Below are 102824 nucleotides of genomic sequence, written 5' to 3' on the forward strand. Positions count from 1 at the left end.
TCGCCCATGTATTTAATCCCGAATAAGAAAATACCTAATCCACCAATGAACTGGAAGATCATATCTTGAACATTATATTCCACGCATTCCACTCCTTAAATTTCATGTACGATGTAATTATTAACTGAACCTTGAGTCACTGTAAACGGTTTGCTAGTAAAATTTACACTAAATTTACAAAGGGAATAAAAGTTTACAATCCCTTAAAGAAACAACTGAATTTCATTGGTTTTTACCTTGTATAAATCTTAATCTTGTAAAGAAATCACACTTTTTAGAATAATATTGTTCAGTCGAATATCGAGGAAAGTATCTGCGAGTTCATCGTATATTTTTTGATGAAAGTTAAGAAAATATGTAGGGAAATGCATGTAGTTTATAACAGTAACTTGAGGGGAAACAATTCTTTTAACACGATAAAAAAAGCCACTGAATTATCCAGCAGCTTTTTCCGTGTTTTTATCGCCATGCTTTTGTTTTCTTATGCTTGTAATGTAAATGAAGAGAAAAGCAATAAGTAATAGAGAGGAATAACGATATACAGTTGCATAGTTTGTAAAATGAGCAATAAATCCAAATATAATCGCTCCAGCGCCGATTCCAAGGTCAAATGCGGAGAAGAATGTAGCCGTTGCTACGCCGCGTCGATGCGGTGCTACGCGGTCAATCATCCATGCTTGTAGTGCAGGTTGGATCGCTCCAAAACCACTTCCGTAACATGCTGCAGCAATAATTAAGCTCGGAATTGTCGTCGTATACGACAATAAAATAATACCTGTAAATGTTATAATAACTCCCGGAATGATGACGAATGTATGGCCTTTCGCATCATATAGCTTTCCAGAGAATGGACGAGTCACAGCGATTGCTAGTGCGTTACATAAAAAGAAGAGACTAATATCAGCTATGCCGACTTCTGTAGCAAATAGTGTGATAAAACTTCCGATTCCTCCGTACATTAATGTAATACATAATATTAATAATGAAGGAAGTAAAGCTTTACGCTCAATAAATCCATCGAGAAAAGTACTAGATGATTGTTGTGGAGGCTGTTTCGTTTTTTGGATTTGAAGTAGTTTCGTTAATATTAATGAAACAATTGTGCACGATAATGCACATAAAAAAAGAATTGTGAAGTTATATGTTTGCATAAGCCATAGTCCGATAAGTGGACCGAGGGCCATTGCAATTGTTCCAGAAAGGCCAAAATATCCCATGCCTTCTCCGCGGCGAGCTGAGGGAATTAAATCAGAAACGACAGTTCCATATGTAGTCGTTGTAATACCGAAACCAGCTCCGTGCAAAATACGAACAGCAAGCAAGAGAAAAATAGTTGAGGCGAAAAGGTAACTGCCCATAGCGAGTAAACAGATAGCAGTACCGATCATTAAAATGATTTTTTTATTGAATTTTTGCAAGGCGTTCCCAGTTAGCGGTCTAACAAAAAGTGCCGCAACGGTAAACATGCCGACAACAAATCCGATATTGGAACTTGTGCCACCAATTTCTTTCACATAAACAGGTAAGGTTGGAATTAACATTTGAAACCCTAAAAACATACATAAGTTTGCAAAAATTAAAGCAACAAACTCTTTTGTCCATAACGGTTCTCGTTTTACGAGTATTGCTTCTCCCATATATTCATCCCCTATATAAAATTTTCTCTTTTCTTTCGAGTATATGTATTGGCCAATGCAACAGTCAAGGAAGGTGTCTTGAAAATGGATAACAATTTTTAAGGTGAAAAACTGACAAATTTGTGTAAAAGCTACACAACTATGAAAAAAAGATGTAAAGTATAGATGTATAGACTTGTAGGTGTTAAGAATGATAGAAATTGTTTTTTCTTTAAAGAAAGCGGATTCAAAAGAGTAGTGAACAAGAAGGGGGATATATACTTTTTCACTACATATATTTGAAAAGGTTTACAATATGATGAAGAAAGAGGCGTGTACATATGAGACGATTAGGTATTTCTATTTATCCAGAACATTCAACAGTAGAGAAAGATAAGGAGTATTTAACATTAGCAAGTAAATATGGATTTACACGTGTGTTCACATGTTTATTATCTGTGGATGGAGAAAAAGAGAAAATTATTGAAGAATTTAAAGAAACGATTTCTCATGCGAATGCATTAGGGTTCCAAGTATTAGTGGATATTAGTCCATCTGTTTTTGAACAATTAGGTATTTCGTATAATGATTTATCATTTTTCCATGAATTAGGTGCGTACGGTATTCGTTTAGATGTTGGTTTCTCAGGATTAGAAGAATCAATTATGACTTATAATCCGTATGGTTTGAAAATTGAGATTAATATGAGCAATGGTACGAAGTATGTAGATAACATTATGAGTCATAGACCAAATCGTGAAAATTTAATTGGTTGTCATAATTTTTATCCGCATCGTTATTCAGGGTTATCATACGATCATTTCATTAAATGCTCGAAACAATTTAAAGATTACGGTATGAGAACGGCTGCTTTTATTTCATCATTTGATGCAACATACGGACCTTGGCCAGTAACAGAAGGGTTATGTACATTAGAGCAGCATCGTGAATTACCGATGACAACACAGGCGAAACATTTATTCGCGACGGAATTAATTGATGATGTTATTATTGCAAACGCATATGCGTCAGAAGAAGAATTACAAGCACTAGGTGCATTAAATAAAGAGAAACAAACATTTGATATAGAAATATATGATACAACGACAGAACTAGAAAGAATTATCGTATTAAACGAACCACATTTTTATCGCGGAGATGTATCTGAATATATGATTCGTTCTACACAAAGTCGTGTGAAATATAAAAAAGAAGAGTTTAAACCTCATAATACGCGTGAAATTAAGCGTGGGGATTTATTAATTGATAATGAACAATATGGTCAGTATAAAGGCGAATTACAAATTGCATTAAAAGATATGGTGAATACAGGAAAAACAAATGTAGTTGGTCGAATTGTAGAAGAAGAGATTTTCTTACTAGACTATTTACAAGCATGGGATAAATTCGGATTTACATTAAAGAAATAGAGAGAATATAAAGGGGAAAAACTACTGATTTCAGCAGCTTTTCCCCCTTTATATATAAAGAGCGAGAGGAAGAGCTATGACAAAGGTGCATCAGCGATTAATTTCTATTTTAGAAGAATTTTTAGAAGAGAAATCGATGTTAAATCGAGCTTTTTTAGCAGGCCGTTTACATGTATCAACGAAGACGATTCAAAAAGATATAAAATTATTAAATGATATATTGGAAGAAAACGGAGCGAAAATCGAATCGCAAAGAGGGACTGGGTACGAATTAGAAATTATACAAAAGAAGAAATTTGAAGACTTTTGTGTGAGTCTATTTCAAAAACAGACGGAAAAGATCCCAACTTCTTATGAAGAAAGAATAGCGTACATTCTGCAGCGTGTTTTAATGACAGAGGGATATGTGAAGCTTTCAGAATTAGCGGAAGAGATGTATGTGAGCAAATCAACGGTCAATTTAATTATGAAAGATGTTACAGATACATGTGGTCGCTATAAATTACAAATTGAGAAGAGACCGTATTATGGTATACGTATTGTTGGAGAGGAATTTAATATTCGTTCTTGTTTATCACAATATGGTTTACCGCGTTATGACCATACTCCGTTTCATGAGCAATTTGAGCAGACGGAGACATATTTATCGCTACCGCATATATCACTCATTCGCTCAATTATATTAAAGTATATTGAAGGCGGAACAATATATTTATCTGATATAGAAATTGATAATTTAGTCATTCATATTGCAATCGCATTAAAGCGTTGTCAAAGTCAACATTATATGAAAGGACTGCATGCGGAGCAATCAGAACTTATAATAAAGAAAGAATATACAATTGCGAAGCAAATTTTAGGAGATTTAGAGAAAGAGTTAAAATTTTTATTTCCAGAAGAAGAAGTATTATATGTGACGATGCATTTATTAAGTACTGCTGTTACAACGAGAGATCGCTATGAAAATGTAGAAGAGCTATTAGGAAAAGATATATATGCATTTATGCAACATATTCTTTTTAAAGTAGCGGAAGAACGGAATCTTATTTTTTATTATGATGAAGAATTATTATTTGGATTTGGTATTCACTTAAAAACGTTATTAAATCGTTTGAAGTATAAGTTAAATACGAGAAATCCTCTTTTGGCAGAAGTGAAAAAGAATTATCCGTATGCTTTTGAAATTGCGGTTCTCGTTGGAGATATCATTGGTGAATATACGGGTGAATCGATCCCTGAAAGTGAAATTGGTTATATAGCAATTCACTTCGGCGGAGCGATGAGCCGTTTGCAGGAGCAGAATCAAAAGAAAAGATGCTTATTAGTTTGTGCGACTGGTCAAGGAAGTGCACAACTATTAAAATATAAAATTTTATCACAGTTCCGAGATAAATTAGAGATTGTAGGTATTACAGGCTATTATCAATTGAAAGTAGAAGATCTTTATAAAGAAAAAATAGATTGTATTATTAGTACGATTCATATACCGAGTGGCTTGCCTGTTCCAGTTATAAAAGTGAATTCAATATTTGATGATAAAGAGATTAAATCGATTGGTCAGCGGTTGTTTACGCATGTGAATACTAGTGTGCAGCCTTATATTAAGGAAGATTTAATCTTTTTAAATTATAGTGCTTCTACGAAAGAGGATGTTATTCAGTTTTTATGTGAGAAAGCTGCTGAGAAACGCTATGTACCAGAAAACTTTTATGCTTCTGTTATGGAAAGAGAAAATACGTCTCCGACAGCGGTTGGGAATTCAGTTGCAATACCGCATCCGATGCAGTTATTAAGTGAGGAAACTTTTTTGATGTTTTGCACACTTGAAAAGGCTGTTGATTGGGGAGATAAAAAAGTACAAGTAATTATTTTATTTAGTGTAAAGCGCAATAATAATGAAGATTTGCAAAGGCTATATGATTTTTTATATGATATTATGTCTAGTCAAACTACGATAGAGAAACTTACTCAGACCGAGGTAATTGAAGATTTTCAAGAGATTTTATTATCATTTTGAAAAAGTATATAAAAACTTCCGTTACATAACGGAAGTTTTTTATGTTTAATTGTATGCGTTTTCATAATAAGATGGAAATATAGAAAACATATAGCTTGGGGGAATTTAAAATGGCTGATATGCAAACTCCATTTGCGTTAATTTTACATGGTGGCAATGCGAGAAGTGCGGCGCTTGAAGCAATTGCTTTTGCAAGACAAGGAGATTTCGGGAATGCCGGTGAAAAGATGAAACTTGCTAGTGAGGAAATTTCAGCAGCGCATCGTATTCAAACGGATTTAATTCAAGAAGAGGCAAGAGGAAATCATGCAGAAATTAGTTTACTGTTGGTGCACGCACAAGATCATTTAATGAATGCAATTACAGTGAAAGAACTGGCTGAAGAATTTATTGCTCTTCATAAACGAGTAGAAGAGAAAGTGACCGTATAAGATGTACATTTTATTATGTTGTGCAGCAGGTATGTCAACGAGTATGGTCGTAAGAAAAATGCAAGAAGAGGCAAAGAAACAGGGGAAGAATTATAAAATTAAGGCAGTTGATTCAGAACTAGTGAAGCTTGAAATTAAGGAAGCCGATGTCGTTTTAATTGGACCACAGGTGAAATATTTATTCCCAGCTGTAGAGTTTCTTGCAAATTCATACAATATACCAGTTGCGATTATAGACCAACGAGATTATGGCATGTGTGATGGTTTGAAGGTGCTTAAGCAAGCAGAACAATTAGTTTTAGCATAATTATATCTTTTTAAATATAAACATTATAATGTTATAAAGTTTATTTCATTCTTTTATAGTAGAGAGAAAGAGGAGGGCTATTGATGAATGGGTTTATGAGTTTTATGGAACAAAAGATTATGCCAACAACGCAAAAGATTGCAGGACAACGACATTTATTAGCAATTCGAAACGGGGTTATTTCTACATTGCCGTTAACGATCGTCGGATCATTTTTCGTTATCTTTTTAAATTTACCAATTGATGCATATATGGAATGGATTGCACCGTTTCGCCATATTTTAGATATTCCATTCCGATTTACAGTAGGACTAATGGCATTATACGCGGCGTTTGGTGTAGGGGCTTCGCTCGCGAACTTTTATCAGCTCAATCAGTTAAGTGCAGGGTTATTATCTGTACTCGCCTTTTTACTAGCATCAGTGGAACCAATTCAAATTACGAAAGCGGTACCAGGTGTTATTGATGCAGGTAGATATATTTCAGTAGGAACATTAAGTGCAACGTCTTTATTTGGCGCAATTGTTACAGCATTAATTGCAGTAGAAATTTATCATTTTATGATTAAGCATAATATCTCGATTAAATTACCAGATAGTGTACCACCCGCAGTTTCAAATTCGTTTGCAGCATTAATTCCAACGCTAGCAGTTATTCTTTTATTCTGGGGTATTCGCTACGGTTTGAAATTTGATGTGAATACAACGATCACATATTTAATCGCACCATTAAAATCAGTATTAGTAGGAAATAATTTATTCGGTGGTTTATTAACAGTATTCTTAATCGTGTTTTTCTGGTCATTCGGTATACATGGACCAGCGATTTTAGGACCAATTATTCGTCCGATGTGGGATTCAGCAATTCTTGAAAATATGGAAGTATTCACGGCTACAGGAAATGCACATCAGTTACCAAACTTATTTACAGAGCAATTCATTCAATGGTTCGTATGGATTGGCGGATCAGGTTCAACGTTAGCTTTAGTAATTATGTTTATGTTCTCTAAATCTAAGTTCCTAAAAGAGTTAGGTAGATTATCATTCGTACCAGGTTTATTCAATATTAACGAACCAATTATTTTCGGCGCACCAATTGTAATGAACCCAATCTTAATTATTCCGTTCGTTATTACACCGTTAGTGACAACGACAGTATCATATTTCGCAGTTGTTTCAGGTATGATTCCACTTATGATGGCGAAACTGCCATTTACGATGTTAGCACCAATTGCAGCGGTGATTAGTACGGACTGGACAATTATGGCTGGTGTACTTGTACTTGTTAACTTTGTTATCTCGTTCGTTATTTACTATCCATTCTTCAAAATGTATGAGAAACAACAATTAGCAGGAGAGGAGAAAACAGAATGCTCGGAGCAATTATCATCTTAATTACATTCGTGGTCGGACAGTGTATTGCCCATTATTCGAAATGGGTACAAAGTAAATCTTTATTAGTGTTACTACTAGTATCAGTTTTATTTATCGGTTGTTCAATGGGTGCATATGTAATGTTAGGATTGCAATCACCGTACGTAATTATTGTACCGACAATTTTATGTGCAACGTGTTTATCTGCAAAATATAGATTTACGAGCATGGCATTAATACAACGTGTGAAGGAGATGCAAAAGCATGGAGCGTAAATTAGGAATTTCACTTTATCCAGAACATTCAACGAAAGAAAAAGATATGGCTTATATTTCCGCAGCGGCACGACACGGTTTCTCAAGAATATTTACTTGTTTGTTATCTGTGAATCGTCCGAAAGAAGAAATTGTAGCTGAATTTAAAGAGATTATTAATCACGCAAAAGATAACAATATGGAAGTTATTTTAGATGTAGCTCCGGCTGTGTTTGATCAGCTTGGTATTAGTTATAGCGATTTATCATTCTTCGCGGAGTTAGGCGCAGACGGTATTCGTTTAGATGTAGGCTTCGACGGGTTAACTGAAGCGAAAATGACGAATAATCCGTACGGTTTAAAAATCGAGTTAAATGTAAGTAACGATATTGCGTACTTAGAAAATATTCTTTCGCATCAAGCGAATAAATCAGCTTTAATTGGTTGTCATAATTTTTATCCGCAGAAATTCACTGGTCTTCCGTACGATTATTTCATTCGCTGTAGTGAACGCTTTAAAAAGCATGGTATTCGCAGTGCAGCATTTATTACATCACATGTCGCAAACATCGGTCCATGGGATATTAACGATGGATTATGTACATTAGAAGAGCATCGTAATTTACCAATTGAAGTACAAGCGAAGCATTTATGGGCAACAGGGTTAATTGATGATGTCATTATCGGAAATGCTTATGCGAGTGAGGAAGAGTTAGAGAAACTAGGAAACTTAAATCGCTACATGTTACAGCTAAAAGTGCACTTTGTAGACGAAGCGACTGAAGTAGAGAAGAGAGCTACGCTGCAAGAATTACACGTAAGGCGCGGCGACATAACAGAGTATATGGTACGTTCTACAGAAGTGCGTAAAAAATATAAAGACTATGACTTCCCAGTGCGTGAAAGCGTGCTACAGGAAAGAGGGCAAGTTGTAATTGGTAATAACTCATTCGGAAAGTATAAAGGTGAACTGCAAATCATCTTGAAAGAAATGCCGATAGATGAACGGAAAAATATTGTCGGTACAATTGCAGAAGAGGAGTTATTCTTACTAGATTATGTAGGAGCTTGGACGCAGTTTACTTGTGTGGAATAGGGAAGAGAAGGAGAGGATGCTGTGGCATCCTCTTTTTTCTGTTGAAATAGTAATCTATCGTATATAGAATGCAAAGAGATAGACTTAATTTGGACGGGAGAGAAGGAGATGGAAGAGTATATAGATGATTTATTAAGGCGGATGGATGATGAGGAAACAAAGATTTGGCATCGTGCGTATGATGAAGCAAAAGCGTTAAATGACTTATTAACTTTTCCTTATTTACAGCAGAAGGTAATCAAAGCAAAAAAGGTATCTATGAAGAAAGACATTTATTATTTAATGACGAAACTCGCTATTAATACGAAAGAGATCAGTATTGCTGATTATCTTATAGATTGTTTGGAATGTGAACAAAACCCGACTTTGTTAAGTGAACTGCTTAGTAATATTTATACATTGCCAGAAGTAAGTGATACAAATAAAATTATTCCGTATATTTACCATAAAAACGATAGTGTTCGTTTTTGGGCAGTTTCTTCCTTAAAGTTATGTAAATCATTAGAAGCGGAAAGTGCTTTACTAAAGTTGCTGGATACTCAAGAAAATAAAGATGAGATTACAAATATTTGTTATACATTGTTTGAGATTGGAACAAATCAATCGATTCTGCCGTTAACAAAGCTTTTATATAGTAATAGTGCCTATGTTCGTTCAACTGTTATTGAGGTGTTAGCAAAAATAGGGGGATCGGACTTACAAATAGTTTATATTGAAGCTTTACAGGATAGAAATGTGATGGTGAAATATGAAGCTGTTCGAGCTATTTATACGTATGGCGACGAAATGGCAATGAGACCAATTTGCGAACGTGTGAATAAAATTGTTGCTAGAAGACGTAAAAATGAAGTAGATCCTACGGATGAAGCAGAGATTATCATTGCTCTTCGTTTCTTACATAAGTTTGCTAATCATGAAGAAGTTTTAAGGATATTTGATAAAGTATATAAAAAACGAGGGAACTTATTTATATCAGAGAGGGAATGGCTTCGAGACAATATTGCTTACTTTCAAGAGAAAGAAAGAATGTAATAATTATAGAAAAGGAGTCAGTCTCAACGATAAGACTGACTCCTTTTTTTACTAACTAGTTTAATACTTTAACTGTAACTGTTTTACGTCCCCAGCTACTTGATGAACCTTTATCTGGCATTAAAACGTCGATTTTATTACCTTTAATAGCTCCACCAGTATCACCAGCGATTGCTACTCCGTAACCTTCAACCCATACTTTTGAACCTAATGGAATGACACTTGGATCAACTGCAATTAGTTTCATGTTTGGATTAGCTGTTAAGTTGTGGCCTAAAGCTGATTTTACTTGGTCGCCTGCTTTATAACCATTTTCAAGTGGATCTGCTGTGTAAGCTGTTGCTACAACACGTAACTCACGAGAAGATGATGGTGCACTTGTTTCAGTTTCTTTTGCAACAGGTTGTTGTGTAGCTGGTTTTTGAGCTTTAGCCGCTTTTTGAGCCTTAGCCGCTTCACGAGCTTCAGCTGCTTCTTGAGCCTTAGCTGCTTCACGAGCTTCAGCTGCCTCTTGAGCTTTAGCCGCTTCACGAGCTTTAGCTGCTTCTTGAGCCTTAGCCGCTGCTTGAGCTTCAGCATCTGCTTGAGCTTTAGCCGCTTCACGAGCTTTAGCAGCCTCTTGAGCTTTAACTTCTGCTTGAGCTTCAGCATCTGCCTGAGCTTTAGCCGCTTCTTGAGCCTTAGCCGCTTCACGAGCTTTAGCCGCTTCTTGAGCTTTAACTTCTGCTTGGGCTTCAGCTGCTTCGCGAGCTTTAGTTGCTTCCACTGCTTTAGCTTTTGCTTGAGTTTCAGCTACTTCCTGAGCTTTAGCAGCTTCACGAACTTTAGCTGTATCTTGAACTGTAGTTGTTTTTTCAACTTTAGCTACTGGTTGAACTTTAACTGGTGCTTTACCTGTTAAGTAAGGAACATGAACATAAGCTGTTTTTCCGTTATATTCAAATTGAATCCAATCATTTTGTACTTGGTGTGTTGTTTCAATTACATCATCTTTTTTCAACTTACCAAGAATCTCTGAGTCTGTGTTTGCCCCAGCACGTACGTTTAATACGTTTGCTGTTACGTAGTAAGTGTCTTTTGTATAGTCAGCGCTTATGAAAGCTTCTTTACCGCTATTCAATTGAACTTTTGACCAACCATTTTCTGTATGTAAAACATTTACTTTATATCCATCTAATAATTTTCCTACAACTTTTGATTCAGTAGTTGGGTTTTCTCGTACGTTTAGTACGTCAGTCGTTACGATTGTTTCTGCTTTAGCAGATGTTGTGAAAATCCCAAGACCAAAAACCGCTGCTGTTGCTATACCCATAAATTTTTTCATAATAGCCTCCATTGCATTTGTTTTCGTTGACCTCATTATAGCAACCATTATTTTCTTATTTGCGAAAAACATAAAATTACAAAGCTTTCGTAACGGGGCATTAATATTCTGTAACAATTCCATAAATATCCTGATAGCGCTTCCTTGTTGTTTTTTGGCGTATTAGGGCATATGAAACACAAAATGAGTAGTATTTCAATTACTGTAACGTTAATAATGTTACGGTAATATTTCTTGATGATATCTATAGTGTTACAAAAATAGCTTATTTTACTGTTTGAATGGGAATTTAGTTATGAAACGATAATCTTTTTAGGCGTGAAAATATATAAATGAGGTGAAATTTAATAAAATATCGATATAATTGTTACAAAATCAGTCGAAGTATGGAAAAAATTACGCCTTGATTTTCGTCTGTTACATAGTATTTTTGCAATAATAGAATTAGATAATAGCCTTAGTACCTATAAATAATGAAGAGTATTAGAATGATAGTTGTAACGTGAAACATATATAATAGAAGAAACTCAATTTAGTAGATAAATAAAAAACGCAGGAGTGTAAACTCCTACGTTTTTGTTTATTCATATCGTAAACATTCAATTGGATCCAGTTTGGCAGCTTTGTTAGCTGGCAGTAAACCGAATAGTATACCAATTAACATAGATAGGGCAACGGAGATAAGTCCTAGTTTTAGTGAAACGACAAGTGGCCATCCTGCAAACATTGCGACAATCCATGCGAAGAAGATTCCAAGCATAAATCCGACAAAACCACCTAGTGCTGTTAAAATACAAGCTTCGATTAAGAATTGCATTAATACTTTACCACGTGTTGCACCTAATGCTTTACGGATACCAATTTCACGTGTACGCTCTGTTACAGATACTAGCATAATATTCATTACACCAATACCACCTACAAGTAAGGAAATAGCAGCAATACCACCGAATACGCTTTTTAATATACCTGTGAAGCTATCGATTTCTTTTAAGAATTCTTGTGGATCTGGTACTTCAAATTTACCTGAATGCTCTGGTTTTTTTGCTTCATTTAATGATTTTACAACTGCTTCTTGAACAGTTTCCTTATCTTGACCAGGAGCAATTTTCACAGTTACAGAGTCGTAGTTGTTTTTCCCGAATAGTACAGGCCAGTTTTCTGCTGAAATGACACCTTCTTTAAATGTCATGCCACCCATCATAGCCTTTACTGAATATACGCCAACTATTTTGTATGGTGTACCTTTTATATCTACATATAAGTTTGGTTCCCATGAAGAATATAATTTATCAAAAGCATCTGTATTTAATGCAATTGTATGTTCAGGTCTGTCTAAATCAGCTGCTGTTAAAAATTTGCCGTGCTCAAGTTTGAATTTAGATGTATCTTCAAAATAATCACCTTTTGCACCGGTAATATCAAGATCTAATTCTTTTTTTCCTGCATATACTTTTTCTTTTCCTCTTACATCTGGATAAATATCTTGCACACCAGAAATTTTGGATATACTTTCATACATGCTTGAGGAAATTTTGCCGTCCATATCTGAGTAATCTTCTGTCTTATAATTTACAGAAAACTGATCTTTTTTTTCATTCCCGATTTGTTCGCGGAACTTTGCATTTGTTCCATCCCCAATCGAGATAATGGTAATGATGGCACTAACCCCAATAATAATACCTAACATCGTTAAGATAGAACGCATTTTATGAGCAAAGATAGAGGAAAGGGCCATGCGTATATTTTCACTCGTATTCAAAATTAACCTCTCCAATCTTGGACGATATTTCCGTCACGAATTACAATTTGACGTGCTGCAGCTTCCCCGATTTCACGGTCATGGGTAATCATAATGATTGTTGAGCCTTGTTTATTTAATTCGTAAAAGAGGTCCATAATTTGTGTACTTGTTTTCGTATCAAGTGCTCCCGTCGGTTCATCGGCTAAAATGAATTTCGGGTTATTTACGATTGCGCGGGCAACGGCGACACGTTGCTTTTGACCACCGGATAATTCGTTCGGTAAGTGAGTAGCGCGATCAGCTAAACCGACTTTTGTTAAAGCAGCTAATGAGCGCTCGCGTCTTTCTTTTTTATCGACTCCAGCGTAAATAAGAGGTAGTTCTACATTTTGAAGCGCTGTAAGTCTCGGTAATAACATGAAGTTTTGGAATACGAATCCGATCTCTTTATTACGTACGTGTGCAAGTTCTGTTTCAGTCATGTTTGAAATATTTTGACCGGCTAGTTCGTACGTACCTGTCGTCGGTTTATCTAAGCAACCGATAATGTTCATTAATGTTGATTTACCAGAACCAGAAGGTCCCATAATTGAAGTGAATTCTCCTTGGTTCAGTGTTACGTCAATTCCGTGTAATATTTGAACGGACTCTGCACCATTTTGGAAGGATTTCGTGATGCCTTTTAAGTTAATCACTGGGCGACAACCTCCATACCATCTTTTAAGTCTTTTTCAGGTTTAGAGATAATTTCCTCTCCTTTTTTCACTCCAGAAACTTTTGCTTCGCTATCAGTCTCGAATTCAACAGTAACTGCTTGTTCTTTCGCCTTACCGTCTTTTACAACGAAGACAACATTTTTGTCACCTTTTTTCACGATACTGCTTTTCGGAACAATTGTACCAGTTGCTTCGCCAGATTTACTTGTTACGTAAACGTGGAAGCCGTTTTGTAATTCGTCACTATTATCTAATGTGACAGTGAATTGATAGTTAGAAACAGTTTTATTTTCATCCATGCTCTTTAATGGTGTAGAACCGATTTCTGTTACTTTTCCTGTCCAAGTCTTACCAGCGACAGTTTTTGATGAAACAGTTACTTCTTGCCCAACTTTCATACTAGCAAGCTCATATTCAGAAAGTTGACCTTTTACCTTAAATTGACCAGCGTGACGAAGAGTAATTCCGCTCATACCTGTTTTTTCGTCAGCAGTTTTTACGATATCATCAATTACGCCATCAGCAGGACTTGTTACAGAAAGAGTGTTTACTTTCTCTTTTGCTGTTTTAATCATTTCATCAGCTTTTTCAACTTCAAACTTTTTCATTTCAAGTTGTGATTCTAATTGCCCAACTTCAGCTTCTGATGCTTTTAATGCTTCAGCAGGAAGGCCTGCATTTTTATCTTTTTGTAATTTTTGTTTCGCCGCATCAATTTGTTTTTGGAACAACGTTACTTCTTTTTGTGCGATTTTCTTTTGCATTTCTGCTTCTGTTACACCTTGTTTAGCAGTCGGGTCATTGTATTTAAATAGAAGCTGCCCCTTTTTCACTTCATCGCCTTTTTTCACAGCTAATTCATATGTTCCTTTTGTTGGATCGAATGAAATAGTTTCAATTCCATTTGGAATAACTTCGCCACCAAATTTTTGCGCGTTTTGGATTTGTTTTTCAGTTACTTTATATCCGCTATATGCCATTGCTACATCTGAACCGCCCCCAGCAAATGCAAAGTATGATCCAGCTGCAATTCCGATTGCTACTACACTAGTAATTAACACTTTATTTTTCTTTTTCATCTATTTATCACCTTTTCGTTCGTTTTAGTATCTACATTAAGTATAGAAGAGGTGAAGAATCTGACAAATCGTTTTAGCTTACAATAACCTTACAGTTTTGTAAGGTATGAATATGTAAATGTAAGGTAGAGGTTGTCCTAGTGTAAGCAAATGAATTGACTCGTCGTTTCTTTCTTACAATAATATTGTATGGAGGAAAGGAGGAAGGAAGATGGAAGCTTATTTTAGTGCACACCCATTAAAACCATTTATTCCATACTCAAGGCAACATGCCCTTATATTATTTATTATGTTGGTGGGGATATTTTTTCTGTATCAATACCAAGATGTATTACGTCAAAGTGAGTGGAATATAACGGTTCGATATGCAATTGCATTTTTATTTATAGGTAGTGAAATTGGGCTTCATATGTGGGAGTGGAAAGCGGGGATTTTTGAGCTAGCTACTTCATTACCGTTTGAATTATGTACGATTAGTTTATTATTAGCGTCGATTATGATCGTAACGAAAAGTTACCGCATATATGAGATTGTATTTTTCACGGGAATTATTGGTGCATCACAAGCTATTTTAACGCCAAACTTGCAGTATGCTTTTCCGCATTTTCGTTTCATTGAATATTTTATCGCGCATATATTGCTCATTTGGGCACCACTCTTTATGACTTGGGTGGAAGGCTATAGACCGACCTTGCAATCTATTAAGCGTACGATGATATTTTTAAACATATTGATTCCGCTTGTTTCGTTTGTGAATTATAAAACAGGCGGTAATTATATGTTTTTAGCTCATAAGCCAGAAACAGCTTCACTACTCGATATGTTAGGACCGCATCCTTACTATATTATTTCATTAGAACTCGCAGCACTTATTGGGTGTTTTATTTTGTATATGGCGTTTGCAAAAAGAGAAAGGCATGCGCATAAAGAATCACTAGGATCATAACCTAGTGATTTTTTATGTTTGAATATTTACAATTCAGAAAATTAAGAATAAAATTAGAGAGTAAAATATAAAGAGAGAGAAGGGAAAACGTGGTCAAAAAAGTTTTTCTGAATGGGATGGAAGTGACAATTCAATTTATTATTTCGATTTTGGGGATTATTATGTTAGGGGCTCTGCCGAAATTGTTTTATGGATTTAAGCTGGATGTATCAAAGTACATACAGAGTTTAAAAGAAGTGTTTGTGAACTTAATGGATATTTCCAATTTGCAATATGTGAAAGGTAAATTTTTATTTCCGCAGCTGTTCGTCCATTATAAAGAAACGATTATTATTTTTTTAGCTGCTTTTTTTATTTCATTATTTGTAGCATTTTGTATTGTTTATGTAATTATGAGTAGTTCACCGCGTATACAACATCGAATTAAATCATTTCTTATCTTCCTAGAATCTATTCCAGATATCCTTCTTATTTTAGTATCACAAATTTTAGTTATATGGTTTTTTAAACAAACAGGTTTTTTACCTTTTCAAATTGCTTCAATTGGAGGCGAGTCAATTAGAGGATTGCCGATACTTTGTTTGAGCATCCCGACTACGATTATGTTTGTAAAAATGGTCGTGCTTCGTTTTGAAAATGAACTAGAAAAAGATTATGTACTATTTGCTAAGGCGAAAGGGCTGGGGCGCTTTCATATTTTAAATCGTCATATTTTACGAAATGTGTTGCTTAGTACATTATTCTTTGCGAAAACGAATATCTTTTTTATGTTATCTAATTTATATATTATAGAATGGATTTTTAATACGGGTGGTATTTTTATGTTTTTGAAATCGTATTTTGGTATTAGAGTTGAGGTTTTCATCGTTAGTGTGCTTCTTATATATATTCCGATTTTTATTTTATTTAAATTGTTTCATTATCTCATTCCGGCTGCGATGAAGGAGAGATTATAATATGTGGACGTATATAAAACGTGATAAAAGATTTTGGATAAGCATTGGGTTTCTTCTCCTATTAGTTCTTTTGAGCATCGGAAATACGTTATGGAATGATGGACATATTAGACAAGTTACATTGCAATATGATGCGGATGAAAATCCACACGTGCCACCGTTTCCACCTTCATTACAATTTTTACTCGGGACAGACCGGAAAGGGTATGACCTGTTACATTTAGTCATTGAGGGCGCGAAGTGGACGATTGGTATATCTATTTTAATTGCGGCACTTAGAATGGTAATAGGTGTGTTTTTCGGTGTCGTACTCGGAACGTATATAAAAAGAGGATTTTCAAAAATTGAGGCTTTCTTTGATAGTTTTACAGTTATTCCGACAGTTATGATTGCGTATTTTTTTCTTCAATCTGCAAATGCATTTGGAAGCGGAGAGGAGACAACAACCTTTTTTGAAAGGGCTTCGTTTCAAGTGGTATTACTTGTAATGCTTGTAATGCCAGTTATTGCACTGTATGTTGCGAAGGAAGTTCGTAAATTGCGAACGGAGGAATTTGTTGATGCCGCACGCATATTAGGTGGATCGAGAAGACATATTGTTATAAAGCATCTTTTCCCGCACCTTTATATGACGTTTATACTTGTATTTTTTCAGCAGTTTACGCAGACTCTTACTATTTTACTGCACTTAGGGTTACTAGAAATATTCTTTGGCGGAACGGTTAAGTTTTTAGGACCGATAGAAGAAATAGAATCTTACACACATGAATGGTCAGGGCTAATTGGAGTCTATTTTAGATCTTTAACAGTGCATCCATGGATTCCTCTCGTCCCAATTACATTTTTTGGACTTACTATTTTTTCAGGAAATATGATTGTAAAAAGTATCGAAGAGGCGATGATGAAAGTAAGGTTAGGAGGAGAGATAAAGAAGGAAGTTGTAGAAGAGGAACAATCTGCTGTACAGTCAAAGGAAGAGTTGTTTACGTTTAAACATACGATGTGAAGAGAAAAAGAAGCAAGCATGGATTTCATGCTTGCTTCTTTTTACTTTGCAGAAACTTCACCTTCAGCTTCTGTTTGCGGAATAAAGTATCCGATTATACCACCGATTATTGCTGGAACGATCCAGCCGATTCCTAAGTTATAAAAAGGAATTGTGTGTACGATATTAGCGATAAAACTTGGTATCATTCCCACATTATCAAGTGCATGAATACAGCTAATAATGAATGCTGCGATCATTGCTCCGATGTAGACAGAAGGTTTACGTTTCGTATATTTATCTATAAATGATACGAAAATTAAAATAATTGTAATTGGGTACAAAATAATTAATACAGGTAGTGTGATTTTAATTAATAAGCTTAATCCTAAGTTTGAAATAACGAAACTAAAGATACAAACGTATAGTACGAGCTTTTTGTAAGAAACATTTGTTAATACTGTTGCGAAATAGTTGGCGAATGCACTTACAACACCAATTGCTGTTGTTAAACAAGCGAAGATAATGGCGATACTTAATAAAATATTACCGCTTGTCCCAAAGAATTGGTACATAACAGTTGCTAATAGTTGACCACCGTTCTCGAATTGTCCCAAGTTTCCGTTTGAAGCTCCGATATAACCGAGTAAGAAGTAAACAATTGTTAAGAATAGAGCAGCGATACTTCCGCAAATGATTGTATATTTCGCGATAGATTTCTTCTCTTGTATACCGTTTTGACGAATTGCATTTACAACAATTGTTGATAGTACGAGAGCGCCAATTGCATCTAACGTTAAAAATCCTTCAAGAAATCCTTTGAAAAACGGGATGTCTTTATAGTCACCGATAGGCTCTGCAAACGTTCCTGGTGAAAGAATCGCTTTTGTTGCCATAATTGCAATAATTACAAGTAAAATTGGCGTTAATATTTTACCGATATGATCTACTAGCTTGGATGGATTTAATGATAAGAAGTAAACGACTGTAAAGAAAATCGCACTAAAAACTAACATAGAATACCATTGATCTGGGAAAAGTGGTGCAATCCCAATTTCATAAGATACAGATCCAGTTCGTGGAATAACAAATAGTGGGCCGATTGAAAGATAAATAATGATAGCGAATACTGCTGCGAATTTTGGATGAACACGGCTCGCTAAAGTGTTAAAACTACCACCAGCAAGGGCAACAGCAACGATAGCAAGTAAAGATAAACCGACGTCTGTAATAATAAACCCTGTAATGGAAACCCACATATTTTCTCCGGAAGAAAGACCAAGAAGGGGCGGGAAAATCATATTACCAGCACCGAAGAAAACTGCGAATAGTAATAAACTAATCGAAAGTATTTGCGCTGGTTTCAAAGTTGTACGCATATAAAGAAAATCCTCCTAATGAGTATTTTTGTCGAAAATTCAAATAATTTGTCGAGTAACTGTTATTATTTTAAAGGTCTGATGACTAGAAAGCAATAGGGAATTTTGAAAAAATTAAAAAATAATGCATTAAATCGAATAAATATACTATTTGTATGTTTAATAGGGAGGATTTAACTTTTAACGTAAAAAAACACATATCGCTAGGATATGTGTATTAAAAATATATTTTTCTATCGCGTTCTTCTTTTAAAATTTCAACGGCTTCTCGGAAGCGTTGTGAATGGACAATTTCTCGTTCGCGTAAAAAGCGTAGGCTGTCATTTATGTCGGGATCGTCAGATTGGTTGATAAGCCATTGATATGTGGCACGCGCTTTTTCTTCAGCCGCAATATCTTCGTATAGGTCGGCAATTGGATCACCTTTAGCTTGTATATAGGTTGCAGTAAATGGAACACCAGCTGCGTTATGGTAATGAAGTGCGCTGTCATGATCGACGTAATGAGGGTCGAGACCAGCTGCCTTCATCTGTTCAGGAGTCGCATCTTTTGTCAGCTTATAAACCATCGTAGCAATCATTTCAAGATGCGCAAATTCTTCTGTACCAATATCGGTAAGGAGGCCAATGACTTTATCCGGAATTGTATAACGCTGATTTAAGTAACGTAGTGCAGCAGCTAATTCTCCATCTGCACCACCGTATTGCTCAATTAATAATTTTGCAAGTGCTGGATTACAAGTTCCTACTTTAACAGGGTATTGTAATTTTTTTTCATAAATCCACATAGTTTCTCTCCTTTATATTTGCCATGGCCAAGGACCTTTACTCCATTCCCAAGGGGCATTAGAATAACTGTTCCCAAACTGTTGGAGTGGTCCGTATTTTTCTTCCATCTTTTGTTTTAATACTCTTCGTTTATAGGAGAAATCATTAAATTGATTAATAGCAGCGGTGTCATCTGGATGTGTATCTAAATAAAGAGTGAGTTCAACTAGTACAAAGTCTAGTTCTTGAAGCTCCAGTAACAGCTGATAATATTCTTCTGGTAGCGATTGAGTCACGTCAGTAGTCACCGCCCTTTTTTATAAGGATTTTCATAATAGTCATAAAAAACTGGCCATAAAGTCCCTTTTTGTAGCGCTTCTTTTGGTGTGAATTGTGGTAAGTTTGGCGGTTGAAAACCTAAAAATAAATTAGGAGGAGTAGAATAATATTTCTTTCCAATAGGAGGACAAGGATCGAGAGGACTATGATAGGGCACGAATGATCGCATATATTTATTCATGGATAAACCTCCTTAAATGTTCATTACTACGTATTGTATTCAGACATAATAGGCCTTTATGACACATATAAAAAAGTAATAGGTACGGGGGGAATGAATGTGGAGAATGTGAAACAATTCATTGTATTGGAAGTGAAAAACTTAAAGGAAACTTTGTATTTTTATGAAGGGATTTTAGGAATCAAGCCTAGTTTAGAAAGACCCCAATTAGATGTAACAGGGGTTTGGTATGATGCTGATTCAATGAGAGTTAGTTTTGTAATGAATCGTAGTTTGGGTCGGCGTGAGAAGAGTGTTACGGATTCGGTTGATGTACTAATGTTTTCAATTTCTAACATAGAGAGCTTAAAGAAGAGGTTAGTGTTTTATAAAATTGCATATACAGAAAACAAAAGTGAGAAGAGTATTGTAGTACAAGACCCAGATGGATATAAAATTCAAGTGATAGAGAAGGACGAATAAACGGAGGGGATTTAGTGGAGAGGAATTATGAAGAAAGTGCATTGTTTGAGCATCAATTTTGGCTAAAGGTGCTTACTGATCATTCGCAATTTTTACTTGATGCATTAGCTCCGAAGGAAAAAGAGGATATAAAAAAGGCCACTTATTTTGTTGAAACATTTACGAATCTGTTAAATAAAGTTCGTAATGTGAATCTCATTGCGTTTTCAAAAGAGGCAGAACGAGCCGCGAAGGAAATACGAACGTTTAAATTAAGTATTATACAGAAACAACTCGAGGGAAAAATCACTATTCATTTTACGCCAACTTTCATCAATCATATGGTAAACGAAGTAGAAGAGTATATAACAGTGTTAGAATTTTTAACGAAAGGAGAAGTTCCGCCTGTTTTTCATGAATTACATTATCATCTCGTTTGGTTAACGGATGCGGCTGGCCATGCAGGGTCTATTTCTGGTGGATTAGATCTTGTTGAAAAAAGATTAAAAGAGAAAAGCGAAGAATTTACGAAGCACTTTGAACAATTTTACTTAAAGGCAGTTGAAATGACGGGGTATTTACGGACAGAGCTTCATCATTTTCCTGCATTAAAGAAGTTTACAAAAGATGTTTCACTTGAGTTAAAATTATTTTCGCATTTTCTCCATGAGGTTGAAGAGCTGGAGTTATCGAATGAAATATTAAGTGCATTATCTGCTAGAATGGCGGATCATATGGCAAGAGAAGAATGTTATTACTTATTAAAATTAGCACAATCGTCTGGACTTGAGATGCCAAAATGTAATCCGCTTTAAAGAAAAAAGAGGTCAATCTTATTTGGCCTCTTTTTCTGTTTTATTGTCTCTTTTTATTTTTGCTTGTTCAATACTTGCCTGTAATGTCTCCATAATATTGATGATGTTTGGAGTTGGAGAGATTGTTTCGGTTTTTTCCTGTTGTTCAATTTTGTTTTCGATTAGTTCGGTAAGGGCTTCTTTATATTCATCTGTATACATCTCTTGTTCAAAAGGATTTGTAAGATGGTGGATTAAATTGATTGCTGCTGTGAGTTCTTGTTTTTGAATCGGATAATTTTCGTTACTTGGTAAGTTAGGTGTATTTGTTATATCGCGAATTTCATTAGGGTAGTGAACAGTTTGTAATATAAGCCCATCTTCAAAGTTACGGATAATAGCTAAATGTTGTTTTTTTCTAATGGAAATATGGATAAGACCAAGTTTATTCGTACGTTCAAGTGCTTCTTTTAATAATAAATATGATTTTTCATGTCCTGAGGTAGGGCCTATAAAATAAGAACGATCGTAGAGAACAGAATCAATTTCGTTATTTTGGATAAAAGATATAATACGAATAGATCTTGGTTCGTGAGCTTTTTGCAACTCAGCTAATTCTTTTTCATCCATAATAATGTACTTATGAGGTGCGTATTCATAGGCTTTTACAATATCTTTATCATCAATTTCTTCATCCGTACAATCAGGAGCAAATTTTTTATATTTAATAGGTGTTAAGCATTCTTTATGAAGACTTAAAAATTTTATATCGTTTTCTTCTACGGCACTGTATAGTTTGATTCCTATATTTAATAGTCCAAGTGAAAGGGCACCTTTCCATACGGTATGCAAATGAAGCCTCTCCTTTCATTCAAAAATGATTATGTATATTATGAGATAGTAAGAAATTTCCTATACGTTTTTTGTTTTTACGGAATGTTAAGCAGGAGGATGTGGGATATAAAATATATTGACAAGCCCTCCAAAATATTTTAATGTGATTGTATAAAATTGTGTATATAAAGGGGAGTAACTTATTACAGTAAAGTCGTCATTACAGGGAGAAACCCTCGGCTTTATTGGCAACGTTTCGTTGTTAGTGAGACCTTTACCAGCAATGGTAAAGGCCCCTTATTGTCTTTTTTAGGACCCTTACCATGTTTGGTAGGGGCCTTTTTGTATACAAAGAGAGGAGATATAAAAATGAAAAAACTTATTAGTAGATTAAGAGTTGTATTTCATGTTCGCCGATTTGTTCCATTCCTATTTGACTTTTTCACTTCAAAAGAGGTTTCAATAAAGAAGAAAATTTTATCTATTGCGTTTTTAGTTGGTTATGTTGCGATGCCGCTCGATTTAATTCCAGACTTCTTACCGTTTATCGGTATTTTAGATGATATTGGAATTGTATTATTTATTTTGAACCGAATTGTAAAAATGGCGCCAGTTCAATTACAAGAAAAGCATAACGTAGACGTAGGATAGGAGTTAAAATATGGAGCAAATGATTTTAGATATAATCGAGTTTTTAAAGCAATTTTCTTATTTTGGAGTTGTGTTAGCATTAACGTTTGAATTTATTCCAGCAGAAGTAGTTTTGCCCATGGTTGGTTATTGGGTGTACGAGGGAGATATGAATTTTTGGCTTGCTGTATTAGCCGGAACCCTCGGCGGAACGACAGGACCTTTAACGTTATATGCACTCGGTTATTACGGTGGTCGTCCTCTATTAATAAAATACGGGAAATACTTCTTCATTAAAGAAGAACAAATTCAAAAAGCAGATGATTTCTTTGAGAAATATGGACCGGTTGTAGCATTTGTTGGACGCTTTGTGCCAGGAGTTCGAACGCTTATTTCTGTTCCATGTGGTATGGCGAAAATGAACATATGGAAATTTAGCATATATACATTTGTAGCAATGTTCCCGTTAACGACTTTGTATGTTTATTTTGGAATGAAATTAGGTCCACATTGGGAAAAGGCAGCGGACGTTGTTGGACAATATATGCTACCAATATTAGGAGGCGTTATTCTTATCGTTGCTAGTATCTTTGTCTATAAATATATGAAGAAAAGAAATAAAACGGAATCTATTTAGTCATTTGAATATTTTTTGAAAATAGATGAATAGTACAGGCAAAAGACTCTGAGGGACATACACATATAGGGAATATAAAAGAGAGAGGGGAAACAACTATGTCTTGTGAGTGCTCAGGGTCAGCATTAACTTGTTGTCCAGATAAAAATTATGTGCAAGATAAAGTGTGTAGTCCGTGGTCTGCTACTGTAGTTGCAACAGCAATTGATAATGTTCTCTATACAAATAATATTAACCAAAACGTAATTGGTACTGGCTTTGTTAAATATGATGTTGGACCAGGCCCAATTACTGTAGAGGTACTTGATTCTGCTGGGGGTACAATTGATACACAAACATTAAACCCAGGAACGAGTATTGCTTTTACGTATCGCCGCTTTGATAGTATACAAGTTGTGTTACCTGCAACACCTGCTGGAACGTATCAGGGAGAATTTTGTATTACAACACGTTATCCACTTTCATAGCAGAATAGGAGAGGATCGAAATGGGAATGAGAAGTTCCAGTTTGTCTTGTTGTTCTAATAAAACACTTGTGCAAGACCAAGTATGTACAGACTGGTCTATTACAGGTGCTGGTACTCAAATTGTATATACAAATAATATCACGCAAGAAGTATATGGTTCAGGTTACGTGAAGTATGATGTAGGTGCCAACCCGATTACAGTTGATTTTTTAGTAGGTGCAACAGTGGTTGATACAATTACTGTACAACCACAAAGTAGTGGTACTTTCACTGTCCGATATTTTACTACTGTCCGAATTACTACGACAGGAACGACTGTTAATCAAGGAGAGTTTTGTATTACAGTACGTTATCCAATCTCATAAAAAGCATACCGTGAACGGTATGCTTTTTATATTAAGGAAATAATGAAATTGGTATTCTATAAGCAACATGTAAATTCGCAACAGTACTTGCCTTCTAAATATAGTGAAGGATTACTTGTTATATTGATAATATTGATCGACTGTAGGTCTTTTCCTGTGTACGATATTGTATTACCAGGAAACACAGTGAAAATATTGGTTACTGTTCCAACGATTTGAATTGTAATTGCTTCGTTGCTGCTAGTACTATTGTAAACCGAGACAGTACCTGATATAAGTAGTATCCCATCACTTTGCCATAGTATCATTGATTGTGATGCATCTTTGGCAGAGGAGATGGTGTTATTAGTTATGAGGAAATTCCCTGCAAATTCATTTGTTACTCGCTCGCAATTTGGATTTGGAGGAGGGGGCGATGGACAAGGGTCTGGACAAATAATAGATAAAGGAGCGAAACAGCCGCTATTTTTTTATTCTTCAATACAACCCCTCCTTTTAAGTTGTCTTTTATTACTATTAAATGTAAAAGCATGGCCGATGTGTTAAAAAAAGAAGGAAATATTAAAAATTAAGATTGTCTAATAGGCTTAAACCTTAACTCATCATTAGTGTTATAGAAAAGATTATATGTGAATAGTCATAGGAAAAGAATGATCAGACTCTTTTAGACAAAAGGTGGTTGTATACAATAGTACGAGTAATGTTGGACTTAATTTCTAATTAACTGTATATTTACAAAAATCTAATAAAGTTCATTTGTTATTTAAACGACATTAACATGTATTAGATAAAATAGCCCTTGTAATGAATCAATTATTATGAGGAGGATTCACGTGGACAGAAATGCTTTAAGAAAAGTAAAAGGCCTTATTGGATTATTAATGGTTTTTGTATTAGCATTCGTATCATTTCCGTGGAGTACATCAGTCAAGGCGGAAGAGAAAAAGCAAGAAAGGGCATCAAGTGAGAAGAAGATAGTTTTTCCAGTTGTAAGTGATGTGCATATTAAAAACAGTGGAACAGATGATACATTTCGCTGGAAAAGAGCGATTGAACAATTTAATACACTAGCACCAAAGCAAGATGCATTTGTTATTGTAGGTGATTTCACGGATACAGGGTCAGTGCAGCAATATGATCGTTTCATGCAAGTGTATAATGAAAATGCAAATAAAGATGCCGTGAGAATGAATTCTCTTGGTAACCATGATTATTGGAACGGTTTATCTGTAGAGGGCGCACAGAAGCGTTTCTTAGAAAAAACAGGTATGGAATCAATTTATTATCATAAAGTGGTAAAAGGTTATCACTTCCTTGTTATGTCTCCCGAGAATGGAACAACTCATGGCTATTATTCGGACAAGCAAATTAATTGGTTAAAAGAAGAAATGGTAAAAGCACAAAAAGATGATCCAGAAAAACCGATTTTTGTATTTTTACATCAGCACATTAAAGATACAGTATACGGTAGCCAAGAATGGGGAACGCAAGATAGCGCAAAAATTAATGCAGTATTAAAAGAATACCCACAAGTTATTACGTTTTCAGGTCATTCACATTATCCGTTAGATGATCCGAGATCGATACATCAAAAAGACTTTACATCAGTTGGTACATCTTCAGTAAGTTATATGGAAGTTGAAGGTGGTAAAGTACAAGGGAATATCCCGCCAGGAGCTAGTACGTTAAGCCAAGGTTTATTAGTAGAAGTAGATGAAGAAGAAGTGAAGATTAATCGCCGTGATTTCCATACAAATTCTTGGACAGGCGAGCCTTGGAAAATTAAATTACCAGCAAAGAAAGAAACATTTACACATGTAGAAGATCGTGATAAAGAAAAGCCTTACTTTGCTAAGGATGCAAAGCTTGCTGTATCAAATGTAACAGCAAATGCAGCAACAGTAACATTCCCACAAGCGTTGGACAACCTTCTTGTTCATTCTTACCGTGTACAAGCTAGAGATAAGCAAACGGGAGAAATAAAGAATAAATTGTTAGCATTCTCAGAGTTTTATCGTGATCCAGTGCCGAAAGATCTTACGTTTACGCTTGCAGGGTTAGATGGCGGGAAAACATATACACTTGAAGTCGTTGCAATTGATTCGTTTGGTAATGAAAGTGCGCAACCGTTAACGGCAGAAATTACTACGAAAAAAGATGATATTGATCCGAATGTAAAAGTGCCAAAGGCTGATGTTTTTGATGTGAATTTTGCAGATGGTACATTTAAAGACAATTCACCATTTGGAACAAAAGGTGATGTGAAGGGCAATGTGACTATTGAATATGATAAAGCATTGAAAAAGAATGTTATGAAGTTAAACGGACAATCTAATACATTTGGATACCTTCCATTTTCAGCAGCACAAAAAGAGAAAGTAGCAAATACATTTACGTTAGAAACGGTATTTTCAATGAATCAAATCCGTGGACAAGGTATTTTGCAAAATACAGAGAGCGGTGGAATTGGATTTGAGTCTACAGGAAGCGGCTATGTTGAATTATGGGCTCACATTGGCGGCAGTTATAAACGTGTTGGAGTTCAATTAGAAGCAAACAAAACATATCACTTAACAGGAACGTATAACGGAAGTGAAGTAGCTATTTATGTCGATGGTAAAAAAGTAAATAGCCAACCAGCTACAGGAAAAGTGTATCATCCAAATGTACCATTTGCACTTGGAGCTGATCCTGATAGTAACGGCAATGGTGGTATTCCGTTAAACGGTAAAATCGCGCTTGCGAAATTATATAGTAAAGCGTTAAGTTCTTCAGAAGTATTAGCAGCGTACAATGAGTTTTCTAACCGTACGAAGTTAGAGCAAGTAAATGCGTTATTTGAAGAACTTGGAAAAGTAAAAGAAGTGTTAGCTGGTACGTATGAGTTTGGTGATAAGCCAGGTCAATATTCAAAGGAAGCATTTCAAGAACTAGAGAAAAGCTATAATAATGCAAAACAAGTGTTTGAAAATATAGGGAGTACGGGAGAGCAAATCGTTCAAACATATAACGAATTAAAAACAGCTAATGTAACATTTGTACAATCTAAAGTAGTAGAACAACCGAAAACACCGAAAGAAAAATTACAAATCAATATTGAATCTGCAAAAGTAGTAGTGAAAAAAGCGCAAGATGCAAATGTAACGGACGGTTCAGTGAAAGCACTGAGTCAAAAAATTACAGTGGCCGAAGCTGTAGTGAAAGATGTAAAAGTAAAAGATGCACAGGTAGAAACGATGAATCGTACATTAGAGTATACGATTTCACTTGTTGAAAAAAGCATAAACAAATAAGAGAGAAGAAAAGAAGCTTATCATGATAGGCTTCTTTTTTGTTATACTAAAATTAGTATAGAATGAAGGAGCGAATAATTTGGAACAGAAAAAGCTAAAAAGAATTCTTGAATATGTATGGATCGCGGTTGTGCTCCTTGTAGGATATTATTTCTTAAAAGAAAAAAGTATATGGGTTTTATTTTTAATGACGTTTTTATTAGCGGGTTTAGGCACGTTATTTATTAATTTCTTCTTTGATAGTTTAAATGCATGGAAGAAGAAAAAGAAGGGAACGAAGTAAAGGAGGGAATATATGCAAAAGTGGAAGCTCATATATCAGGTGATTATTTTCCTATTACTTGTAGGTATTGGAATTGTTAAATACGCAACGCCAATAGGAAATTGGGCATGGTTTACAGCTTGCATCGGCATATTTTTCATTTTACAGTCGTTAACGAAAAAATATAATAGTACAGAAAAATAGCTCGCCGCTAAAACGGCGAGCTATTTTGTTATGCTTTTTTCTTTTCATCATTCGTTTTTTCGGTAGCTAAATGACTATGTTTCCTAGAGTAGAAGAAATAGAAGCATAAGCCGACTATAAGCCAAACTGCAAAGCTAATCCATGTTGTTTTAGACAAATTGATCATTAAATATAAGCAGCAAAGAATCGCGACAACTGGTAGTACAGGTACGAAAGGTGTGCGGAATCCGCGTTTTAAGTTAGGGTGTGTTTTTCGTAAAATAAGTACTGCGCAGCAAACGAATGTAAAGGCTGTTAATGTACCGATGTTTACTAAATTCGCTAGCAAATGTAAATCTAAAAGTCCTGCTAATAAAGCAGCAACAACGCCAGTAATCCACGTATTTAATAAAGGGATTTTTACTCTTTTATTTACACGTGCTAACGCTTTTGGAAGTAGACCGTCACGGCTCATCGCATACGAAACGCGAACTTGTCCATACATAACGACTAAGAGAACGGTTGTCATTCCAGTCATCGCTCCGACAGCGAGTAGTCCTGCAATTGTATCCTCACCAACGAAATGCAATGCAAATGCAACTGGATCAGAAACGTCTAATTGCGTATAAGGAACCATACCTGTTAAAACGAAAGATACAATCATATATAAAACAGTACAAATAAGAAGAGAACCGATAATACCAATTGGTAAGTCACGCTGCGGTTTTTTCGTTTCTTCTGCAGCGGTTGCGATTGCATCAAAACCTAAAAAGGCGAAGAACACAGTGGCAGCCCCAGTAATAATACCGTCGTATCCGAATGGGATGAACGGTGTCCAATTTTCAGGTTTTACATATTTTGCACCTGCTACGATAAAGGCGATAATAACGGCTAACTTAATAAGAACCATAATATTATTAATGCGTGCACTTTCACGTATACCAAAACTTAAAAGGCCAGTAATAAGAAGTAAAATACAGACAGCAGGTAAATCGATGAGACCACCTTTTCCTACGCCGGGGGCCGAGGCGATTATGGCGGGCAGGTGTATATTGAACCCTTGTAGTAATGATTGCAAATAACCAGACCAACCGACAGCTACTGCTGCAACGGCAAGTAAATATTCGAGCATTAAACACCATCCGACGATGAAGGCGACGACTTCTCCGACTGTCATGTATGCGTAAGTATACACACTTCCTGAGACAGGAATAGAAGAAGCAAATTCAGCGTAACAAAAGGCTACACAAGCACAAGTAAATGCAGCAATAAGGAATGATAGCATAATACCAGGACCAGAATGTTTTGCTGCAACAATACCTGTTAATACAAAGATCCCTGTCCCAATTACGGCGCCGATTCCTAAAAATGTTAAATCGAGTGCAGTTAATGTTCTAGCTAGCTGCTTTGGTGATTCAGTACTAAGCGCTTTTTTTCGTAATAATGACTTCACTTTGGACTCTCCCCCCGTTTTTTCATTTCCATAACTGCGACTATAGTATGAGCCCATTAAAAAAGAGTAAGTAAGGAAGTGGAGGTGCAGTTATGGTATGTAGTTTTTTAAAATTGCTGGATTAATCTTAATATAATTCAGAATATTTTGTCAAATAAAAATATGACAAATAAAATGCGGATCAATAGGGGAAACTACTTGCAGAAATGGACGGGGTTTAACGACCCACTGATTAAAGTTAAAGTAGGAGCAGATGCTATGTTATTTTATTTTGAACTTGTCGTCATTTTACTTTGTACGAAATTAGCTGGTGACATTAGTGTAAGACTTGGTCAGCCTTCTGTACTTGGTAAGTTAATTGTCGGTATTATTATCGGTCCGGCTGTACTCGGTATTATTAATAGTTCTGAACTGATTGATGAACTGAGTGAGATTGGTGTTTTGCTACTTATGTTTATGGCGGGACTTGAAACAGATTTAGAAGAGTTAAATCGGAATTTGAAATCGTCATTTGCAGTAGCGGCTGGTGGAATTATTTTTCCTTTCATCGGTGGTTATGTAACAGGGTTACTGTTTGGATTAATACACTCCCATGCCATTTTTTTAGGGTTATTACTTTGCGCAACATCGGTTAGTATTACGGTGCAGACGCTACGTGATCTAGGAAAAATGAATACGAGAGAAAGTACAACAATTTTAGGTGCTGCCGTATTTGATGATGTCATTGTCGTTATTTTATTGGCATTTGTAATGAGTTTTTTAGGAACACAAGATGTGAATATAACACTTGTCATTGTAAAGAAAATTATTTTCTTTGTAAGTATTGTTTTTATTGCTTGGAAAGTCGTTCCTTGGATTATGAAAATGCTTGTCCCGCTTCGTGTAACAGAAGCGTTAATTAGCGCGGCTCTTATTATTTGTTTCTCTTTTTCTTATTACAGTGAAATGATGGGAATTGCAGGCATTATTGGAGCATTTGCAGCAGGAATTGCTATTTCTCAAACAGAGTATAAGCATGAAGTGGAACATAAAATTGAACCGATTGCTTATGCAATATTTGTTCCAGTATTCTTCGTAAGTATCGGAATGGAAATTACATTTCAAGGCATTGGAAGTCAGCTTTGGTTCATTATTATTATGACTCTCGTTGCGATTTTCACAAAGTTAATCGGATCCGGCTTAGGCGCAAGACTGACAGGATTTAATCGCCAATCTTCTATTAGTATTGGTGCGGGGATGGTATCACGTGGTGAAGTAGCGCTTATCATCGCAGCAAATGGACTTACGGCGAATTTATTAGCGAAAGAAAATTTCACAGCGATTGTTATTGTTGTTATATTGACGACGATTATTACACCGCCACTTTTGAAGAAATATTTTGTATAGACAGGAAGGGCTTATCTGATGTAGGTAAGCTCTTTTTTTATTCCCAAAAGCAATGATCATATAGCATGAAGGGTTTGTAATTATGGTAAAATCTATGTATGTGATATGACAAGGAGAGGGAAGTGTGAAGATTACGAAGGAGAAGGTTATCGGTGTAATCGTACTTATTGCAGTATGTATACCATTTACTGCATGGAAAGAATCAAAAGTGAAAGATTTTCCGGTTTCTATTTTTTCGGAAGAAGCAGATGGTGAGTACGGTCAGAAGCTGAAATATACTGCTTTTTTACCTGATGTTGCGATTTGGATGAACGGTTGGGAAAAGAAGTGGACAGAGGGGGAAAGAACTGTTTATCAAAAAGGGAATCGCATTGTAAATGTGTTTCATCCTCCTGGCGATGATGGTTATTACCTTCTTGAAGCAAGAGAAAATAAGTGAACGCAACCGTAAGAAGTGGAGGTTAAATAGTGAAAGCTTCAACATTACTATTTAAAATTGAAAGTAATATGGATCAATTTTCACCAGCTGAGAAGAAGGTTGCCATGTACATAATGGATAATGCAGAGATTGTACCGAATTTAACGACGAAAGAAGTGTCAACGAATGCAGGCGCAAGTGAAGCGAGTGTCGTTCGCTTTTGTAAATCGATTGGAATCGGAAGTTTTAAAGCATTTAAGATAGCACTCGTTCGTGAATTAACGATTGCTGATTATAATATTAACGATTTTTCAGTGATGAATACAGAAGATGGACCGTATGATTTATTTAATAAAGTTACTTATGTGAATAAAGCTGCAATTGAGGCGAGTGTTACTGCAATAGATAAGAGGGAACTTGAGAAAGCAGCGGATCGTATTGTCAATGCGGGCAAAATTATATTTTACGGAGTAGGCGGATCAGCTACGCCAGCAATGGACGGGGCTTATAAATTTACGCGGCTTGGATTTACAGCGATGATGCTATCTGATTTTCATATGATGTTGCCACTTGTGACGAATTTAAAAGAAGGCGATATATTTGTTGCGATTTCAACATCTGGTCGAACGAAAGATGTGCTTGAAATGGCGCAGTATGCAAAGAGACAAGGTGCAACTGTTATTGGAATTACGAAATTAGATCAATCATCACCCCTATATAAAGAAGCGGATATTCGCCTTTGTATGCCAGATGTAGAACAAGATCATCGTATTGCGAGTATTGCTTCGAGAATGACACAATTGAATATGATCGATGCTTTATATGTTATTACTTTCAATCGAATTGGTAATAAAGTATTGGATCAATTTATGGAGACGCGAGAAGAAGCGTTGCGGTTACGGAAGTTAAAGTAGAAGAAAAGATGAGGAGACTCATCTTTTTTATTATCTTTGACACAAATATGTCATGTTGTGAAATTTTATTTCATAAAATAAGAAAGGATTATTGATTTTTAGTTTCTTAAAGTTATAATAAAAGTGTGAAATATAATTTCAAAGAGGGTGGCAATATGTTAGAAAATTTATCGACAGAACATCGTAATGAGAAAACAATGAATCTAGATGAAATGAGCATAAAAGAAGTGTTGCAAAGTATGAATGAAGAAGATCGAACTGTTGCGTTAGCAGTTGAAAAAGAGATAGAACAAATTGAAAAGGTTGTACAGACTGTTATTAAATCTTTTGAAGAAGAGGGACGCTTAATTTACATTGGTGCTGGTACAAGTGGTCGTTTAGGTATTCTAGATGCAGTGGAATGTCCGCCGACATTTGGCACGGATGATAAAATGGTGCAAGGGTTTATAGCAGGTGGATTGAAAGCGTTTACTAAAGCGGTGGAAGGTGCCGAAGATCGCGAAGAGTTAGCGGAAGAAGATTTAAAAAGTATTGGATTAAATGAGAAAGATACAGTGATTGGAATTGCTGCAAGTGGCAGAACTCCTTACGTAATTGGCGGCTTGAAATACGCACAGAGCGTAGGAGCGAGTACAGCGAGTATTTCTTGTAATAAAAATGCTGAAATAAGTAAATATGCAAAGTTAAATGTGGAAGTAGAGACAGGTGCAGAAATATTAACAGGATCAACGCGTTTAAAAGCTGGTACAGCACAAAAATTAGTGCTGAATATGATTTCAACAGCTTCGATGATTGGTGTAGGAAAAGTATATAAAAACTTAATGGTAGATGTTCAATCCACAAATGAAAAGTTAGTAGAACGGTCAAAACGAATTATTGTGGAAGCAACAGGCGCTAGTTATGAAGTAGCGACAGAGTATTATGAAAAGGCAGAACGTAACGTAAAAGCTGCAATTGTTATGGTGTTGTTGCAGTGTGAATATGGGGAAGCACTGGAGAAACTAAAATACGCTAAAGGGTTTGTGAAGAAAGCACTATAAAATAATAGGGAGGGGGATTCTATTATGAAGAAAGAAGAGAGAATGGCCAAGGAAATTTCGGAGCAACTTGGAGGAATAAAAAATATTCGTAGTATTGCTCATTGTATGACGAGACTGCGATTAACGCTTCATGATGAAAGTAAAGTAAACATGGACCTTTTGAAAAAAGTTGAAGGCGTTATGGGTGTTATAGAAGATGAGACGCTTCAAGTTGTCGTTGGTCCGGGAACAGTAAATAAAGTGGCAGCTGAAATGGAAGGTTTGACAGGACTACGAATTGGTGAGGTAGCAGATCATCACCTTGAAGATATTGGGCAAGAGATGAAGTCAGAGATTAAGAAGAAAAATAATACACCGGTGAAAAACTTTTTACGAAAAATAGGAAGTATTTTCATCCCATTAATTCCAGGTCTTGTTGCGTCAGGAATTATAAACGGGGTTGCTAACTTTGCGAAAAACGCTGGTGCTGATCCAAATGCAACGTGGTTACAAATGTTACTACTCATTGGCGGCGGTATCTTTACATTCTTAGGAATTTTAGTTGGTTGGAATACAGCGAAAGAGTTCGGCGGGACACCGGTTCTTGGGGCAATTGCTGGTATTTTAATTTTCAATCCGGCGATGGCAAACGTAAAATTGTTTGGTGAAGCATTAGTGCCCGGAAGGGGCGGATTGTTTGCAGTTATTTTTGCAGCATGGCTTATGGTTGTAGTGGAAAGACAAGTTCGAAAAGCAGTGCCGAATGCAGTTGATATAATCGTGACGCCACTCATTACTGTATTAGTTGTAAGTATCGTAACGATGTTAGCCATTCAGCCATTAGCAGGTTTCTTATCAGATGGTATTACGAGCGGAATTAATGCTATTTTAAATATTGGTGGAGCATTTGCTGGCGCAGTACTTGCGGGAACATTTTTACCTCTCGTTATGGTCGGATTACATCACGGTTTAACACCAATTCATATGGAATTTATTAATCAAACACACGTAACACCTTTATTACCAGTACTCGCAATGGCTGGTGCTGGCCAAGTGGGCGCAGCAATTGCGATTTATGTGAAAACAAAAAACAAGCGACTTCGAAATGTAATTAAAGGTGGATTGCCAGTTGGCTTTTTAGGAATTGGTGAGCCGTTATTATACGGGGTGACATTACCACTGGGGAAACCGTTTATTACTGCTTGTTTAGGAGCGGCTGTCGGTGGTGCATTCCAAGCAGTTATGCAAACAGCTTCTCTTGGAATTGGCGTATCAGGGCTATCTTTAATTCCATTAATTGCTGACAATAAATATTTACTATATTTCTTAGGTTTAGTAATTGCATATGCTTTCGGATTTATCTTTACGTACTTCTTCGGATTTAAAGAAGAAATGGCAGAAAACATATAGAGAAAGGGATTCCTTTCTCTTTTTCTATTAATAGAAAGGGAGATTTATATGATCGGAGTTTCCATTTATCTTTCAAAAGAACGAGTAGAGAAACAAGAAGAGTGGCTAAAAGTAGCGAAGGAAAATGGGTTTACATCTATTTTTACATCACTGCACATTCCAGAAGATGATCCAAATACGTATAAAGAGTTAATTCAAATATTAGGGAAACAAGCTCTTGCACATGAAATGGAGTTAATGGTTGATGTTTCTCCAAAATCGTTACACCATTTAGGGCTAACATATGAAAATGTGGAAGAACTATTGGACTGGGGCATTACCGGTTTAAGAATGGATTACGGCATTGCGCCAAAAGAAATTGCAAGCGTATCTCATAGGATGAAAGTAGCTTTAAATGCGAGTACGATTACAAATTCATTTTGGAAAGAATTACTTGCAGAACATATAAGAGTAGAGAATGTAGAAGTATGGCATAATTTTTACCCACGTCCAGAGACAGGACTAGCAAAGTCCTTCTTACAAAAGCAAAATCAATATTTACAGAAGTGTGGAATAAAGACGATGGCATTTATTCCAGGAGATGCGGAAAAACGAGGTCCGTTATATGAAGGGTTACCAACGTTAGAAAAACATCGCAATATGCGCCCGCTTGAAGCGTACTTAGAACTTGTCCAAGATTGTGGTGTTGATAAAGTATTGATTGGAGATATAAGCGCAAGTTTGGAAAGTATACAAGAAATAGCTAGTGCAAGTAGAGGGATTATTCCATTGCGTTACAAATCATTTATAACTGATAAAGAAGTATTAAAAGTGGTAGAGCAAGTGCATACAAATAGACTAGATCCAGCTCGTGATGTTATTCGATCTGTAGAATCAAGGGAAGGAAATAGAGTGGTGTTACAGCCGATGCATACAATTGTAAGAAAGAAAGGCAGTATTACAATTGATAATGAATTGTACGGTAGATATGCAGGGGAGATGCAAGTTGCCACACATGATTTACTTGTAGATGAGAAAGTGAATGTTGTTGGAATGGTTGTGGAAGAGGACGTTTCTTTACTGCCTTATATTGGCGCTGGAAAAATGTTTCAACTTTTTTTATGCGATAGAATAAAAGCTTGAATTAGCGCTATTTTGTAAGAAAACATTATCTGTAAAACGGATAATGTTTTTTGTTTTCTTTAAAAAAGTATTTGACGAATGAAATAAAATACCGTATTGTTTTGACTTGTAAATAAAAGTTCACCATAACAAAACAAAAAGGAGAGTTCAAAATGAATCAATATATTGGGAATTTAATTATTCGTATCGTGTTAGGAGTTACGTTTTTTGCACACGGTTTAGCAAAGTTTCAATCAGGTATCGATAATGTAGCAGGATGGTTTACAAGCATCGGTTTACCAGGTGGCCTTGCATACGGCGTAGCAACTGTAGAATTAGTTGGTGGTATATTATTAATTATCGGTTTAGGTGTACGATATGTAGGATTGTTATTCGCTCTTATTTTAGCTGGAGCTATCGTAAAGGTAAATGGAGCAGCAGGTTTATTAGGAGATGGAAAGAATCCAGGATATGAATTAGATCTTGCATTATTATCAATGGGTGCGTATTTATTCGTAGTAAAAGCAGAAGGATATGTAGATCGTTTCTTAAAAGAGAAAGTAATGAAAACGAAGTAAATTTTATTTATAAATTGTTGACTTGAATAATTATTGTAACTATAATGATCACAACTAATGAATTACGAATGAAACAATTTAAATATTTTTTTACACAAGATGTAACTACATCGGTTACGTCTTGTGTAAAAATAAATAAACGGGAGGAAGTAATATGCCTAAATCAAATTTAGAAATTATTCAAAGCACGTATGAAGGATCAGCTTCTTCGAATGCAAAGCATTTAGCAGAAGCCTTCTCTGAAAAAGTGGAATGGACAGAGGCAGAAGGTTTCCCGTATGGCGGAACATATAAAGGCGTAGAAGCTATAATGGAAAATGTATTTAGCCGTTTAGGATCAGAATGGGATGATTATAAAGCAAGTGTAAATACATATCATGAAGTAAACGGAAAAGATATAATTATTGCTGAAGGTATGTATTCTGGAGTTTATAAAGAAACAGGAAAATCATTTGAAGCAGAATTTGTTCATGTATGGCAACTTGAGAACGGAAAAATCGTGAAGTTTAAGCAATATGTAGATAGTCATATTGTTAGGGAAGCGATGAAGAGATAATGCTTTTTAAATGGATCGTAGGTATATGCATTACAATTATAGTAATTTTCTCGTCTATAGTTGGCGGAAAGAAATTGCTTGCATATGTGGAAAAAGAAAATAAAAATATTCAAATCGAGCGAGCGACAAACGAAAAAGAGAAAAAAGCTGCAGAAGAAGCCCCGCAAATTAGTGAAGGTGAAATTATTTCTACTATGCATAAAATGGTGCACCAAAAGGTAAAATCCTCTGAAAAATGGGGATTTGTAGAGATGACAAAAAAGGAAATTTCTAATGTAAAAAGGGATATTGAAAATAGTACAGGTTTTCAATATAAAATGAAGTTATTTTCTATTATAAATAGATGGGAAAAAGGAGATTTTTCTCAAACTGTTGAGGAGCATAACTTTTTATGGAGCCTTCAAGGTGGAGATACTGGTAAGGCGACGGAACGTTTATCGCCAGAAGAGGAAAAGCAGTATATAAAAGAAATGAAGAGTAAATAAAAACATCGCCAATCCAGATGACGATGTTTTTTCATTAAGAATGTTTTCGCATTAAAGGTCTAACAGGTTGAACGGCAACAGTTTTGAAATGAGAAAATAAATAACATCCTGTTACAACGACAATTGTCCCTAAAATTTGTATCCACGTTAATTCTTCTTCGAGGAATATGAATGCTAAAATGGCTGTGAAAATTGGATTGAAGTTTAGAAAAATACCTGATGTAGTTGCGCCTAATTTTTGTACACCAATATTCCAAAATACCATACAAAGAACTGTCGAAATAAGCCCAGTATATAAAAGTGATGTGATGAAAGAAGTATTTATATTTGAAACAGTGAAGCTACCTATGTTAAACGGTAGTAATAAAATAACGCCGAAAATACCAGAGTACAACGTTGCCATAAGTGGTGTAGTTGTTTTTGTTGCCCATTTACTACAAACAGAATAGATTCCCCAAATACAAACTGCTGCAATCATCCATAAATCGCCGCTATTAAAATGTAGTGAAAATAAAAGCGAGAAATCACCTTTTAATAGGACGAGGATAACCCCGAAGAATGAAAGAATCATGGATAGGATTTGAAGTGTATTTACTTTTTCTTTTAGAAATAATACTGAAAATAATGCGATTGAAATTGCATTCAATGTAGAGATAAGACCTACATTCGTAGCGGATGTTTTTTCTAATGCTAAAAATTGAAAGATGTTAAAAAGAGCGACTCCTGAAATTCCCATCAATATTAACGGAAGTATTGCGGTACGTGGTGGAAGGATTTTCTTTTCTTTAAACCATACCATTGGTAATAAACAAACAATCGCAATCATCCACCTTAAATTTGTCAGTGTCATCGGTGATGCATGATTGACGAGTGATTTTCCAACGACGAAATTTCCTCCCCATAATAAGCTCGTTAGTAATAGTAAAAAGACGTAAAAATAAGGCATGCTAAAATCCCCTTTTTTGTAATCAATACGAATTGTAAATAATTTTAGCATTTTTCTTTATTGTGTAATATATTCTTTTGTATAATGGTGAAAACTCGATAAAAACTTTAGTTTAAAATGGTATTTGCAGAAAAATATTCAGTTTTATATAAATTATAAGTTGTTTTTTCGAATAATCATCGGTAAGAAAAAAGGGGGAATTGTAATGGAGTCGTCTGTTATTAAAGTGTTGGATGATTTGGATGTACAAATTTTAGATATATTGCAGAAGGAGTCACAAGTAAGTAATGCAGAGTTGGCACGTCGCGTTAATTTATCACCAGCTGCGATGCATGCAAGAATAAAAAGGTTAGATGGGGAAGGTTTCATCGATAAGCAAGTTGCGATTTTAAATCAAGAAAAGCTTGGGTTTGATTTATTATGCTTTATTTTTATGAGTACGAATATTCATCAATTTGACAAGTTGGAAGTGTTGGAGAAAGAATTAGAATCGATGCCGGAAGTGTTAGAATGTCACTGTTTAACAGGGGAGTACGATTATTTATTAAAGGTTGCAAATCGTGATCGTAAAGAACTAGAGCAGTTTATTAGAAAGTTGAATAAGCTTGGTATTACAAGGATACAGACAAGTTTAGCACTTCGTGAAATTAAATATTCGACGGTATTGCCGATACGAAATGAGGAACCGAGCATCGATTAGATTGCTTGGTTTTTTGTTTGTATAAATTGATTGACGAGGAGAAAAGAGAGATGTATTATTATATAAAATTATGAATTAAAATTCATTTCGAGTTATAAATATTAATATTGAGGGGCAAGGGGATGGAATATGAAAATCTGTAATGCGGTGACGAGTGATGTGAAAGAAATTTATAGTCTTATTGAGGTTTATGCAAAAGAGGGAGTTGTTTTACCACGTTCTCTTTTGTCTCTTTATCAATATTTGCAATGTTTATATGTTATGAAAGAAGACGAGAGAATTGTTGGAGTTGCTGGCTTGCATGTATTAGGAGAAGATCTTGCAGAAATACGATCGTTAGTAGTTTCGCATACATATGCAGGGAAAGGGATAGGGCGTATGCTTGTAAATCATGTAATGGAGGAAGCTACGAAAATAAATGTAAGAAGAGTAATTTCCTTAACATATGAAACAGTATTTTTTCAAAAGTGTGGATTTGATTTTATAAATAAAGAAGCGTTGCCAGAGAAAGTATGGATTGATTGTAGACATTGTCCAAAGGTGGATTATTGTGATGAAGTGGCGATGGTGCGGTATGTTGGATGAAAATTTTATAGAGAAAAAGTTCCCACTATTATTTACATATATAGTGGGAACATATATTTCCATAAGAAATGGACAGGTTATTAAGAATTTGAATTCTTTTGTCTCACGGCAAAATTATAAAGTGGATCTTTAAGTTCATAGTTATACGTTAAACCGTCGACAATTCCTACAACTTTATCATTATCATAAAGGTCGAGCATAAATTGTGCCATTTGTTTTGCAGTGTGGAATTTTGGTACAACATTATCATATTGGAATTCATCAATATCAAATGAACGTTTCGCAAATTCTGTTTCAGTTGCAGCAGGAGCTAAAACTTTTGCTTGCAGTTTTGCGCCTTGTTCTTTCAGTTCGTGAGACAGCCCTTCTGTAAATGCACTTACATAGAATTTCGTAGCGCAATACGTAACAGCATCAGCAACAATCGTGTATCCGCCGCCCGATGAAACGTTAATAAGCTGTGTTCCATCAACCATTGAATAATCTCGAACGAAAAGAGAAGAGAGTATTGTTAGTGCTTCTATATTGACATGCAACATCGTCTCGATTTTATTTAAATTTTGTTCAGCAATTGAGGCGAAATTACCAAAACCTGCGTTGTTAATCCACGTTTCAATTTGAAAAGATTGTAGGCTTTCATAAAGTTTATAAACATCTTCAGTAACAGATAAATCAGTTCTTCGAATGACAACATCCAATTCTGGATGCATTTCGTTAATTTTCAATTTTAATTCGTTTAATTCTTCTTGTCTTCGAGCTACAAGTACTAAATTTTTTCCGCGAGATGCAAATGCTAAAGCTGCTTCATAACCAATTCCGGAACTTGCGCCAGTAATAACCGTGTATTTCATATAAAATCCCCCTAAATTCAAATTCATTTATGGTTAGATTGTATTTGTTAGAGTATACTCTAAGTCAAATGTTTTTTATAAATTTGATACGGTTATAAAATATATGAGGGTAAGCATGTGAAGGGAGTTTTAGTATGTACACAATTAGCGAGGTAGCAAAATTATTAGGAGTGAGCACACATACACTACGTTATTATGAAAAGGAAAATATATTAATTGCAAATCGTGATACAAATGGAAATCGACTTTACGAAGAGTCACATATAAAGTGGTTGCAGTTTGTAATGAAATTAAAACAAACGCAAATGCCAATAGCGAAAATAAGAGAATACGCTAGATTATATACAGAAGGGGAGCATACAACAGAAGCTCGTTTACAGCTCCTAGAAGATCATAGGAAATCTATTCAGATTCAAAGAGAAAACTTAGAAGTTACAGAGAAGATGCTTGAGAATAAAATTAGTGCATACAAAGGCTCATTGGAAAATAAATAGATGTTGTTATGTGATGAAAGATGGATTTGATCTATGAGTATTTCATCATAGTGTGCGGATAAATAAAAAAGAGCAGCTAGCAAAATCTAACTGCTCCATTCAAGGGATCTCTCCAAGGGGGAGTGGAGAAAATATTATGTTACTAGCAGTATTGACAGATTATTAAGAAATATACAAATCAGATGAAAGAAATTTTAAATAAACTTTCGGCATTGACAGTTTTTAAAATGTTCATGTACAATATATATATGAATGACATTCAGTCATTTTTATGTGACAGGATGCAGTTAGCTTAGAAATGGAACAAATACAATGGTAAATGAGGATGATAGTTGTTTTTATATAGTATTGATGAAAGAGTATATTTTTTTAAAATAAAAATGACTGATAGTCAGTCATAAGAGGTGAGAGGTATGAAAAATAGAGCATGGTTATATGTCATATTAACATGTATCTTTGAAATTTTTTGGGTGTTTGGTTTTAATACGGCTAATACTTGGTGGCATTGGATTATTATTTTAGGAGTTATCGCTGTTGATTTTCACTTCCTTTCTAAAGCGTGTGAACATCTTGCAACAGGGACTGTATATGCTGTTTTCGCCGGAGCTGGTACGGTAGGTACTTTCTTAATGGATGTATTTCTTTTCGGCGGAAGTTTCAGTGTAGGGAAGTTATTTTTTATCGTGATGGTTGTAGCTGGCGTTATCGGTTTAAAGCTAGCTGATAATAAAGAAGAAACTGTGGAAGGAGCTGCTTAAAAATGGGTTGGTTTTTCGTATTTTGTGCTGCAATTAGTGAAATAGTCGGTGTGATAGGACTTAAAATGTATAGTAAAGATAAGACATTAGCCAATGGTGCGATTTATATCGGTGGGTTTGCTACATCCTTCGCATTTTTGTATACTTCCTTCTTATTTTTACAAGTAAGTGTCGCGTATGCGGTTTGGATTGGTATCGGAACAGCAGGTGCAGTTTTGTTAAACATGTTCTTGTTTGGTGAGTCGAAAAGTAAAGCGCGTATCATTAGTGTGTTTCTTATTGTATGTGGAGTGACAGGATTAAAGGCACTTTCTTAAAGATATATTGCATTTTTATCTCCTAATTGTTTATTAGGAGATTTTATTATAAAAAAATGAGTTCCTCTTAGAGTTCACTATCATTGACAGTACAATCGATTATCTTATAAAATGAGTGACAGTCATTCAATATGCGTGTGAAAGGGTTTAGATGATGAATAAAAAAGAGAAAATTGTCTATGCAGCTATTGAAGTGTTTCAGGAAAAGGGCGTCGAAAAAACGAAGATTTCTGATATCGTGAAATTAGCTGGCATTGCGCAAGGAACTTTCTATTTATATTTTCCTTCTAAGCTATCTGTTATGCCTGTAATAGCAGAAGTGATGGTTGAAAAGATGATACTTGCAGTGAAAGAAAAAGTACAAAAAGATGTACCTTTTTCAAATAAAGTGGCACAAGTAATCGATGCGGTGTTTCACTTTATAGAGGAATACCGTGAAATACAAGCTTTAATGTATGCAGGTCTTGCATCTACTGAACATATAAAAGAGTGGGAAGCTGTGTATGAGCCTCTTTATATGTGGTTAAGCGAATTTTTAAGTGAGGCGAAAGAAGCCGGTGAAATTCGTGATTCGGTTCACGCAGAGCGAACAGCGAAGTTATTTATCGCTCTTGTTGAATCAGCAGCGGAACAAGTTTATTTATATGATCATAAAGATGATGAGCAAGTGGATTTGCAAAAGGCAGAAGTACTAGATTTTTTAACACATGCACTACATATAAAGAAGTAGTAAGATGAACCTGTCTGAAAAGGTAGGTTCATTTTTGAGGAAAACTGAATGATAGTCATTCACCTAATACTTATGTATGTGTAGAAGGATAGAGTGAAATTCTAATGAGTGGAGGCATCCTCACTCATTACTAGCCCACAAAGAGCAGGATAAAGAAAAAGCTTCTTGGGTATTATTTTTTGAGAGGAACTTATGGGAAGAGGTGTTAAAAAGTGAAGAAACCGATAAAAGAACAAAAGATGGTATTGGTTATTCTTTTGAGTAATATATTTATCGCTTTTTTAGGGATTGGATTAATCATTCCGGTTATGCCGTCCTTTATGAATGATATGCATTTAACAGGGAAGACGATGGGATATCTCGTTGCAGTGTTTGCAATGGCACAGCTCATTACTTCACCTATTACAGGCCGGTGGGTTGATCTTTACGGTAGGAAGAAAATGATAATCATTGGATTATTTATTTTTGGTGTTTCAGAGCTTCTTTTTGGATTAGGAAAAGATGTGTGGATGCTTTATGTAGCAAGGGTATTAGGCGGAATTAGTGCTGCTTTTATTATGCCTGGTGTTACGGCATATGTTGCGGATATTACATCTATTCAGGAACGTCCAAAGGCGATGGGATACTTATCTGCGGCTATTAGTACTGGATTCATTATAGGGCCTGGAATCGGCGGATTTATTGCAGAATACGGCATACGTGTGCCGTTTTTCGTTGCAGCAGCAATTGCCTTTATAGCATGTGTGATTTCAATCTTTATTTTAAAAGAACCGTTAACGAAAGAAGAACTTGCAGAGATTTCTTCTAATACGAAAGAATCAAGTTTTATTGGTGATTTAAAGAAATCATTACATCCAATGTATGCAATTGCATTTATTATCGTATTTGTACTTGCATTTGGTTTATCGGCGTATGAAACTGTGTTTAGCTTATTTTCTGATCATAAATTTGGTTTCTCGCCGAAAGATATTGCGGCAATTATTACAATCAGTTCAATCTTTGGGGTAGTTGTGCAAGTATTTATGTTCGGAAAATTAGTTGATATGTTCGGTGAAAAAGTGTTAATTCAAATCTGTTTAATTGTAGGTGCAGTATTAGCGTTCGTTTCAACTGTCGTCTTTAATTATTGGATTGTACTTCTCGTTACTTGCTTCATTTTCTTAGCATTTGATTTACTTCGTCCAGCTTTAACGACGTTTTTATCAAAAGCAGCTGGAAAAGAGCAAGGATTCGTCGCTGGTATGAACTCGACTTATACGAGTTTAGGAAATATCGCAGGACCAGCGATGGGCGGAATATTATTTGATATGAATATTCATTATCCATATGCATTTTCAGGAGTTGTTTTAATAGTTGGTCTCGGCATTACATTTATGTGGAGAGAGAAAAAGCTGGCTGAGAGTTTTGCGAAGTAATAAAACCCCTTACGACGGTAAGGGGTTTTTGTTTTATAAACTTAATCCAAACCGTTTTAATTCAATAAAAATCCCTTCTAATTGCTTTCCTTTATCCGTTAATGTGTACTCTACACGAGGCGGAACTTCTGGATATACTTTTCTCGTTATAATGCCTTGAGATTCTAATTCCTTTAGTCGAAGCGATAATGTTTTTGGACTAATCCCATCCATTGATTTTTGTAAATCACTAAAGCGTAATGTTCCTTCGATAAGAAGATCACGAATGATTAAAAACGTCCATTTTGTACGAATTATATCAAGCGTTTTAGCGATAGGACAAGGTATTCCAGGTAAACCTTTCGTTAATTCAATTGGATTTATGTCGTTCATGGAACTAGCCTCATCGCCATCAACCTAAGAAATGCAAATACCCCAAAAACGAAAAAATGAGTATTTTATTACAAGTTAGTACAAAATTTCGTTCTGGGGGTACTATAAAATTTCAGCTATATAACGATGTGGCGGGACCAAAAAAATGCGTTTTAGTCTTTAAACACGCTCAGTTTTTCAAATAGATCTCCCAGGATATTGATAAACATTTCTTTTTCCTCATCGCTGTAGTTTTCCATTACCGCAGAGATTTTACTGAAATGACCGGGTAGAAATTGTTTCAGTTGTTCTTTTCCCTCTTTTGTCAGTTCAATGCTGATTTTTCGTTTATCCTTATTTTGATGCGTGCGGCTAACAAAACCGTCCCTCACCAGCCCGTCCAGCAAACCAGTAATCGTTGCTTTCGTGACGTTTGATTGCTTTGCAAGTTCTGTCGGACTTAACGAGTGGTCTTTTGCGTCGAAGAGTAGCATCAGGATTTTGAATTTTCCTTCAGACAGCCCTCTGCCTGCAAAGTAACGCTCCATCACATGATTCATTTTTTTTGATATATCAAATAGAGATAAAAACAATTCAAGAGAACTAGCATCTATATTGGAATATGTCTCGGTATGTTCTGTTAAATATTTATATTTAGGTAAATGTTTTAATTCCATTAAAATAAGCTCCCGTTCGTTAGTTATGACACGATTATAAAGGAGTTAATATCATAATACAACCTGACTTAAAGATGATTGACAATTTTTCTGAGGATGTAGTAAAGTAATATAGTTAGGCGCCTAACTATATTTAAAGAACTAAAAGGGGTTATTTATATGAAACATATTTTGATAGCTGGTGGGGGAATTGGCGGATTGTCAGCGTCTATTTCCCTTAGTAAAGTAGGATTTTCTGTTACCTTGTGCGAAGCGGCTTTAGAAAATCGCAAAACCGGTGCGGGGATTCTCATGCCGCAAAACGCACTGGCTGTCTTGAAAGAATTGGACGTATTCGAAGAGTGTTGTGAACATGGCTTTCAAACAAAATGGCTTAAAACATTTGATGCACAGGGGGATCTGCAGTTTCAAGTCAGTGAATCCTTTTTAGACGACACACTTCCAGGGCGCAATAATATCCCGCGAAAAACATTAAGTGATATTCTCATCAAGCATGCTGATGCAGCGGGTGTAGACATCAAGTGGGGGAAAAAGGTTGTTGCTTATGAAGAAACAGCTGAATCGGTCTCTGCCATATTTGAAGACGGAGAAAAGATAAAGGCTGATATTTTAGTAGGTTTTGACGGCATTCATTCAACTGTAAGGAATATGATGTTGCAAAAGGAAATAGAAAAAGAGCATCTCGGTATGGGGGCGTGGCGATTTTATTTCGAGCTTCCTGATTACAAATTCGAGGACTCGTCATTGATGTATATAAGCGAAGAAACGCAAATCGGCGTCGTACCATTAGCCGAACGCGCCGGCTATGTCTTTGTGCTCCAGCCTTGCGCCAGCGATTACTGGGATGAGGAAGATACCCGGTTTAATAGAGTCAAAGAGATTCTCTTAGGCTTTCCGGGACTTGATTTTATTACAAAGCATATGTCAAAAGATTACCCTGTTATTTTTAACAAATTGGAACAAGTCGCAGTGCAAGAGCCATGGTACAAAGGCCGCGTCGTCATTGGAGGGGACGCCGCCCACGTCGGAGCTCCGACTCTTGCGCAAGGAGGAGCCATGGCTATTGAGGATGCAATCGTTCTCGCCGAAGAGCTCAAAAACAATAATGACATTGAAGCTGCATTTCAGGCATACTTCGAAAGAAGAGCACCAAGAGCGCTCAAAGTCCAGAATCTATCCTCAGAAATCGTCCGCCGTAGGCTGAAAGGCCAGACGGGAATAGAAGAGCTGATTTGGGAGTGCCACGAGGTGTTAAGGAAAGATTATTAAAATCGAAAATTCAAATAAAAGAATTAGGTAAGAGAGAGGAAGACAATTTAATATGGGGAATCAACAAACAACAGTAGAAAACTCTAACATCAGAGCTCTGCCGATTATTACGTCATTTCTTATTGCTGGATTTATCGGCTTGTTTAGTGAAACTGCCTTAAATATGGCGTTAAAAGATTTAATTACAGGTTTTGGTATTCTAGAGACAACAGCACAGTGGCTGACAACCGGCTACTTATTAACATTAGGAATTCTTGTGCCAATTTCAGGTTTAATTCTTCAATGGTTTACAACAAGACAGCTTTTTATCGCATCTCTTGTATTCTCCATTATCGGAACATTAATCGGAGCTATTGCACCAACATTTAGCGTACTAATGATTGCCCGTATTGTACAAGCAGTAGGAACAGCTTTACTTCTACCACTTATGTTTAACACCATTCTTGTTATTATTCCACCACATAAGCGTGGAAGAGCTATGGGAATTATCGGGCTTGTCATTATGTTCGCTCCAGCTGTTGGACCAACCGTCTCAGGGTTGATTCTAAAAACGTTAACGTGGCACTGGATTTTTTGGATTTCACTCCCATTATTGATTATCGCATTAGTATTTGGTATATTCTTCATGCAAAACGTAACAAAACTAACAAAGCCAAGAATCGATATTTTCTCAATCATTCTTTCAACAATTGGTTTTGGCGGTATCGTATTTGGTTTCAGTAGCGCTGGAGAAAGTGGAGGCTGGGGAAGCTTACACGTTATTCTTTCTCTTGTTATTGGAGTCGTTGGATTAATTGCATTTTCCCTTCGTCAAATGAAGATGGATGAGCCAATGTTAGACCTTAAGGCTTTTAAATATCCAATGTTCGTTATTGGACTTCTCTTAATTTTAGTATGCATGATGGTGCTGCTTTGTACGATGATGATTTTACCATTATACTTACAAACATCATTAGCGTTATCAACGTTTGCAGCGGGTCTTATGCTTCTACCGGGAGGAATTATTAACGGAATTCTTTCGCCTGTTATGGGGGGATTATTTGACCGTTTTGGTCCTAAATGGTTAGTTATTCCTGGACTTGTCATTGTAGCATGTGCACTGTATGGTTTCTCAACCTTAACATTGGAAACATCTACAGGATTTATTGTTGCACTACACATTGCACTTATGGTTGGAATTTCAATGATTATGATGCCAGCTCAAACAAACGGATTAAATCAGCTGCCACCTGAACTATACCCTCATGGAACAGCGATTATGAACACCTTACAACAAGTTGCTGGTGCTATTGGAACAGCTGTTGGAATTTCAATTCTTTCCTCAGGTTCAAGAAGCTTCCTTCAGACAGTATCTGATAAAGAAAATCCATTAAACCAAGTTCTGGCCTTTACAAACGGTGTTCAAAATACCTTTATCTTTGCTATCATTGTAGTAATTGTTGGATTAATAATCTCGTTCTTTATCAAAAGAGTCAATGTTAAACAGCGAGCATAATAATAAAAAAGTACTGGCATTACCAGTACTTTTTTCAGGCTATGGAGAAAGTCTTCTCCACAGTCTGTTTTTGTGTCTGAGCTTCTTTTTATGTGTCAACACTGATAAAAAGAGGGAAAAGAGAGATTTCTTATGGTGGGTTCTTTAATCTACTTCTGGTAATACAGAAAACATTTCTCTTAATTCTGGATGAACTCTATTCTTCCTTAAAAATTCTCCTTCATTATGAAATTTTTTGTCGCTACCTTAGTTACTTTCTTGCGAAACCAGTTTTAACTGCTCGTACATAATCATTCCAAGCGTGAATAGATATATCAGTATCCGGATGCATCATTTCGAACCCATGATAAGCCCCAGGATATAAATGGAACTCGACATCAACACCAGCTTCTGCAAGTTTGGTTACATAGGTTAATGTTTCACTACGGAATGGGTCCAATTGACCAACACATGTGTAGGTACGTGGCAAATTACGATAATCTTCTGCTCGAGCAGCGGCTGCATAAGCAGGAATATGATCCGTTCCATGTAATTCTCCTAAATACATTTTCCAGCCAGCTTCATTTGATTTTTGATTCCAAACAAATCCTTCTTTAATTTCATTGGCAGAAGGTGTGTTATTACGATCATCAATCATTGGATAAAGCGGCATTTGGAAACAAATAGAAGGATATTGGCGATCACGGGCTAATAATGTTAATGCAGCTGTTAGTCCACCACCAGCGCTTACTCCTGCAACACCAATTCGGTTTGAATCAATGTTTAATGTCTCCGCGTTGTCAGCAATCCATTTTAATGCTGCATAACAATCTTCAATTGGAGCTGGATAAGGATGTTCGGGAGCTAAACGGTAATCTACAGAAACGACCATACAGTTAGCCTCTTTTGCAATTTTTACAGCAAGATCATCATTATCATTTATAGATCCCAAGATATACCCGCCACCATGTATCCACAACAGAGCAGGTAAGGATTCATTATTTGATTTTGGACGATAAATTTTTAATCGTAATGGATTCGCATCAGGTCCCTCAATGACTTCATCTGTTACAGAAAGAGTTTCATCAACAATGGTAGGTGGGAAGACTTTTGACGCTTCTTCTCTCATTACTGGCAAACATTCTGGGCGTAAATCTTGATCTGGATACATTTCTAAGCCTGGTAATAATGCTGGATTTACTCGGTTCTTCATTTAAAAAACTCCTTTTTATTTTTTATGAAAGATGAAATATTATTTTTAGAAATATAATTGTAAGCTAGCTATGTATAGCAATTTATCATAGGCATTAATGGAAAGCGACAAACAAAAATGTTTATGTGTATCAAAATGCGACATATATCTCAAAGTGGTTCATTTTTTAATGAATTTTTAACGATATAAAGTATACACAGTGCCAAAATTAGCATGTATGAAATATTCATTTTCTTGATTTTTTACATGTGTTTTGACTGTTATTCTCCTTTTCCGAGGGGATAGGAAACATATCTAATGGGGAATTAACTATCTTGAAGTAGATTGATGTGGGATGAAGAAAACCCCACTGATTAAAGTTTCACTTTATATGTTGTATTATAAAAAAGAACAAGCATGCCTCTTCTTACAGTATAAAGAAGGGGCATGCTTGTTCTTTTATTCCAGATGCTTTAACACCTAGAAGAAATAAAACAGAATGAAATGTACAAAATGAAGCAACAAAGCAACAAAGTGTAGGACTTGATTAAAATTTAAGCCTTTAAAGATTTCAATGCTAAATTCATATAAGTATTCATTCTCTGTTCTAGTGAGTATTTTCCATCTAAAAGACACCAATCTAATATAAGTCCTCTAGCAATTGTAAAAAGATATGTTGTTATTTCTTCTACACTCATATCATTTGTTAATTCTTTTTCAAGTTGTCCTTTGTAAACAAAGCCATTTAGAGCTTCGTAAATTAGTGAAGGCTCATATATAAATGACCTTTTGTTGAAATCGTTAAGAAGATTTATATGTAACTCTAATTTAGTAGTATATTCAGCTATGCATTGGAAGAAAGTTAAAATAGTTGTTTGCATTGTTGTATGTTGATCGATATTTTCTAATTCAACATGTAGGTTTTCTTCAATTTGTTGAAATAATTTTTTATAAATATCCTCTTTGGAAGAGAAATAATGATAAAAAGTTCCTACTGATACATTTGCTTTTTTACAAATATCTTCAATTGTTATATTTTCAAATTTTTTTTCTTTCATTAAATTTAAAAACACATGAAATATATTGTTCTGTGTTAGTAGAGCTTGTTGTTTTCTATTTGGCAGAGTTTTTTTATGCAACGTCTATTCCCCCTTATTTATATATTAACGGATATCTTAAAACCAAAAAAGTAGTTTGAATATTTTGGTTCTTGTTGTATAATCCTCATTACACCGAATAGCATTCGGTGAATATTATTCGGTGTAATGGAATTTCTTTGAGAGGAGATTGTTATATATGAAAACACCTTATCAATCAGTTGTTATGATTCCTACAAATAAGTTGATGGGAAAAAAGGCTTTAGAAGATCCGTATAAACCATTTGCATGGTACAAAGAGATGCGAGAAAAGGAGCCTATTTGTTTTAATCATCAGGCAGACATGTGGAATGTTTTTTTGTACGAAGATATAAAAACTGTCTTAGAGGATAAAGAGTACTTTTCTAATATTATGCCTGAGAAGAAAAAGTCTCCATTTCCACAAAGTATTCTTGGGATGGATCCGCCAAAGCATACGCAAATTCGGTCTATTGTAAATCGGTCTTTCACTCCTAAAGCATTAAGGGAATGGGAACCTAGAATCCAGCAAATCACAAACGATATATTCAATCAATTATCCGATCGGAAAACTTTTGATATTGTTAGGGAGTTATTTTATCCGTTACCAGTTATAGTAATTGCTGAAATGTTAGGTGTTTCTGCTAAGGATATGGAAAGGTTTAAGAGATGGTCTGATATTATCGTAAGTTCACCGAGTCATGATGATCCGGATTATTTGGTAGAATTTTTTAATACACGTTTACAAGCAGAAAATGAATTAGGAGAGTTTTTTGAAGAAATTATACAATCCAATCGAGGGAAATCTAAAAAAGATTTAAATAACATTATTTCTTTATTAGTTCAAAGTGAAGCGGACAAAAATATTTCAGGAAAAGAAATAGTACCGTTTTGTAAACTACTTTTAGTAGCGGGAAATGAAACAACAACCAATTTACTTGGAAACGCTTTATATTGCTTCATAGAACATCCAAATGTTTATGATCAATTACAGCAGGATATATCTCTTATTCCGAAAGCAATTGAAGAAGTATTGCGGTATCGTTCTCCAGTTCAAAGAATTGTACGCAGAGTAAAAAAAGAGATTCAATTAAAAGGGCAAACTTTACAAGTAGACCAAATCATTTCAGCTTGGGTTGGATCAGCTAACCGTGACTCGCATCAATTCAAAGATGCCGATAGTTTTAACATATATCGTAGACGTAATCCTCATCTTACATTTGGACATGGCATACATTTTTGTTTAGGGGCTCCTCTAGCTAGATTAGAAGCGAAACTTGTATTAACGGAATTAATAAAAAGATATAAATCATTTTCATTTGTTGACGAGAATCTTCCTATTCCTATCTCAAATAGTAGTTCTATATATGGATTACATTCTTTCCCTGTAAAAAGTGAACTAAATTAAACATTTTGGCTCTGGTATATTCGCGCCAGAGCCAAATTTATATGATCCATCTCAGTTTCATAAAAGGATTATATTCGGGGGGAATTCCAGATTATCACTAATTTAGGCATACTAAAAGGAGATAAGGACTAGGAAAGCAATTAGAAAATTGGATTAAATATAGGAGGGTACTGGAATTGAGTAATTTCACACGTTTACGCACACAAACCATAATAAAAGATGCGTTTATGGATTTATTAAAAGAAAAAACATTTTCATCCATCACAATCAATCATATTTGTGAAAAAGCAATGATTCATAGAAGCACATTTTACCGTCATTATGAGGATAAATATGAATTATTTAGCGATGTGTCAAATTCCATCGCAATCAATCTTTTTGAACAAACAAAAGAAGGTTTGGATTTAGAACATACATTGTTTGAGGAAATAATTGAATACATAGATGTTAATCGTGCATTGTTTTTTAATATTACTAGTAAAAATAATAGCCTTGAGTTATACGAAAAATTGATTCGATTTGGTGCAGAAAATTTATATGAAAACTCAATGGAATATAATGATCCGCTTTCGAAAAAAATCCAAAACTCAGATTATCCAATGGTACTATGTGATTTCTACTGTAGTGGTTTTTTTGAGATTATAAAAAAATGGTTAAGCAATGAATATTCCTATACAAAAGAAGAATTAATTCAGATTTCTAAGAACTTATTGATAAATGAACCAAATTAAAACAAATGTCTCAATTCGAGACGTATATTATTTTTTGCTCATCGTTTTCCTCAAAAACCTATGATAGATTATTGAACATAGCAAAGGAGGAATGAGTAAGGTTAAAGAGCAAAAAAAATTGCTGTTATGCTTTAAAAAACGAATTACGATCTAATATTAAATAAAAATTATATATAATATTCCAATTGTTTGAGGGAGGATTTTTTATGAAAGCCGCAGTGTGGTATGGTGAAAAAGATATTCGTATCGAGGAAAGAGAAACAAAAGAGTTACAACCCAATGATGTAAAAGTTAAAGTGGCATGGGCTGGTATTTGTGGTTCTGATTTGCATGCATACTTGCATCCGGATTCAGTACCAATGAATAAGAATACGGTACTCGGACATGAATTTTCTGGTGAAATTGTAGAAGTTGGTTCTCATGTAACAAAATTTAAAGAAGGGGACAGAGTGTGCATCTATCCAATGATGCTTAAAGATCCTTCAAATGCTGAAACTGAACGTTTTATCACTTTAGATGCGGTTGGTGCACAAATCGATGGAGGATTTGCTGAATACGTGATACTTCCACAAAAAACGATTTTTAAAATTCCAGATACTTTACCACTAGAAGTAGCAGCAATGGTAGAACCAGCAGCTGTATCATTCCAATCAATTAAGGATTCAAATGTAGGAGAAGGAGATACTGTTGTTGTCTATGGAGCAGGTCCTATTGGGCTATTTGCTGTTTTAGGTGCAAAAGCTGCAGGTGCTTCTAATATTATTGTCGTTGATTTATTTGATAGTCGACTTGGCAAAGCAACCGAAGTAGGTGCGACGCATACTTTTAATGCTAAAGAAGTAAACCCTGTAGAAGAAATTCGTAAATTATTCCCAGATGGAGCAGATGTGACAATTGAAGCTGCAGGTGTTGAGTCAACATTTAATCAAGCCATTCAATCGACTAAAGTTCGTGGCACAATGATGGTTATCAGCTTCCACACGCAAGATATCCAATTTAATGCTCCTGCTTCCTTACTCTTTAGTGGCATAAAATTAATGGGATCTGTGGGGTACAGTAATGAAACTTATAATGAGGTCATTCAATTACTTGCTAATGGAAGATTACCTGCGCAATCCATTATTACAAGTAAAGTTGGTATAGATAATATCGCTGAACAAGGTTTTGAAGCGTTAATTCATGATAAAGCGCAAGCAAAAATTCTAGTTAAATTAAGTGGCGCACATTAATCATATTTTAGATGAAATAACTTGAGAAGATTAAAAAATTGTAAAAGTAGTCGAGAATATTAGAATGTAATTGAAATGTCTTTTAAAAGAGATTGGAAAAGAAATAATTAAAAATATAAAGAACTCTTAACTATTTAATCAAGAAACTCAAGCCTTGTATCCTCTAATATTTTACAAAAATCTGCTAGAAATGTAGGGTTTGTGCAACGAACTAGTAAATAACAAGCCAAAGATTTAGTTGTTTTGCGTGTATACCCTCACAAGAAAAAATATAGATTTTATCTTGTGGGGGGCATTATAAAATTCTTAAGTTGATGCACACATATGGAGAAGTCTAATAGTGTGAAGATAAACTAATAAAATATAAGTTTATACGCTACTTAGTAATAGAATAAAGGCGGACAAGGTTCCCCATATTCTAAATTCTTTTTGTATATATCTGCATAAGCAATCTTCAATTGCTCACGTAATTATTTCTTCTCTTCTGCTAACTTCTTAATCTTACGTTTCAATGAGGCTATAATTACTTCTAATTATAGCCTGTTTAACGACGGTAATTTTTTTGTTTTATAAACTTAACCCAAACCGTTTTAATTCAATAAAAATTCCCTCTAATTGCTTTCCTTTATCTGTTAATGTGTACTCTACACGAGGCGGAACTTCTGGATATACTTTTCTCGTTATAATGCCTTGAGATTCTAATTCTTTTAGTCGAAGAGATAATGTTTTTGGACTAATACCATCCATTGATTTTTGTAAATCACTAAAGCGTAATGTTCCTTCGATAAGAAGATCACGAATGATTAAAAACGTCCATTTTGTACTAATTACATCAAGCGTTTTAGCGATAGGACAAGGTATGCCAGGTAAACCTTTCGTTAATTCAATTGGATCTATATTGCTCATGGAACTAGCCTCCATAAAATTTTTTTGGATGAATTTGCTTTATAGTATCACAAAACTATACTTTTGGTAACTATATGAAAAAAATATCACTACTTCCATAAAGGAAGTTAGTACATATACAATAGCAATACGAAACAAAAAGGATTTATATAAGGAGGTGGTGATTTCCATGGGGATAAAAAAGTTACTTGGATTTCTTAGTTTGTTTGTTATTTGTATTGTGCTTGTAGCATGTGGTGTGGAAGAAAAAACTGAAGTCCAGTTATTAAAAGAAATGCCAAAGCCAAAAGCAATGACAATTGATCCCTCACTAAGTAAAAAAGAAGCGACAGAAATGGTTCATGCGGCGCAGCGTTTTTATGCATTTTGGGATACAGGTAAGGAGGAAATTATTCCGCAGACTGTTACTGAAAATTTTTTCGATAATACATTGCCGAAAGGGCGACCACAAGGCATTGAAGGATTAAAGTTTGCAGCGCAAAATTTTCGTAAAGTTGTGCCTGATATACATTGCGAGATTGAAGACTTATTAGTTGTTGGTGATAAAGTAACAGCCCGTCTTTCTTTTACAGGAACGCATAATGGTAAGAAAATTAATTTTTTTGCAATTGATATTTTACATGTGAAAGACGGAAAGATAACGGAAGATTGGCATTTAGAAGATAATCTTACACTACAGCAGCAACTCGGCTTAATAGCTGAAGAGTAGATCATATAGGGGAGAGAAAAGTAATGAAACATATATTTATTATAAATGGACATGAAAAATACGGTACAAAGGAAGGACGATTAAATAAAACGTTAGTAGATTATATGGTTACTGTATTAGGCGAGAATCATCATGTGAAAACAACAACGATTCAAGATGGTTACAATATTAAAGAAGAACAAGATAAATTTTTATGGGCCGATGTTGTTATTTATCAAACACCAATTTACTGGTTTAGTGTTCCAGGCTTATTTAAAACGTATATGGATGAAGTATATGAATACGGTTTGTTCTTTAAAGGTGCAGATGAATATGGAACAGGTGGTTTATTAAAAGAGAAAGAGTATATGTTCTCTACAACTTGGAATGCACCTGAAAAAGCATTTGGAGATAAGACGAAGTTCTTTGAAGGAGAAAGTTTAGAATCAGCGCTTAGTCATTTACACCGCGTGCAAAAGTTTCTCGGTATGAGTCCGTTAAAGAGTTTTGCTTGTTATGATGTGGTGAAGAATCCGGATATTGAGAAGTTTTTAGTGAACTTGAAAGATCACTTAGATGGAGTAATTAAATAATAGTATGTGAAGAAGGTACTAATAAGGATGTAGTACCTTCTCCTTTTATAAAAACTCATACTTTAATACGTGGATGGTTGTATCCATAACTTCGCAAAATTTGCCCAACCGAATGAATCAATTGTTACGTTTTTTAAAGAAGAAGGGTATGTTTTTCTTTTTAAAACGTGATAGTTAAATAAAATGATGTGTTCTGCTTGTAAAAACTCTTCAATCTCATACATGAGTTCATAACGCTTTTCTTTATTTTCTTCTAGTAAAAATGTATCTAGCAAACAGTTAATTTGTTTTTCGTAGTGTGGGTCCATGAACCGATTTACGAAGCAACTTTTATTTTTAAATACATTTAAGAATGCAATTTCATGATTGGCAGCAAACACTTCTCCCATGAAAATAATATCGGCATGTTTATCAATAGAGCGATCCATATAATCTGAAACGGGAAATGGGTGAAGCGCTACTTGTATACCTAAACTTTTACATCGTTCTTTTAAGAAATATGCATCATTTGCACTATCTTTAAATGCGAAGAAGTAAATATGTATCGTTTCTCCATTATAGGTGCTCTTTGTTAAAAACTCTTTCGCTTTTTCTAAAGAGTAAGATCTTTTAGAAGCTTGGCGACTTCTTTCAGGGAAAAAGCTTGATGCAGCAATTGTCCGTCTACCCTCTATGTTACGAAGTATCATTTCAACATCATATAGTTCTCTCCAAGCTTTTCGAAAGTAAATGTCGTGATGAGGACCAGGTTTTTTAAAGTTGAAGCTAGCATAAATACAACCTATTTCTTCTATTTGTATATCATGCTTTTCATTTTCCTCTTCGTTTGGTAGTTCATAATCAGCATCTATTTGCACATGGTCAGGAATACCCCAAAATTCAATACGGTCTAATAATGCGCGCTCTTTAAAATAATGAGTGAACGCTTCGAGTACGATATTATCTTCAGAGTAATGAGCAAGTTTGAAAGGTCCAGTACCTATATAATGATGATTTTGAATACTCGTATCACGCGGTAAAATTGCGAGTTGCATGGAACTTACATAGTGTAAGAAAAATAAATTTGGTTTTGCTAAATGGAATCGAATTTGCAGTGGTGATGGTGTTTCAATTTGAATAATTTCTTCTGTTAACCATTCGAAAGGGGATTGAACTTGCTTTAGTCTTTCAAATGAAAATTGTACATCTTTAGAAGTTAAAATTGTTTCGTTATGAAAATATATATCTTTTCGTAAATAAAAGGTCCACGTAAGTCCATCTTCACTTAATTCCCACGTATGCGCAATGTGAGGCTCCATTTTTTCAGTAACATCGTTATAGACGACTAACGTATCAAAAATTTGACTTGTAAGATGGCTCTCTGTAGTTACAGCCACAAAAGCCGGATCTAATGGGAATATCTTTCTCGATATAGGAATCTTTAATACGTCGTACATATCATTTGAAGGTTCGTATCCAAAATGATGATGTAGTTTATTTTCTATCTTTTTTTGAAGTGCAAGGGGTAGGGGTTCTTTTAAAAGAAGAAAGATATCTTTTAATTTTTCTTGCGCTAACAGTTCATCTATATAGGACTCAATCGCTTCTACGAAATTATGTATAAATAGAATTTCCGTTTTATTTCCGCGGCCTCGCCCTGGAGTCCAGTTAATTAATTGTTCCTCGCTCATTTTCTTTAATAAAATCTTTACGTTTTTCGTACTGCAATATAAAACATCCGCTAATTCTTGTAAGCTATTTTGTATATGTTTTTGATCTTGTGCATGTAGTCTTAGTCTAATGTAATAGTCCATAATTTTCATATATACACTTCCTTCTATCTATAAAAGGGGAAACTCTTTAGAATATTCTAACCTTTTTCTTCCTTTTTTTCAAAGTAAAATAAGTAAGCATAAGGAGGGGGAAACAATGGGATTTTGGAGTATGCATCGAAATATAAAAATTAGAATTATAACTTCGTTTTTAACACGTACTGTGTCCACGATGATTTTTCCATTTATGGCGATTTATTTTTCAATAAAGTTAGGTAGTGCGATTGCTGGTGCTTTACTACTCATTAATGTCATAGCTTCATTAGTAATTGGTTTATACGGTGGATATGTTGGGGATCGGCTTGGGCGTAAAAAGGTTATGATTATCGGTCAAAGTATACAAGTCATTTCTATTGCTTGTATGGGAATTGCGAATTCGGATTATGTAGATTCACCGTGGTTAACATTTATCTTTATGCTAGTGAATAGTTTAGGATCTGGACTTATGAATCCTGCGACAGAGGCGATGTTAATTGATGTGAGTACACCTGAAAATCGAAAAGTAATGTATAGCATTAATTATTGGGCTATTAATTTATCCATTGCGATTGGAGCAATATTTGGTGGATTACTATTTGAAAACTATAGATTGCAATTGTTTATCGTATTAACGCTTGTTGCAATTATTACTTTATATGTGATGGCTGTATATATGGAAGAAGTGTATGTAGTGAGAAAAACAGTAGAGAAGAAAAATGTATTAAAAGATATGGCAGATAGTTATAAAGTTGTAATGAAAGATAGAGCGTTTTTAATTTTTTGTGCAGCAAGTATATGTACATTGTCTTTAGAGTTTCAAATTAATAATTATTTAGGTGTTCGCTTGCAGAAGGAATTTGAAACGGTGCACTTTTTATTCGGGAATGGTTTTACATTTGATTTAACAGGTATTCGCATGCTGAGCTGGATTTCTGCAGAGAATACAATTTTAGTTGTGTTATGTTCAGCACTTCTTATTAAATTGCTGAAAAGCTTCAACGATTTGAGAATTTTATATGTAGGCTTATTCATTTACACGATTGGCTTTACAATACTCGGAACGAGCAATAGTTTATGGATTTTATTAATTGCAGGGCTTTTCCAAACGATAGGCGAGATGATGTATGTGCCAGTGCGTCAATCTATTATGGCGGATATGGTGCCAAATGAGGCAAGAGGTTCTTATATGGCGATTAACGGGATGGTCTTTCAAGTGGCAAAAATGAACGGGGCATTAGGTGTTATGCTAGGTTCATTTATTGCATCTTGGGGCATGAGTGCTCTGTACTTTATCGTTGGTATGAGCAGTATTTTATTATTTATGAAGGCGATAGGGAAAGAGAAGGGGTATGAGCGAGAGGATATTTCTCATATTGGTTAAAAATTATATAAATAATTATTTTGGAAAATAATAGGGGGATTTATTGTAATAAATTCTCCTTGAATCTACAGTTACGTGAGGTATTATGATGAAGACACAGAAGGATAACAAGATATTGTAAGGAGTAATGTAAGATGAATGAAAAAAAGTGCTTTGCCATTGGAGAATTTTCAAAAAAAACAGGAATATCTATTCGGACGTTACATTATTATGATGAAATAGGTCTACTTAATCCCGAGAAAAATCCTCGTTCAGGTCATCGGTTATATACAGAATGTGATGTACAAACGTTACAAAGAATTGTGACCTTTAAATTTTTAGGCTACAGTTTAGATGAAATAAGTGAGATGATGGATAAATCTACTGTAGATTTAAGTTTTCGTGAAAGCCTGAACTTACAACAAAAAGCTTTGAAGAATAAAAAAGAGCATATTGAGCTTGTATTGGGTGCTATTCATCGAATACAGGTATTATTAGAAGACGAAGCGGAAATAGATAGCACAGTTTTAATATATTTAATTAGAAGTATAGAAGCAGAGAACCTAGAGCGGAAAAGACTTGAAAGACATATTCCAGAAGAAATAGTGAGTCTTCTATTTGATCATTCAAAAGAAACTTTGGTACAAGGTGATAAAGAATTTCTTCACTATGTAAAAAGAGTGAAGAAATTAGCTGGGAGACCAGTTGATGATTTAGAAGTGCAGGAGTTGGTGGCATGGTGGCTGGAAAAGGCTAATGAAGCTGTTTGTTCTACATTGTCACTTATGGATGAAGGAATGGTTAAAGAGCTGAAAGAGATAGAGGGAGAAGAGACAGGAGAACTGCCTCCATCTCCATTTACAGAAGAGGAAGATACATGGTTAGCGCAAGTAATGGATTACTATTTTGATTATGGTGCTGGTACTACTCAAGAAGAACAAAAGGGAAATTGAAAATAAAATAATTGGTAGTTCAAGTTTAAAACGGATCAACTTCAGCTAAATTTGGAGTAGTACTAGGCTGTAGCAAAAGATTTTTTAATGTTCCTACTTCAGAAAGAGTGACTAATATGTAGCCACTAATCAGTACAATAAGCCCAATGACGCGTAACGTTTGTAAGCTCACTTCATTATTATTCGTTTCCGTTGCATTTGGGGGCGTTGAAGGTGGATTATTGTTCATAGCTAGGCTCCCATCTTTTGTATTTATATATGTGCGAAATCATTATTTAACTTATGGATAGGAATTATATAGTCATTTTCACTATATGAGAACTGCCTATGAAAAGTGATAAGGAATTTTTGGGCGAGAAAAGAGGGGAATCCAAAAGATTATTAAAACTGAACTTTTGGATTCCTCTCTTTTTATTTATCCTGCTATTTGTGGTGGTCGGATTGCCTGTAAACGACCAGTTGGTGAGGGCTAATAATCAGTGGGGATGAATAAAACCCTGCTGATTAATTATTTTCATGTAAATAAAAGGAGGTTAGTTAACTAAAGTAGTTATCCTAATATACGCAACGATTCTTTAATAAACGCCGGTATATCTTCTGGTTGTCTACTTGTGACTAACTGATTTTGGCATACAACTACTTGTTTGTCGTGAAAGTTCCCGCCGGCATTTTTTAAATCGACTTCAATAGATTTATATCCAGTTACATCGCGTCCTTCAAGTGTTTGTGCAGTGATGAGTAGCTGAGGTCCGTGACAAATAGCGAAAACAGGTTTTTCCGCATCCATAAATGCTTTACTAAAGCGAACAAAACGTTCATCGGCACGAAGTATATCTGGAGAAAATCCACCCGGTATGAAGAGGGCATCAAAGTTCTCTGGAGAAACATCATCAATACTTTTATCAATCACGACTTCACTTTTTCCTTGCTTACCGTGTACCGTTTTCCCTTTTTCCATTTCAATAGTTGTGAATTCATATCCCTTTTGTTTAAAAGCTTCTACTGGCTCTGTGTATTCTGTATCCTCGAAATAATCCGTTATTAAAATAGCAATTTTTTTACTCATTCTAATCCGCTCCTTATATTATATTATCGGCTCCAGAATCTTCCTTGGGCAATGCCTTCTATAAATGATTCAATTGAAGTATTTGTTAAGTTGTAAACTCCTGCTCCATCCAGTTTAATCTTACTATGGTCCAAAGCATGAGGATTACTAAGGACATGAGCTATCGGTTTAAAATGTTTAAAAGTAGTTTCTGCAAATTCTAAAACAGGGGGTTGAATGACAGACTCACTACTAAACACTAATACTGCATCAAAAAGGGAGGAGTCTGTTGTTGTATAAGTATCAGTTACTTTAATGGAATCATTGAACTGATAAATTTTATTATCTATGATGCTATAGTTAATTCGGTGTTGTACAAAAGCTTGAATCCATTCGGACAGAAGTGAGACGCTTGGGTCACCATTTAATAGAATTGCAACATTTTTGGAATCAGATTTAAAAATAGTATTGGACATACTTAGTGCAGGTGATTTTGCATCTGAATTTACTTCGTGATTTTCCTTAGGTAAAGGAGCTCCAATAATGTTAGCGACTTCTTGTGCTAATTGACGATCGACGTGGTTTAGAAGAGCAATTACATTTGCCTTCACCATGTCTGATTTACACTTCCCAACTTCAAAGCAAAAAGCTTCTTTTATGTGCTGCTTTTCAATAGGGCTCATACTATTGTAGAAAAGTTTAGCCTGAGAATAGAAGTTAAGAAAGCTTTTACTGCGACCTCTAATTTTATGCCCATCAATCTTTTCTTGATAATGTTCATATCCTCCTTGTTCGGCTTGGACGGTTGCAGGTTGATTGTTATTTAATCCATTAGGATGATAGCTTGTTTGACCGCGATGAATCTGCATTTGATGCATACCATCACGTTGATTATTATGAAAAGGACATACGGGCTGATTAATAGGGATTTGATGGAAATTAGGGCCCCCTAAACGAGATAATTGTGTATCTGTATAGGAGAATAATCTTCCTTGTAGAAGAGGGTCATTTGAAAAATCAATACCTGGTACGACATGACCAGGGTGAAAAGCTACCTGCTCTGTTTCAGCAAAGAAGTTATCAACATTTTTGTTCAGTGTCATTTTACCAACTAATTTTACGGGAACTTCTTCTTCTGGCCATAATTTCGTTGGATCTAAAATATCAAAATCAAATTTATGTTCATCTTCTTCTGGAATTAACTGTAATCCAAGCTCCCATTCAGGATAATCCCCTTTTTCAATTGTTTCGTATAAATCTTGACGATGAAAATCAGGATTTTTCCCGGCAATCTTTTGAGCTTCATCCCATACTAATGAATGAACCCCGAGGGTAGGTTTCCAGTGAAACTTTACGAAATGAGCTTTTCCTTCTGCGTTAATGAGTCGAAATGTGTGAACTCCAAAACCTTCCATCATTCGTAAACTACGCGGAATAGCTCGGTCGCTCATTTGCCACATGACCATATGAGTGGACTCAGGATTATGCGCAACAAAGTCCCAAAAGGTATCATGAGCGCTAGCTCCTTGAGGAATATCATTATGTGGTTCTGGTTTAACTGCATGGACAAAATCAGGAAATTTAATAGCATCTTGGATAAAGAATACTGGCATATTATTACCCACTAAATCATAGTTTCCTTCATCTGTATAAAATTTTGTGGCGAATCCGCGTACATCTCTTACTGTGTCGTTGGATCCTTTAGAACCTTGAACGGTTGAGAACCGTACAAATACAGGTGTTTTCTTTGAAGGATTAGTAAGAAAATCTGCTTTCGTATATGCTTCTAACGATTCATAAAGCTGAAAATAACCATGTGCGCCAACTCCGCGCGCATGAACAATCCTTTCAGGAATTCGTTCATGATCAAAGTGGGTCATTTTCTCGCGAAAGTGGAAATCCTCCATTAAGGTAGGGCCTCTTAAACCCATCTTTAAAGAAAATTCATCCTCGGCTATTTTTATTCCTTGGTTTGTTGTTAAAGCATGTTTGCGTTGATTATCCGTAACGTGATGTTCCAATTGCTCCATTTTTTTATTCACAATATAGGCACCTCCTTTACTCTGTTAATTAATAGATACCCTTTTTATTAGGACGTAAACATGTATTATCATTTTTGTATGTAAAATCATAAAATATCGGTGATTCTTGTTTGAGGAAGAAAAATAAAAAAAGGCAAGGAGATAATTTATTTTCTCCTTGCCTTTTAAGATAATTCTTTTCGTTAAAACGAAGAAATGCGTTGCTTCGTTTTTGGTACAATAATACATTTGATCCAGAGTAACCCCACAATCATAATGATAAGGCTATGTAAAAATTGACCTGTAGCAATGAGTATAACAATTGAAAATACAATGAGTTGAATGCTTAGCAATATAAAGATTAAGTGAAGAAATTGATTCATTCGTTTCTCAGTATCAATTGGATATAATGCTACAATAATATTTCCCGAAAAATATTTCCACAGGGAACGGAGCTGCATAGAAATCATATATAGGACGATATATGCGATAGCGCCTTTTACGTATATATTTGGTATGAAATATAAGGCGAAAGCACCGATCAATCCTAAGCGAATATATATACCGAAATAATCATTTCCACGTAAAAATGCTAATGTATTTAAATAGAAGAAAGTTGCTCGTTTTTTATGTAATAAAGGTTCAATCCAATTTGTAAGCCATTTTCTTTTATTTACTTGTTTATTCAGTTGCGGAACATCTGTGAAAATGCTAGCAAATTGATAAAAACGAACGTTCATTTTTTCTTCTTGCTCGATTATGTAATCCCACGGTATTCGTTTTGTAGGCTGTTTTTTCGTATATAGAAGTAGGAAAGCAAGTAGTAAGAGTAGTCCGCCCAATATGAGAACATTTGCGGAATAAAACAGCATGTAAATGATTAGGGCGTTACAAGTAATACGAATGATTAGCCATATATTTTTTTCGTGACTATCACGCCACATCCAATGTATGTACATGTTCCAGGCTTTCGTAATCATTAACACGATAAAGATTGTACATAAAAAAGGTACAGTTAATTGCAATGATTGCATAGCAAGTGGAACGAGAATAAGGAACGTAAATAACAATGGGAAAAGCTGAATGATGTAATTGTATAGAAGAGATTTTTTGAAATAAGATGTTAATTTCTCTTCTAGTGCTAGTAAATAGACAGCATCAGGTTTTTGAATAAATGTACGGATAGGGCATCTCGTTGTAATGAATGTAAGTACAATCGTTATAATTATTAAAGATATTCCTTTAGAAGGAGATGCTTTTAGAAACTGAGCATAATAATATGCACCAACGCATGAAATAAAGATAAAGCTATATAGTAAACCGTTAATCATACGTGCAAAGTATGTAATGATATTTTGAATATGTTGTTGGAAGCGACTGCTCCATAGCGATTCGATTGACATGTTTTTCACCTCTTTGTTCTATTATATATGTTTTACAAAAGAAAAAACGAGCAAATTGCGTTATGCAACTTGCCCGTTTTTCTTTTCGTTATTTTTTTTCTGATCACGATTCATTAATGGATAGAAAGCAAATCCGATTACGAATAAACCAATTCCGAGAAGGAACGTTTTTATATCGGATGCGCCCGTTTTAATAACCCATAGTGCGTAGCAAAGTGCGATAACTGCGACTATGCCATCTGTAATTCTTGCCCGCATTTCATTTTTATATGTTTCACCAGTTGCGACTAGTTTTAACTGGAAGATTGGTGAAACGAGATATGGAATGAGGTAGGCCAGTGTCGATACGGTAATAACGAATGTATAAGCTTCCGCAATGGTTCCTGATAATGTTGAGAATAGGAACACTTGCGACATAATGTTTGTTAATCGTAATGAGTAAATTGGACTTCCTTTTTTATTTGTTTTCGTGAAGAAGGAAGGGAAGAAACCTTCTTTTGCTGCTTGATAAGGTACTTCTGAGCTTAATAAAATCCAGCCTAAGATAGAACCGAACAGGGAAGTAAGAGCAAGTAATGCCATCAGTTTCCCGCCGCCGTGACCCATTGCAGCGTTTAGTGCATCTGCTAATGGACGTTCAGAAGCTTGTAATTTATCAACGTGAAGTACACCCATTGTTAAAATTGTGATTCCTAAGTAGATGGCAACTGTAATAAGTAATCCCGCAACTGTTGCGCGTTTTACCGTTTTTGGAGAAACAGCACGGTTTGATAAAAGAACGGCTGATTCAATTCCGATAAACGCCCAAAGTGTTGTAAGAGCAGCTAAATTCACTTGTGAAAGAAGACCGTGTGATGCCCCTGATTTATCAATCATCGGTGTGTACCATTGTCCAAATTTAGAAGCTTCGAATGCAAATAACGTAACGACGATGAATAAAAGGAATCCAGTTACTTTCGTTGTTGTTGCTAAGAAGTTTAGTTTTCCAGCTCCGCTTACACCGTTTGTTAATATAATATGAGTTCCCCAAAGTAAGATGGAACAAATCGTAAATGTAATTAGTTTTCCGACTTCTACGTTAAACGAGCCGATTGAAAATAGTAGTCGCGTATCTTTCATAATTGGGAAGAAGAGTGATAAATATCCCGCAAATGATGTAATGATGGCAACGTTACTTGCCCAGTTTGCAACCCAATATCCCCATACCATACTGAAGCCAGCCATTTTTTTCTTTTTTGGTGTTGAGAATAAAGCATATGCATGACTTTGTGGCCCTGTCGTTAAATCAGGACGACGAATTGCTAAATTACCGAAAACAAGAGCTAGCATTAAAACACCAAACCCTGTAGTTAACCAAGCTAAAGTGACACCGAGTGGGCTTGCTGTTTGTGCCAACGTACTTGGCACCATGAAAATACCAGCGCCAACCATGTTACCGACAACGAAAGCTGTTAGTACCCAAAAGCCCCATTTTTTTTGTTGCATAGAAAATACCTCCAAAGTTAGTATAACCAAGTCAAGCGAGGAGATATGTATGTCTTCCTGAGTCAGGAAGAGAAGTCCCAAACAAAACAAAAAAAGCACGTAATTTGCCGCTACATGCTTTCTATCTTATAAGAAACCCACGACATACCTCTCGATAGCTCTCCACAAACGAAACGTTTGTGACAGTTCTGCACTTATTAAATGCAGACCCAGCAAGCGTGCATGGTGGACACGACTTACTTCGGCAAACATTCCTTTCTCATTCCTTCATCAATGCCACTACATCTCCTGAAATGATACTCTTAATGATTGCAACCTCTACCTCACCGAGATACGAATGAGGATTTAAATATTAAATTAACGTCTTTAAGAGTAACAAATGAATTTTTATACGTCAATGGATATAGTAATAATCAGATTATAGAGAAGAGTTTGTGATTAAAAGTGAGAGGGATTGTTATGTGATATTTGAATTTTCGTAATATAATACATGTTATTAGCGATAGATGATTGAAAAGGGGATGAAGTAAATGTCTGTATGTCATAAACATTCAGTAATAGGTGTGTTAGATTCGGGAGTTGGGGGATTAACAGTTGCGAGCGAAATTATAAGACAATTGCCTAAAGAAAGCATTTATTATATTGGTGATAATAAGCGTTGCCCGTATGGGCCAAGAAGTGTAGAGGAGGTGCAATCTTTCGTATTTGAAATGGTTGAGTTCCTCAAACAGTTTCCATTAAAAGCGCTAGTCGTAGCATGTAATACTGCTGCAGCTGCTGCATTGACTGCGCTGCAAGAAGTACTTTCCATTCCAGTTATTGGCGTTATACATCCAGGAGCAAGAGCGGCAATTAAAGTAACAAAGAAAGAGAAAATCGGAGTAATTGGAACTGTAGGTACGATAAAATCTAATATGTACGAAAAAGCATTACACGAGCTGGATACATATTTGGAAGTGCATAGTCATGCGTGCCCGACTTTAGCTACAGTTGTAGAAAATCACTTAGAAGATACAGCATATGTCACGCAGCAAGTGAAACAAGCTTTACTGCCGTTAACGAAAGAAGATATAGATACGTTAATTCTTGGATGTACGCATTATCCACTTTTAGAGTCCTATATTAAAAAAGAACTAGGAGAGGCTGTAACGATTATTAGTTCGGCAGAAGAAACAGCGATAGAGTTAAGTACCATTTTACAGCACAAAGGAATTTTGTCTGACAATCTGAATCCGAAGCATCGCTTTTTTACAACGGGATCTGTTTTATCATTTGAACATATCGCTGAGCGATGGCTAGGGTATCAAATTTCTGTAGAATGTGTACATTTGCCTATGAAAAATGCGTGTATACATAATTAAGATTTAGTAAATTACGTTTTTAAATAAATCAGGTTCGTTTCATAAGAAGGAAAGAATAAGCTTTTAATTGAAATGATTAAGGTCATTTTAATTAAAGGAGAGGTTTGATTATGGAATTATCAAGATCTCAATTATTTGCTTTAGAGTATATTTCCAAATATGCAGAGAACGAAAAACGTGAGGCTAAAGCAACGATTAATCATATACTTAAAATGTCTAATATTACAGATGAAATATTTGAAGAAGCTGTCGCTAATTTAAAATCTCACGCAAGGATTGCTTTACACTTTCATCCAGACAGACTAGATTCGAATATGAAAAGTGTTGCTGAAGCACTGTTTGAGCAAGGAGTATATAAAAGTCAGTTTGAAACATTGCTATCTAATGGAAGCGTATCTGCTTATCCTGGTGGTGAACGTGACCTTTGGGAAAAGAGAATATTTGGAGGGGCATATCAATTAGAAGGCGTAACGAATGATCAACGGCCAAAATACGGAGCGCTAAATTTAATGTTACATCCAGATGGGCCGGCTCCGCGTTTTGGTTCATGTTATTTTCTCTTATCTCCAAAAGTTTCTTCGCGCTCTACATATACATATTTAGATTCGCATCAAGATCCGAAAGAAAAGGGGACTTATGAGGAGTTTGATATGATTTTAGCTGCTCTTTTGGAAGAGACATTCGTAAGAGATTTTGCAATTGGTGAAGGGAATTTGACGCCAACAATATTAATTAATCATTTACTAGCTAACCTGAAAAGGCCGTTTATAGATTTAGTAAGCAAAGAGCCAGCCCGTAATCTTAATCATTATATTGAAGCGCAGATTCATGGAGAGATTTCTCTTAAAGAAGACGTGGAGGCGCTTGTTGCAGATCCTTCATTTAAGGGTACGGATGTAGGGAAAGTTTTAGAAGAAATTTGCCTGAAGTATGCTATAGATTTGTATTGGCACATCGGTTTTGTACTTATGGTAGACGAAGTTCCGATGGATTTTAGAGGTTCAAAAATGCCATCTTTAGCAAGACGCATTGCACGGAATCATTGTATCGATGCAAATATAATTGGCTCTGCTGTAGTAGATTTGAAACGCAATCCATTATCTTGGAGTGATCGTGGAACTTATGAAGAAGTGCTTCAGGAATTAAAATTATTATGGCATGTTTTAGTTCGATTTGGAAAACCAAATCGGAAGTAGAACGAAATACTCCGTTTTTTGGAAGTATTTATATAGAAAAGAAGCTGATCTATAAATAGATCAGCTTCTTTTTATAAGATTAAACTAAGTTTAATACAGTTACTTTTTCACGTGTCATAGACTCAAGGCTCTTACGAATACCTTGTGCACCCATACCTGAACCTTTTACACCGATGAATGGGAAGTGGTCAGGGCCGCGCTCTGTGCGTCCGTTAATTTGTACAGAACCAGTTTCGATTTTGTTAGCAAGTGCAAATGCTTTGTTAATGTCTTTAGTGAAGACACTTGCTTGCAGACCGAACTCTGATTTGTTAGCAATTTCAATTGCTTGTTCATCTGAAGAAACACGAATGATTGGAAGGATTGGGCCGAATGGCTCTTCCCAAGCAACTTTCATCTCTTCTGTTACGTGATCGATTAATGTTGGGTAAATTAAGTTACGCTCACGTTTGTTACCGATAACGATTGTAGCACCTTTTTCTACAGCGTCGTCAACTAAACCTTGAACGAAGTCAGCAGACTTGTCGTCAATTAATGGAACGATTGTGCTATCTTGTTCTGGAGATCCAACTGATAGTTCAGCTACTTGCGCTTTTAATAAGCTAACAAGCTCGTCCGCTACGTTTTCGTGTACAAGTACACGTTTAATAGCTGTACAACGTTGACCAGAGTAAGAGAATGCACCGCTTACGATATGGTTTGCAGCATCTTGTAAATCAGCATCTTCACGAACGATACCAGGGTCTTTACCACCAAGTTCTAATACAAGTGGAATCATTGAAGCTTTTTTCGCTAAATGTTTACCTGTGTTTGTACCACCTGTGAACGATACCATATTGATGCCTTCGTGTTCTACTAAGTAGTCACCAATTACAGAACCGCGTCCTGTCGCTACGTTTACAAGTCCTTTTGGAAGGCCAGCTTTATGAAGTGCTTCAACCATTTTAATACCACTAATTGCACCTTGAGTTGCTGGTTTGAAAATAACAGCGTTACCCATAATTAATGCTGGTGCAAGTTTTGCAGCAGATAAGTTTACTGGGTAGTTAAATGGTGCGATTGCTAATACAACACCAAGTGGTGCGCGTTGGATAATCGCAAGCTTAGATTTTGTACCGCCCGGGAAGCTATCGCCCATCATGCTTTCTCCGTGCATATGTAAAGCTTCTTCGATCGTGTAACGAATGAAGTCAGCTGTACGAACAACTTCTTTCTTCGCATCTTTATATCCTTTACCGACTTCTTTCATAATGATATCGGCAATTTCATCCTGCATATTTACGAGCTCATCAGCCCATTTATATAAGTATTTTGCGCGATCTTGTAGGGAAGCTTCAGCCCATGATTTTTGAGCTTCTTTTGCAGATGCAATTGCTTCATCCACTTCTCCGCGAGTAATTGCTTGTACTTGTCCAATTACTTCGTGTAAGTATGGAGATGGAATTTCGATTGTTTCTCCTGAAGAGCTTTCTCTCCATTCTCCGTTTAAATAAAATTTGTACGTATTGCTAGTTGTCATGATTAGTCCTCCTAAAATAGCAACTTGTAAGAGTGAGTATAAGGTGATTGTAGGGGGTTTGATAACATTTTTCAAATGAAATGTTTGTGAAAACGATTTCTTATTCTTTTTTTATTTTGTATGCCCTTTCTTACAGAACATTCTCTTATTTCAAAATGGTGTATCATATATTTTTATTTAAAGTGTGAAAAAATAATTGACAGAATACTCAATAAAGTTGTAAGATTATAAATGGAAAATAAATGAAAGGGGTGTGCGTAATGATTGTAATCGTAAATGTAATGGGCTTAGCTCTGTTAAATGGCAGAAAACATTCATATCATTACGCAACCCGTACGGATATATAGGGCATCTTTGTCTTATAAGAAGCGTACGTTGCGTATATCGTAACGTACGCTTTTATGCATTCCTGTGCATATCGTCAAGCGGCGGTATGCTTTTTTTTGTTTATTTTCCCTTGTTTAGTTCCGATAAAAAACTTTGGAAGGTGGAAAAATGTGATGAGATTGTATGGGTTACGAAATGTAAATGTGATAGGTCTGGATAGTGGATAAAGAAATGAGAGGTAAACGAGAACGAGAAGGGAGAGGTTACATTGTTATCAGTATTACTAAAGCTAAAATGGTTTTTTAGGGAGCACTGGAAGAGATATAGTATTGCCATTGGAGCTCTTTTAATTGTGAATATAGTTGAAGTGATTCCCCCGAAAGTGTTAGGGGTTACGATAGATAACATAAAAACAGGAACGTTATCGAACGAAGCTATTATACAGTCTATTCTTATTTTAATAGGGGTTACGATCGTTGGATATGGCCTCACTTTCGTATGGCAACATCAATTGTTTGGCGGTGCATTCGTACTTGAGAAAACGATGCGCTCTAAATTTATGGGGCATTTACTTAAGATGACGCCGACTTTTTATCAAAAAAATCGTACTGGTGATTTAATGGCGAGAGCGACAAATGATTTGAAAGCAATCGCTATGACAGCTGGTTTTGGTATATTAACGCTTGTGGATTCTAGTTTATATATGCTTACGATTGTCTTTATGATGGGATTTACAATTAGTTGGGAGCTTACATTTGCAGCGCTTATTCCGCTTCCAATTATGGCGTATGCGATGAATATATATGGAAAGAAATTGCATGAAAGATTTACCGTTGCGCAAGATGCGTTTGGTGATATGAACGATAAAGTGCTTGAATCAATCGCTGGTGTGCGTGTTATTCGTGCATATGTACAAGAGAATGCAGACGAGGAAAGATTTCATCATTTAGGAGATGACGTCTACGAAAAAAATATGAAGGTAGCAAAGATTGATGCATTATTCCAACCAACTGTGAAAATGCTTGTCGGTCTTAGTTATTTAATCGGCTTAGTGTACGGTGCATACCTTGTGTTCCAGTCAAAGGTGACGCTTGGTGAACTCGTTTCTTTTAACGTGTATTTAGGGATGATGATTTGGCCGATGTTTGCAATTGGTGAATTAATTAATGTTATGCAAAGAGGAAATGCTTCGCTTGACCGTGTGAATGAAACGTTAGCGTATGAGCCAGATGTAAAGAATCCGAAACATCCAAAGCTTGTGCAAGAGCCGGATTATATTCAGTTTGATGATGTGTCTTTCTCATATCCTTCATCAACTGAAGAAAATTTAAAAAAGGTTTCTTTCACATTAAAGCAAGGAGAAACGCTAGGGGTTGTCGGAAAAACAGGAAGCGGGAAAACGACGCTTGTACGTCAGCTTCTTCGCCAATATCCGCTTGGAGATGGAGATATTGCAGTTTCTGATGTGACATTAGATAAAATGACGAATGAAAATGTACTCGGCTGGATTGGTTATGTACCGCAGGAGCATATTTTGTTCTCAAAAACAGCGCGAGAAAATATTTTATTCGGAAATAGGGAAGCGACTGAAGAAGAACTAGAGAAAGCAATTGAAATTGCTGCGTTTAAAAAGGATTTAGAGTTTTTACCAGAAGGGTTAGAAACGCTCGTTGGAGAGAAAGGTGTTTCTTTATCAGGAGGGCAAAAACAAAGGATCTCGATTGCACGAGCTGTTATTCAAAATCCAGAAATTTTAATTTTGGATGATTCTTTATCAGCTGTAGATGCTCGTACGGAAGCAGCGATCATTGAAAATATAAGAACGGAAAGAAGTGGAAAGACGACGATTATTACGACGCATCGTTTATCTGCAGTGCAACATGCGGATTGGATTCTCGTTATGGATGAAGGCGCAGTTATAGAAGAAGGTACGCATGCTCAGCTTATCCAGAGCGGAGGCTGGTATGCTGAACAGTTTGAAAGACAACAAGGTGAAAGTGAAAGTGCGGATAGTGGGGTGAAAATATGAGCGTTTCAAAACGATTGTTTCAATACGCGATGAAAGTGAAAGGGACGATTTTTGCTGCGATGTTAATGTTATTTATTTTCGTCATCGCAGAGCTTGCTGGTCCTTTCGTTGCTAAAACGATGATTGATGATCATATCGTCGGGATAGAGAAACCTTGGTATGAAACAGAAAAGAGTGAAGAAGCTGTTTCGTATAATGGCGCTTTTTATAAGCGAAGTGATCGCTTTGAACAAGGCGAGACAAAAGGTAAAGAAGTACGTGTGATGCAAGTCGGTTTTCAATATTATTTTGTACCGAATAAAGTAAATGCGGAAGGGTCACGTACTGTAAAAGGGGATATGATTACCGTTCAAAATGGTAAAGCGGTGCAAGTGTATAAAGCGCAAGCATTAACAAAGGAAGAAGTATTTGCATTTTATAAACCAGAAATAAACCGTCTATTATTACTTGGTGGTGGCTATTTCGCTTTATTAGTAGTCGTGTCATTATTTGCATACGGAAAGCAGTTCTTCTTGCAAAAGGCAGCGAACAAAATTATTCAAATTATGAGGGACGATGTTTTTTCTCATATTCAAACGTTGCCAATTCGGTACTTTGATCATTTACCGGCGGGGAAAATTGTTTCGCGTGTGACGAATGATACAGAGGCCATTCGTGATTTATATGTAACGGTGCTGGCAACATTCGTTTCTAGTATCATCTATATTATTGGGATATTCGCTGCGTTATTTTTATTAGATGTGAAGCTCGCTTCATTATGTTTATTAATTATCCCAATTTTAATTGTTTGGGCGATTCTTTATAGAAAATACGCGTCTGTATACAATCATAAAATGCGCTCTCGTTTATCTGATATTAACGGAACAGTGAATGAATCCATTCAAGGGATGCCAATTATTCAAGCGTTCCGTCAAGAGCGTGAAACGAAAAAAGAATTTGAAGAATTAAATGGCGATTATTTTAAGTATCAAAATAAAATTTTAAATTTAAATGCAGCAACTTCGCATAACTTAGTAGCCGTATTAAGAAATATCGCTTTCACAGGAGTAATTTGGTATTTCGGCGGTGCGTCATTAAGTGCTACAGGTATTATTTCACTTGGGGTACTGTATGCGTTCGTCGATTATTTAACACGATTATTCTCGCCAATTACGAATATGGTGAACCAGCTTGCAAACTTAGAGCAAGCGCGCGTTGCATCAGAACGTGTCTTTGAATTGTTAGAGGAAAAAGGGGAACCGGTAGAAGAAGAACGTATGCCTCGTTTAAAAGGAAATGTAAAATTTGATAATGTATCATTTTCTTATAATGGAAAAGATGAAGTGTTAAAAAATATTTCTTTTGAAGCGAAACAAGGCGAGACAGTGGCACTTGTCGGTCATACTGGATCAGGAAAAAGTTCTATCATGAATGTACTCTTTCAATTTTATGAGTTTGAAAAAGGAAAGCTTACGATTGATGGTCACGATGTAAAAGAGATGCCGAAACAAGCAACCCGTGAACATATGGGAATCGTACTGCAAGACCCGTTTCTTTTTAGTGGGACGGTCGCTTCCAATGTAAGCTTAGAAAATGAAAAAATTTCAAAAGAGCGCATTGTAAAGGCGTTACGTGATGTTGGTGCTGAAAGATTTGCGAACAATATAAATGAGGAAATTACAGAAAAGGGAAGTACGCTTTCCACTGGAGAACGTCAGCTTATTTCGTTTGCTAGGGCGCTCGCTTTTGATCCAGCTATTTTAATTTTAGATGAAGCAACGTCTAGTATTGATACAGAAACAGAGGCGATGATTCAACAAGCACTAGAAGTTGTAAAAAAAGGAAGAACGACATTTATTATCGCTCACCGCCTTTCAACGATTAAAAGCGCAGATCAAATTATTGTGCTCGATAGAGGAACCATTTTAGAAAAAGGCTCTCATGATGAACTCATGAAAAAGCGCGGGCGTTATTACGATATGTATAAAACGCAAATGGAAGGCAATCAGAGTGCTTAATATGTATGGAGGAGAACTTGTGATTTTCACAAGTTCTTTTTTATTGATGAACATGTCGACTCTTTAGCGAATTACGACAGTTAAATAAGAAGTATTGTTTTACCTTTTTCTCCATAAATGCTATATTAAAAAATGTTACTTATTTTTTGTATGTAGCGTTATTTTTCCCTTTTGTTTGATTATGAAGAAAAAGGATAAACTAAATAAGAACATTTTCATTGAAAAATTGTTCAAGATTGCATACAATCAATATAGTTTTTAAATTCCTATCAGAATACTTGGAGGATTACTATCATGAAGAAATTATTTTCAGTGCTTGCAGTAACTACATTAGCGATCGGGATTGTAGCCGGCTGCGGTAAAGAAGAGAAAAAAGATACAGCTAGTCAAGACGCGTTACAAAAGATTAAACAAAGCGGTGAACTTGTAATTGGTACAGAAGGTACATATCCACCATTTACGTTCCACGATTCAAGCAATAAATTAACTGGATTCGATGTTGAATTAGCAGAAGAAGTTGCAAAACGTTTAGGTGTAAAACCTGTATTTAAAGAAACACAATGGGATAGCTTACTTGCTGGCCTAGATGCAAAACGTTTCGATATGGTTGCAAACGAAGTTGGTATTCGTGAAGATCGTCAAAAGAAATACGATTTCTCTAAACCGTACATTTCATCTTCAGCGGCATTAGTTATCGCAAAAGATAAAGATAAGCCTGCTACATTTGCTGATGTAAAAGGGTTAAAAGGAGCACAATCTTTAACGAGTAACTATGCAGATATTGCTAAGAAAAACGGTGCGGAAATTATTGGTGTAGAAGGATTTAGCCAAGCGGCAGAATTATTAGCTTCAGGACGCGTTGATTTTACAATTAATGATAAGTTATCAGTATTAAATTATTTAGAAACGAAAAAAGATGCAAAAATTAAAATTGTAGATACAGAAAAAGAAGCTTCAGAAAGTGGATTCTTATTCCGTAAAGGTAGCGATAAGCTTGTACAAGAAGTAGATAAAGCGTTAGAAGATATGAAAAAAGACGGTACGTATGACAAAATAACGAAAAAATGGTTCGGTGAAAATGTATCTAAGTAGTGCATTAGTTTCAGATCGATTGTCTACTTGGATAGATATTATGCAGACTTCCTTCATGCCTATGCTGAAGGAAGCTGTTTTTACAACAATTCCATTAACGCTTATTACATTTATTATCGGTCTTATACTTGCGACGTTAACAGCGCTCGCACGTATTTCAGGTAGTCGTATTTTACAATGGATTGCTCGTATCTATGTATCTATCATTCGCGGGACGCCACTTCTTGTACAGTTATTTATTATTTTCTATGGTCTTCCAACTCTTAATATTGAAGTTGAGCCATATACAGCAGCAGTTGTTGGATTTTCATTAAATGTCGGTGCATATGCATCTGAAATTATTCGTGCTTCTATCCTTTCCATTCCGAAAGGGCAGTGGGAAGCAGCTTATACAATTGGGATGACATATCCACAAGCATTAAAACGTGTTATTTTACCACAAGCAACGCGCGTATCAATCCCGCCGCTTTCGAATACATTTATTAGCTTAGTGAAGGATACTTCATTAGCATCGTTAATTTTAGTAACAGAAATGTTCCGAAAAGCGCAGGAAATTGCGGCGATGAACTACGAGTTTTTAATTGTTTATTTTGAAGCAGGTCTTATTTATTGGGTTATTTGTTTCTTGTTATCAATCGTACAACAGATGTTAGAAAAGCGTTCAGAACGCTACACATTAAAATAATCCTTTTACAAAAGGAGTTTTTGTTTTTATGATTTCAATTCAGCACTTACAAAAAAGTTTCGGAGATAATACCGTACTAAAGCATATAGATTTAACAGTTGAGAAGGGCGAGGTTGTTGTTATTATTGGGCCGTCTGGATCTGGTAAAACAACATTCTTACGTTGTCTCAATGTATTAGAAACGCCAAACGCTGGTAATATTCGTATCGGTAATAAAGAGCTTAACTTCTCTCAAAAAGTAACGAAGAAAGATATTGTTAATCTTCGTACGCAAACAGGTATGGTATTCCAGCACCATAATTTATTCCCGCATTTAACAGCACTTCAAAATGTAATGGAAGGGCTCGTTACAGTGAAAAAGATGGGGAAAGAAGAAGCGAAGAAAAAAGCAAACTATTTCCTTGAAAAAGTTGGTTTAGCAGATAAAGTGGATTTATATCCGTTCCAATTATCAGGCGGACAACAACAGCGCGTTGGAATTGCGCGCGCACTTGCGATGGAGCCGGAAGTGTTACTATTTGATGAGCCGACGTCAGCGCTTGATCCTGAACTCGTTCAAGAAGTTCTGAAAGTAATGAAAGAACTTGCTAAAGAGGGCATGACGATGGTTATTGTAACGCACGAAATGCGTTTTGCACATCAAATTGCGAACCGTGTTATTTTCATGGATGGTGGTGTCGTTGTCGAACAAGGTACACCAGAAGAAGTATTTACAAATCCAAAAGAAGAACGCACGAAGAAGTTTTTACAAATGTTGCAATAAATTAAGGAAGGTCTCAAGGCATATGCCTTGAGACCTTTTTGCCATATATATTTATTTGTGGAATCCGCCAAGGCTTTGCTCAGCCATTGCAACTAGACGTTTTGTGATTTCTCCACCAACTGAACCGTTAGCGCGAGCCGTAGAATCTGCTCCTAATTGTACACCAAATTCTTGAGCGATTTCGTACTTCATTTGATCGATTGCAGCTGTTGCACCTGGTACTACTAATTGATTTGAAGAATTTTGGTTTGCCATAGGAATATATCCTCCTTAGAGTTATAAAAGTTTTTTTGGTTGGACTAGCTGGAGTTGAACCAGATTATCGCCCCGGTTGGCGCTAATCCATCGGTAATTAAGTTTGTACTCATAGTATGGATGTTACCTAGAAAGATATACAAAATAATAATTTGTAAATTTTGTAAAAAACGTATTGATTTCGTAAATTATGAAATAAGAGTAATCGTTGTATTTTTAAGAAAACAGGCCAAACTAAGGGTGATATTAAATATAATTTTTTCATTGTAGCCTGCTACTTGTAGGCTAATTATTAGCTTCTTATTTATGATTTATTGAAATAAAAATGAAATCGGTAGCAACTTCATAGTTCTATTTTTAAGTAGGGATGGAGTGGGCGCTCCTATGTCTGGATAGGTTGCTCTCTTCACTCTAAAAAAGAGAGGCTTATAAACGATAACGTATGGAGGAATCATGATGGGAATTTGCCCGCTTTGCAACGCATTAGAATCACAAACATATTCTTGTCAAAATTGCCAAAGTATACTCCAAGATTATGGGAAGTCTGTAGATTATATAGACGATTATAGTGCCTATATGGATCAAGAATTATTAAGTGCAGTAGATGGTTTAACGCATAATAATTCAAATGAATATTGCAATCATATTTTTTATTGCAGAGTATGTAACGTGGAAACTGAGGTTGTAGTAAAACTTGTGTAAATAGAAAACTTCCACCTTATTATCTAGGTGGAAGTTTTTGTTTTTGTATTTGTGAGTGAATCATAGGAGAAGGGATATGTTCGGTGTTTGATGAAGCCCCTGATTTTATTTGAGACATTTTTTCTTTTGTATCACGTAAAGAATGTTCAGTTAAGTAGACGGCATATTCGTAAAATAACTGGCGCGTCAGTTCACTTTGCTCTTTTAATTTTTTATCTTGGAATACAGTTCGCCCAGGTTTAGAGTTGGCTTCAAAGAGCCACGGATTTTCCTTTGTGTCTAAACCGATATCAAAACCGATTTCTCCAATATTTCCAGTTACTTGTTCATCGAGCGCGTAACTTATTTGTAAGGCAGTATGTTTTAATTTATTTTCAATTTGAACTTGTTTCGTTGAATCTGGAAAAAGCTCTTGTAATAATTTTGTATCACCGCCACTATTTACGTGCGTTGTTAAACTGCCTTTGCCGGCGATTTTGGCGACGATTGCACTAACTATCCAATTACCGAAATGGTTTTTATTTGTATGAATGCGGAAATCAACAGGTTGCCCATCGAAGCGAAGTAACGAAATACCTTGCTGTACGATAAACTTTTTTAAATCATGTCCTTTTAATACGTGGTTTAGAAGCGTTTCTAATGATTGATACTTTCTCAGTTTATTTTCTTCATTTTCGCGATAACGACAGTAGTAGCAATTCTCTGTTTGAGAATAAAATATTTGATGAATATTTCTACCAAAGCTCCCGTGTATTGGTTTCATGTACACTGATTTATACGTGCCAAGAAACCGTTCTACTTGTTCAAAATGCTGAAATGCTTCTGTATTTGGTAATAAGGGTTTAATTGATTCGTCTTTCGTAAGAAGTTGATGAACTTCCCATTTATTGAAAAAACCTGGGTTAAACCATGGAATGCAGTAGTCATGTTCTAACTTTCTTTTTGCTCTGACGATTGGTTTATAATTTTCCGCTTGCCGATTCGGTAAGCGATCGTAAATGACATTTGGTAAAGGGACTTTTTTCTTTATCCATTGTTTCTCTTGAAAGAAATATCCTTCAATCGTTTCTTCTTCCCAGTGTATATGTTGAACGCCAAAGACGAATACGAACGGTCGTAATGAGAATGGTGGTGTTAACAACTCACTCAGAGCAATTGAACGATTTCCTAAAGGGTTAGAAGAATCATCATTAAAGCCAGTTGTAAAAATGCCGATTAATGGTCCGAAAATAATTGTTTGGTTTTGTGTAAATGCATGAATAGTAGTTGATTGAGGCAGTAAAAGTTTTTCGGCAATATGCTTTCCGATAATAATTTCGCGAGTAAAGGAATAATGAATTTTCACCTCTTCACTTGCAATATGACGTATGCCGAAGGAGAGAGATGTAATAGGCGGTGTAATAGAAAAAACGTAAGGTAAAGTAATGCTATTGGGATGGTCATCTGAAATATTTAATGTATATATATGCTCTTTCAAAATAGGTTTACCTCCTTTCATTATGGTGTAAAGCGACTGAATTTAAGTGGTCCGTGAAATATCTTTTCAGCTAATGAATCACTATGACGAATGTATTGTTCGTAAGGAGGAATCGTGTTGACATACATAAGCCAAATTGCGCCTTTTTGATCCATAATTGTGGAAAGTTCTAGTTCGAATAATGAAGAATAAGACTGATCTAATGTTTGGAATACTTCATTTATAATGTCGTGTAAAGCGTCTTGCAATAGTTGCACACCTGTACTAGATAGTACGTATTTAATTTTTGAAAATGAATGCAATGAAGCATCGTCTGTTGCTGAAGGTAAAAGTTGATTAGGAAATGAACTTTTTTGTATAAATTGACCGATAATATTCCAAGTTTGTTCTTTGTTTTTTTGCAAAATAGTTCGAATGTGGAGTGGGTATGTTAATTGATTTGGTGGTTGTAGCATGGTATGCACTATGTAGCGTGATGAACGTATGTTAGATTTACACCAAGATATAAATTCATCTGTCCGTTTGATTGTAATAGAAGTATGGTATTTTTCATTTACTGTATCAATATGAAACGTTTTATTTTTGTAAGCGACTCGATATAAGTTATCTTTAGAATGTATATTAGTGGGGCGTATAATAATATCTTTAGTTTTTAACAACAGTTTGAAAATGTTTTGTATCGTTGCCACTTCAAATTTGGGTATATAAGGAGACAGTTTTTTATTAGTGAGAAATAAATCATGTAGTTCACTTAAGTTAATAAGTGTGTTATTTAAAAAGGTAGTGGAAGGACGGTTGTGCAAAGAGTGAATAATTGATTTTGCTTTTTCAAAGTCTGTTTCCTCGTGAAAAGAATAACGATCATATATATAAGAAGGAATAGGGAATGTTTGCTCTTTCCATTTTCCTGTATCTGTATCGTAAATAAGACCAGAAACAAGGTCTGTTTTAGAATCAATACAAAATGGCGTAAACTGGGCAACGACATTATGATAAAGCCGAGCGCGTTTAGCGATTTCGGTGTAATACGTTTGCTCATAATGAAGTTTAGAAGTTAAAAGGCCGAGAACCAACGAAATCACTCCTTTACTACTATTTGCATAATAGGCGAAGCTATATATTGCAAATACGTTTTTATACCATTATACTTTTGTCCGTATGATGATATGCTATAGTTTTGGAGAAGTGAAAGGTTGATTGTAATGAATATATGGTTAAATATGTTAACGACGACAGGACTCGGAGCAATTATTGGGGGATACACGAATCATTTAGCGATAAAAATGTTATTTCGTCCTCATCGTCCTATTTATATCGGAAAGTTTCAAGTTCCATTTACACCAGGGTTAATTCCGAAGCGTCGTGATGAACTTGCTGTTCAATTAGGAAAAATGGTTGTAGAACATTTGTTAACACCAGAAGGAATCGGAAAAAAGCTAACAAATGAAGAGTTTCAAAAAGGTTTAATCCACTGGGCGCAAGTGGAAGTGGATAAAGTAATTACGAATGAACAATCACTGCGATATATGTTAGAAAAATGGAATGTAGCGCATGTAGAAGAAGAAGCGACTCGAAAAATCGAATATGTGATTACAGAAAAAATTCATGCATTTTTAGCAGAGTATTATACATATACATGGGAACAGGCTTTACCTCATTCTGTACATGAAAAGATAGAGAATGCGATTCCGAATGCCTCGGCGTTTATTTTAGAGCGAGGAATTAGCTTTTTTGAAAGTGAAGAAGGGAAAGCGCGTCTTTCAAAAATGATTGATGATTTCTTTGCTTCTCGTGGAACGCTACTTAACTTAGTTGGGATGTTTTTAGGAAATGTAAGTGTTGTGGATCGTGTGCAGCCAGAAGTTATTAAGTTTTTAGGGCAAGATGCTACAAAGCAGCTTTTAACTGACGTACTACAAAAAGAGTGGGAAAAGTTAAAAGGAAGAGATGTAAAAGAATTAGAAGCATTTGTGGAGAAAGAAATGATTGTAAGCTCCGTGCTGTCAGCAGTTAAAGTAGAGGAAACAGTGAGTAAGTTTTTAAATCAATCTGTTCAGCAAGTATGTGAACCAGTTCGAGAAACAATTATTGAAAAAGTGGTTCCAAGTGCAGTAGCGAAAGGCTTAAAGTGGGGAACAGAAAATGTAGAGAGTATACTAAATAATCTACACCTTGCGGAAATTGTCCAGCAAGAAGTGTCTACATTCTCAACAGAAAGATTAGAAGACTTAGTTCTGTCTATTACGAAAAACGAATTGAAAATGATTACGTATTTAGGAGCGTTATTAGGCGGAATGATCGGGCTCGTACAAGGATTGTTACTATTGTTTCTTAGATAATAAGGTGAGTACATAGAAATAAAAGTGAAATTTCTTCACATCTCTTGCATAGTTTGATATGGTAAGAAGAGGTGCGTATGTAAATGCACGTAAAAGGCAGTGCGAGTGAAAAGCGCTAGCCTTCTAAAGGAGGAAAAATAAAATGACAAAGAACATTCATGATGTTGCATATGAATTACAAAAAGCAATCGCTGAAAACGAAGACTTCAAAACTTTAAAAGAGAGCTACGCAGCAGTTCAAGCTGACACAGCTTCAAAGAACTTATTCGATGAGTTCCGTACAATGCAACTTAGCCTACAACAGAAAATGATGCAAGGCCAAGAAATCACTGAAGAAGACAACCAACAAGCACAAGAAGTTGTAGCTCGCATTCAACAAGATGCTAAAATTACAAAATTAATGGAAACTGAGCAACGCCTAAACGTTGTAATCGGTGACGTTAACAAAATTATCATGAAGCCACTTGAAGAATTATATAGCGCGCAACAACAAGCGTAATAGTGGAAGACGCTCCTAGTATGGAGCGTCTTTTTTTTGTTTTTTATGGAACTTTGAATGTAACTTTATACATGTGAAATACTCTATATATAACAGGTAGGATATTAATTTTTCGTTTGCACGCATTTATATTGCGGTGAACATATTTGGTGATTAATAAAAGATTAAAGTAGTCGGGGAGTCATATGCATAAAAAGTATATTGAGGGAATTCTCTTTCGGTGGTTGCTCATCTATTTCGTGATGGCGCATTAGTATTTCGGTGAAATAATTGTAATTTTTACATATAATGTATTTAATAATAAGACAATTGATAGAGATAAATGGAAGAGGTTAGAATAGATGGAGACCCTTATAGATTTAAATACTTTTAAAAAGGAAATATTAGCGAAACATGTACTTCATATGATGATAGAAAATGACTTCTTTTATCAAGGATCACAATTGGTTGAAAATATTTGGGTAAATGATTCAACTATTTTTATAAATAATGTAAAGATACTTACAAAAGGTATTGAGATTTATAAGAAGAATAATGAATTTTATTTAACACATCAGCCAGATAGTACTAAAGTAATAATATATTAATATATTATATACGACGAAAAGTTATCTTATAAATTTTTTTACTTTATGTTATAATTCTTTCCTAATCTAATGATGGTGAATATATTTTTATGGGGGTTCTAATTTTTTAGAAGTGGATTTAATCTATTTACTTTTAAAAAATATAGAGCTATTTTTAATGTTTTAGGTGTAAGATAAATAATTCTATCTTTATTGAGGAATGAAAATCAAAAAACTCTCCTTTTAAGAATATCTAGGGAGGGTAATGTATATGTTATTTACCTTTGAAAAAAATGCGAATTTATTTTTAATGTTGAAAGTATAAGGTAAATAATTTTATTTTTATTGCGGAATGAAAATAAAAAAAATTTTAAGAATACCTAGGGAGGGCAATATATATGTTATTTACCTTTGAAAAAATGCGGATCTACTTTAATTTTGAAAGTACAAGGTAAATAATTCTATTTTTATTGCGGAATGAAAATCAAAAAAATTTCCTTCGATAATACCTAGGGGGGGCAATGTATATGGTTGTGTTTACAAAAGGAGTTATGCAATGATAGCAAGAATGTGGAAATCTAAGTGGCAATTGTTGATTCTATTACTATCGCTTATAGTTAGTTGTTATTTTGCTAATTTAATAAAAGAATATCCTGAGATGGGTATATCTGTAAAATATGATTCTAACCAATATGTTATATATGAAGTATCAAAATATAGTTGGGCAGGAAAAAGAGATTTCCAAATAGGAGATATTATAGAAAAAATTGATGACGAATCACCATCTAAACACTTTACAGTTGTATCGTATCATTCAATTGAACAGGCAAAAAAAATCACATTAAATAGGCACGGACAAATAAAAGAGTTTGAGATAGAATATACGCCTTATAGTAAGCAATTATTTTATCATTTGTTCATTCCAGTTGGATTTTATATCGTATGTTTTTTGATGGCATTGTATCTTTTAATGTTTGTTCCTGAAATGAATCGTAGTACCACTAATCTAGTGTATTTTTTAATTTCTCTTGGAGTAAATTTTATTAGTATTATGGCTGTTGAAAGAGACGATATTTTATCTTTCATTGTGGCCTCAATTTCATTAGTATGTTCATTTACTTTCTTTATTCGATTCATGATGTTATATTTCTTGAATAATCAAATGAAATTTTTAATACCAAAACAATTAAAAGTTTTAAATGTAATGTCAGTAGCCCTTATTATAGTAAGTATTTTTGTATATATAAAATATAATGAATGGGCTAATTTGTTTACGCTTGCTTTAAGTTTTATATTGTTTTGTTTTACAGTATACCTTTTAGTGAGATTTTATGTTAAAAGCAAAAATAGTAGTTATATTCAATATTTGAAAATTATTATTATTAGTTTTTTAGTGTCGGCAACTCCATTTGTTTGTTTATATTTAATTCCAAATTTATATTATGGAGAAGAATTTATAAGTAGTGAAACGACGGGGATTTTCTTTTTATTTATTCCAGTGTGCTTGTTTTATTTAGTAATTGCAGGGAAGTTATTTGATTTTAGATTTATTGTTCAGCGATTACCGCATTATATTATTTTATCTGTAGGGATTAACATATTTTTGGCAGTATTAACTATGGTAGTTTTTGAAGATAGTGAGGAAAGTTTATTAGATTGGATAAAATTTAGAATTATTGCTATTATTATCTGTATTTGTTTTTTATATATAAAGGATTATATAGATTTTAAGTTGAGAAAAAGTTTATACCATCATCAAAAAAATTATCAATTCAGTTTGCATCGATTTTTACATCAAGCAAAAAATGAATATAAACTATCAAATTTAATTTATAGTATGCGAAGAGAGATAGCGGATATTTTAAAACTTGAAGAGACGTGCTGCGTAGAAATAAATAAAATTGAGAAGTCTGTCCGTGTTTTGGATAGTGAGTATGTTCCGCACCGAACGATAGAAACTTTATTTAATTACCAACTAGACACCTACAAGGTTGGTTCTACCGTACAGTTAGAAAAACACTTTGGATTTGTTTTATCTGCCTCAGCAGAAAAGATGCTTATTTTATTGTGTAATTATAATGGAAAAGAAAATTTAAATGTAGATGAAATAGTTTGGATTGAAACATTATGTAATTATGCAGATTTATTATTAGAATGTTCTAATCAAATTGAAGACTTATTAAAGCAATTACAAGAGATAAAAAATTTAGAGCATCCACCAATGTGGTTGGCTAGACTTATGTTCAAACTATCGGAAAAAGAACGAACAAATCTTGCAAGTGATATACATGATGGAGTTTTGCAAAATCAAATACGTTTAACTAGAAAATTTGAGAGTTATAATGAACGTGTTAAAGATGAGGAAATGAAAGATATACTTAATGAAATACATGAAGAACTATTAGATCATATTTATACAATTCGTGAAACTGAGGCCACCATTTTTATATGAGCTAGGTTTAAAACAAGCGTTGCTGAATTTATTTAAGCAGATTAATTTAAGAGCGACCTTTTTCTTCTATTATGATATTCCTGAAAGAATTGTTGTTCCTAGTATTGAACATGAACAAGCGATTTATCGAATTATACAAGAACTATTAAATAACGCAATGAAACATTCAAAAGCGACAAATGTAACGATAAGATTATTTCAAAAAGACGATCACCTATATTTAACTTATATAGATAATGGGATAGGTGTTAAGTTAAATAAAATAAACCATTCTTATAATACATTAGGCTTGTCCGGGATTGTCACTAGGATACAAAGTCTGAATGGAGAGATGTCTGTTGAATCACAACCTAATCTCGGTTTGCAAATAATTATTAAATTTAAGGATAATTAGTTGTCAAAGAATCATCAGGTGATAGGATGATATTGTGTGTAATAATATTGAAAGGGTGAGAATATGATTTCAGTACTTGTAGTAGATGATCATGTTGCAGTAGGGTTAGGAACTAAAGCATTAATTGAAAGATATGACGATATAAAGGCTGATGTTTTACATAATAGTGAAGAAGTAAGTGGATTTATACAAAATAAACAGTACGATGTATACTTAATTGATTTGCAAATGCCCAAAATAAACGGTTTGGCGCTTTCTAAAAATATACTCAATGTACAGCCGGAAGCAGCTATTCTTATCTTTACAGGATTTGATGTGTTTGCACATTATAATTTATTAATAGATAACGGGGTTCTTGGTGTATTGAGTAAAACTTCTTCTGAGGAACAAGTGATAAATGCAATACGTCATGCAGTGAAAAAAGAAGTTGTTTTACCTTATCAATTAGTTAGGCAGTTGAGAATAACAGAAAATATATCAAATATAGACATAGAAGATGGACCTGAAAGGACAATATCTTTAAATGAAGAAGAGAAAAAAATCCTAGTTGAAGTAAGTAATGGGAAAACAAATAGAGAACTTGCAGAAATATTAAATTTAAGTCAAAGGTCGGTAGAATATAAATTAACTGACATATTTCATAAGTTACAGGTGTCATCAAGGATGGAAGCAGTACAAAAGGCGCAAGAACTAGGGGTTATTTATTCTTTAACAATTTGAAGCAATTAAGATTGGTTATATGTACATAAGTGTAACTTGTTTATGAAAGAGATAGATTTATATAAAACAAAATAAAATTTATTTCTTTAGGCATAAGCTCAATATGATATTGGTTTATGCTTTTTTTATTTGTATAATATGGAAAAAATAGGTTATATATACGGTTTAACGCAAAAATAAATGCGTTACTCCGTGTGTACTTTTCGTTTATGTATTTCAAGAAAATGGTTAACATTATATGTAGAGTTGAAACCCTAGTTGTTTTACTTAATGGATATAGATTAAGGATAAATTGAAGTATTTAATTATATGTGTTTTAGATACTTTAATGAATAGGGGAAGGAGGAAAATGAAGACATTGAATAAAGGAAAAAAAGTGGGGCGTATTTGTTTAGCAAGTGCAATTTTTTTGACACAAGTAAGTACAATAGATGCTTTAACAAGTACAGCGTATGCAATTGAAGATAGTCAAGAGCTAAAATTATTGTTACAAGCTGAAAAGAATAAAGCCCAAGTAGATGAAGAAATAGTATTAAAAATAATAGGATTAGAAAAAAATGGTGACAAAGTTGAGATAATAGTGCCGGAAGGTATGCAATTTGATAAAGAGGCGACTAAATTATTGAATGAACAAAATGGTTCATTTGAGGAAATTCATTTAACGGAAAATTCGGTAATTAAAGTTGAGAAAAAGTCACAAAGTAAAGTTTTCGATATAGTACGTTTAGCGGTAAAAGGAAAGCAACCTGGGACTTATAATTTTGAGACGAAACTGAGGCACGGGGATCGAGAATTAGATTCTACAATATCCTCGGTTGTACACGTTACTGAAAAAGCTGTCACATCAGTAGGAAATACGGAAGAGGGAAAGTCTGACATCGGTCGTTCAAGTGGTGACGAAGAAAAAAATGAAAAAATTGTGGAAATCAATGAGATCCATAAAGAAGACACTAAATCAAAAAAAGTAAGCATTGAAAAAAGTAAAGATGATGACTTGAAACAGAAAGAAACGAATGAAGTAGACTCTAAAAAACTAGTTGATTCAGAAAAAATACACGTTGAAGAAGTGGGAAATGAAGCAAAAGTGTCTAATGAAACAGCGCCTGTGGGGCATTTAGAAGAGCGTTTAGAGAAGCAGGAAGTAAAACATGCTGTAGTCAATGGTGCAGTGGATGTGTATGATGATAAAACATTTAGGGAAGCGTTGAATGATAAGAATGTTTCAAAGATTAACATCACAGATGATTTTACTGTAAATCATCCGTCATATGGTTTTGTTAATTATCCAGTAAGACCAGATTTAGTCATTGAAGGAAATGGACATACTGTTGATTTTAGAGGGATGTGTGGAATTTTCACAGCTACTGTGGCTAATAAAATGAATCTTACTATACAAAATATAAATATTCTTGGGAGTAACTGGTACGGCCCGTTTCGTATGGATGCACCTGCAAACTCTAACACTGCTTTTATTAGATATGAAAACTTGAGTTATATAGGACCGCAGCTAACGTGTTCTTATAATGCGGATGTTATATTTGCTGGTAAGCTTAATGTTCAATCAGTTGAAAAATATACGTCATTAGATGGACAGTCTATTCCAAGTACTGGTACAGATACTCAGCAAAATGTTGAGGCGACAAACGTCAAGTTTCTTGAAGGTACCCATTATATTGGTAGCACTAAAAAATCAGCAGTATTTGGGCTATTTAATGGTGGAACAGTAGATGTAGGGAAAGATGCCATTATTGATGTTTCAGCATCTGATACTGGCGGAGAAAATCCACAGGCAGTAATTGTCACGCAAGGGCAGTTTATAATCCATGACGGTGCGAAAGTTAACGTGAATACAACTTCAACTAGCAATCGAGGCGGAATACGTGTTGAAGGAACAAATTCTGGGATTACTGTAAAAAAGAATGCGGAATTGAACATTAATACAAAAGGTAATTTAGGTTACAATGCGCTTTATCTAGGACCAAGTGCAAATCTTAAAGTTGCAGATAGTGCGAAATTAACCGTGAAGTCCGAAAACACAGCTAATTCTACGCAAGCAAGTGTATATGCTGGAAATAATAGCTCTTTCATAATTGGTGAAAAATCAACGTTTGATGTACATTCTGATGGAACTGCATCAAAAAATCTTATTTATATTGGTACAAATGCAAAGTTCCAATTTGCAAATGCTGAAAGAGTAAATTTGGCATTAGATAATTCTAATGTATCAAGTCGGCTAATTTATATGAACGGTGTAGGTGGAGTATTAGATGTTGATGTACAGCGTGTAAAAGCTTGGAAAAATGGTGTATCAATCGATGATAATAACCCGAGTTACACTTGGAATCCGATGTATGGAATGCATATTAAATATAGTTATGGTGACGTTAGAGAAGTGTTAGGGAATTCATTAACTGAAAAGGTACAAAATGATTTCAGAGAAAACTTCCGAACGCAAAACTTTAAAAGAGTACTATTTGAATATATTCCAGATGTTGCAGTTACTATTGATAAATTAACAGATAATCAGAATGAAGATAATAGTCATATTATTACGGGTGTTACCAATCCAGGTGCATTAGTACGTTTATCGGGAGATGACGCGATTCCAAGCCCAACAATGGATTCTTCTGATGTAAATATTTCTGAAAAGTATCATGTAGTTGCTGATAGTGAAGGGAAATATTCATTTACTCTTCCTAAAGGGAAATATTTAACGGCTGGAAATACAGTAAAAGCTTTCTCGTATTTAAATGGTAAATTTGCTGAGGCAACAACAATTGTTAAGGATGAAACGGCTCCAGAAAAACCCATTCTTGAGGAGCCAATTAAAGATATATCTGAAAAGTTTCAAGGGAAAGCTGAACCAAATTCATTCGTACATATTTATAGTGAGGATGTGCTAATTGGATCGGTGAAAGCAGATGCTAACGGAGTATATACACTTGTAATACCGAAAGAGAACAGACCTTTAATTCCAGGAACTAAATATTATGCGACGGCTACAGATGCAGCAGGAAACGTAAGTGAGAAATCTAATCTTGTTAGCGTGAAAGATACAATGCCACCAACAGCTAGTCCGGTTATTCAAGTAATTAAAATTGGTGATGAGTTATCGGATAATGCGAAAGATTATGTAACGAATGTAAATGATAATGCGGGTACTTCTGATAGTAATCTTTCTTACAAAATTACGAAAAAACCAGATGTATCGAAAATAGGATATGTTGAAGCTGAAGTTACAATAACGGATGCGGCTGGAAACGCAACTAAAGTGATTGTTCCTGTATTCGTAAAAGATGATCGGGTTACGATTGGAAATGAAGCTGTCCTGCAGGCGAGAGATTTTGTATCTGTTGTAGATGATGTGCCGGCGAATATGGAACAGTTAAAGCAGTTTATATTGAAAGAAGCAGAAGTGAAGGCGTGGGAACTTCCAGGCGGAGTTGATGTTACGAATGAAGTTCAAATCTTAGATATGGGTGGTTTAACAAATCAAGTCGGTGATTACATTGTAATTTTAAAAGTTAAAGATGTTGAAAGAAAGATTAAAGTAAGTGTAATTGGCGGAAATCTTGAGCTAATTGATGTTCCACAAAGTATTTCGTTTGGTAATGTTAAAGTTCAATCAAGGGAGAAAATCTTTAACCGTAACGGTATGAAAGGAAAATTAATTGTTTCTGATAAACGTAAAGATAAGACTGAGTGGCAAGTTTATGTAAAGCAAACAAGCCCATTAATGAATACGGACAATGATATATTACCTGATTCGATTGTATATAGTACAAATGGCATTGATACTGTATTAAATGAACAGTCTTACTTAGTTACTACTCATACTTCAACGAATAACGAAGATGTTTCGTTTGATTGGAAGGATGACGAAGGGATTCGTTTACGAGTGACTTCAGGTCCAAATATAAAAGTAAATAAGAGCTATAAAGGTGAGCTTGAATGGACGTTAACGAATGCTCCAATTTAAAGTGAAATATCTAGAAGCTAGAATGTAGATATTAAATTTAGAAAGGAGATAGTTTAATGGTGAAGAAATACGTCCTATTACTAATGATACTAGTAGTACCGGTGTGTCTCTTTTATGAAGAAGTATCGGCAAGTAGCATGAATTCAAAAGCTGGAATTACTTTTTCAAATAGTTATAATCCGTCAGAAATTGAGGATCCATTGATTCCAGATGGATCTAAAATAGTCGTCAATATATCAGATGACCGGATTACTAATAAGGTGTTGCCAAAAACAGGTGGACAAACCTCACTTATTTTGCAGTATGCAGGGTTTGGTTTATTGATAGCAGCCTGTATAGCATTATTTCAAACTAGGAAAATAGAAACAAAAGTTTCTATTAAATAAATTAATTTAGTGGAGGTAAATGATGAAATTAACAAAATTAGCATTAGCAGGAGCGGTATCACTTTCAGCGTTTGCAGGGGGAACACAAGCATTTGCAGAAGAAGCAGCTTCGATGAAGTCTGTAACGGATGTAATTTTTACAGAAAATGAAGGTATTACGGGACCGGTTGATCCAACGAACCCAGATGAAGTAGTTGAGCCGATTGAAGATCCAGAAAATCCAGACGATACACATGAGCCAGGAACCAATGGACCGTTAAGTATTGATTATGTGTCTAATTTCCATTTCGGAAAACAATCGATTTCTGGTCATGATAAAGTTTACTATGCTGAGCTAGAAAATGTGAAAACAGAAAAAGGTCAAGAAAAGAAGGTGCCAAACTACGTACAAGTAACAGATAACCGTGGTACAAATGCAGGATGGAAACTGACGGTAAAACAAGATGAGCAATTTGCGACTGCAGACGGTAAAAAGTTAGATGGTGCTGAGATTAAATTAATGAATTCAGTTGTAAACTCTGCAACAGATAAAAAATACGCGCCAACAGCAAAAACTGTAACGTTAAACCCAGACGGATCAGCACAAGATGTAACGAGTGCACAACAAGGTCAAGGTATGGGAACATGGACAACTGCATATGGTCAAGATATTGAACAAGCTAAAAACAGTGTTAGTTTATCTGTACCAGGTGTAGCAGAAAAGGTAAAAGATGCAAAGTATAAAACGACATTAACTTGGACTTTAGAAGATACACCGAAATAATTTCTGAATATTGAAAATGAAAAGATTGTAAAAGGAGAACTAATATGAAATTTACAAAAGTAGCAGTAGTAGGAGCATTCGCATTAACAACATTAGCGGGAGGAACATCAGCTTTCGCAGAAAAAGATGGTGGAACGTTAAATTCAAAAGCATTTATTCAATTTGAAAAAAATAAAGATACGATAGATCCAATTAATCCAATTAATCCGGATGAAGTAGTGGAGCCAATCGTAGATCCAGAAAATCCAGATGATACACATGAGCCAGGAACAGCTGGACCGTTAAGTATCGACTATGTATCTAACTTTAACTTTGACACACAAAAAGCATCTGGTAATAATGAAGTGTACTATGCAAAATTAGATAATGTGAAAAATAAAAAAACAGGTGCTGAAAGTGAAGTTCCAAACTTTGTACAAGTAACAGATAACCGTGGTACAAATGCAGGTTGGAAATTAACAGTAAAGCAAAACGATCAATTTAAAACTGCAGATGCTAAAGAGTTAACGGGAGCTACTTTAACGCTGAAGAACGGTACGTTAAATTCTGCAGCTGGTAGTAAGGCACCAACAGCTGCACAAAATATTGCTTTAACTCCAGGTCAAGCTTTTGATGTTGCGACAGCACAAGAAGAAGAAGGTATGGGAACATGGACGAATTCATTCGGTGAATCAGTAAAAGATGGTGAGAAGAGCGTAGAGTTAAGTGTACCGGGTAAAACAAAAAAAGAACAAGCTAAGTACACAACGTCTCTAACTTGGGAATTAAAAGACGCACCAATGTAATAGAGGCATGTAAGAGAAATAACGAAAGAGATAAAGCTGTTTTTCAGTCTTTATCTCTTTCGTTTGTATATTAAACTATGGAATATGTGAGGAATATAGTATGAAATATGTAAAGAGAATTATGAGTTATTTATTGGCTCTAGCTATTTGTATAACTGTTTTTTATGGGAAAGTAGAAGCAGCTGAAATGAAATTTGCGGTAACGGCGGTCATTCCAGAAAATCAAGTGGATAAAAACCAGACATATTTTGACTTGAAGATGGAACCAGGACAAAAACAAACGCTGCAAGTACAAATGAAAAATGATACAGATAAAGAAGTAGAAGTAGAGACATATGCCAATACTGCAATTACAAATAATAATGGAATCACTGATTACAGTGTAGTGAATCCAGAGTTTGATTCTACATTAAAAACACCGTTTTCAAAAATTGCGAAAGTGCAAAAGGAGACAAAAGTTCCAGCGAAAAGTACAATAGTATTAAATGTGAATATTGAAATGCCTACAGAATCATATGATGGTGTTATTTTAGGTGGTTTATACTTTAAAGAAAAAGAAGATAAAGAGGATAAGAAAAAATCAGAAGGCGTGCAAATTAAAAATAAGTATGCGTATGCTATCGGTGTTGTATTAAGGGAAACGGATGCGGAAGTAAAACCAGATATGAAACTAAATGAAGTAAAACCAGGCCAAGTGAATGCGCGTAATGTAGTGACAGCGAATTTACAAAATATAAAACCAGCAATGTTAAAGAATTTAAGTGTAGATGCAAAGGTGTACACTGAAAAAGGTAAAGATGTATTACATGAAATGAAAAAAGAAAATTTAAGAATGGCACCAAATTCTAATTTTGATTATGCAATTAGTTGGGACAATAAAGCTTTAGAGCAAGGAACATACCGTCTAGAAATGAAGGCAACTGATGGTGATCAGAAATGGGAGTGGACGAAGAAATTTACGATTGAAGGAAAAGAAGCGAAGAAGCTAAATGATACAGCAGTGGAGGCTAAAAAGGATTATACTCTGTACTATATTATAGGTGGTATTTTATTACTTATCGCATTGTTAGTTTTAGTATTTTGGTTGGGGAGACGAACAAAGAAAAAGGATAGTTGACAAGAGCTATAAACAATATAGATTGATAATGTAATTTATGGTAAGAGAATGAAAGTATGATGAAAATACTGTCAAGAAATAGTGTTTTTTTATTTGTTTATAAAAAATTGCAGGGAAATAGTAATAAATTTTTTTCGGAAAACATTACTTGTAAACGCAAGGATATTTCGGCGAAATAGAAAGAGAGATAAACTATAATTGCTATATCAGTGAATAACTCATATAAGAGATGTTTAAATTATCTAGTTAACCTCTTTATTGCTATGCGAGGTATTAATTCCTAAAAATGATGTCTTTATTTCCCCATCATAATAATGTAAAACCAGCATACGATAGTTTGTAAAAGGATTAGCTTTATGAATAGTAAATCTGTTGAGTATTCATTATGGGAAACCTCCTTTTTTAAAAGGGAGGTTTTTTATATTTTAAATGAAAAATTCGTTACGGCTTACCGAAAAGAAGAGTGCGTCTATACGAGAGAGGTATTCGGTGATATAAATGAAGGGATGTAGTATAGTTATATTAAAGGCAAACAAAAACTCGCGAGGACTAACAGCTTAATATATTGCCTTTTATTAGGGTGTATAGTCGTATTCAAGTATATACTAATTAATAACAATCAATATAAATAGAATTATTTGAAAGACAGTCAATTATTTTAAGACACGGTAAAAAATTGCTGTAATCAGTTATTAGTATTGCATTGTTAAAAGAGTAATTTAGGGTTGAGTTACTCCAATTGATAAAAATCCTATACTTTGTCAATATAGTGATTTTATCGTCCATTATTTGTTGTTATTTTGCGTTTGTTGTTTTTACTTGGGCCTCCTTTAAGGAGGCCTTTTTTTATAGGAAACGGATGAAGTGCATCCTCAGATATTAAAAAAAACCTTTCAAAATAGCCATTTCTTATTGATTATTTTGAAAGGGATATGTAATACATCTGTTAATTTTTTTTATTGCTGTTAATTGAAGTTTTAATATTTTTTTCGTTCAAAAACGTTTCAATCTCTTTTTGTTTCCTCCCATACAATCACTTTCCTTTATAAAATGATGAATTATGGCTGAAAATCCTATCTTTTTTCTAAACAGCACACACAATCTATATCTACTTTTTGAAAGGAGATATACTAATCGTGAATAACATTCCAAATAATGGGTACTTCGTTATTTACAAATATATCACTTACTATTATTCTTTGCAAGGTACTATAAAATTGTTAATAATGTGAATAGGTGGAAGTATTTTTGTACATTTTTAGAAGAGATATAAAATGTTATTTTAAGATAAACAAAAGGTTGTAAGCGTATTCTTTAAATCTTGTCAAAATAATTTCAAATTCATATTGTTGGAAAAATAATGCATTTGTAATATAATGATAAATGATACTTCACCACATTAATTAACTAGGTGAAGTTAAAAATCTTTATTACACAAATTATGAAACAAAGGAATGATTAGTTTGAGTACAGGTGTAAAAGCAAACGACGTGAAGACAAAAACAAAAGGAGCAGATCTTGTTGTTGATTGTTTAATTAAACAAGGTGTTACACATGTTTTCGGTATTCCAGGAGCAAAGATTGACTCTGTATTTGATGTATTGCAAGAAAGAGGACCAGAGTTAATCGTTTGTCGTCATGAACAAAACGCAGCATTTATGGCAGCTGCGATTGGTAGATTAACAGGGAAACCGGGCGTATGTCTTGTAACTTCAGGGCCAGGGACATCAAATTTAGCGACAGGTCTTGTTACTGCGAATGCGGAGAGTGATCCCGTTGTTGCTTTAGCTGGTGCAGTTCCGCGTACGGATCGATTAAAACGTACACATCAATCTATGGATAATGCTGCACTATTCGAACCAATCACAAAATATAGCGTAGAAGTAGAGCATCCTGATAATGTGCCAGAAGCATTATCAAATGCATTCCGAAGTGCGACTTCTACAAATCCAGGAGCAACTTTAGTAAGTTTGCCGCAAGACGTTATGACTGCGGAAACGACTGTAGAGTCTATCGGTGCGCTTTCTAAGCCACAGCTTGGAATCGCTCCCACACATGATATTACATATGTAGTAGAAAAAATAAAAGCAGCGAAATTACCAGTTATTTTACTCGGTATGAGAGCGAGCACAAATGAAGTGACGAAAGCTGTTCGTAAATTAATTGCGGATACAGAACTTCCTGTCGTTGAAACATATCAAGCAGCTGGTGCGATTTCACGTGAGTTAGAAGATCATTTCTTCGGCCGCGTTGGATTATTCCGTAACCAACCAGGTGATATTTTACTAGAAGAAGCAGACCTTGTTATTTCTATCGGTTATGATCCAATCGAGTATGATCCAAAGTTCTGGAATAAACTTGGCGACAGAACGATTATTCATCTTGACGACCATCAAGCAGATATCGACCATGATTACCAGCCAGAGCGTGAATTAATTGGTGATATTGCTTTAACGGTAAATAGCATCGCGGAGAAATTACCGAAACTTGTATTAAGTACGAAATCAGAAGCGGTATTAGAACGATTACGCGCGAAATTATCAGAACAAGCAGAAGTTCCAAATCGTCCTTCAGAAGGTGTTACGCATCCACTTCAAGTAATTCGTACACTTCGTTCTTTAATTAGTGACGATACAACCGTTACATGTGACATCGGTTCCCATTCTATTTGGATGGCGAGATGTTTCCGTTCTTATGAACCACGTAGATTATTATTTAGTAACGGTATGCAAACGCTAGGTGTTGCACTTCCTTGGGCAATCGCAGCTACTTTAGTAGAACCAGGTAAAAAAGTAGTTTCCGTATCAGGTGACGGTGGTTTCTTATTCTCAGCGATGGAGTTAGAAACGGCGGTACGTTTAAATTCTCCAATCGTCCATCTTGTTTGGAGAGACGGCACATATGATATGGTTGCATTCCAACAAATGATGAAATACGGCAGAACATCAGCTACAGAGTTTGGCGATGTTGACCTTGTGAAATATGCGGAAAGTTTCGGGGCGTTAGGTCTTCGTGTTAACACGCCTGATGAATTAGAAGATGTGTTAAAATCCGCGCTAGCAGCAGATGGTCCTGTCATTATTGATATTCCAATTGACTATCGTGACAACATTAAATTAAGCGAAAAATTATTACCAAACCAATTAAACTAATGGAGGCAGATTTGAGATGACTGTTGCGCAATTAATTGATATTGATGCAAAAAAAACGAAAACGAGTAATGAAGTATATCAAACATCTACAATGCTTGCGCTATTAGATGGTATATATGATGGTGTAATTAGCTTTGAAGATTTGAAAAAACATGGTGATTTCGGCATCGGCACATTTGATCAATTAGATGGTGAAATGATTGCATTTGATAATGAATTTTATCATTTACGTTCAGACGGTTCAGCGGAAAAAGTAGAGCCAGAAGAAACAACGCCATTTGCGACTGTAACGTTTTTTGAAAAAGAAATGAGTTATACGGTAGAACGTCCGATGAATCGTGAAGAAGTTGAAGAGTTATTACATGAATTAATGCCAAGTAAAAACTTGTTTTACGGTATTCGAATGGACGGTACGTTCCGTGAAGTAAAGACGAGAACTGTTCCAAGACAAGAAAAACCGTATACACCGCTCGTTGAAGTGACGAAATCACAACCAATCTTTTCATTTGAAAATACAGAAGGTACGCTTGCTGGATTTTGGACACCAGATTACGCACAAGGTATTGGGGTAGCTGGATTCCACTTACATTACATTGATGATGAAAGAAGCGGGGGCGGACATGTTTTCGACTATGTTATAGAAAACTGTACGATCCAAATTTGTCAAAAAGCTCATATGCATTTAGCACTTCCAGAAACAGCTGATTTTATGGCGGCTGAATTATCAAGAGAAAATTTAGAGGATAATATTGCAACTGCGGAAGGTGCAGAGTAAGAGGGAAAGACTGTTCCATTTTGGAACAGTCTTCTTTTATTCGTAATGTTATTATTTGTCGAACCGTTGATATATTGTAAGTTACGATAGATATATTTGGAAAATCGTTGATATCGCTTATTTTTTTGAAACAAACGGATGTCCCTCATAATAAAAACGCCACGGATAGTGTACAGCTTCTTCTGCATAGTCGATATTAATACGAGGTCCTGCTGTTATTTTATATTGTGATGATATGTGTTCTTCTTTTGGAACTAATTCAATATGTAACGTATCATTTTGTAACGATACGCCGCGTTCTTTTAAAGTAATTCCGAGTGCACGGCATAGTTTGCCAGGACCATTTGTTAAATTTTTGTACTGCGCTTTTGTAATTTCGGTCTTATTGTAGCGCGCTAGTTTTATTTCTGCTATTCCATCTACTGGCTCAAGGGCTCGAATGAGAATACCTTGCGGGGTGCCCACTGGCGCTGTAATAACGTTAAAGCAATGATACATACCGTAAATTAAATATACGTAAGCATGCCCTGGTGCACCAAACATAACTTCTGTGCGATCTGTCCGTCTGCCTCCGTAACTATGTGCGGCCTTATCATCCGGGCCTTTATATGCTTCTACTTCTACAATGATTCCGCTTCGCTTTATTCCGTCTACAATATGAACAAGTTTTTGCCCGAGTAATTTTTTTGCGACTTCTAACGTATCGCCTTCATAAAAAGAAGGAGGTGCCTGCATTGTACTATCTCCTTTGCTAAGTGTATATGTATATAGTAAACCAAATTTTCAGTAGTAATTCTAACTCGTTCTATTTGCTACATTTATTTCATAAATTATGGATAGAGTACAACAGCGAAGAGGGGGAGTGCGACATGATTTATCGCTTACTAGCTCTTAATATAGATGGGACACTACTATACAACAATGGAAAAATTGCAAAAGGATTAAGAGAAACAATTGAATTTGTGAAAAGAAAAGATGTATACGTTACGTTATTTACGAGTCGTAATTTTCAATCCGCTCATAAAGTAGCAAAGGCGTTAAAATTAGATTCTATATTAGTGACACATGGTGGTGCTTTCGTTTCAGCAACGTTAGATAAGCCGTACGTTCAAAGAAGATTGTCTGAAGAGAAGACTTTTAACATTGTGCAAGTGTTAGAGCACTTTGATTGTAACGTACGTATTTCTCATGAACGGTTTTCGATAGGAAATCGTGAGAGAAATACACCAAACTTAATTGCGCGCACTGTATTATCAAGCGCAGATCCGTTATTTTATCCAGTTCAATTTGTAGATTCGTTAGGTGACGCGCTTCGTGACCATCCGGTAGCGGCGCCAAAAATTGATGTTCTTTTCCAAACTAAAGGTGAAAAAGAACGCGGGCTAAATACATTAAAAAAAGCGTTCCAAGATGTAGAGTATGTTGAATGTGATTCAAAACGAATAGAAATTTTACCGCAAAATGTATCAAAGTTACGCGGGTTACAATTGCTTGGAGAGCATTTAAATATTTCGCTAAATGAAATGGTTGCGATTGGAGATAGTATGGAAGATTTAGAGGTTATTGAAAACGTGGGACTTGGGGTAGCGATGGGGAACTCGCCTGTAGAATTAAAGCAAGCAGCAGATTGGATTACACGTTCAAATAGCGAAAACGGTGTAGAGTATATGATTAAAGAGCATTTCCGTAAGCAATTCCCGCTTCCGTTTTTGAAGAATCATAAAAATACACCGAAACGATGAAAGAAAAACGTAGCTTTTTGGCTACGTTTTTTTGTTGAGCTTATTTTTTAAAAGTGAAAGCGTTTTAAGATGTGAATTGTGTATAAAATCCATACAATTCACTTGAATCCTTTAGAAAACTAATGTAAAGTGAATGATGTTGTCAAAATAGTTACACCACATGAAATATTCTTCAGATTAATTTTATTGGGCTCCCATACGTAAAAGTATTTCCCCATGACAGTTTAGTTCACGTATTATTTCAAAAATGAATTGTAGTAATTTTATTAAGTAGTTGTAGCGTTCCTTTGTTTTATTTAAATGGATTATTTTAAGTTAATGTGAGTAAGGTTTGGTACATATGATATGTACTTCTTTTTGTGATTTTAGGAAGTTTAAAAGGGGGAATGAATTTCTTGAGGAAATCATTTAATCAAAAAATTAAAAAGTTAAGTAGTAGTTTAATAGTTGTATTACTAATATGTATGAATTTTTTAATCCATTTACCATTTAAAGCAGAGGCAGCTACAACAGAATTAAAAGGTTTAGGTGATGTATCTTATTACAACGCCATCATTTTTGGAGATCATAGTGCAACGAGTGCGGATATTGAAGGTGCGATGGCTGTTCAGAAAAATATGAACGCATCAAGTTATACAGTCGTAGCGGCTGCAACTGGAGCAAATAACTTAGCTGGAGCAACTTGGGTAGATGAAGGATATCCATCATTATTACTAGGCGGTCAATTTACGAAAGCGGGAGCAGGACAAGTAATTATTCAAGATGGAATAGTGGCGATGACAAAAGACGGTGACCCAGATGGCGCAATGAAAACGTCATATGACCGTATCTCTTATAAAGAGCAAGCGGAGATTGATGCTAAGTTTAAAGAATTTAGAAAAGACGTTGATGGTGTAATTGGGGATGCAAGTAAACTACACACTGATAAGCCAAAACCTAATATGAGCTTTGGAATCGGTGAAGATGTAAACAACCCTAATATTTATGTCTCTTCAGGCCAGACGGGAAAGAAAGCATTTGATGTAAAAGACGTTTTTCTTCCGAATGTAGAGAATAAAGACTTTATTGTTATTTATTCAGATGCAGAAGAAGTGAGTTTTGGTGGCGGTGCAATTTTGTATGATACAAGAAATACTGGGATGGCGACGGATTTAATTAATACATCTCAAGCATATGACCCTAATTCATCTTTTACTGAGTTAGCTAGTAAGGTAATTTGGGTATTTCCTAATGCTACAAAGATAACAACTAAAGGTTACGGTGTAGTAGGTAGTGTGTTTGCACCTAATGCAGTTGTAGAAACAAAAGGTGGTTCTATTAATGGACAAGCCTATGTTGGAGGATTACACCAAAGAGATGGTTTTGAGGTTCATAACTTTAAATTTAACTGGCCAAAGTGGAATAAACCAGCAGCTGAAAAAGGACATTTACAAATTAAAAAAGTTGATGAAAACGATGAAAACATTGTTTTAAAAGACGCAAAATTTGATGTTATAGACAAAGATAATAACGTTGTGGCTACTGTTACAACAAACGAAAAGGGTATTGCGGAAGTTAAAGATTTACCACTTGGTGACTATTTTGTAAAAGAAATAAATGCACCAGAAGGATATATAAAAGTTGATACACCAGTCAAAGTAACAATTGATAATACAAACGTAATTGAACTTGTTATGAAGAATACGAAAAAAGTAGAGAATGGCCAATTTAAATTATTGAAAAAAGATAGTGAATCTGGTCAACTTCTGCCAGGTGCAAAATTTGATGTTATCGATAAAGATGGGAAAGTTGTGGAAACAATTGTTACAGATGATAAAGGTGAAGCCTTATCGAAACGACTTCCAGTTGGAAGCTATACATTAAAAGAAGTAGAAGCACCGAAAGGATATGAATTATCATCTAGTTCAGTTTCTGTTGATGTAGAGGCTAATAAAGTATTGACTGTAGATGTGGTGAATAAAAAGATCCCCGAAAAAGTAACAGGTCAATTTGAAATTGTGAAAGTAGATGCGGAAGATAAAACGAAGGTATTATCAGATGCAGAATTCGAAGTGTATAAAGAGGGTAAAAAAGTAGATACGTTACGAACAGATAAAACTGGTAAAGTAGTTTCTCAGAAATTAGAACCAGGAAAGTACACATTAAAAGAAACGAAAGCACCACAAGGATATAAATTGCTAAAAGAAGAAATTGAAGTCGTTGTGGAAGCAAACAAAGTAGTAGAAGTACAAGTAGAAAACGCAAAAGAACTAGGAAGCTTACAAGTAATCAAAAAGGATTCGGAGAGTGGAAAAGTTCTAGCAGGTGCAGAATTTAAACTGAAAAATGAAGCTGGTCAAGTAGTTGGAGAAGCGAAAACAACGAATAAAGACGGTGTTGTGAAATTCGAAAGCTTAGTGCCAGGAAAGTACACGTTAGAGGAAACGAAAGCGCCGGAAGGTTATAAGGCGCTAGAAGTGACAGTAGAAGTGAACGTTGTAGCGAACGAAGTAGTAAAACAAGAAGTCATGAATGAAAAAGTAATGGGTCAATTCGAAATCGTGAAAGTAGATGCGAATGATAAAACGAAATTGTTATCAGGTGCAGAATTCGAAGTGTATAAAGATGGTAAAAAGGTAGCGGAACTGAAAACAGATGAGAGTGGAAAAGTGATGTCACCGAAATTACCGCTAGGTGAATACACAGTGAAAGAAACGAAAGCACCAGCGGGCTACAAACTTTCAAATAAAGAATGGAAAGTAACAATTCAAAATGAGAAAGAAGTAGTAAAAGTAGAGGCAGAAAACGAAAAAATCTTAGGTTCTCTACAAATTATTAAAATGGATGATAAAGATCAAACGAAACGCTTAGCAGGCGCAGAATTTACATTGAAAGATGCGAAAGGAAATGTTGTAAAAGAAGGAATTACAACAGATAAGTCTGGAACGGTTAAAGTAGACGGACTTGTGCCAGGTGAATATACGTTAGAAGAAACAAAAGCACCAGAAGGTTATGAGGTAACAAAACAAATAATTCATGTAACAGTTGACGGTGAAAAAGTTATTGATGTAAAAGTAACGAACGGTAAGAGCCTTGGTCAATTCGAAATTGTAAAAGTAGATGCGGAAGATAAAACGAAAGTATTATCAGACGCAGAATTTGAAGTGTATAAAGATGGTAAGAAAGTAGATACATTACGAACAGATAAAACAGGTAAAGTAATTTCTCAGAAATTAGAACCAGGAACATACACATTAAAAGAAACGAAAGCACCACAAGGATATAAGTTGTTAAAAGAAGAAATTGAAGTCGTTGTGGAAGCGGACAAAGTAGTAGAAGTACAAGTAGAAAATGCAAAAGAACTAGGAAGCTTACAAGTAATCAAAAAGGATGCAGAAAGTGGAAAAGTTCTAGCAGGTGCAGAATTCAAACTGAAAAATGAAGCTGGTCAAGTAGTTGGAGAAGCGAAAACAACGAATAAAGACGGTGTTGTGAAATTCGAAAACTTAGTGCCAGGAAAGTATACGTTAGAAGAAACGAAAGCGCCGGAAGGTTATAAAGCGCTAGAAGTAACAGTAAACGTAAATGTTGTAGCAAATGAAGTAGTAAAACAAGAAGTTATGAATGAAAAAATGAAAGAAGAAATTACAGGTCAATTAGAAATTACAAAGGTAGATGCTAATAATACAAATACAACATTAGCAGGCGCAGTGTTTGAAATTTGGAAAGACGGAACAAAAGTGGAAACATTAATAACAAATAAGAGCGGTAAAGCAATTTCTAAGAAGTTAGAACCAGGAGATTATATTTTAAAAGAAATCCAAGCGCCAGAAGGATACACTTTATCCAATAAGGAAATCAAATTTACGATTTCTAATGAAAAAATTGAAGTTGTAAAGCTTCAAATTACAAATAAAAAAGATACAGATAAAGATCCGGAAAAACCAGGTGAAGAAACAGGGAAACCAGGTGAAGAAACAGGGAAACCAGGTGAAGAAACAGGGAAACCAGGTGAAGAAACAGGGAAACCAGGTGAAGAAACAGGGAAACCAGGTGAAGAAACAGGGAAACCAGGTGAAGAAACAGGGA

The 102824-nt window shown here is 35.1% G+C and carries 99 protein-coding genes, 2 pseudogenes and 1 riboswitch (1 of these 102 running past the window's edge); of the genes and pseudogenes, 69 read left to right on the forward strand and 32 right to left on the reverse strand.

Translation table 11 applies throughout. From position 1 onward, the window contains the following. A protein-coding gene (locus GBN91_RS20595; RefSeq protein WP_152122136.1) for a Na/Pi cotransporter family protein crosses the window boundary here: on the reverse strand, positions 1-83 show its 5' portion. The gene continues 1573 nt to the left of window position 1, outside the view; the window shows 83 of its 1656 coding nt (coding positions 1-83); the start codon lies at positions 81-83; the stop codon falls past the left edge of the window. 351 nt (positions 84-434) lie between these two features. Then, entirely contained in the window at positions 435-1637 is a 1203-nt protein-coding gene (locus GBN91_RS20600) for an MFS transporter (protein ID WP_000503239.1), read from the reverse strand. A 320-nt stretch (positions 1638-1957) separates the two neighbouring features. Between GBN91_RS20600 and GBN91_RS20610 the strand changes: the two genes are divergently transcribed. The 8 genes from GBN91_RS20610 to GBN91_RS20645 all read left to right on the forward strand — a co-directional run bounded on the left by GBN91_RS20610 (position 1958) and on the right by GBN91_RS20645 (position 9556). Beyond that, positions 1958-3046, forward strand: coding sequence for a DUF871 domain-containing protein (locus tag GBN91_RS20610; protein WP_001253349.1), 1089 nt, complete (start codon positions 1958-1960; stop codon positions 3044-3046). A 76-nt stretch (positions 3047-3122) separates the two neighbouring features. Next, a complete protein-coding gene (locus GBN91_RS20615; RefSeq protein WP_152122137.1) occupies positions 3123-5063 on the forward strand; it encodes a BglG family transcription antiterminator in 1941 nt (646 codons plus the stop codon). Between the two features lie 110 nt (positions 5064-5173). Next, positions 5174-5494: a PTS lactose/cellobiose transporter subunit IIA gene (locus tag GBN91_RS20620; protein ID WP_000774631.1), complete on the forward strand. Its 321-nt coding sequence runs from the start codon at positions 5174-5176 to the stop codon at positions 5492-5494. 1 nt (position 5495) lies between these two features. Next, complete coding sequence (locus GBN91_RS20625; RefSeq protein ID WP_000275642.1) at positions 5496-5801, forward strand: PTS sugar transporter subunit IIB; 306 nt, start codon at positions 5496-5498, stop codon at positions 5799-5801. 83 nt (positions 5802-5884) lie between these two features. Then, on the forward strand, positions 5885-7195 hold the full coding sequence (locus tag GBN91_RS20630) for a PTS sugar transporter subunit IIC (protein WP_001013053.1): 1311 nt from the start codon (positions 5885-5887) through the stop codon (positions 7193-7195). After that, entirely contained in the window at positions 7171-7449 is a 279-nt protein-coding gene (locus GBN91_RS20635; protein WP_000900048.1) for a hypothetical protein, read from the forward strand. Before GBN91_RS20630 ends, GBN91_RS20635 begins: the two co-directional genes overlap by 25 nt. After that, positions 7439-8524: a DUF871 domain-containing protein gene (locus GBN91_RS20640; protein ID WP_000440054.1), complete on the forward strand. Its 1086-nt coding sequence runs from the start codon at positions 7439-7441 to the stop codon at positions 8522-8524. Before GBN91_RS20635 ends, GBN91_RS20640 begins: the two co-directional genes overlap by 11 nt. 108 nt (positions 8525-8632) lie before the next feature. Continuing rightward, the gene (locus tag GBN91_RS20645) at positions 8633-9556 is read left to right on the forward strand and encodes a HEAT repeat domain-containing protein (protein WP_152122139.1); all 924 of its coding nucleotides are present in this window, start codon (positions 8633-8635) and stop codon (positions 9554-9556) included. 55 nt (positions 9557-9611) lie between these two features. Here GBN91_RS20645 and entC read toward each other — a convergent pair whose 3' ends face one another. The 4 genes from entC to GBN91_RS20665 all read right to left on the reverse strand — a co-directional run bounded on the left by entC (position 9612) and on the right by GBN91_RS20665 (position 14419). Beyond that, positions 9612-11003: a cell wall-binding protein EntC gene (gene entC / locus GBN91_RS20650; protein WP_152122141.1), complete on the reverse strand. Its 1392-nt coding sequence runs from the start codon at positions 11001-11003 to the stop codon at positions 9612-9614. 457 nt (positions 11004-11460) lie between these two features. Beyond that, a complete protein-coding gene (locus tag GBN91_RS20655) occupies positions 11461-12618 on the reverse strand; it encodes an ABC transporter permease (protein ID WP_414826876.1) in 1158 nt (385 codons plus the stop codon). Between the two features lie 26 nt (positions 12619-12644). Then, positions 12645-13319, reverse strand: a complete 675-nt coding sequence (locus tag GBN91_RS20660; protein ID WP_000609104.1) for an ABC transporter ATP-binding protein — start codon at positions 13317-13319, stop codon at positions 12645-12647. After that, positions 13316-14419 (reverse strand): efflux RND transporter periplasmic adaptor subunit, encoded by a 1104-nt coding sequence (locus GBN91_RS20665; protein WP_113304473.1) that lies wholly within the window; start codon positions 14417-14419, stop codon positions 13316-13318. The genes GBN91_RS20660 and GBN91_RS20665 overlap by 4 nt, the downstream gene beginning before the upstream one ends. A 211-nt stretch (positions 14420-14630) precedes the next feature. Between GBN91_RS20665 and GBN91_RS20670 the strand changes: the two genes are divergently transcribed. The 3 genes from GBN91_RS20670 to GBN91_RS20680 all read left to right on the forward strand — a co-directional run bounded on the left by GBN91_RS20670 (position 14631) and on the right by GBN91_RS20680 (position 17327). Further along, positions 14631-15365: a YwaF family protein gene (locus GBN91_RS20670; RefSeq protein WP_000388697.1), complete on the forward strand. Its 735-nt coding sequence runs from the start codon at positions 14631-14633 to the stop codon at positions 15363-15365. A gap of 89 nt (positions 15366-15454) precedes the next feature. Then, positions 15455-16321 carry an ABC transporter permease subunit gene (locus GBN91_RS20675; protein WP_000239670.1) on the forward strand — a complete coding sequence of 289 codons (867 nt, stop codon included), beginning with the start codon at positions 15455-15457 and terminating at the stop codon, positions 16319-16321. A 1-nt stretch (position 16322) separates the two neighbouring features. After that, positions 16323-17327 (forward strand): ABC transporter permease, encoded by a 1005-nt coding sequence (locus tag GBN91_RS20680; protein WP_152122143.1) that lies wholly within the window; start codon positions 16323-16325, stop codon positions 17325-17327. 41 nt (positions 17328-17368) lie between these two features. On the opposite strand, the gene brnQ2 is transcribed toward GBN91_RS20680, so the two are convergent. From brnQ2 to GBN91_RS20700, 4 genes are all read right to left on the reverse strand, one after another. Further along, positions 17369-18685: a branched-chain amino acid transport system II carrier protein BrnQ2 gene (brnQ2, locus tag GBN91_RS20685; RefSeq protein ID WP_152122145.1), complete on the reverse strand. Its 1317-nt coding sequence runs from the start codon at positions 18683-18685 to the stop codon at positions 17369-17371. Positions 18686-18902: 217 nt separating this feature from the next. Beyond that, positions 18903-19472, reverse strand: coding sequence for a spore coat protein CotJC (gene cotJC / locus GBN91_RS20690; protein WP_000265278.1), 570 nt, complete (start codon positions 19470-19472; stop codon positions 18903-18905). Between the two features lie 12 nt (positions 19473-19484). Beyond that, positions 19485-19748, reverse strand: coding sequence for a spore coat protein CotJB (locus tag GBN91_RS20695; RefSeq protein ID WP_000194492.1), 264 nt, complete (start codon positions 19746-19748; stop codon positions 19485-19487). 8 nt (positions 19749-19756) lie between these two features. Next, entirely contained in the window at positions 19757-19972 is a 216-nt protein-coding gene (locus tag GBN91_RS20700; RefSeq protein WP_001046257.1) for a spore coat associated protein CotJA, read from the reverse strand. A 33-nt stretch (positions 19973-20005) separates the two neighbouring features. Between GBN91_RS20700 and GBN91_RS20705 the strand changes: the two genes are divergently transcribed. Both GBN91_RS20705 and GBN91_RS20710 read left to right on the forward strand, forming a co-directional pair. After that, positions 20006-20434 carry a VOC family protein gene (locus tag GBN91_RS20705; RefSeq protein ID WP_193222122.1) on the forward strand — a complete coding sequence of 143 codons (429 nt, stop codon included), beginning with the start codon at positions 20006-20008 and terminating at the stop codon, positions 20432-20434. Between the two features lie 14 nt (positions 20435-20448). Continuing rightward, positions 20449-21228, forward strand: a complete 780-nt coding sequence (locus tag GBN91_RS20710) for a DUF2935 domain-containing protein (RefSeq protein ID WP_016121943.1) — start codon at positions 20449-20451, stop codon at positions 21226-21228. An 18-nt stretch (positions 21229-21246) separates the two neighbouring features. Here the strand turns inward: GBN91_RS20710 and ku are convergent, their stop codons facing one another. Next, on the reverse strand, positions 21247-22059 hold the full coding sequence (gene ku, locus GBN91_RS20715; RefSeq protein ID WP_152122149.1) for a non-homologous end joining protein Ku: 813 nt from the start codon (positions 22057-22059) through the stop codon (positions 21247-21249). Positions 22060-22410: 351 nt separating this feature from the next. Between ku and GBN91_RS20720 the strand changes: the two genes are divergently transcribed. From GBN91_RS20720 to GBN91_RS20735, 4 genes are all read left to right on the forward strand, one after another. Next, on the forward strand, positions 22411-22692 hold the full coding sequence (locus GBN91_RS20720; RefSeq protein ID WP_152122151.1) for a YkvA family protein: 282 nt from the start codon (positions 22411-22413) through the stop codon (positions 22690-22692). A gap of 10 nt (positions 22693-22702) precedes the next feature. Next, complete coding sequence (locus GBN91_RS20725) at positions 22703-23308, forward strand: DedA family protein (RefSeq protein WP_000437066.1); 606 nt, start codon at positions 22703-22705, stop codon at positions 23306-23308. 98 nt (positions 23309-23406) lie between these two features. Further along, a complete protein-coding gene (locus tag GBN91_RS20730; RefSeq protein WP_001277537.1) occupies positions 23407-23775 on the forward strand; it encodes a DUF3992 domain-containing protein in 369 nt (122 codons plus the stop codon). Positions 23776-23795: 20 nt separating this feature from the next. Then, a complete protein-coding gene (locus GBN91_RS20735; RefSeq protein WP_000525819.1) occupies positions 23796-24140 on the forward strand; it encodes a DUF3992 domain-containing protein in 345 nt (114 codons plus the stop codon). A 56-nt stretch (positions 24141-24196) separates the two neighbouring features. Here GBN91_RS20735 and GBN91_RS20740 read toward each other — a convergent pair whose 3' ends face one another. Then, the gene (locus GBN91_RS20740; RefSeq protein ID WP_226800186.1) at positions 24197-24580 is read right to left on the reverse strand and encodes an S-Ena type endospore appendage; all 384 of its coding nucleotides are present in this window, start codon (positions 24578-24580) and stop codon (positions 24197-24199) included. Here GBN91_RS20740 and GBN91_RS29295 point away from each other — a divergent pair. The 4 genes from GBN91_RS29295 to GBN91_RS28930 all read left to right on the forward strand — a co-directional run bounded on the left by GBN91_RS29295 (position 24492) and on the right by GBN91_RS28930 (position 27899). Next, on the forward strand, positions 24492-24686 hold the full coding sequence (locus GBN91_RS29295; RefSeq protein WP_226800174.1) for a hypothetical protein: 195 nt from the start codon (positions 24492-24494) through the stop codon (positions 24684-24686). The two genes, GBN91_RS20740 and GBN91_RS29295, sit on opposite strands and share 89 nt — an antisense overlap. Before the next feature lie 287 nt (positions 24687-24973). Beyond that, positions 24974-27433: a LamG-like jellyroll fold domain-containing protein gene (locus GBN91_RS20745; RefSeq protein WP_152122153.1), complete on the forward strand. Its 2460-nt coding sequence runs from the start codon at positions 24974-24976 to the stop codon at positions 27431-27433. A 79-nt stretch (positions 27434-27512) separates the two neighbouring features. After that, the gene (locus tag GBN91_RS20750; protein WP_000435796.1) at positions 27513-27716 is read left to right on the forward strand and encodes a hypothetical protein; all 204 of its coding nucleotides are present in this window, start codon (positions 27513-27515) and stop codon (positions 27714-27716) included. Between the two features lie 12 nt (positions 27717-27728). After that, complete coding sequence (locus GBN91_RS28930) at positions 27729-27899, forward strand: hypothetical protein (protein ID WP_001174838.1); 171 nt, start codon at positions 27729-27731, stop codon at positions 27897-27899. 28 nt (positions 27900-27927) lie between these two features. Here the strand turns inward: GBN91_RS28930 and bcaP are convergent, their stop codons facing one another. Further along, positions 27928-29331: a branched-chain amino acid transporter BcaP gene (gene bcaP / locus GBN91_RS20755; protein ID WP_152122155.1), complete on the reverse strand. Its 1404-nt coding sequence runs from the start codon at positions 29329-29331 to the stop codon at positions 27928-27930. Between the two features lie 162 nt (positions 29332-29493). Between bcaP and GBN91_RS20760 the strand changes: the two genes are divergently transcribed. From GBN91_RS20760 to GBN91_RS20800, 9 genes are all read left to right on the forward strand, one after another. Next, positions 29494-30717, forward strand: coding sequence for a cation:proton antiporter (locus GBN91_RS20760; RefSeq protein ID WP_481747376.1), 1224 nt, complete (start codon positions 29494-29496; stop codon positions 30715-30717). Positions 30718-30841: 124 nt separating this feature from the next. Next, positions 30842-31156: a hypothetical protein gene (locus GBN91_RS20765; protein ID WP_000704958.1), complete on the forward strand. Its 315-nt coding sequence runs from the start codon at positions 30842-30844 to the stop codon at positions 31154-31156. 29 nt (positions 31157-31185) lie between these two features. Further along, positions 31186-32049, forward strand: coding sequence for a MurR/RpiR family transcriptional regulator (locus GBN91_RS20770; RefSeq protein WP_113302870.1), 864 nt, complete (start codon positions 31186-31188; stop codon positions 32047-32049). A gap of 155 nt (positions 32050-32204) precedes the next feature. Further along, entirely contained in the window at positions 32205-33089 is an 885-nt protein-coding gene (gene murQ / locus GBN91_RS20775; protein WP_000892348.1) for an N-acetylmuramic acid 6-phosphate etherase, read from the forward strand. A gap of 24 nt (positions 33090-33113) precedes the next feature. Continuing rightward, complete coding sequence (locus GBN91_RS20780; protein WP_000711293.1) at positions 33114-34478, forward strand: PTS transporter subunit EIIC; 1365 nt, start codon at positions 33114-33116, stop codon at positions 34476-34478. Between the two features lie 48 nt (positions 34479-34526). Further along, positions 34527-35600, forward strand: a complete 1074-nt coding sequence (locus GBN91_RS20785) for a DUF871 domain-containing protein (protein ID WP_152122159.1) — start codon at positions 34527-34529, stop codon at positions 35598-35600. A gap of 152 nt (positions 35601-35752) precedes the next feature. After that, positions 35753-36157, forward strand: a complete 405-nt coding sequence (locus GBN91_RS20790; protein WP_001077751.1) for a DoxX family protein — start codon at positions 35753-35755, stop codon at positions 36155-36157. A gap of 154 nt (positions 36158-36311) precedes the next feature. After that, positions 36312-36713, forward strand: coding sequence for a nuclear transport factor 2 family protein (locus GBN91_RS20795; RefSeq protein WP_113302868.1), 402 nt, complete (start codon positions 36312-36314; stop codon positions 36711-36713). After that, positions 36713-37198, forward strand: a complete 486-nt coding sequence (locus GBN91_RS20800) for a PRK06770 family protein (RefSeq protein WP_113302867.1) — start codon at positions 36713-36715, stop codon at positions 37196-37198. The genes GBN91_RS20795 and GBN91_RS20800 overlap by 1 nt, the downstream gene beginning before the upstream one ends. A gap of 34 nt (positions 37199-37232) precedes the next feature. On the opposite strand, the gene GBN91_RS20805 is transcribed toward GBN91_RS20800, so the two are convergent. Further along, positions 37233-38144, reverse strand: coding sequence for a DMT family transporter (locus GBN91_RS20805; protein ID WP_088859403.1), 912 nt, complete (start codon positions 38142-38144; stop codon positions 37233-37235). A 205-nt stretch (positions 38145-38349) separates the two neighbouring features. Here GBN91_RS20805 and GBN91_RS20810 point away from each other — a divergent pair, with 205 nt between their 5' ends. Further along, on the forward strand, positions 38350-38844 hold the full coding sequence (locus tag GBN91_RS20810) for an Lrp/AsnC family transcriptional regulator (protein WP_000446097.1): 495 nt from the start codon (positions 38350-38352) through the stop codon (positions 38842-38844). 129 nt (positions 38845-38973) lie between these two features. After that, positions 38974-39429 carry an N-acetyltransferase gene (locus tag GBN91_RS20815; RefSeq protein WP_000686663.1) on the forward strand — a complete coding sequence of 152 codons (456 nt, stop codon included), beginning with the start codon at positions 38974-38976 and terminating at the stop codon, positions 39427-39429. An 80-nt stretch (positions 39430-39509) separates the two neighbouring features. Here GBN91_RS20815 and GBN91_RS20820 read toward each other — a convergent pair whose 3' ends face one another. After that, positions 39510-40280: an SDR family NAD(P)-dependent oxidoreductase gene (locus GBN91_RS20820; protein WP_000878078.1), complete on the reverse strand. Its 771-nt coding sequence runs from the start codon at positions 40278-40280 to the stop codon at positions 39510-39512. A 134-nt stretch (positions 40281-40414) separates the two neighbouring features. On the opposite strand from GBN91_RS20820, the gene GBN91_RS20825 reads away from it, so the two are divergent. From GBN91_RS20825 to GBN91_RS20845, 5 genes are all read left to right on the forward strand, one after another. After that, a complete protein-coding gene (locus GBN91_RS20825; RefSeq protein WP_016082730.1) occupies positions 40415-40774 on the forward strand; it encodes a MerR family transcriptional regulator in 360 nt (119 codons plus the stop codon). Between the two features lie 413 nt (positions 40775-41187). Continuing rightward, positions 41188-41532 (forward strand): DMT family transporter, encoded by a 345-nt coding sequence (locus GBN91_RS20830; protein WP_000796022.1) that lies wholly within the window; start codon positions 41188-41190, stop codon positions 41530-41532. A 2-nt stretch (positions 41533-41534) separates the two neighbouring features. Continuing rightward, entirely contained in the window at positions 41535-41849 is a 315-nt protein-coding gene (locus GBN91_RS20835; protein WP_000539671.1) for a DMT family transporter, read from the forward strand. 151 nt (positions 41850-42000) lie between these two features. Beyond that, positions 42001-42579, forward strand: coding sequence for a TetR/AcrR family transcriptional regulator (locus GBN91_RS20840; protein ID WP_113302866.1), 579 nt, complete (start codon positions 42001-42003; stop codon positions 42577-42579). A 212-nt stretch (positions 42580-42791) separates the two neighbouring features. Next, complete coding sequence (locus tag GBN91_RS20845; RefSeq protein ID WP_152122161.1) at positions 42792-43994, forward strand: MFS transporter; 1203 nt, start codon at positions 42792-42794, stop codon at positions 43992-43994. Between the two features lie 33 nt (positions 43995-44027). Here the strand turns inward: GBN91_RS20845 and GBN91_RS20850 are convergent, their stop codons facing one another. Further along, on the reverse strand, positions 44028-44366 hold the full coding sequence (locus GBN91_RS20850) for a winged helix-turn-helix transcriptional regulator (RefSeq protein ID WP_152122164.1): 339 nt from the start codon (positions 44364-44366) through the stop codon (positions 44028-44030). A 152-nt stretch (positions 44367-44518) separates the two neighbouring features. Further along, positions 44519-45022, reverse strand: coding sequence for a transcriptional regulator YetL (gene yetL / locus GBN91_RS20855; RefSeq protein ID WP_000420689.1), 504 nt, complete (start codon positions 45020-45022; stop codon positions 44519-44521). 159 nt (positions 45023-45181) lie between these two features. Here yetL and GBN91_RS20860 point away from each other — a divergent pair, with 159 nt between their 5' ends. Both GBN91_RS20860 and GBN91_RS20865 read left to right on the forward strand, forming a co-directional pair. Beyond that, positions 45182-46291 (forward strand): FAD-dependent oxidoreductase, encoded by a 1110-nt coding sequence (locus tag GBN91_RS20860; protein WP_152122166.1) that lies wholly within the window; start codon positions 45182-45184, stop codon positions 46289-46291. Positions 46292-46343: 52 nt separating this feature from the next. After that, entirely contained in the window at positions 46344-47786 is a 1443-nt protein-coding gene (locus tag GBN91_RS20865) for a DHA2 family efflux MFS transporter permease subunit (protein WP_088362109.1), read from the forward strand. A 250-nt stretch (positions 47787-48036) separates the two neighbouring features. On the opposite strand, the gene GBN91_RS20870 is transcribed toward GBN91_RS20865, so the two are convergent. Further along, positions 48037-48978, reverse strand: coding sequence for an alpha/beta hydrolase (locus GBN91_RS20870; protein WP_152122168.1), 942 nt, complete (start codon positions 48976-48978; stop codon positions 48037-48039). A 533-nt stretch (positions 48979-49511) separates the two neighbouring features. Further along, on the reverse strand, positions 49512-50096 hold the full coding sequence (locus tag GBN91_RS20875) for a TetR/AcrR family transcriptional regulator (RefSeq protein ID WP_113304250.1): 585 nt from the start codon (positions 50094-50096) through the stop codon (positions 49512-49514). A 157-nt stretch (positions 50097-50253) separates the two neighbouring features. Here GBN91_RS20875 and GBN91_RS20880 point away from each other — a divergent pair, with 157 nt between their 5' ends. The 3 genes from GBN91_RS20880 (at position 50254) to GBN91_RS20890 (ending at position 53440) form a co-directional block, all read left to right on the forward strand. Continuing rightward, complete coding sequence (locus GBN91_RS20880; protein WP_152122170.1) at positions 50254-51480, forward strand: cytochrome P450; 1227 nt, start codon at positions 50254-50256, stop codon at positions 51478-51480. A gap of 176 nt (positions 51481-51656) precedes the next feature. Then, complete coding sequence (locus GBN91_RS20885) at positions 51657-52211, forward strand: TetR/AcrR family transcriptional regulator (RefSeq protein ID WP_000064560.1); 555 nt, start codon at positions 51657-51659, stop codon at positions 52209-52211. A gap of 206 nt (positions 52212-52417) precedes the next feature. After that, positions 52418-53440 carry a 2,3-butanediol dehydrogenase gene (locus GBN91_RS20890; RefSeq protein ID WP_113304718.1) on the forward strand — a complete coding sequence of 341 codons (1023 nt, stop codon included), beginning with the start codon at positions 52418-52420 and terminating at the stop codon, positions 53438-53440. 567 nt (positions 53441-54007) lie between these two features. Here the strand turns inward: GBN91_RS20890 and GBN91_RS20895 are convergent. After that, entirely contained in the window at positions 54008-54346 is a 339-nt protein-coding gene (locus tag GBN91_RS20895; RefSeq protein ID WP_152122173.1) for a winged helix-turn-helix transcriptional regulator, read from the reverse strand. A 169-nt stretch (positions 54347-54515) separates the two neighbouring features. Between GBN91_RS20895 and GBN91_RS20900 the strand changes: the two genes are divergently transcribed. Beyond that, positions 54516-55055 carry an ester cyclase gene (locus GBN91_RS20900; protein WP_152122175.1) on the forward strand — a complete coding sequence of 180 codons (540 nt, stop codon included), beginning with the start codon at positions 54516-54518 and terminating at the stop codon, positions 55053-55055. Positions 55056-55078: 23 nt separating this feature from the next. Continuing rightward, positions 55079-55627: an NAD(P)H-dependent oxidoreductase gene (locus tag GBN91_RS20905; protein WP_152122177.1), complete on the forward strand. Its 549-nt coding sequence runs from the start codon at positions 55079-55081 to the stop codon at positions 55625-55627. 62 nt (positions 55628-55689) lie between these two features. Here GBN91_RS20905 and GBN91_RS20910 read toward each other — a convergent pair whose 3' ends face one another. Continuing rightward, positions 55690-57429 (reverse strand): SgrR family transcriptional regulator, encoded by a 1740-nt coding sequence (locus GBN91_RS20910; protein ID WP_152122179.1) that lies wholly within the window; start codon positions 57427-57429, stop codon positions 55690-55692. Between the two features lie 106 nt (positions 57430-57535). On the opposite strand from GBN91_RS20910, the gene GBN91_RS20915 reads away from it, so the two are divergent. Together GBN91_RS20915 and GBN91_RS20920 are read left to right on the forward strand one after the other, a co-directional pair. Further along, positions 57536-58798, forward strand: a complete 1263-nt coding sequence (locus GBN91_RS20915) for an MDR family MFS transporter (RefSeq protein ID WP_152122181.1) — start codon at positions 57536-57538, stop codon at positions 58796-58798. Between the two features lie 134 nt (positions 58799-58932). Continuing rightward, complete coding sequence (locus GBN91_RS20920; protein ID WP_113303915.1) at positions 58933-59730, forward strand: MerR family transcriptional regulator; 798 nt, start codon at positions 58933-58935, stop codon at positions 59728-59730. Positions 59731-59755: 25 nt separating this feature from the next. On the opposite strand, the gene GBN91_RS20925 is transcribed toward GBN91_RS20920, so the two are convergent. Further along, positions 59756-59959, reverse strand: a complete 204-nt coding sequence (locus GBN91_RS20925; RefSeq protein ID WP_113303916.1) for a hypothetical protein — start codon at positions 59957-59959, stop codon at positions 59756-59758. 98 nt (positions 59960-60057) lie between these two features. Here GBN91_RS20925 and GBN91_RS28935 point away from each other — a divergent pair, with 98 nt between their 5' ends. Further along, positions 60058-60219 carry a hypothetical protein gene (locus GBN91_RS28935; RefSeq protein WP_164876537.1) on the forward strand — a complete coding sequence of 54 codons (162 nt, stop codon included), beginning with the start codon at positions 60058-60060 and terminating at the stop codon, positions 60217-60219. Positions 60220-60280: 61 nt separating this feature from the next. Here the strand turns inward: GBN91_RS28935 and GBN91_RS20930 are convergent, their stop codons facing one another. The 4 genes from GBN91_RS20930 to GBN91_RS20945 form a co-directional block, all read right to left on the reverse strand. Beyond that, the gene (locus tag GBN91_RS20930; protein WP_152122183.1) at positions 60281-60796 is read right to left on the reverse strand and encodes a type 1 glutamine amidotransferase domain-containing protein; all 516 of its coding nucleotides are present in this window, start codon (positions 60794-60796) and stop codon (positions 60281-60283) included. Positions 60797-60819: 23 nt separating this feature from the next. After that, positions 60820-62817: a catalase gene (locus GBN91_RS20935; RefSeq protein ID WP_152122185.1), complete on the reverse strand. Its 1998-nt coding sequence runs from the start codon at positions 62815-62817 to the stop codon at positions 60820-60822. Between the two features lie 182 nt (positions 62818-62999). After that, the gene (locus GBN91_RS20940; RefSeq protein WP_152122187.1) at positions 63000-64199 is read right to left on the reverse strand and encodes an ABC transporter permease; all 1200 of its coding nucleotides are present in this window, start codon (positions 64197-64199) and stop codon (positions 63000-63002) included. 60 nt (positions 64200-64259) lie between these two features. Beyond that, on the reverse strand, positions 64260-65684 hold the full coding sequence (locus GBN91_RS20945) for an amino acid permease (RefSeq protein WP_001186301.1): 1425 nt from the start codon (positions 65682-65684) through the stop codon (positions 64260-64262). A 147-nt stretch (positions 65685-65831) separates the two neighbouring features. Then, a riboswitch (Lysine riboswitch) is annotated at positions 65832-66013 on the reverse strand. A 201-nt stretch (positions 66014-66214) separates the two neighbouring features. On the opposite strand from GBN91_RS20945, the gene racE reads away from it, so the two are divergent. Both racE and GBN91_RS20955 read left to right on the forward strand, forming a co-directional pair. Beyond that, a complete protein-coding gene (racE, locus tag GBN91_RS20950) occupies positions 66215-67045 on the forward strand; it encodes a glutamate racemase (RefSeq protein WP_086424005.1) in 831 nt (276 codons plus the stop codon). Between the two features lie 110 nt (positions 67046-67155). Then, positions 67156-68241, forward strand: a complete 1086-nt coding sequence (locus GBN91_RS20955) for a DUF3626 domain-containing protein (RefSeq protein ID WP_113303920.1) — start codon at positions 67156-67158, stop codon at positions 68239-68241. Positions 68242-68320: 79 nt separating this feature from the next. Here the strand turns inward: GBN91_RS20955 and gapN are convergent, their stop codons facing one another. Continuing rightward, positions 68321-69760, reverse strand: a complete 1440-nt coding sequence (gene gapN / locus GBN91_RS20960; RefSeq protein ID WP_152122189.1) for an NADP-dependent glyceraldehyde-3-phosphate dehydrogenase — start codon at positions 69758-69760, stop codon at positions 68321-68323. A gap of 595 nt (positions 69761-70355) precedes the next feature. On the opposite strand from gapN, the gene GBN91_RS20975 reads away from it, so the two are divergent. The 5 genes from GBN91_RS20975 to GBN91_RS21000 all read left to right on the forward strand — a co-directional run bounded on the left by GBN91_RS20975 (position 70356) and on the right by GBN91_RS21000 (position 76653). Continuing rightward, entirely contained in the window at positions 70356-72116 is a 1761-nt protein-coding gene (locus GBN91_RS20975; RefSeq protein ID WP_000953782.1) for an ABC transporter ATP-binding protein, read from the forward strand. Further along, complete coding sequence (locus GBN91_RS20980; protein ID WP_152122192.1) at positions 72113-74113, forward strand: ABC transporter ATP-binding protein; 2001 nt, start codon at positions 72113-72115, stop codon at positions 74111-74113. The genes GBN91_RS20975 and GBN91_RS20980 overlap by 4 nt, the downstream gene beginning before the upstream one ends. 294 nt (positions 74114-74407) lie before the next feature. Then, positions 74408-75205, forward strand: a complete 798-nt coding sequence (locus GBN91_RS20990) for an amino acid ABC transporter substrate-binding protein (protein ID WP_025687295.1) — start codon at positions 74408-74410, stop codon at positions 75203-75205. Beyond that, entirely contained in the window at positions 75192-75890 is a 699-nt protein-coding gene (locus tag GBN91_RS20995) for an amino acid ABC transporter permease (RefSeq protein WP_000281501.1), read from the forward strand. Before GBN91_RS20990 ends, GBN91_RS20995 begins: the two co-directional genes overlap by 14 nt. Before the next feature lie 28 nt (positions 75891-75918). Then, positions 75919-76653 carry an amino acid ABC transporter ATP-binding protein gene (locus GBN91_RS21000; protein WP_000623610.1) on the forward strand — a complete coding sequence of 245 codons (735 nt, stop codon included), beginning with the start codon at positions 75919-75921 and terminating at the stop codon, positions 76651-76653. A gap of 51 nt (positions 76654-76704) precedes the next feature. Here the strand turns inward: GBN91_RS21000 and sasP are convergent, their stop codons facing one another. Continuing rightward, positions 76705-76908, reverse strand: coding sequence for a small acid-soluble spore protein, SasP family (gene sasP / locus GBN91_RS21005; RefSeq protein WP_000013338.1), 204 nt, complete (start codon positions 76906-76908; stop codon positions 76705-76707). A 456-nt stretch (positions 76909-77364) separates the two neighbouring features. On the opposite strand from sasP, the gene GBN91_RS21010 reads away from it, so the two are divergent. Then, complete coding sequence (locus GBN91_RS21010) at positions 77365-77610, forward strand: hypothetical protein (RefSeq protein ID WP_000510476.1); 246 nt, start codon at positions 77365-77367, stop codon at positions 77608-77610. Between the two features lie 19 nt (positions 77611-77629). Here GBN91_RS21010 and GBN91_RS21015 read toward each other — a convergent pair whose 3' ends face one another. Together GBN91_RS21015 and GBN91_RS21020 are read right to left on the reverse strand one after the other, a co-directional pair. After that, positions 77630-79087 (reverse strand): YheC/YheD family endospore coat-associated protein, encoded by a 1458-nt coding sequence (locus GBN91_RS21015; RefSeq protein ID WP_152122194.1) that lies wholly within the window; start codon positions 79085-79087, stop codon positions 77630-77632. A gap of 20 nt (positions 79088-79107) precedes the next feature. Beyond that, positions 79108-80160, reverse strand: coding sequence for a YheC/YheD family endospore coat-associated protein (locus GBN91_RS21020; RefSeq protein WP_152122196.1), 1053 nt, complete (start codon positions 80158-80160; stop codon positions 79108-79110). A gap of 129 nt (positions 80161-80289) precedes the next feature. Between GBN91_RS21020 and GBN91_RS21025 the strand changes: the two genes are divergently transcribed. From GBN91_RS21025 to GBN91_RS21070, 10 genes and pseudogenes are all read left to right on the forward strand, one after another. Continuing rightward, positions 80290-81426: a DUF445 domain-containing protein gene (locus GBN91_RS21025; protein WP_025709955.1), complete on the forward strand. Its 1137-nt coding sequence runs from the start codon at positions 80290-80292 to the stop codon at positions 81424-81426. A 142-nt stretch (positions 81427-81568) separates the two neighbouring features. Next, positions 81569-81925, forward strand: a complete 357-nt coding sequence (locus GBN91_RS21030; RefSeq protein WP_000164614.1) for a YlbF/YmcA family competence regulator — start codon at positions 81569-81571, stop codon at positions 81923-81925. Between the two features lie 341 nt (positions 81926-82266). After that, entirely contained in the window at positions 82267-82512 is a 246-nt protein-coding gene (locus GBN91_RS21035; RefSeq protein ID WP_152122197.1) for a hypothetical protein, read from the forward strand. A gap of 535 nt (positions 82513-83047) precedes the next feature. After that, positions 83048-85337: pseudogene (locus tag GBN91_RS21040) on the forward strand (ATP-binding protein). 63 nt (positions 85338-85400) lie between these two features. Continuing rightward, positions 85401-86057 carry a response regulator transcription factor gene (locus tag GBN91_RS21045; protein WP_152122199.1) on the forward strand — a complete coding sequence of 219 codons (657 nt, stop codon included), beginning with the start codon at positions 85401-85403 and terminating at the stop codon, positions 86055-86057. A gap of 349 nt (positions 86058-86406) precedes the next feature. Then, entirely contained in the window at positions 86407-90036 is a 3630-nt protein-coding gene (locus tag GBN91_RS21050) for a pectate lyase-like adhesive domain-containing protein (protein WP_152122201.1), read from the forward strand. Positions 90037-90092: 56 nt separating this feature from the next. Then, a complete protein-coding gene (locus GBN91_RS21055) occupies positions 90093-90422 on the forward strand; it encodes an LPXTG cell wall anchor domain-containing protein (protein ID WP_152122204.1) in 330 nt (109 codons plus the stop codon). Between the two features lie 22 nt (positions 90423-90444). Beyond that, positions 90445-91185, forward strand: a complete 741-nt coding sequence (locus GBN91_RS21060; RefSeq protein ID WP_152122205.1) for a WxL domain-containing protein — start codon at positions 90445-90447, stop codon at positions 91183-91185. Positions 91186-91229: 44 nt separating this feature from the next. After that, positions 91230-91970, forward strand: coding sequence for a WxL domain-containing protein (locus tag GBN91_RS21065; RefSeq protein WP_152122207.1), 741 nt, complete (start codon positions 91230-91232; stop codon positions 91968-91970). A gap of 121 nt (positions 91971-92091) precedes the next feature. Beyond that, the gene (locus GBN91_RS21070; protein ID WP_226800188.1) at positions 92092-93087 is read left to right on the forward strand and encodes a WxLIP family cell surface protein; all 996 of its coding nucleotides are present in this window, start codon (positions 92092-92094) and stop codon (positions 93085-93087) included. Between the two features lie 946 nt (positions 93088-94033). Here GBN91_RS21070 and GBN91_RS29730 read toward each other — a convergent pair. Further along, positions 94034-94114, reverse strand: a pseudogene (locus GBN91_RS29730) (NDxxF motif lipoprotein); the annotation flags it as partial. 436 nt (positions 94115-94550) lie between these two features. Between GBN91_RS29730 and alsS the strand changes: the two are divergent. After that, positions 94551-96239, forward strand: coding sequence for an acetolactate synthase AlsS (alsS, locus tag GBN91_RS21075; RefSeq protein ID WP_152122211.1), 1689 nt, complete (start codon positions 94551-94553; stop codon positions 96237-96239). Between the two features lie 16 nt (positions 96240-96255). Further along, positions 96256-97014 carry an alpha-acetolactate decarboxylase gene (gene alsD, locus GBN91_RS21080; protein ID WP_152122214.1) on the forward strand — a complete coding sequence of 253 codons (759 nt, stop codon included), beginning with the start codon at positions 96256-96258 and terminating at the stop codon, positions 97012-97014. A gap of 117 nt (positions 97015-97131) precedes the next feature. Here the strand turns inward: alsD and GBN91_RS21085 are convergent, their stop codons facing one another. Continuing rightward, entirely contained in the window at positions 97132-97749 is a 618-nt protein-coding gene (locus GBN91_RS21085; protein ID WP_152122216.1) for a DNA-3-methyladenine glycosylase, read from the reverse strand. A gap of 134 nt (positions 97750-97883) precedes the next feature. Here GBN91_RS21085 and GBN91_RS21090 point away from each other — a divergent pair, with 134 nt between their 5' ends. Then, positions 97884-98756, forward strand: a complete 873-nt coding sequence (locus tag GBN91_RS21090; protein WP_152122218.1) for a Cof-type HAD-IIB family hydrolase — start codon at positions 97884-97886, stop codon at positions 98754-98756. A gap of 395 nt (positions 98757-99151) precedes the next feature. Next, a partial coding sequence (locus GBN91_RS21095) for an MSCRAMM family protein (RefSeq protein ID WP_152122315.1) occupies positions 99152-102824 on the forward strand: 3673 nt, incomplete at its 3' end.

The sequence above is a fragment of the Bacillus sp. B1-WWTP-T-0.5-Post-4 genome (assembly GCF_009183795.1).
In the GTDB taxonomy this organism is placed as follows: Bacteria; Bacillota; Bacilli; order Bacillales; family Bacillaceae_G; genus Bacillus_A; species Bacillus_A cereus.

Excerpts from the sequence above, each read along its gene's own strand:
- GBN91_RS20600 (WP_000503239.1), bottom strand. The coding sequence starts at position 1,637 with ATGGGAGAAGCAATACTCGTAAAACGAGAACCGTTATGGACAAAAGAG.
- GBN91_RS20610 (WP_001253349.1), top strand. The coding sequence starts at position 1,958 with ATGAGACGATTAGGTATTTCTATTTATCCAGAACATTCAACAGTAGAG.
- GBN91_RS20615 (WP_152122137.1), top strand. The coding sequence starts at position 3,123 with ATGACAAAGGTGCATCAGCGATTAATTTCTATTTTAGAAGAATTTTTA.
- GBN91_RS20620 (WP_000774631.1), top strand. The coding sequence starts at position 5,174 with ATGGCTGATATGCAAACTCCATTTGCGTTAATTTTACATGGTGGCAAT.
- GBN91_RS20625 (WP_000275642.1), top strand. The coding sequence starts at position 5,496 with ATGTACATTTTATTATGTTGTGCAGCAGGTATGTCAACGAGTATGGTC.
- GBN91_RS20630 (WP_001013053.1), top strand. The coding sequence starts at position 5,885 with ATGAATGGGTTTATGAGTTTTATGGAACAAAAGATTATGCCAACAACG.
- GBN91_RS20635 (WP_000900048.1), top strand. The coding sequence starts at position 7,171 with ATGCTCGGAGCAATTATCATCTTAATTACATTCGTGGTCGGACAGTGT.
- GBN91_RS20640 (WP_000440054.1), top strand. The coding sequence starts at position 7,439 with ATGGAGCGTAAATTAGGAATTTCACTTTATCCAGAACATTCAACGAAA.
- GBN91_RS20645 (WP_152122139.1), top strand. The coding sequence starts at position 8,633 with ATGGAAGAGTATATAGATGATTTATTAAGGCGGATGGATGATGAGGAA.
- entC (WP_152122141.1), bottom strand. The coding sequence starts at position 11,003 with ATGGAATTGTTACAGAATATTAATGCCCCGTTACGAAAGCTTTGTAAT.
- GBN91_RS20655 (WP_414826876.1), bottom strand. The coding sequence starts at position 12,618 with ATGGCCCTTTCCTCTATCTTTGCTCATAAAATGCGTTCTATCTTAACG.
- GBN91_RS20665 (WP_113304473.1), bottom strand. The coding sequence starts at position 14,419 with ATGAAAAAGAAAAATAAAGTGTTAATTACTAGTGTAGTAGCAATCGGA.
- GBN91_RS20670 (WP_000388697.1), top strand. The coding sequence starts at position 14,631 with ATGGAAGCTTATTTTAGTGCACACCCATTAAAACCATTTATTCCATAC.
- GBN91_RS20680 (WP_152122143.1), top strand. The coding sequence starts at position 16,323 with ATGTGGACGTATATAAAACGTGATAAAAGATTTTGGATAAGCATTGGG.
- brnQ2 (WP_152122145.1), bottom strand. The coding sequence starts at position 18,685 with ATGCGTACAACTTTGAAACCAGCGCAAATACTTTCGATTAGTTTATTA.
- cotJC (WP_000265278.1), bottom strand. The coding sequence starts at position 19,472 with ATGTGGATTTATGAAAAAAAATTACAATACCCTGTTAAAGTAGGAACT.
- GBN91_RS20700 (WP_001046257.1), bottom strand. The coding sequence starts at position 19,972 with ATGAATAAATATATGCGATCATTCGTGCCCTATCATAGTCCTCTCGAT.
- GBN91_RS20720 (WP_152122151.1), top strand. The coding sequence starts at position 22,411 with ATGAAAAAACTTATTAGTAGATTAAGAGTTGTATTTCATGTTCGCCGA.
- GBN91_RS20725 (WP_000437066.1), top strand. The coding sequence starts at position 22,703 with ATGGAGCAAATGATTTTAGATATAATCGAGTTTTTAAAGCAATTTTCT.
- GBN91_RS20730 (WP_001277537.1), top strand. The coding sequence starts at position 23,407 with ATGTCTTGTGAGTGCTCAGGGTCAGCATTAACTTGTTGTCCAGATAAA.
- GBN91_RS20735 (WP_000525819.1), top strand. The coding sequence starts at position 23,796 with ATGGGAATGAGAAGTTCCAGTTTGTCTTGTTGTTCTAATAAAACACTT.
- GBN91_RS29295 (WP_226800174.1), top strand. The coding sequence starts at position 24,492 with ATGAGGAAATTCCCTGCAAATTCATTTGTTACTCGCTCGCAATTTGGA.
- GBN91_RS28930 (WP_001174838.1), top strand. The coding sequence starts at position 27,729 with ATGCAAAAGTGGAAGCTCATATATCAGGTGATTATTTTCCTATTACTT.
- GBN91_RS20760 (WP_481747376.1), top strand. The coding sequence starts at position 29,494 with ATGACAAATAAAATGCGGATCAATAGGGGAAACTACTTGCAGAAATGG.
- murQ (WP_000892348.1), top strand. The coding sequence starts at position 32,205 with ATGTTAGAAAATTTATCGACAGAACATCGTAATGAGAAAACAATGAAT.
- GBN91_RS20780 (WP_000711293.1), top strand. The coding sequence starts at position 33,114 with ATGAAGAAAGAAGAGAGAATGGCCAAGGAAATTTCGGAGCAACTTGGA.
- GBN91_RS20785 (WP_152122159.1), top strand. The coding sequence starts at position 34,527 with ATGATCGGAGTTTCCATTTATCTTTCAAAAGAACGAGTAGAGAAACAA.
- GBN91_RS20790 (WP_001077751.1), top strand. The coding sequence starts at position 35,753 with ATGAATCAATATATTGGGAATTTAATTATTCGTATCGTGTTAGGAGTT.
- GBN91_RS20795 (WP_113302868.1), top strand. The coding sequence starts at position 36,312 with ATGCCTAAATCAAATTTAGAAATTATTCAAAGCACGTATGAAGGATCA.
- GBN91_RS20800 (WP_113302867.1), top strand. The coding sequence starts at position 36,713 with ATGCTTTTTAAATGGATCGTAGGTATATGCATTACAATTATAGTAATT.
- GBN91_RS20805 (WP_088859403.1), bottom strand. The coding sequence starts at position 38,144 with ATGCCTTATTTTTACGTCTTTTTACTATTACTAACGAGCTTATTATGG.
- GBN91_RS20810 (WP_000446097.1), top strand. The coding sequence starts at position 38,350 with ATGGAGTCGTCTGTTATTAAAGTGTTGGATGATTTGGATGTACAAATT.
- GBN91_RS20815 (WP_000686663.1), top strand. The coding sequence starts at position 38,974 with ATGAAAATCTGTAATGCGGTGACGAGTGATGTGAAAGAAATTTATAGT.
- GBN91_RS20820 (WP_000878078.1), bottom strand. The coding sequence starts at position 40,280 with ATGAAATACACGGTTATTACTGGCGCAAGTTCCGGAATTGGTTATGAA.
- GBN91_RS20825 (WP_016082730.1), top strand. The coding sequence starts at position 40,415 with ATGTACACAATTAGCGAGGTAGCAAAATTATTAGGAGTGAGCACACAT.
- GBN91_RS20830 (WP_000796022.1), top strand. The coding sequence starts at position 41,188 with ATGAAAAATAGAGCATGGTTATATGTCATATTAACATGTATCTTTGAA.
- GBN91_RS20835 (WP_000539671.1), top strand. The coding sequence starts at position 41,535 with ATGGGTTGGTTTTTCGTATTTTGTGCTGCAATTAGTGAAATAGTCGGT.
- GBN91_RS20840 (WP_113302866.1), top strand. The coding sequence starts at position 42,001 with ATGATGAATAAAAAAGAGAAAATTGTCTATGCAGCTATTGAAGTGTTT.
- GBN91_RS20850 (WP_152122164.1), bottom strand. The coding sequence starts at position 44,366 with ATGAACGACATAAATCCAATTGAATTAACGAAAGGTTTACCTGGAATA.
- yetL (WP_000420689.1), bottom strand. The coding sequence starts at position 45,022 with ATGGAATTAAAACATTTACCTAAATATAAATATTTAACAGAACATACC.
- GBN91_RS20860 (WP_152122166.1), top strand. The coding sequence starts at position 45,182 with ATGAAACATATTTTGATAGCTGGTGGGGGAATTGGCGGATTGTCAGCG.
- GBN91_RS20865 (WP_088362109.1), top strand. The coding sequence starts at position 46,344 with ATGGGGAATCAACAAACAACAGTAGAAAACTCTAACATCAGAGCTCTG.
- GBN91_RS20870 (WP_152122168.1), bottom strand. The coding sequence starts at position 48,978 with ATGAAGAACCGAGTAAATCCAGCATTATTACCAGGCTTAGAAATGTAT.
- GBN91_RS20880 (WP_152122170.1), top strand. The coding sequence starts at position 50,254 with ATGAAAACACCTTATCAATCAGTTGTTATGATTCCTACAAATAAGTTG.
- GBN91_RS20890 (WP_113304718.1), top strand. The coding sequence starts at position 52,418 with ATGAAAGCCGCAGTGTGGTATGGTGAAAAAGATATTCGTATCGAGGAA.
- GBN91_RS20895 (WP_152122173.1), bottom strand. The coding sequence starts at position 54,346 with ATGAGCAATATAGATCCAATTGAATTAACGAAAGGTTTACCTGGCATA.
- GBN91_RS20900 (WP_152122175.1), top strand. The coding sequence starts at position 54,516 with ATGGGGATAAAAAAGTTACTTGGATTTCTTAGTTTGTTTGTTATTTGT.
- GBN91_RS20905 (WP_152122177.1), top strand. The coding sequence starts at position 55,079 with ATGAAACATATATTTATTATAAATGGACATGAAAAATACGGTACAAAG.
- GBN91_RS20910 (WP_152122179.1), bottom strand. The coding sequence starts at position 57,429 with ATGAAAATTATGGACTATTACATTAGACTAAGACTACATGCACAAGAT.
- GBN91_RS20915 (WP_152122181.1), top strand. The coding sequence starts at position 57,536 with ATGGGATTTTGGAGTATGCATCGAAATATAAAAATTAGAATTATAACT.
- GBN91_RS20920 (WP_113303915.1), top strand. The coding sequence starts at position 58,933 with ATGAATGAAAAAAAGTGCTTTGCCATTGGAGAATTTTCAAAAAAAACA.
- GBN91_RS20925 (WP_113303916.1), bottom strand. The coding sequence starts at position 59,959 with ATGAACAATAATCCACCTTCAACGCCCCCAAATGCAACGGAAACGAAT.
- GBN91_RS28935 (WP_164876537.1), top strand. The coding sequence starts at position 60,058 with ATGAAAAGTGATAAGGAATTTTTGGGCGAGAAAAGAGGGGAATCCAAA.
- GBN91_RS20930 (WP_152122183.1), bottom strand. The coding sequence starts at position 60,796 with ATGAGTAAAAAAATTGCTATTTTAATAACGGATTATTTCGAGGATACA.
- GBN91_RS20940 (WP_152122187.1), bottom strand. The coding sequence starts at position 64,199 with ATGTCAATCGAATCGCTATGGAGCAGTCGCTTCCAACAACATATTCAA.
- GBN91_RS20945 (WP_001186301.1), bottom strand. The coding sequence starts at position 65,684 with ATGCAACAAAAAAAATGGGGCTTTTGGGTACTAACAGCTTTCGTTGTC.
- racE (WP_086424005.1), top strand. The coding sequence starts at position 66,215 with ATGTCTGTATGTCATAAACATTCAGTAATAGGTGTGTTAGATTCGGGA.
- GBN91_RS20955 (WP_113303920.1), top strand. The coding sequence starts at position 67,156 with ATGGAATTATCAAGATCTCAATTATTTGCTTTAGAGTATATTTCCAAA.
- gapN (WP_152122189.1), bottom strand. The coding sequence starts at position 69,760 with ATGACAACTAGCAATACGTACAAATTTTATTTAAACGGAGAATGGAGA.
- GBN91_RS20980 (WP_152122192.1), top strand. The coding sequence starts at position 72,113 with ATGAGCGTTTCAAAACGATTGTTTCAATACGCGATGAAAGTGAAAGGG.
- GBN91_RS20990 (WP_025687295.1), top strand. The coding sequence starts at position 74,408 with ATGAAGAAATTATTTTCAGTGCTTGCAGTAACTACATTAGCGATCGGG.
- GBN91_RS20995 (WP_000281501.1), top strand. The coding sequence starts at position 75,192 with ATGTATCTAAGTAGTGCATTAGTTTCAGATCGATTGTCTACTTGGATA.
- GBN91_RS21000 (WP_000623610.1), top strand. The coding sequence starts at position 75,919 with ATGATTTCAATTCAGCACTTACAAAAAAGTTTCGGAGATAATACCGTA.
- sasP (WP_000013338.1), bottom strand. The coding sequence starts at position 76,908 with ATGGCAAACCAAAATTCTTCAAATCAATTAGTAGTACCAGGTGCAACA.
- GBN91_RS21010 (WP_000510476.1), top strand. The coding sequence starts at position 77,365 with ATGGGAATTTGCCCGCTTTGCAACGCATTAGAATCACAAACATATTCT.
- GBN91_RS21025 (WP_025709955.1), top strand. The coding sequence starts at position 80,290 with ATGAATATATGGTTAAATATGTTAACGACGACAGGACTCGGAGCAATT.
- GBN91_RS21030 (WP_000164614.1), top strand. The coding sequence starts at position 81,569 with ATGACAAAGAACATTCATGATGTTGCATATGAATTACAAAAAGCAATC.
- GBN91_RS21035 (WP_152122197.1), top strand. The coding sequence starts at position 82,267 with ATGGAGACCCTTATAGATTTAAATACTTTTAAAAAGGAAATATTAGCG.
- GBN91_RS21045 (WP_152122199.1), top strand. The coding sequence starts at position 85,401 with ATGATTTCAGTACTTGTAGTAGATGATCATGTTGCAGTAGGGTTAGGA.
- GBN91_RS21050 (WP_152122201.1), top strand. The coding sequence starts at position 86,407 with ATGAAGACATTGAATAAAGGAAAAAAAGTGGGGCGTATTTGTTTAGCA.
- GBN91_RS21055 (WP_152122204.1), top strand. The coding sequence starts at position 90,093 with ATGGTGAAGAAATACGTCCTATTACTAATGATACTAGTAGTACCGGTG.
- GBN91_RS21060 (WP_152122205.1), top strand. The coding sequence starts at position 90,445 with ATGAAATTAACAAAATTAGCATTAGCAGGAGCGGTATCACTTTCAGCG.
- GBN91_RS21065 (WP_152122207.1), top strand. The coding sequence starts at position 91,230 with ATGAAATTTACAAAAGTAGCAGTAGTAGGAGCATTCGCATTAACAACA.
- GBN91_RS21070 (WP_226800188.1), top strand. The coding sequence starts at position 92,092 with ATGAGTTATTTATTGGCTCTAGCTATTTGTATAACTGTTTTTTATGGG.
- alsD (WP_152122214.1), top strand. The coding sequence starts at position 96,256 with ATGACTGTTGCGCAATTAATTGATATTGATGCAAAAAAAACGAAAACG.
- GBN91_RS21085 (WP_152122216.1), bottom strand. The coding sequence starts at position 97,749 with ATGCAGGCACCTCCTTCTTTTTATGAAGGCGATACGTTAGAAGTCGCA.
- GBN91_RS21090 (WP_152122218.1), top strand. The coding sequence starts at position 97,884 with ATGATTTATCGCTTACTAGCTCTTAATATAGATGGGACACTACTATAC.